80 protein-coding genes, 1 tRNA gene and 2 pseudogenes (1 of these 83 cut by a window edge) are annotated in these 88,033 nt (G+C 64.0%); 22 read left to right on the forward strand and 61 right to left on the reverse strand.

The genetic code is table 11. The features are described 5' to 3' along the window. The 9 genes from E3T27_RS13080 to E3T27_RS13120 form a co-directional block, all read right to left on the reverse strand. Positions 1–992 carry the 5' portion of a 6-phosphofructokinase gene (locus E3T27_RS13080; protein ID WP_134548636.1) on the reverse strand. 37 nt of this gene lie to the left of the window's left edge, so the window shows 992 of its 1,029 coding nt (coding positions 1–992); it begins with the start codon at positions 990–992; its stop codon lies beyond the left edge, outside the window. A gap of 5 nt (positions 993–997) precedes the next feature. Continuing rightward, positions 998–3,184 (reverse strand): DEAD/DEAH box helicase, encoded by a 2,187-nt coding sequence (locus E3T27_RS13085; RefSeq protein ID WP_134573250.1) that lies wholly within the window; start codon positions 3,182–3,184, stop codon positions 998–1,000. Between the two features lie 319 nt (positions 3,185–3,503). After that, entirely contained in the window at positions 3,504–3,980 is a 477-nt protein-coding gene (locus E3T27_RS13090; protein ID WP_241992248.1) for a DUF6804 family protein, read from the reverse strand. A 59-nt stretch (positions 3,981–4,039) separates the two neighbouring features. Continuing rightward, positions 4,040–4,600, reverse strand: coding sequence for a GDSL-type esterase/lipase family protein (locus E3T27_RS13095; RefSeq protein ID WP_104197042.1), 561 nt, complete (start codon positions 4,598–4,600; stop codon positions 4,040–4,042). 86 nt (positions 4,601–4,686) lie between these two features. After that, positions 4,687–6,207, reverse strand: coding sequence for an SDR family oxidoreductase (locus E3T27_RS13100; RefSeq protein ID WP_104197043.1), 1,521 nt, complete (start codon positions 6,205–6,207; stop codon positions 4,687–4,689). 59 nt (positions 6,208–6,266) lie between these two features. Further along, the gene (locus tag E3T27_RS13105; RefSeq protein ID WP_134573252.1) at positions 6,267–7,130 is read right to left on the reverse strand and encodes an aldehyde dehydrogenase family protein; all 864 of its coding nucleotides are present in this window, start codon (positions 7,128–7,130) and stop codon (positions 6,267–6,269) included. Continuing rightward, the gene (locus tag E3T27_RS13110) at positions 7,127–8,674 is read right to left on the reverse strand and encodes an aldehyde dehydrogenase family protein (protein ID WP_134573254.1); all 1,548 of its coding nucleotides are present in this window, start codon (positions 8,672–8,674) and stop codon (positions 7,127–7,129) included. Before E3T27_RS13110 ends, E3T27_RS13105 begins: the two co-directional genes overlap by 4 nt. Before the next feature lie 9 nt (positions 8,675–8,683). Next, complete coding sequence (deoC, locus tag E3T27_RS13115; RefSeq protein WP_104197046.1) at positions 8,684–9,697, reverse strand: deoxyribose-phosphate aldolase; 1,014 nt, start codon at positions 9,695–9,697, stop codon at positions 8,684–8,686. Next, positions 9,694–10,650: a sugar-binding transcriptional regulator gene (locus E3T27_RS13120; RefSeq protein WP_134573256.1), complete on the reverse strand. Its 957-nt coding sequence runs from the start codon at positions 10,648–10,650 to the stop codon at positions 9,694–9,696. The genes deoC and E3T27_RS13120 overlap by 4 nt, the downstream gene beginning before the upstream one ends. 126 nt (positions 10,651–10,776) lie before the next feature. On the opposite strand from E3T27_RS13120, the gene E3T27_RS13125 reads away from it, so the two are divergent. After that, positions 10,777–11,721: an ROK family protein gene (locus E3T27_RS13125; protein ID WP_134573258.1), complete on the forward strand. Its 945-nt coding sequence runs from the start codon at positions 10,777–10,779 to the stop codon at positions 11,719–11,721. Positions 11,722–11,727: 6 nt separating this feature from the next. Here E3T27_RS13125 and E3T27_RS13130 read toward each other — a convergent pair whose 3' ends face one another. The 6 genes from E3T27_RS13130 to truB form a co-directional block, all read right to left on the reverse strand. After that, positions 11,728–12,948 carry an MFS transporter gene (locus E3T27_RS13130; protein ID WP_134573260.1) on the reverse strand — a complete coding sequence of 407 codons (1,221 nt, stop codon included), beginning with the start codon at positions 12,946–12,948 and terminating at the stop codon, positions 11,728–11,730. 9 nt (positions 12,949–12,957) lie between these two features. Continuing rightward, positions 12,958–13,611: a ScbR family autoregulator-binding transcription factor gene (locus tag E3T27_RS13135; protein ID WP_134573262.1), complete on the reverse strand. Its 654-nt coding sequence runs from the start codon at positions 13,609–13,611 to the stop codon at positions 12,958–12,960. A gap of 94 nt (positions 13,612–13,705) precedes the next feature. Then, positions 13,706–14,653 (reverse strand): bifunctional riboflavin kinase/FAD synthetase, encoded by a 948-nt coding sequence (locus tag E3T27_RS13140; RefSeq protein WP_104197050.1) that lies wholly within the window; start codon positions 14,651–14,653, stop codon positions 13,706–13,708. Continuing rightward, entirely contained in the window at positions 14,650–15,105 is a 456-nt protein-coding gene (locus E3T27_RS13145) for a hypothetical protein (RefSeq protein WP_104197051.1), read from the reverse strand. The genes E3T27_RS13140 and E3T27_RS13145 overlap by 4 nt, the downstream gene beginning before the upstream one ends. A gap of 60 nt (positions 15,106–15,165) precedes the next feature. Beyond that, positions 15,166–15,534 carry a hypothetical protein gene (locus E3T27_RS13150; RefSeq protein ID WP_104197052.1) on the reverse strand — a complete coding sequence of 123 codons (369 nt, stop codon included), beginning with the start codon at positions 15,532–15,534 and terminating at the stop codon, positions 15,166–15,168. Beyond that, positions 15,531–16,460 (reverse strand): tRNA pseudouridine(55) synthase TruB, encoded by a 930-nt coding sequence (gene truB, locus E3T27_RS13155; protein WP_134573264.1) that lies wholly within the window; start codon positions 16,458–16,460, stop codon positions 15,531–15,533. The genes E3T27_RS13150 and truB overlap by 4 nt, the downstream gene beginning before the upstream one ends. Before the next feature lie 75 nt (positions 16,461–16,535). Here truB and E3T27_RS13160 point away from each other — a divergent pair, with 75 nt between their 5' ends. Continuing rightward, complete coding sequence (locus E3T27_RS13160) at positions 16,536–17,528, forward strand: ketopantoate reductase family protein (protein ID WP_134573266.1); 993 nt, start codon at positions 16,536–16,538, stop codon at positions 17,526–17,528. A gap of 18 nt (positions 17,529–17,546) precedes the next feature. Here E3T27_RS13160 and E3T27_RS13165 read toward each other — a convergent pair whose 3' ends face one another. After that, positions 17,547–18,149, reverse strand: coding sequence for a nucleoside/nucleotide kinase family protein (locus E3T27_RS13165; protein ID WP_134573268.1), 603 nt, complete (start codon positions 18,147–18,149; stop codon positions 17,547–17,549). A 23-nt stretch (positions 18,150–18,172) separates the two neighbouring features. On the opposite strand from E3T27_RS13165, the gene E3T27_RS13170 reads away from it, so the two are divergent. The 3 genes from E3T27_RS13170 to E3T27_RS13180 are packed head-to-tail and all read left to right on the forward strand — an operon-like array spanning position 18,173 to position 20,422. Beyond that, positions 18,173–19,069: an HhH-GPD family protein gene (locus tag E3T27_RS13170; RefSeq protein WP_134573270.1), complete on the forward strand. Its 897-nt coding sequence runs from the start codon at positions 18,173–18,175 to the stop codon at positions 19,067–19,069. Positions 19,070–19,100: 31 nt separating this feature from the next. Further along, complete coding sequence (locus E3T27_RS13175; RefSeq protein ID WP_134573272.1) at positions 19,101–19,922, forward strand: thymidylate synthase; 822 nt, start codon at positions 19,101–19,103, stop codon at positions 19,920–19,922. Further along, on the forward strand, positions 19,919–20,422 hold the full coding sequence (locus E3T27_RS13180) for a dihydrofolate reductase (RefSeq protein ID WP_134573274.1): 504 nt from the start codon (positions 19,919–19,921) through the stop codon (positions 20,420–20,422). Before E3T27_RS13175 ends, E3T27_RS13180 begins: the two co-directional genes overlap by 4 nt. 133 nt (positions 20,423–20,555) lie before the next feature. On the opposite strand, the gene rbfA is transcribed toward E3T27_RS13180, so the two are convergent. The 6 genes from rbfA to ispG all read right to left on the reverse strand — a co-directional run bounded on the left by rbfA (position 20,556) and on the right by ispG (position 28,735). Continuing rightward, the gene (rbfA, locus tag E3T27_RS13185) at positions 20,556–21,032 is read right to left on the reverse strand and encodes a 30S ribosome-binding factor RbfA (protein ID WP_104197059.1); all 477 of its coding nucleotides are present in this window, start codon (positions 21,030–21,032) and stop codon (positions 20,556–20,558) included. Positions 21,033–21,256: 224 nt separating this feature from the next. Further along, positions 21,257–24,121 (reverse strand): translation initiation factor IF-2, encoded by a 2,865-nt coding sequence (gene infB, locus E3T27_RS13190; protein WP_134573276.1) that lies wholly within the window; start codon positions 24,119–24,121, stop codon positions 21,257–21,259. A gap of 76 nt (positions 24,122–24,197) precedes the next feature. Continuing rightward, entirely contained in the window at positions 24,198–24,455 is a 258-nt protein-coding gene (locus tag E3T27_RS13195; protein ID WP_104127324.1) for a YlxR family protein, read from the reverse strand. Between the two features lie 8 nt (positions 24,456–24,463). After that, positions 24,464–25,501 carry a transcription termination factor NusA gene (gene nusA / locus E3T27_RS13200; RefSeq protein WP_134573278.1) on the reverse strand — a complete coding sequence of 346 codons (1,038 nt, stop codon included), beginning with the start codon at positions 25,499–25,501 and terminating at the stop codon, positions 24,464–24,466. Positions 25,502–25,684: 183 nt separating this feature from the next. Further along, entirely contained in the window at positions 25,685–27,460 is a 1,776-nt protein-coding gene (locus tag E3T27_RS13205; protein WP_134573280.1) for a proline--tRNA ligase, read from the reverse strand. Positions 27,461–27,580: 120 nt separating this feature from the next. Then, positions 27,581–28,735 carry a flavodoxin-dependent (E)-4-hydroxy-3-methylbut-2-enyl-diphosphate synthase gene (ispG, locus tag E3T27_RS13210; RefSeq protein WP_174722219.1) on the reverse strand — a complete coding sequence of 385 codons (1,155 nt, stop codon included), beginning with the start codon at positions 28,733–28,735 and terminating at the stop codon, positions 27,581–27,583. A gap of 306 nt (positions 28,736–29,041) precedes the next feature. Here ispG and E3T27_RS13215 point away from each other — a divergent pair, with 306 nt between their 5' ends. Beyond that, positions 29,042–30,226: an acetyl-CoA C-acetyltransferase gene (locus E3T27_RS13215; RefSeq protein WP_104197064.1), complete on the forward strand. Its 1,185-nt coding sequence runs from the start codon at positions 29,042–29,044 to the stop codon at positions 30,224–30,226. A gap of 150 nt (positions 30,227–30,376) precedes the next feature. Here E3T27_RS13215 and E3T27_RS13220 read toward each other — a convergent pair whose 3' ends face one another. Then, complete coding sequence (locus tag E3T27_RS13220) at positions 30,377–31,756, reverse strand: M50 family metallopeptidase (RefSeq protein ID WP_134573282.1); 1,380 nt, start codon at positions 31,754–31,756, stop codon at positions 30,377–30,379. Between the two features lie 108 nt (positions 31,757–31,864). Between E3T27_RS13220 and E3T27_RS13225 the strand changes: the two genes are divergently transcribed. Together E3T27_RS13225 and E3T27_RS13230 are read left to right on the forward strand one after the other, a co-directional pair. Then, positions 31,865–33,205: a serine/threonine-protein kinase gene (locus tag E3T27_RS13225; protein ID WP_241992249.1), complete on the forward strand. Its 1,341-nt coding sequence runs from the start codon at positions 31,865–31,867 to the stop codon at positions 33,203–33,205. Further along, positions 33,202–33,723, forward strand: coding sequence for a mucin-associated surface protein (locus E3T27_RS13230; protein WP_104197066.1), 522 nt, complete (start codon positions 33,202–33,204; stop codon positions 33,721–33,723). The genes E3T27_RS13225 and E3T27_RS13230 overlap by 4 nt, the downstream gene beginning before the upstream one ends. A 12-nt stretch (positions 33,724–33,735) precedes the next feature. Here E3T27_RS13230 and dxr read toward each other — a convergent pair whose 3' ends face one another. Further along, the gene (dxr, locus tag E3T27_RS13235) at positions 33,736–34,818 is read right to left on the reverse strand and encodes a 1-deoxy-D-xylulose-5-phosphate reductoisomerase (RefSeq protein ID WP_134573284.1); all 1,083 of its coding nucleotides are present in this window, start codon (positions 34,816–34,818) and stop codon (positions 33,736–33,738) included. A 44-nt stretch (positions 34,819–34,862) separates the two neighbouring features. Here dxr and E3T27_RS13240 point away from each other — a divergent pair, with 44 nt between their 5' ends. Both E3T27_RS13240 and E3T27_RS13245 read left to right on the forward strand, forming a co-directional pair. Beyond that, positions 34,863–35,702 carry a lysophospholipid acyltransferase family protein gene (locus E3T27_RS13240; RefSeq protein WP_420898069.1) on the forward strand — a complete coding sequence of 280 codons (840 nt, stop codon included), beginning with the start codon at positions 34,863–34,865 and terminating at the stop codon, positions 35,700–35,702. A 52-nt stretch (positions 35,703–35,754) separates the two neighbouring features. Then, a complete protein-coding gene (locus tag E3T27_RS13245; protein ID WP_134573286.1) occupies positions 35,755–37,101 on the forward strand; it encodes an aminotransferase class III-fold pyridoxal phosphate-dependent enzyme in 1,347 nt (448 codons plus the stop codon). 125 nt (positions 37,102–37,226) lie between these two features. Here E3T27_RS13245 and E3T27_RS13250 read toward each other — a convergent pair whose 3' ends face one another. Together E3T27_RS13250 and E3T27_RS13255 are read right to left on the reverse strand one after the other, a co-directional pair. Continuing rightward, positions 37,227–38,381, reverse strand: a complete 1,155-nt coding sequence (locus E3T27_RS13250; protein WP_134573288.1) for an RAD23 family protein — start codon at positions 38,379–38,381, stop codon at positions 37,227–37,229. Then, positions 38,378–38,737 (reverse strand): PadR family transcriptional regulator, encoded by a 360-nt coding sequence (locus E3T27_RS13255; RefSeq protein ID WP_104197070.1) that lies wholly within the window; start codon positions 38,735–38,737, stop codon positions 38,378–38,380. Before E3T27_RS13255 ends, E3T27_RS13250 begins: the two co-directional genes overlap by 4 nt. A gap of 512 nt (positions 38,738–39,249) precedes the next feature. Between E3T27_RS13255 and E3T27_RS13260 the strand changes: the two genes are divergently transcribed. Then, positions 39,250–39,750 (forward strand): hypothetical protein, encoded by a 501-nt coding sequence (locus E3T27_RS13260; RefSeq protein WP_104197072.1) that lies wholly within the window; start codon positions 39,250–39,252, stop codon positions 39,748–39,750. A gap of 81 nt (positions 39,751–39,831) precedes the next feature. Here the strand turns inward: E3T27_RS13260 and E3T27_RS13265 are convergent, their stop codons facing one another. After that, a complete protein-coding gene (locus E3T27_RS13265) occupies positions 39,832–40,314 on the reverse strand; it encodes an OsmC family protein (protein ID WP_134573290.1) in 483 nt (160 codons plus the stop codon). 77 nt (positions 40,315–40,391) lie between these two features. On the opposite strand from E3T27_RS13265, the gene gabT reads away from it, so the two are divergent. Then, complete coding sequence (gabT, locus tag E3T27_RS13270) at positions 40,392–41,792, forward strand: 4-aminobutyrate--2-oxoglutarate transaminase (protein ID WP_134573292.1); 1,401 nt, start codon at positions 40,392–40,394, stop codon at positions 41,790–41,792. 4 nt (positions 41,793–41,796) lie between these two features. Continuing rightward, positions 41,797–42,789, forward strand: coding sequence for an asparaginase (locus E3T27_RS13275; RefSeq protein WP_134573294.1), 993 nt, complete (start codon positions 41,797–41,799; stop codon positions 42,787–42,789). 185 nt (positions 42,790–42,974) lie between these two features. Here the strand turns inward: E3T27_RS13275 and E3T27_RS13280 are convergent, their stop codons facing one another. The 6 genes and pseudogenes from E3T27_RS13280 to E3T27_RS13310 all read right to left on the reverse strand — a co-directional run bounded on the left by E3T27_RS13280 (position 42,975) and on the right by E3T27_RS13310 (position 49,556). Beyond that, a complete protein-coding gene (locus tag E3T27_RS13280) occupies positions 42,975–45,953 on the reverse strand; it encodes an FtsK/SpoIIIE domain-containing protein (protein ID WP_166786211.1) in 2,979 nt (992 codons plus the stop codon). A 91-nt stretch (positions 45,954–46,044) separates the two neighbouring features. Beyond that, complete coding sequence (locus tag E3T27_RS13290; RefSeq protein ID WP_241992250.1) at positions 46,045–46,653, reverse strand: FHA domain-containing protein; 609 nt, start codon at positions 46,651–46,653, stop codon at positions 46,045–46,047. A gap of 9 nt (positions 46,654–46,662) precedes the next feature. Continuing rightward, positions 46,663–47,007, reverse strand: coding sequence for a zinc ribbon domain-containing protein YjdM (locus E3T27_RS13295; protein ID WP_104197078.1), 345 nt, complete (start codon positions 47,005–47,007; stop codon positions 46,663–46,665). Between the two features lie 50 nt (positions 47,008–47,057). Further along, positions 47,058–47,591 (reverse strand): HAAS signaling domain-containing protein, encoded by a 534-nt coding sequence (locus tag E3T27_RS13300; protein WP_134573300.1) that lies wholly within the window; start codon positions 47,589–47,591, stop codon positions 47,058–47,060. A 162-nt stretch (positions 47,592–47,753) separates the two neighbouring features. Next, positions 47,754–48,557 carry a PP2C family protein-serine/threonine phosphatase gene (locus E3T27_RS13305; protein ID WP_338144902.1) on the reverse strand — a complete coding sequence of 268 codons (804 nt, stop codon included), beginning with the start codon at positions 48,555–48,557 and terminating at the stop codon, positions 47,754–47,756. 86 nt (positions 48,558–48,643) lie between these two features. Then, a pseudogene (locus tag E3T27_RS13310) lies at positions 48,644–49,556 on the reverse strand (aldehyde dehydrogenase family protein). A 38-nt stretch (positions 49,557–49,594) separates the two neighbouring features. Here E3T27_RS13310 and E3T27_RS13315 point away from each other — a divergent pair. Beyond that, a complete protein-coding gene (locus E3T27_RS13315; RefSeq protein WP_104197080.1) occupies positions 49,595–50,077 on the forward strand; it encodes an Lrp/AsnC family transcriptional regulator in 483 nt (160 codons plus the stop codon). A gap of 63 nt (positions 50,078–50,140) precedes the next feature. After that, positions 50,141–50,508 (forward strand): annotated as a pseudogene (locus E3T27_RS13320) (aminotransferase class III-fold pyridoxal phosphate-dependent enzyme); the annotation flags it as partial. A 42-nt stretch (positions 50,509–50,550) separates the two neighbouring features. Here E3T27_RS13320 and E3T27_RS13325 read toward each other — a convergent pair. The 4 genes from E3T27_RS13325 to E3T27_RS13340 form a co-directional block, all read right to left on the reverse strand. After that, a complete protein-coding gene (locus E3T27_RS13325) occupies positions 50,551–51,864 on the reverse strand; it encodes a DUF4192 domain-containing protein (protein ID WP_134573302.1) in 1,314 nt (437 codons plus the stop codon). Positions 51,865–51,959: 95 nt separating this feature from the next. After that, entirely contained in the window at positions 51,960–53,918 is a 1,959-nt protein-coding gene (locus E3T27_RS13330; protein WP_134573304.1) for an ABC transporter ATP-binding protein, read from the reverse strand. Beyond that, positions 53,915–55,648, reverse strand: a complete 1,734-nt coding sequence (locus E3T27_RS13335; RefSeq protein ID WP_134573306.1) for an ABC transporter ATP-binding protein — start codon at positions 55,646–55,648, stop codon at positions 53,915–53,917. The genes E3T27_RS13330 and E3T27_RS13335 overlap by 4 nt, the downstream gene beginning before the upstream one ends. A 20-nt stretch (positions 55,649–55,668) precedes the next feature. Next, on the reverse strand, positions 55,669–56,631 hold the full coding sequence (locus E3T27_RS13340) for an aldo/keto reductase (protein ID WP_134573307.1): 963 nt from the start codon (positions 56,629–56,631) through the stop codon (positions 55,669–55,671). A 113-nt stretch (positions 56,632–56,744) separates the two neighbouring features. On the opposite strand from E3T27_RS13340, the gene E3T27_RS13345 reads away from it, so the two are divergent. Continuing rightward, entirely contained in the window at positions 56,745–57,272 is a 528-nt protein-coding gene (locus tag E3T27_RS13345) for a methylated-DNA--[protein]-cysteine S-methyltransferase (protein ID WP_104197084.1), read from the forward strand. A 22-nt stretch (positions 57,273–57,294) separates the two neighbouring features. Here E3T27_RS13345 and E3T27_RS13350 read toward each other — a convergent pair whose 3' ends face one another. The 14 genes from E3T27_RS13350 to prmC form a co-directional block, all read right to left on the reverse strand. Then, a complete protein-coding gene (locus E3T27_RS13350) occupies positions 57,295–58,338 on the reverse strand; it encodes a malate dehydrogenase (protein ID WP_478213408.1) in 1,044 nt (347 codons plus the stop codon). Continuing rightward, entirely contained in the window at positions 58,335–59,162 is an 828-nt protein-coding gene (locus E3T27_RS13355) for a YaaA family protein (protein ID WP_134573309.1), read from the reverse strand. Before E3T27_RS13355 ends, E3T27_RS13350 begins: the two co-directional genes overlap by 4 nt. A 16-nt stretch (positions 59,163–59,178) precedes the next feature. Next, positions 59,179–59,451: a F0F1 ATP synthase subunit epsilon gene (locus tag E3T27_RS13360; protein WP_134573311.1), complete on the reverse strand. Its 273-nt coding sequence runs from the start codon at positions 59,449–59,451 to the stop codon at positions 59,179–59,181. A gap of 2 nt (positions 59,452–59,453) precedes the next feature. After that, on the reverse strand, positions 59,454–60,917 hold the full coding sequence (gene atpD, locus E3T27_RS13365) for a F0F1 ATP synthase subunit beta (RefSeq protein WP_104197086.1): 1,464 nt from the start codon (positions 60,915–60,917) through the stop codon (positions 59,454–59,456). Positions 60,918–60,950: 33 nt separating this feature from the next. Beyond that, positions 60,951–61,853, reverse strand: coding sequence for a F0F1 ATP synthase subunit gamma (locus E3T27_RS13370; RefSeq protein WP_134573313.1), 903 nt, complete (start codon positions 61,851–61,853; stop codon positions 60,951–60,953). Between the two features lie 82 nt (positions 61,854–61,935). After that, complete coding sequence (gene atpA, locus E3T27_RS13375; RefSeq protein ID WP_134573315.1) at positions 61,936–63,573, reverse strand: F0F1 ATP synthase subunit alpha; 1,638 nt, start codon at positions 63,571–63,573, stop codon at positions 61,936–61,938. A 102-nt stretch (positions 63,574–63,675) separates the two neighbouring features. Continuing rightward, complete coding sequence (locus E3T27_RS13380) at positions 63,676–64,491, reverse strand: F0F1 ATP synthase subunit delta (protein WP_104197088.1); 816 nt, start codon at positions 64,489–64,491, stop codon at positions 63,676–63,678. 3 nt (positions 64,492–64,494) lie between these two features. Continuing rightward, positions 64,495–65,073 carry a F0F1 ATP synthase subunit B gene (locus E3T27_RS13385; RefSeq protein ID WP_104197164.1) on the reverse strand — a complete coding sequence of 193 codons (579 nt, stop codon included), beginning with the start codon at positions 65,071–65,073 and terminating at the stop codon, positions 64,495–64,497. Between the two features lie 29 nt (positions 65,074–65,102). Next, positions 65,103–65,342: an ATP synthase F0 subunit C gene (gene atpE / locus E3T27_RS13390; protein ID WP_104197089.1), complete on the reverse strand. Its 240-nt coding sequence runs from the start codon at positions 65,340–65,342 to the stop codon at positions 65,103–65,105. Between the two features lie 53 nt (positions 65,343–65,395). Then, on the reverse strand, positions 65,396–66,184 hold the full coding sequence (gene atpB, locus E3T27_RS13395) for a F0F1 ATP synthase subunit A (protein ID WP_233200757.1): 789 nt from the start codon (positions 66,182–66,184) through the stop codon (positions 65,396–65,398). A 195-nt stretch (positions 66,185–66,379) separates the two neighbouring features. Next, a complete protein-coding gene (locus tag E3T27_RS13400; protein ID WP_104197091.1) occupies positions 66,380–66,856 on the reverse strand; it encodes a Cg1360 family ATP-synthase-associated protein in 477 nt (158 codons plus the stop codon). Beyond that, positions 66,853–68,127 (reverse strand): MraY family glycosyltransferase, encoded by a 1,275-nt coding sequence (locus E3T27_RS13405; RefSeq protein WP_104197092.1) that lies wholly within the window; start codon positions 68,125–68,127, stop codon positions 66,853–66,855. The genes E3T27_RS13400 and E3T27_RS13405 overlap by 4 nt, the downstream gene beginning before the upstream one ends. 3 nt (positions 68,128–68,130) lie before the next feature. Further along, positions 68,131–68,967, reverse strand: coding sequence for an L-threonylcarbamoyladenylate synthase (locus E3T27_RS13410; RefSeq protein WP_134573318.1), 837 nt, complete (start codon positions 68,965–68,967; stop codon positions 68,131–68,133). A gap of 80 nt (positions 68,968–69,047) precedes the next feature. Continuing rightward, entirely contained in the window at positions 69,048–69,932 is an 885-nt protein-coding gene (gene prmC, locus E3T27_RS13415) for a peptide chain release factor N(5)-glutamine methyltransferase (RefSeq protein WP_134573320.1), read from the reverse strand. Positions 69,933–70,037: 105 nt separating this feature from the next. On the opposite strand from prmC, the gene cysK reads away from it, so the two are divergent. Together cysK and epsC are read left to right on the forward strand one after the other, a co-directional pair. Then, on the forward strand, positions 70,038–70,973 hold the full coding sequence (gene cysK / locus E3T27_RS13420) for a cysteine synthase A (RefSeq protein ID WP_104197165.1): 936 nt from the start codon (positions 70,038–70,040) through the stop codon (positions 70,971–70,973). A gap of 21 nt (positions 70,974–70,994) precedes the next feature. Next, positions 70,995–71,582 (forward strand): serine O-acetyltransferase EpsC, encoded by a 588-nt coding sequence (gene epsC / locus E3T27_RS13425; RefSeq protein WP_104197095.1) that lies wholly within the window; start codon positions 70,995–70,997, stop codon positions 71,580–71,582. Positions 71,583–71,687: 105 nt separating this feature from the next. Here the strand turns inward: epsC and prfA are convergent, their stop codons facing one another. The 8 genes from prfA to argS form a co-directional block, all read right to left on the reverse strand. Then, on the reverse strand, positions 71,688–72,767 hold the full coding sequence (gene prfA, locus E3T27_RS13430; protein WP_104197096.1) for a peptide chain release factor 1: 1,080 nt from the start codon (positions 72,765–72,767) through the stop codon (positions 71,688–71,690). Next, entirely contained in the window at positions 72,767–75,238 is a 2,472-nt protein-coding gene (rho, locus tag E3T27_RS13435; protein WP_134573322.1) for a transcription termination factor Rho, read from the reverse strand. Before rho ends, prfA begins: the two co-directional genes overlap by 1 nt. Before the next feature lie 284 nt (positions 75,239–75,522). Next, positions 75,523–76,470 carry a homoserine kinase gene (thrB, locus tag E3T27_RS13440; protein ID WP_104197098.1) on the reverse strand — a complete coding sequence of 316 codons (948 nt, stop codon included), beginning with the start codon at positions 76,468–76,470 and terminating at the stop codon, positions 75,523–75,525. Next, positions 76,467–77,594: a threonine synthase gene (thrC, locus tag E3T27_RS13445; RefSeq protein ID WP_104197099.1), complete on the reverse strand. Its 1,128-nt coding sequence runs from the start codon at positions 77,592–77,594 to the stop codon at positions 76,467–76,469. The genes thrB and thrC overlap by 4 nt, the downstream gene beginning before the upstream one ends. Then, a complete protein-coding gene (locus tag E3T27_RS13450) occupies positions 77,594–78,931 on the reverse strand; it encodes a homoserine dehydrogenase (protein WP_233200736.1) in 1,338 nt (445 codons plus the stop codon). Before E3T27_RS13450 ends, thrC begins: the two co-directional genes overlap by 1 nt. Beyond that, positions 78,928–80,340, reverse strand: a complete 1,413-nt coding sequence (lysA, locus tag E3T27_RS13455) for a diaminopimelate decarboxylase (RefSeq protein WP_134573324.1) — start codon at positions 80,338–80,340, stop codon at positions 78,928–78,930. The genes E3T27_RS13450 and lysA overlap by 4 nt, the downstream gene beginning before the upstream one ends. 137 nt (positions 80,341–80,477) lie before the next feature. Then, positions 80,478–81,239, reverse strand: a complete 762-nt coding sequence (locus E3T27_RS13460) for an LmeA family phospholipid-binding protein (protein ID WP_134573326.1) — start codon at positions 81,237–81,239, stop codon at positions 80,478–80,480. A gap of 2 nt (positions 81,240–81,241) precedes the next feature. Beyond that, a complete protein-coding gene (gene argS, locus E3T27_RS13465; protein WP_134573328.1) occupies positions 81,242–82,918 on the reverse strand; it encodes an arginine--tRNA ligase in 1,677 nt (558 codons plus the stop codon). 41 nt (positions 82,919–82,959) lie between these two features. Between argS and E3T27_RS13470 the strand changes: the two genes are divergently transcribed. Continuing rightward, entirely contained in the window at positions 82,960–83,634 is a 675-nt protein-coding gene (locus tag E3T27_RS13470) for an iron ABC transporter ATP-binding protein (RefSeq protein ID WP_134573330.1), read from the forward strand. Positions 83,635–83,703: 69 nt separating this feature from the next. Continuing rightward, positions 83,704–83,775: transfer RNA gene (locus tag E3T27_RS13475), tRNA-Arg, on the forward strand. A 643-nt stretch (positions 83,776–84,418) separates the two neighbouring features. Here E3T27_RS13475 and E3T27_RS17020 read toward each other — a convergent pair. Both E3T27_RS17020 and E3T27_RS17025 read right to left on the reverse strand, forming a co-directional pair. Next, positions 84,419–85,084 (reverse strand): RNA polymerase sigma factor, encoded by a 666-nt coding sequence (locus E3T27_RS17020; RefSeq protein WP_241992252.1) that lies wholly within the window; start codon positions 85,082–85,084, stop codon positions 84,419–84,421. Then, positions 85,081–85,722 (reverse strand): hypothetical protein, encoded by a 642-nt coding sequence (locus tag E3T27_RS17025; RefSeq protein WP_233200739.1) that lies wholly within the window; start codon positions 85,720–85,722, stop codon positions 85,081–85,083. Before E3T27_RS17025 ends, E3T27_RS17020 begins: the two co-directional genes overlap by 4 nt. 254 nt (positions 85,723–85,976) lie before the next feature. Here E3T27_RS17025 and lepB point away from each other — a divergent pair, with 254 nt between their 5' ends. Both lepB and E3T27_RS13490 read left to right on the forward strand, forming a co-directional pair. Beyond that, entirely contained in the window at positions 85,977–86,708 is a 732-nt protein-coding gene (gene lepB, locus E3T27_RS13485; RefSeq protein ID WP_104197106.1) for a signal peptidase I, read from the forward strand. Between the two features lie 191 nt (positions 86,709–86,899). Continuing rightward, positions 86,900–87,364 (forward strand): cytidine deaminase family protein, encoded by a 465-nt coding sequence (locus E3T27_RS13490; RefSeq protein ID WP_174722220.1) that lies wholly within the window; start codon positions 86,900–86,902, stop codon positions 87,362–87,364. The last annotated feature ends 669 nt before the right edge of the window (positions 87,365–88,033 follow it).

Genomic DNA, 88,033 nt, shown 5'->3' on the forward strand with positions numbered 1-88,033 from the left:
GGTGGGACCCGCTTGAGGCCGATGGTGGCCGAGGCGATGCTCACGACATCGATCTCGGTGCCGCGCAGGGACACCATGGAACCCCACTGCTCGTTGTGGATCGCGTCGACCGCTGCCATTCCGAGCCGCGTGGCGAGCACTCGGTCGTAGGCCGATGGTGCCCCGCCACGCTGGGTGTGGCCCAGCACCGTTGCCCGGCTTTCGATGCCGGTATGTTCCTCGATGAGCGGGGCGATAATCTCGCTGATTCCGCCGAGACGGGGACGGTGAAAAGCGTCGAGCCCCTTGGTCGAGTGCGCCTCCTCCATGCCTGCGAGCAAAAAGCCCTCCGAAACAACGATGACCGGGGCGCGGCCACGGTCACGCACACGCTCCACCCACTCGCAGATCTGTGCGATCGACTTGGGCTGCTCGGGAATGAGAATGGCGTGGGCGCCACCGGCCATCCCGGAGTGCAGCGCGATCCAGCCGACGTGGCGTCCCATGACTTCAACAACCATGCAGCGGCCGTGGGACTCGGCGGTGGTGCGCAAACGGTCGATCGCCTCGGTGGCGATTTCGACAGCGGTGTTGAAACCGAAAGAATAATCGGTGGCCTCGAGGTCGTTGTCGATGGTTTTCGGAACCCCGACAATGTTGAGGCCGGCCTCGGTGAGGCGGTGCGCGGCGGTCAGCGTGCCCTCCCCGCCGATGGCGATCACAGCATCGATACCCTTTGCGTCGAGAGTGCGCTGGATATTCTCCGGACCGCCATTCTCACCCTCAAACGGGTTGGTGCGGGAACTGCCGAGGATGGTTCCACCCTGACGGGACAGGCCGCGCACACTGTGGCGGTCGAGGGGCATGAACTCGTTCTGCACGAGTCCGCGCCAACCATTGCGAATTCCGACGAACTCAAAGTCGTGCGTGCGCACACCCTTGAGCACTGCGCCGCGAATAACCGCGTTGAGTCCGGGGCAATCGCCGCCGCTGGTGAGAATACCGATCTTCATACGATCTACAGCTTTCCGTCGAGGGCTTGGGTGAGCAGGTAGATGAGAGCACTCGCCTGAACCGATTCGGTGGTCGAGTACTCCGCTTGGGAACCATCGAGGGCGCGAGCTGCAAGACCCTCTTTACTGCCGATCAGGTCGGCAATGCGTGCGTCGATGGTGTGCGCTGCGATGATGCGCCAAGCGGTGACCGGTTCATCCTGACCGATGCGGTGCACCCGGTCGATAGCCTGGGTCTGCTCGGCGGCGGTCCAGCTCAGTTCGGCCAGCACCACGTGCGACGCGGCCTGCAGGTTGACGCCGACCCCGGCCGCGGTCAGCGAGCACACCGCGATGGCGACATCGGGATCGTTGTTGAAGGAGTCGATCGCAGCCTGGCGGGCCACTGCACTCTGATCCCCGCGCAACGACACCGTTTTCAGGTCGCGCTTGGCGAAGATCTCCTCTGCCGTGTCCATGACATCGATGTGCTTGGCGAAGAACACCACCTTGCCCACCGAGCGCGCCAGTTGCGCGGCGTAGTCCGCCGCCAACCCGGCCTTGGCCTGGCCGATCTTGCGCACCATCGTGAACACGTTTTCCCCGGTGGTCTGGCCTTTGGAATCTTCGAGTTCGGCGTGGGCGATGGCGCGAACGTACGCATCCCGCTGGTCTTCGTCGGGAACGGCCGGGCCGCCCGAGCTGGCATGCCTGGCAGCCACGAGCGCGTGGTACCGGGTGACCAATCGGGCACCCAGTTCGCGTTCGGCCTGGCGGATCGATCGACCGAGGTCGTCATCGAGTTCCACCGGCAGGTCGGCGATGCGCTTGGCCGGCAGATCGGCGGCTACGTCGACCTTACGGCGACGCACGATGCCCATGTCGATGACGGCAGCACGGGCTTCCTTGTAGAAGCCCATGTCGGCCGGGGTCAGGCCGGTCTCTTCCAGGCGTTTCAGCAGCGCAGGGGCCGGTTTGTCGCCGTCGATCCAACCGAGGAACTGCCAGATGGCACGAAAATCATCGACGTCGTTGATGAGTGGGGTTCCGGTGAGTGCCATCAGCAGCGGGTTACCGCCCGGGGTTCGGCGGCGAATCTGGTCCGCGAGCGAGAGCACGTGCTTGGACCGCTGGGACGACAGATTCTTGATGAAGTGCGCCTCGTCGACAACCATTCCCTTGAACCCGAGCGTACCGAGCCAGGCCAGGTGCCGGTCGAGAACGTCGTAGTTCACCACCACCACATCGGCGAAAGCGTCGAGGCTGTCGCCGTCGCCGTGAATGACCGTTGCCCGCCGGTTCGGCGTCCACAGCTCCACTTCACGCGCCCAGTTCATCTTCACCACGTTGGGCACAATGGCCAGAAGCGGGTAGGCGTTGGCAACGGATGCCGCCAGCAGGCTCTGCGCGGTCTTGCCGAGGCCCGGCTCGTCGGCGAGCAGGTAACTGCGGTGCCCGAGCCGTGCGCTCTCGATGAAGCGGGCTTGATGCCGCATGAGTTCCATGCCGCCCGGCGAGAGCCGGTCACGGCCAGGTGCCTCCGGCATGTCCATGCTGGCCGCCTGTCCGCCTGAACCGTACTCGAATGATTTGAACAGCGGGCCGAGCAGCTCCCAGTTGGCGAGCCGACGCGGGTGCACGATCGGCTGTGCTGCGGCGCTGAAGTCGGGGGCGAGGAACGGGTTGGCGAGCTGCCTGGCTTTCACCGACTGGGGGATGACCTGGTTCTGCAGCACGACCGGTGCCGCCTCGGGCTCGCGGGTGATGATGAGTTCGTCGGGGCTGAGCTCGGCACCGGATTCGAGCAGCCAATCACGCCGAAACCGCTGGGCGACGGTGGAGACGCCGGCATCGGGTTCGAGCAGCGTGATCAGGCTTGTGTCCCTGGCGGCAGTCTTGGCCAGAATTTGCGCGATCCCGTCGAGGCGTTTGAGCAACTCTGCTCGGTTCGCGTCGGAGAGTTCCTTGTCGCCTTTGACCCTGGCCCGTTCTTCACGCATCAACAGGGCGATGACCTGGTATTTCGTGCGATTGGTCGGGCCGAGCTTGGTACCGGACTGCGCCTTGGCCTCGACCTCGCGCACCTTGCGAGCGAGAATCGGAATGATCGGGGCGTCGTCGTCGCGGGAGCGCGGATGAGCCCGATTGCGGGTGAGTCCGTTACGACCGGGATTGTTCCGGCTGCCCGAGGCATCGGTGCGGGTATAAGCCATTGTTCTCCACTTCGAAGCAGCACGGTACGGGTACCGGCTGTATCTGTCCGAGCGTGCCGGTCACGGTCATTCTGGTATTACCGGAACGCTGCATGTGCGCAAAATCGTTTTATCGTGTTCGGAAACATGCGATTCACGAAACGCGGCACGGGTCGCGATCTGACGCCAGACCCAAGGCCAGGCGAATGCTATCGCAACGCCGGTGCCGTCAAATCAACGATGTCAAAACATTGAGTGTACGGAAACTTCCACCGGCTACCAGTGCACAGCAGAGACCAGACCGGGTTCTCTCAACGCGATAGTAGTCTACGCCCGACGTTCAGTCCTTATGTACCGGAACTTTGGTGCGCAGACCGACCGCGATGAAAATGATCGCGCCGATGAATTGCGCCGAAACCCACCCCTGACCGCTGAGGTCAAAAAGCACGACCGGGTTCCATAGGACGGCCATCGGAACGAGACCGACCAGCCAGTACCAGGAACGCGCCTGAATCACGAAGACGCAGAGAATGAGGGCGAGAATACTGACCGCGTAACGGATGATGATGAAACTCTCACTGTCCAAAAGCGCGAGTCCCGCGAGCAGAACGATGGCTCCCAAAAGACCCGGCGCGAGAGCCGAGCGGGTGAATGTCGGTGCGGCTGGAGTGCCCATCAGACGCTGGCGCAGCCGCGAGAGAAACCGTGGACGGAACTCAAGGAGGTCGTCACGCGTGATGCGGTCGTGGCCGTGGCCGTGGCCGTGGAGGATGCACCAGGACCGAGAGTCAGGATACGTGCGGGGTGGATGGAGCAAGGCATGACTGTATTCTACCGAGCTCAGGGGCCACTCCCCAGCCCCGGCACGCTTCGCCCTCAGGCGTGCTGGATGGGAATCGACGTCGTTGACGGCGGGCGCTCGAACAACATCTCCAAGCCCGGCTTCAACTCGGCCAGCCAGGCCGCGTAACCGGCTGGGTTCAGGTGCAGGCGGTCGATGCCCAGAGCGGGATCGAGTTCGCCGTCAGGCAGCGCGAGGGCTGGCCAGAGGTCGAGGTATTGCACGTGCTGGGTGGGAGCGTACTGCCAGATATGCCGATTGATGGAGCGGATTGTCGCGGCAAATGCTTGTTCACGGGGTAAAACCGACTGCACCATGATGCGGGTTTCCGGCAGCGCGCGCCGCAGCGTGTACAGGATGGTTTCCAGGTTGCGTACTACATATTCGTCGGACCTGCGCCAGCCCAGATCATTGGTCCCGACCCCGATCACGATGGCGTCGGGTCGCATTTCAATTACCTGGGCAAGTTGCAAGATCACCTCGTCGGTAGAGTTGCCGCTCACGGCCAGATTGTGCACGTCGTTCCCGGGTAACCATTCATCCCACTGACCGCCCGCTACGAGGCCGTCACCCAGGAAGGCGAGAGAAACTGACATAGTGACCTCCTACTTGTAATCCATCATGCCCCGAACCGGGTCGAGTGGCCAGAATTCTCAGAGTATACGCACGTTCTACCCCCGAATCAGAAGTTGTCAGAGCGCGACACCGCCCCGAGCGAATGTTCCCCCTCGACTTGGCGTTCCGCCGCAGCCGTCGCCGTGATGCGGGTGGCCATTCCCTCGAAGATGATCCCGTGGAACGGCAGGATCGCCGTCCAATACAGCCGGCCGCCGAGGCCGCGGGGAAAGAACACCGCGCGCTGCCGGTAGACAGAGCCACCGGCATCCGTCGGGGTGACGCTCATTTCAAGCCAGGCCCGCCCGGGAACCCGCATCTCGGCGCGCAACCGCAGGAAGCTACCGTGGTCGATCTGCTCGACTCGCCAGAAATCGAGTACCTCACCCGTGTGCAGGTGGTCGGGGTTGCGGCGACCTCGGCGCAGTCCTACACCGCCCACCGCCTTGTCCATCAGGCCGCGCACTGCCCAGGCGAGCGGAAAGGAGTACCAGCCGTTTTCGCCGCCAATGCTCTCAATGACCCGCCAGAGCGCGGCCGGAGCAGCGGGTGTGGACTTCTCACGCAGGTCGGTGTAGAAAGCGTGGCCGGACCAGTCCGGGTCACTTGGCAGCGGGTTGCTCGACGCGCCCTCGATCGAGGAGTTACGCCAGCTGGTCTCGACGTCACCGTTACGCATACGGCCAAGCGCGAGGCGCACCGCCCGTCGATAGCCGGTGAGCCCGACGTCCGGCTTGGGGATGTACTCGTCGATGTCGCTCTCATGCACGACGCAGTCGTATTGCAGCGAGGCGATAATGGGAATGGCGAGATTGCGCGGAATCGGCGTGACCAGGTTCACCCACTGCGAGGCCAGCCACGGGGTCAGCACGGGCAGCGCGGCGATCGCCCGTTGTTTGAGGCCAGCCTCGAGGGCGTAGCCGTTCATCATCTGGCCGTAGCGCAGCACGTCGGGGCCGCCGATGTCGAAGGTGCGGTTCACGTCGGGCGCCAGGTCGGCCGCGGCCTGCAGGTAGTAGAGCACGTCGCGCACGGCGATCGGCTGGATCTTGTTGCGTACCCACTTGGGCGCGGGCATGTACGGCAGCACATCGGTGAGGTGGCGGATCATCTCGAACGAGGTCGAGCCGGAACCGATGACGACGCCGGCCTGGAACGCGATGGTCGGTACCCCGCTATCGAGCAGGATGCGACCAACCTCCCTGCGGGAGTGCAGGTGGGCCGAGAGCGTGTCGGTGTCGGGGTGCAGACCGCCGAGGTAGACGATGCGCTGAACGTTGGCTTCGGCAGCAGCATGGGCAACGTTTTCGGCGGCCAGTTGCTCGGTTTTCTCAAAGTCACCGGCCGCGCCCATCGAGTGCACGAGGTAGTAGAGCACGTCGATGTCGGCGCAGGCGCGTTGCACCGAGTTCAGGTCACCCAGGTCACCCCGCACGACCTCCACCTGGTCGACCCAGGGCACATCCCGCAGTTTGGACGGGGTGCGTACGAGTACTCGCACCGTGAAGCCGGCTTCCAGGAGTTTTGGTACGAGACGGCCGCCGATGTAGCCCGTGGCGCCGGTGACAAGTGCTCTGCGTAGAGTCATGCGGCGGAGCTTATCCCGTTCTCTTGGCCCTCGGCTGAGTGTCCTCCCACGCTGTCGATTCAGAGAATAGCCTTGGTGTGCCAGACCGTTTTCAGTTCGGTGAAGGCGAGGATGCGATTCAGCGCCGGTGTGGCGGCATCCGCTCCCGCCTCGGGCGGGAGCACCCGCTTGAGCGTGTCGGCGGCGCTGATCTGCAGCTCCACCCAGTTCAGGTTGCCAGCACCGACGAGGTCGAGGGCGTTGACGTCGGCGTGGGTGGCCAGCCAGGGCGCGATCTCGGCCGGCGAACCGGTCACGATGTTGACGACACCGCCGGGCACGTCGCTCGTGGCGAGCACTTCGCCCAGGCTGATCGCCGACAGCGGAGCGTGCTCGTTGGCGACGACGACGACGGCGTTGCCGGCGACGAGGGCTGGCGCGATCGCGCTGACCAGGCCGAGCAGCGATTCGGTGCCCTGCGGCGCGATGATCGCGACGACACCCGTCGGTTCTGGTACGGAAATGTTGAAGAACGGGCCGGATACCGGGTTGGCGTTGCCGGCCACCTGCACGTATTTGTCGGCCCAGCCGGCGTACCAGACCCAGCGATCGATAGCCTCGTCGACCTGAGCGCTGGCGACGGCGGCGTTGACGCCCTCGCAGTTCACGATCTCGTCGATGAACTGGTTCCGGCGGCCCTCGAGCAGTTCGGCGATGCGATACAGCACCTGGCCGCGGTTGTAGGCCGTGGCGCCGGCCCACCCACCGAGGGCGCTCCGGGCGGCGACGACCGCATCACGGGCATCCTTGCGGCTGCCCTTGGCCGCATTGGCGAGAAAGTCGCCTGTGTGTGAGAGCACCTCATAGACGCGGCCGGATTCGCTGCGCGGAAACTTGCCGCCGATGTAGAGCTTGTATGTTTTAGGAATGGCGAGGCGGTTCACTTGGCGGCCTTCTCTGCGGATGCGGACTTCTTGCCGGCGGATGCGGACTTCTTGGAAACGGACGGTGTTTGCTGGTTGGCGGCGGCGATCGACCGCGAGCCGCTGCGCACGGCGGGTTTCAGATAAGCAGCGAGGCCGTGGCGGCCGCCTTCGCGGCCATAGCCGCTTTCCTTGTAGCCGCCGAAGGGGCTCGACGGGTCGAACTGGTTGAAGGTGTTCGCCCAAACCACGCCGGCACGCAGTTTGTCGGCGACGGCGAGGATGCGGCTGCCCTTGTCGCTCCAGATTCCGGCGGAAAGACCGTAGGGGGTGTTATTGGCCTTTGCGACGGCCTCGGCCGGGGTACGGAAGGTGAGCACGGAGAGCACCGGTCCGAAGATCTCGTCGCGGGCGATGCGGTGGCTGGTAGACACGTTGGTGAAGATGGTTGGCGAAAACCAGAAACCGTTCGTCGGAATTTCGCAGTCGGCGCTCCAACGTTCGGCGCCCTCCTGCTCGCCCAGATCGGACAGTTCCCGAATGCGCGCGAGCTGTTCGGCGCTGTTGATGGCGCCGATGTCGGTGTTCTTATCGAGCGGGTCACCCAACCGCAGCGTCTGCATGCGGCGCTTGAGCCGGTCGATGACGTCGTCGTGGATGCTTTCCTGCACGAGCAGGCGACTGCCGGCGCAGCAGACATGGCCCTGATTGAAGAAGATGCCGCGCACGATTCCCTCAACGGCCTGATCGATCGGGGCGTCATCGAAAACAATGTTGGCGCCTTTGCCGCCGAGTTCGAGGCTGAGCTTTTTGTCGGTTCCAGCGATCGAACGGGCAATCGCCCGACCGACCGAGGTCGAACCGGTGAACGCGACCTTGTTGACGCCTGGGTGGTTGACGAGAGTCGCTCCCGTACTTCCGTCGCCGGTGATGATGTTCACGACACCGGCCGGCAGGTCGGCCTGCTGCAGGATCTCGGCGAACAGCAGCGCGGTGAGGGAGGTCGTTTCGGCGGGCTTGAGCACGACGGTGTTGCCAGCGGCAAGCGCCGGGGCGATCTTCCAGGCCAGCATCATGAGCGGGAAATTCCACGGGATGACCTGAGCGGCGACGCCGAGAGACGCCGGGTTGGGTCCCACTCCGGCGTGGTCGAGCTTGTCTGCCCAGCCGGCGTAGTAGAAGAACCAGGCGGCGACGAGGGGAATGTCGACGTCGCGGGTTTCCTTGATCGGCTTGCCGTTGTCGAGTGTTTCCGCGACGGCCAGTTCGCGGGCGCGTTCCTGCACGAGTCGAGCGATGCGAAACAGGTACTTACCCCGGTCGCTGCCGGAGAGGCGGGACCAGACGCCGTCGTAGGCGTGGCGGGCGGCCGAAACGGCATCGTCGACATCCGTTTCGTTGGCGGTGGCGATCATCGCGATCTGCTGTTCGGTGGCCGGGTTGATTGTGTGAAACGGGGTTCCGCGACCGGCGGTGAACGCGCCGTTGATGAACAGGCCGTAGTCGCTTTTGAGGCCCAGCAGTGCCGTCGATTCGGGGGCGGGGGCGTAGTCGAGAAATTTCATGGTCGTTCCCTAATCAATCGTCACGTAGTCGGGGCCGGAGTAGTGCCCGGTCGTCATCTTCTGGCGCTGCAGCAGCACGTCGTTCAGCAGGCTGGAGGCGCCGAACCGGAACAGGCGCGGACTGAGCCACTCCTCCCCCACCGTCTCGGCGACCGTCACGAGGTATTTGATGGCGTCTTTGGAGGTGCGGATACCGCCGGCCGGCTTCACGCCGATACGCACACCGGTAAGGCGGTGCCAGTCCCGCACGACCTCGAGCATCGACAACGTCACGGGCAGCGTCGCGGCTGGGGCGACCTTGCCGGTGGAAGTCTTGATGAAGTCTCCGCCGGCCAGAATAGCCAGCCAGGAGGCTCGACGCACGTTGTCGTAGGTGTTCAGTTCGCCGGTTTCGAGAATCACCTTGAGGTGAGCCACCGACCCGTCGGCGCGGCGGCAGGCCTCTTTCACGGCAACGATCTCGTCGTAGACCTGACCGAACCGGCCGGCCAGAAACGCTCCGCGGTCAATGACCATGTCGATCTCGTCAGCGCCGGCCGCGACCGCGTCGCGCACATCGGTGAGCTTGATCGCGAGGGATGCGCGGCCGCTCGGAAACGCGGTGGCGACGGCGGCGACGTTGACACCGTCGGTTCCTCCGGCCGCATGGGCTGAGCCCAGCGCCGTGACGGCTGAACCGACCATGTCACCGTAGACGCAGACCGCTGCGACACGGGGTGTGCCCGGGTCGCCCGGGTCGGGCACGAGTGCCTTGGCCACGAGCGAGCGCACCTTACCGGGGGTGTCGGCGCCCTCGAGGGTGGTGAGGTCGATCAGGCCGATGATGGTGTCGATCGCCCAGCGTTTGGAACTGGTCTTGATTGAACGGGTGCCGAGGTCGGCGGCGCGGGCTTCGAGGCCGACGGCGTCGATTCCCGGGATACCGTGCAGGTACCGGCGCAGGTTGGCGTCGGTGGCCTCCCCGCCGATCAACGCGAGGGCACGCTGGTCAGGCTGATAGGTAGCCAGAGGGCTGTTGGTCAAAGGGTGTCCTTTTCCTGGAGCAGAGCGTTCGCGGTGTCTTCGTCGGTGACCAGCACGGTACACAACCCGTTGCGCACGACGGCGCGGGCAATGGCATGCTTATCGTTTCCGGAGATGACCGCGATGGTGAGCGGGGCACGGCGCAACTGATCGATTTGAATACCGACCGTTCGTTCATTGAGTTCAGGGTCCACGATGCGGCCGTTCGCATCGATATAACGGCCGACGACGTCGCCGACGGCACCGCGCGAGACGAGGTCATCGATCTGTTCCACGGTCAGGAAACCGCTGTCGACGAGAGCGGAATTCGCATCTGCTTGGCCGGCGCTGAAGAGATAGGCCTGCGCGTTGCGGGCCAGGGCGAGTACCCCGGCGACGGCGCGGTCGGCTTCCATCGCCTGCTTGGTTTCAAGACGTTCGAAGACGGCGGGGCTCGGCAGCAGGGTGGCCGAGCCGTCGGCCTTGTGAGCGATGGTCACGGCAGTGGATGCCGCGGTGCCGGTGCGTTGGTTCAGGCTGACGCCACCGTTGATCTGAACCACGTTCACGCCTGGCGCCCAGCCCTGCTTCAAGTGCAGGGACACATCGTGCAGGGTACGACCCCAGCTGATACCGAGGGTGCGCGGGATCGGGCGCAGGCTAGTGAGAAAGTCTGCGGCGGCCTGCGCGGTACGCGACTGCAGTTCGGCTTCGCTCGACACACCCGCGGAGGAAACGACGATCGCATCGGTGAGGCCGGTCGATTCGCGGAGGCGCCGCTCGATCGGCAGGCGGCGGGCGCGCGGGTGCACGATCTCGATGCGGATGAACCCGTTTGCCTTCGCGCTTGCCAGCAACCGGCCGACCTTCCAGCGGGTCAGGCGCAAAATCACACCGATCTCGTCCTGGGTCTGGTTCTCTTCGTAGTAAAGCTCGGCGGCACGAATGGAGAGGAGTTCGTCGGTATCGCTCATGTCGGTGTCGCGGTCCAATCGTTTGACTCCAGCCTACGTCGACCCAACGCGTGAATCAACGGTCGTGGGAATTGTTGCTCATATGAGCAAATACCGGGCCGGGATCGCGACCAGTACGATCAACGCATGAGCACCAGTGCAGCGCCCCAGTTTGTTCTCGCCGTCGATGTCGGGGGTACCAAGGTTGAATCCGCCCTCGTCGACGACCACGGCCGGGTGCTCACATCCAGCCGGCACCGCGCAGCGACCGGGTCGAGCGCTTCGAGCGAACAACTCGCCGTCGCTGTCACGAATGCAGTAACTCAGACCCGATTGAGCCTGCCCACCGGTGCGGCCCTGGTTGGAGTTGGCATCGGCTGTGCCGGGCCGATCCATCTGCAGCAGGGGGCGGTGTCACCGTTGAACCTGCCGGTCTGGCGCGAGTATCCCCTGAAAGATCGAGTCGCCGCCCTCGTTCCCGACCTGCCGGTGCGCCTGCGCATGGACGGGCTCTGCATCACACTTGCCGAACACTGGGTGGGAGCGGGAAAGGGCGTCGACAACCTGATGGGCATGATCGTTTCGACCGGCATCGGTGGCGGCCTGATTCTCGGTGGCGTCACCGTGTCTGGACCAACCGGGAATGCCGGCCACATCGGCCACATCGAAGTCGGCGGCTTTGACGATCCCTGCGCCTGCGGTGGAATCGGCTGCATCGAGGCGATCGCCTCGGGGCCGAAGACCGTCGCCTGGGCACGGACGCAGGGATTCAACGGCGAGTCGGGAGAAGATCTCGCGGCGGCCTACTCGACCGCCGATCCGATTGCGATCGCCGCCGTAACGCGCAGCGGCCGGGCACTCGGTCACGCCATTGCGTCCGCAGCGACGCTGCTCGATCTCGACGTGGTCACTATCGGTGGCGGCTTCGCCAACGTCACTCCCGACCTGCTCGATTTCGCACGGGAAACGATCGCCCGGCGGGTGCAGTTCGCCTACGCGACCCGCGTGCGAGTGGTACCGTCGGCGCTGTCCGGCGATGGCCCGCTGATCGGCGCCGCGGCGTTGATCCAACGTGCCCATCTCGTGCCGTGATGGCAATCAGCGAGTGAGCGTCAAGTCGTCCTCCAGCATGTGCGGACGCCCGATCACCGCGCCAGCGATGACGATGGCCAGCGCGGCCATCAACAAGAAGATGAGCGGCCAGGTCCACCCGCCGCTGAGTTCATGCAGCAGACCGAAGACCAGCGGCCCGAGCGCTCCCAGGGTGTAGCCGATGCTCTGCACGAAGCTGCTGAGAGCCACTGCGCCGGCGTGAGTGCGGGTGCGCAGGTTGATCAGGACGAGTGCGAGGGGAAAGAATAATGGTCCGAGCCCGGCGAGACTGACCCAGAGCCAGGTCAGGGTTTCCGGTGCGAATAACAGCCCGAGGTCACCGGCGACGAACGCGAACACACCGACGTAGACGAGCGGCCCGACGTTCGTCATGCGGGCGGTGAGGACCGGAATGATCAGTGCGCACGGAATGCCCATGCTGGCATAGAGCGCCAGAAGAGTTCCGGCCTGGGCGGGACTCACGCCGGCGGTGTCGACGAGTAGCTGCGGCAGCCAGGCGAACATGGCGTAGGCATTGAGCGACGAGACCGCGAACACGCCCGCGAGGGCCCAGGCAATCGACGACTTCCAGAGGCGCCCGAGAATGGTGGCGTCGGCCTCCTCGATGATCGTGTCCGGCGTTCGTGCACGATGCCGCACCAACATGGTGATCCAGGGCACCAGGGCGAGCAGGGCGAGGAGCATCCACATGCCGAGCGAGATGCGCCAGCCGGCGGTATCCGCTACCGGGACTGCAATCAGTGGCGGCATCAGGGTGCTCAGTGATACCACGGTGACATAGAGGCTCGTCATGAGCCCAACCCGGTCGGGAAAGTACTTCTTGACCAGCGGGGGCAGCAGCACGTTTCCGATGCCGAGCCCGGCGAAAGCGATGACGCTGCCGATGATGAGCATGGTGATAGAGCCGGACAGGCCGCGGGTGACATGACCGAGCAGAATCGCCACGAGGGCGAGTACGAGTGGTATTTCGAGGCCGTGGCGGCGGGTGATCATGGGGGTGAAGATGCCGAACAGGGCGAAGCACACCGGCGGGAGCATGCCGAGCACCCCGAGCGACACCGCGCCGAGGGGAATGTCGACGTTGATTTCGGCCACGATCGGCGAGAGGGCGGCGACGGCGGTGCGCAGGTTTGCCGCGACCAGGATGATGCCCAGGAGAGCGAGGCTGCGTCCGGGCCACAGTCGGCGGGACACGGCGGTTTTCACTTAGTTAGTCTACGGCCGATCCGCGGCGCGCTGCCGCTGCACGTCGGCAGCCAGATTCTTCAGGTCGTCCCAGCGCCCGGGGGCAACGAGTCCGGGCAATATCAACGCCCACATCTCGGTTAGTCGCTGGTCGATGTCCCCACGCCGGGTCAGCACGTCCGAGACAACCTGCACCCCCGTGAAACCGGCGGTGCAAAACCGTGCCGCGGCCGGCACATCGATCGTTGACGCTACATCTCCGTCGGCGATCCCCCGACGCAAAAATTCCTCGCAGGCGACCATCCAGTCCCGGTAGGGCGCGGACACCGGCGTCGAGAAGTTCACGGCCTCGATGGTCAGGCGCACACCGGCGCTGACGACCTGGTCATCGCGCAGTTGGCGAGCCAGCTCGTAGGACATGGAAACGAGCGCACGCAGGCCGGGCACGTTGTTCTCGAGCAGCTGACGACCGGCATCGACCGATTTCTCGTGCTGAGCCGTGATTATGGCGACCGCAAGGGCTTCCTTGGAATCGAAGTGAAAGTACAGTGCTCCCTTGGTCACGCCTGCGGCAGCACTCACCTGCGCGAGCGACGTGCTCCCGTACCCGCGCTGCTCGAAGGCTTCCGCGGCGCCACGTATTATCGCCGCCCGCGTTTCTATCGCTCGTGCTTGTTGCCGCATGGAACCCCCAGGAAAATATTGGTCTGCCCAGCGTACCCGGGCAAACCGGCCTCGATGGGTTGACCCCCGAAACCGGTGCCGCCTGCGGTGGCGATTAACTCAGGCTTTCGCGGCCCAGAATTACCCGAACCCGCACAACGTCATCGCGGATCTGCGCGATCAGCGGATCGATGCCCGAGTACGCGACCATGCCGCGAATCCGCTCCACGAACGATACCTCCACGACGTGGTCATAGAGGTCTAGATCGACCTCGTCCAGCACGTACGCTTCGACCTGCTTCTGGGCCACTCCGTCGAAGGTGGGATTATTACCGACCGAAATTGCTGCCGGGTAGCGCGATCCGGCATCCGTCAGCCACCCGGCATAGACGCCATCGGCAGGGATCAGGCCGTCGGAGTCGGCCGACAGGTTGGCGGTGGGAAAGCCCAGCTCGCGGCCGCGCGCGGCACCGTGCACGACGACTCCGCGCACGGATGGCAGGTGGCCGAGCAACCGGCCGGCTTCGGTCACCGCGCCGCTGCCGAGCAGCTCGCGGATCCAGGTCGATGACACTCGGCGTTGCCCGTCGGGCTTCACATCGTCGATCAGAGCCACCTCGTAGCCGAACTCGGTGCCGAGGTCACGGAGCATGGCGATATCGCCAGCACCGCCCGTACCGAAGCGAAAGTCACGACCGACCAGCACAACCCGGGCGTGCAGCGCGGTGACCAGAATGCGTTCGATGAATTCACGCGGGGGAAGGCGGGAGAGAGCATGGTTGAACTCGAGCAGCAACGTCGCATCGACCCCGGTCTCGGCGATCAAGTCGAGTTTCTGCTGGGCGCTGACCAGCGCGCTCGGGCAGGTGGCTGGAGAGAGCAGGGCGAGCGGATGCCGGTCAAAGGTGACCACGACAGTCGCGAGTTGTTCCCGGTCGGCGATAGCCTTGAGCTCAGCGATCACGGCCCGGTGCCCGGCGTGCACGCCGTCGAACTTTCCGATACTGACGGCCGAGGCGGGCCAGTCGTTCGGTACCGAATCGATACCGTACAGGGTTTTCATGCGCGACTCTCGGTGACTGCCGGGTCGGCGGCCACCGACACCGGGTGGCGTCTGAGCCACCACATGCCCAGAAGTGGCAGCACGAGGGGAACAAAACCGTAGCCCTGACCGAAGACCGACCACACTGTTTTATGTTGGAACAGCGCGGGGTCGACCAGGCTCAACGTTCCGACGACGAGCACGCCGAGCAGTTCGAAGCTGATGGTGATCCAGGCGATGCGATACCAGCGGCGGCTGCGCTTGATCAGTGCAACCGTTGCGGCGACGTAGACGACAGCGGCGAGGGCCGACAGCGAGTATGCGAGCGGGGCGTCTTCAAACTCGGAGGCTATCTGCACGAATGAACGCCCCGTGGCGGCGAGGGCCAACACCCCGTAGACAGCAATGAGGAGTCGCCCAATGCCGCTCACCCGGTGGGAGGGGGAGGGCTCTTCGGTGTCGGATAGTGTCATTGCTCGGCATTCATCTGGTTCGACAATTATTGCAGCATCCGCAGCGAACCTGAAACCGCGTCAGCTGCCCTGCACGTTCCAGATCTGGTTCATGCGGTAGACCATGACGGCGACCGACAGACATGTCACCCCGAGAATGACCGTGCTCCAGCGGCTACGTTCCACCAACGCCCAGAATCCGGCCACGACCGGCAGTAGCATGGCGCTGACCAGGTAGGTGTAGAACTCGAGCAGGTTGCCGGTGGCATCGTTGCCGGCCAGCGGCGCCGCGATTGCGGCCGCGAGCTGCACGATCAACAACAACTCGACGAGTGCGGTCGCGCCCATGGTGAGGTCGGTGGGTTTGCGCCCGGCGAGGCCGAGGACGACGCAGAGCAGTCCGCCGGGCACGGCGATGGCCAGTTGCAGCCACGTGAACCATTCGATCATGGGGTCGGTGTCGATTCGCTGGCGTCTGATGTGCCGGGTTTATCCGGCGCGAAGTTCAGCAGCACCTTGGCCTGGTCACCACGGTATTCGATCAGTCCGACCAGTCGGCCGTCGGGAGCGATCGCGGCGACCGGTCCGGTGCGGGTGGGGTCTCTCTCGATGGTGATGCGCTTGCCGTGGCCGAGGTCGATGGCCTCTTCTGTCGACAGGTCGAGGCGTGGGAGCAGACGGGTGGCGGCATCCGCTGGCGAAATGAGCTGCGCGACGACATCGATCCGCTCGAGGGTGGCGGCGTTTTCGATTCGGAACGGGCCGATGCGGGTGCGGCGGAGCGCGGTGAGGTGTCCGCCGACGCCGAGCGCGGTGCCCAGGTCACGTGCCAGGGCGCGAATGTAGGTGCCAGAGGCGCACACGACGCGAACCTCGAGGTCGAGAAAACCATCTCCGTGCGTGCTGGAACGCAGTTCGAACTCGCTCACGGTCACCGGCCGAGACGGTAATTGCACGTCTTCGCCCGCGCGCACTCGGGCATAGGCGCGTTTGCCGTCGACCTTGATGGCGCTGACCGCGCTCGGCTGCTGACTGATCTCACCGGTGAGGTCCGCGATTCCGGCCGCGACGGCCGCCGCACTGATAGCGGCGACCTGCTCGGCGGTCGCGCGGGAAAGTTCGTCGCCCTCTGCATCATCCGTTGTGGTGGACTGGCCGAGGCGGATGGTCGCGAGGTATTCCTTGTCGAGGCCGACGACATAGGTGAGCAGCCGGGTCGAACTGTCGACGCCGAGTACCAGCAGCCCGGTGGCCATGGGGTCGAGAGTGCCGGCGTGGCCGACCTTGCGTGTGCTGGCGAGACGCCGGGTCCTGGCGACAGCGTCATGGCTGGTCCAGCCCTGCGCCTTGTCAATGAGTAAAAGGCCGCTGGTCACTAGTGGAGGTTATCAGCGTCGGACTGGGGGCATGGTGCGAATCGGCTGCCAGCCCCGGCCCGTAGTATGTGAGCCGTGAGAATCGCGGTGATCGGTGCTGGTGCCCTGGGCAGCACATTCGCCTGCCTGCTCGCTGAGCAAGGGCACGATCTGGTGGTGACCATGCGCGGAGCCTCGCTGCCAGCGGTGCTGGCCGACGGTATCCATGTGACGGGCGGCTACGGTGATCGGTTCGCCCGACCGCTGGCCGTTGAACGATTGGTCGAACCGTGTGACCTGGCGCTGATCTGCACCAAGGCGCAGGATGCTGCGGCGGCGATTGCCGAGAATGCCGCAGCGCTGGACGGAACCCCGGTGCTCGTCGTACAGAACGGACTGGACGGGGTCAGCACCGCCGAAAGGCTGCTGCCGCGGTCAGAATGTTTCGGGCTGATCACGATCATTGCTGCCCACTATGAAGGGCCGGGCCGGGTTCGGGTGACGACGGCGGCGCCGAGCTATCTCGGACGAGGCGACGGCCCGGTCGATGCGGCGACCCGGCGCTGGCAGGCGGTTCTTGACGCCGCTGTACCCACCCTCGCCCTCGATAACTTCGTCGGCGCCCAGTGGACCAAGCTCGTCGTCAATATGCTCAACGCCCTGCCTGCCATCACCGGGCTCAGCGTGCAGGAGGTGATCGGGCAGGCGGACCTTCGCCGGTTGATGACCCGGAGCATGCGCGAAACCGTGCGGGTAGGCCTCGCCAGCGGGGTTCGGTTTCACACGCTGCAGGGGCTGTCGCACCGGCGGCTGCGTGCCTTTGCGGTTGCGCCGCTTTGGGCCGGCCAAGTGTTGCCGCTGTCGATGCGCGCACGTATGGGCAAGGTGGCAAACCAGGGTTCGACCCTGCAGAGCCTCGCGCGCGGCCGACGCACCGAGATCGATTTTCTGAACGGAGCGGTGGTGCAGGCCGCAGCCGAAGCGGGCGTGGCCGCGCCGGTGAACGCGCTGCTGACCAAACTCGTGCACGAGGTCGAGCGCAGCGGTCGGTTTTTGACCCCGGCCGAGGTTCGGTCCCGGCACTGGTAAGCGCTCAGCCGCAACCGGTCAGCAGCGATCCGTCAGCACACGCCGCGGAGCCTCCGGGTCGGTCGTGTCGACCACAGCCGACACGACGTCCCGCGGATGCACTTCGGCGTGGTACCGCAGGTCAGAAGCGTTTACCGCTGCGCCTTCCAGCAGCACGCTGTACAGCCAGAGTCCGTGTAGTTCGGGCCGGTTGATGTAGTCACCGTCGATGATCAGGATGGCGTCGGCGGGAGCGGTCTGCCAGGTCGGTTGAATCCAGGTGTCCCGATCGGGGTCGAACTCTTCGGTGACGAAGCCGGTGCTGCCACCCATGCGAAAGGGCTCGACGAGTACTCGGCGAAGCGCTGAGTAGTCGTAGCCGACTCGGTAGCGATGGTCCGGTGTATCGGGCGCTAATCGCTGCTGTTCGGCACGGGAATGCTGGAAGTAGCGCAGGCTGGCCCGGAATACGTGCAGTTCATCTTCCCGGAACACCGCGGCCAGGTCATCGCCGAAGGCGGTGCGACCACCGGCATCCGGTCCGTCGATGGCAATGATGGTGCGGCCGCGGCCGTAGTTGTGCAGGATCTCGGCGGCGAGGGTGCGCAGGAATTCTGTGCGCGGTGTGGAAACCAGCTTCATGAATCGAGCCTAGGTTAGAACGGATGAACGTCACACCTTTGATTCCCGCCACAGACGGCGTCAGCACCGCGCTCAATGCGTGGTTCGTCGCGAACGCCCGCGACTTGCCATGGCGGCGCGACGGCTTCGGGGCCTGGGGCATTCTGGTGAGTGAGTTCATGTTGCAGCAGACTCCGGTGAACCGAGTCATTCCGCGGCTCGAGGAGTGGCTGGCGCGCTGGCCCACGCCGGCTGCACTGGCCGCGGTGCCGCCGAGCGAGGCGGTGCGCGCCTGGTCCAGCCTCGGCTATCCGAGGCGCGCGCTCTGGTTGCATGCCGCAGCGGTGCAGATCACGGAACTGCACGGGGGTATTGTGCCCTCCGACATTGACGAACTGCTGGCCCTGACCGGCATCGGGGATTACACCGCGCGCGCGGTGGCCGCGTTTGCATATGGCCATCGGCATCCGGTGGTCGACACGAACACACGACGGGTGATCGCCCGTGCAATCGCCGGAGCGGGCGAGCCTTCGCCGCCCAATCGTGGCCGCGACCTTGATGCGATGAACCTGTTACTGCCGCAGAGCGTGCAGGAAGCGGCGCTGTTCAACGCCGCAATCATGGAACTCGGCGCGGTGGTCTGCACCAGCCGCAGCCCCCACTGCGACGTATGTCCAATTCGGAATGCATGTGCCTGGCGAGCCGCCGACTACCCGGAGTACACCGGTGCCCACAAAACGGTGCAGAAGAAGTTCGCTGGCAGCGACCGGCAGGTGCGCGGCCTGATCATGGCCGAACTGCGCTCCACTCACCGGTCGGTGACGGATGCCGAGATCAACACACTGTGGCCGGATCCGGCCCAGCTGCAGCGCGCGCTGGCCAGTCTCGTGGCCGACGGTCTGGCTATACCGGTGCGCGACGGCTACACCCTGCCGGACTAGTCATCCCGGCTTCGCCGCGTACGATTGAGCGGTGACCGTACCCACTTCTTTTGCTGCCGATGCCCAGTATTCAGCGCTTCTTCGCGACACCCTCCAGAACGGCGCTCGAAAGTCCGACCGCACCGGAACCGGAACCCGCAGCGTGTTCGGCCGCCAGCTGCGCTTCGACCTGGCCGACGGTTTTCCGCTCGTGACCACCAAACGAGTGCATTTCGCGTCGATTGCCTACGAACTTCTCTGGTTTCTGCGCGGCGACTCCAACGTCACCTGGCTGCAGGAAAAGGGCGTGCGCATCTGGAACGAATGGGCCGACGAAAACGGCGAACTCGGCCCGGTCTACGGGGTGCAGTGGCGCTCTTGGCCCGCCCCCGACGGAGCGACCATCGACCAGATCAGCGACGTACTCAATACCCTGCGCACCGATCCGGACTCGCGGCGCATGATCGTCTCGAGTTGGAATGTAGCCGACCTCTCGAAAATGGCGCTCGCTCCCTGCCACGCCCTGTTCCAGTTCTACGTCGCCGACGGCAAGCTTTCCTGCCAGCTGTACCAGCGCAGCGCCGACCTTTTTCTCGGGGTACCGTTCAATATCGCCAGCTACGCCCTGCTCACCCAACTCGTTGCCGAACAGGCCGGCCTCGAGCTCGGCGAGTTCGTCTGGACCGGTGGGGACTGCCACATCTACGACAATCACGTCGACCAGGTCAACGAACAGCTTTCCCGCACGCCGTTTCCCTCCCCCCGGCTGCGCATCAAGCCGGGTCGCGCCAGCTTGTTCGACTACGAGTTCGACGACCTCGTCCTCGAGAATTACCAGCATCATCCCGCTATCAAGGGCGCGGTCGCGGTATGAAACTGGGCCTGATCTGGGCGCAGACGGTGGGTGGCGTCATCGGGGCTGACGGAGCTCTGCCCTGGTACCTTCCCGAAGACCTCGCCCATTTTCGTACCGTAACCCGGGGAGGCGCCGTCATTATGGGACGACGCACCTGGGATTCGCTCCCGGAGCGTTTTCGTCCCCTGCCGGGCCGGCAGAACGTCGTGATCACCCGGCAGCGGGGCTGGGACGCGGCGGGAGCATCCATTGCGCACAGTTTTGACGACGCCCTCGCCCACACCGAGGGGCCGGTCTGGGTGATCGGTGGTGCCGAAATCTTTCGGCTGGCCCTGCCCCAGGCCGACACCCTCGAGGTGACTGAGATCGACGCCTCGATCGCCGGTGACACTCTCGCGCCTAGCCTCGACGCCGCCTGGAGCCTGGTCAAGACAGATCCCGCGAACGGATGGCTCAGCTCCAGTACGGCGCTCCCCTACCGTTTCACCCGCTACGAGCGGTCCCCCGGCATCCGCTAGCCGGCCGCAGTGTGCAGCGGCGCCTCAGTCGGACGGGGCCCGGGCCCGGAACGCGGGCCCAGTTTATAACCTGGGCCCGGGGACGGGGCCCGGGCCCCGTCCGGAGTGAAGTGGTGAGGTGGCGTGAAGGGCGCTAGTGCTTCGCGGCGCTCTCGGCGCCAGGCTCGTCGTCGTCTTCTTCGAGGTCGTATTCGCGCGGCTTCTTGTACGGATCGGCTTCGCCGGCGTACGTAGCCGTGCCCTTGCCGTCTTCGGTCGCGGTATCGCGGTCATGCGCTTCGCGCAACAGGTCGTCGATCAAAGCCGCGTTCTCGGGAATGCCATCAGCGATGAATTCGATAGACGGCGTGAGCCTGGCGGTGATGTTCTTGCCGACTTCGCTGCGCATGAGGCCGGTTGCGGCCTTCAGGGCGGCTGCGCTATCGGTGCGCTCCTCGATCGAACCGTACACGGTGTAGAACACCGAGGCGTGTTGGAGATCCCCGGTGACTTTCACGTCGGTGATAGTCACGAACCCGAGCCTCGGATCGCGCAGGCCACGTTCCAGCCGCTTGGCGATGATGACCTTAATGCGGTCCGCCATCTTTCTGGCGCGTTCCGGATCTGCCATGATTCACTCCTTATTAGCGGGCGCCGATGCGCCCGGTCGTCCTTAACTTTTTTCTCCGCCGCAGGATGACGGACATCCGCCTAGCAATTGAGGGTGCAAGCAAAATTTCCCACTAAATGGGAATCGGGGTACGGGTCCCGCTCTTTCCTTTGAGTAGGAAATTACGAAGACTCGACCCCAAAGGGGTCGGACTCAGATACCAAGTCCGACCCCCAAAACCAACGCTAGACGCGCGGCTTCTCCTTCATTTCGATGGTCTCGATCTCATCGCCAATTCGGATGTCGTTGAACTTGCCCAGTCCGATACCACACTCGAAGTCCGTGCGGACCTCGGTGACATCGTCCTTGAAGCGACGCAGCGACTCGATGCCCAGGTTGTCCCCCACCACGATGCCCTCGCGAATAACGCGAGCCTTGGCATTTCGGGTGATGGTACCGGAGCGCACGATGACACCGGCGACGTTTCCGAACTTCGACGAGCTGAAGACCTCGCGAATTTCGGCGATACCACTCTGGATCTCTTCGTACTCGGGCTTGAGCATTCCCTTGAGGGAATTCTCGATGTCCTCGAGGGCGGAGTAGATGACGGAGTAGAACCGTACGTCGACGCCTTCGCGAGCGGCACGCTCGCGGGCCTTCGTGTCGGGGCGAACGTTGAACCCGATGATGATGGCGTTGTCGACGGTGGCGAGGTTGACGTCGCTCTCCGTGACCGCACCGACACCACGGTGGATGATGCGCAGTTGAACCGAATCGTCGACCTCGATCTTGAGCAGCGACTCTTCCAGGGCCTCAACGGCACCGGAAACGTCACCCTTGATGATGAGGTTGAGCGACTCGACCTTGCCCTCTTCGAGGGCACGGGTGAAGTCTTCGAGGCTGATGCGCTTGCGGGCCTTGGCCAGCAGGGCGTTGCGCTCGGCGGCTTCACGCTTCTCGGCGATCTGACGGGCGGTGCGGTCTTCCTCGATGACAAGGAAGGTGTCGCCGGCGCGCGGGACGCTCGAGAGACCCTGCACCTGGACCGCGCGGGACGGCGTGGCGGCGAGAACGGCGACACCGTTTTCGTCGGCCATTGCACGAACGCGGCCGTAAGCCGTTCCGGCGACGATGGAGTCTCCCACGTGCAGCGTTCCGGACTGGATGAGCACGGTTGCCACCGCGCCGCGGCCCTTGTCGAGGCGAGCCTCGATGGCGACACCACGGGCATCCTTGTTCGGGTTGGAGCGCATGTCGAGTCCGGCATCGGCGACCAGGAGCACAGCATCAAGAATTTCCTGGATACCGGTCTTGTTCTTGGCCGACACGTCGACGAACATGACGTCTCCGCCGTACTCTTCCGCGACGAGGCCGAATTCGGTGAGCTGCTGACGCACCTTCTGCGGGTTCGCGCCGGGCTTGTCGATCTTGTTCACAGCCACCACGATCGGAACGTTGGCGGCCTGGGCGTGGTTGAGCGCCTCAATGGTCTGGGGCATGATGCCGTCATCGGCAGCGACCACGAGAATGGCGATGTCGGTGACCTGCGCGCCACGGGCACGCATGGCGGTGAACGCCTCGTGGCCTGGTGTGTCAATGAAGGTCAGCGCACGGTCGATACCCTCGTGCTCGGTGATGATCTGGTACGCACCAATGTGCTGCGTGATGCCACCGGCTTCACCCTCAGCGACCTTGGCGTTACGGATCGCGTCCAGAAGCGCGGTCTTACCGTGATCGACGTGACCCATGACGGTGACGACGGGAGGACGAATCTCGAGGTCTTCGTCGGTTTCATCTTCGAGTTCCTGGTCGATGTCGATGTCGAACGCGAGCAGCAGCTCACGGTCTTCGTCATCGGGAGAGACCATCTGAATCTTGTAACCGAGCTCGCTGCCCAGCACATCGAACGTCGCCTCGTCGAGGGACTCTGTTGCCGTGGCCATTTCACCGAGGTGGAACAGTACGGTAACGAGGTTTCCGGGGCTCGCGTCGATCTTGTCGGCGAAGTCCGTGATGGATGCTCCGCGACGAAGACGAACAACAGTTCCACCGTCGCCGCGGGGTACGGATACTCCACCCAGCGACGGGGCCTCGCGCAGTTCGAACTCTGCTCTTTTCGTGCGCTTGGACTTGCGCGCCTTGTTCTTGCCACCACCGCGGCCGAAGGCACCAGCAGTGCCACCGCCGGGGCCGCGACCGCGACCGGCTCCACCGCCACCGCCGGCAGGACGAGGCGGGCCGAAGCCGGGGGCTCCGGCAGGAGCACCGGGACGAGTGAATCCGGGGCGTGCCGCGCCGGCTCCGCCCGGGGCGCCACCAGGACGCTGGAAAGCGCCGGGCCGCTGGCCGAAGCCGGTCGGGCGAGCGGCCTGACCGGGTCCGCCGGGGCGCGGAGCGCCGGGGCGCGGTGCCGGCGGGCGCGGAATGTTGCTTGGGGTTGGTGTCGCGGGACGCTGGCCCATGCCCTGCGCACTCGCGAACGGGTTGTTACCCGGACGCGGCGGCTGGGTTGGACGCTGGCCCATGCCCTGGTTGCTGGCGAACGGGTTGTTACCCGGACGTGCTGCTCCGGGGCGAGGCATGCCGGGCTTGACCGGCGTAGCCGATCCTTCCGTAGTTTTCGCTTTGGAGGTCTCGGTGCTGGGCTTGTCGGCAGCGTCAGCGGCGGCGGCCTGGTCAGCGGCAGCAACTTTCTGGGCAGCTTCAGCTTTCTGGGCGGCCTGCGCCTGGCGCTCGGCCACGGTCAGCGGCGCGACCGGAAGGGGTGCGGCATCCGCTGCCGGGACAGACTCGACAACGACCGGGGATACCGGCTCAGCAACGGGCTTGGGGCCGGGACGAGCACCCGGCTTGGCGCCGTGGCTCGGTCGAGCAGGCGTTGCCGTAGTGACATTGCCAACAACGGCGCCAGCGGCCTGCACGGGTGTTGCAGCCTTAGCAGCGGCGCTTTCCGACTCGAGAGCGGCGCGAAGGCGACGTGCCACCGGCGGCTCAACACTGGAAGACGGTCCCTTGACGAACTCGCCCATTTCTTTCAATTTAGCAAGGGCTACCTTGCTGTCTACTCCGAGCTCGGTAGCGATCTCGTGTACGCGTGGTTTCGCAGCCACAATTCTCCTGTTCCGGGCCTGCACCCGGAAAGGGGCAGGCCGTTAGTAACGGACGGGTCTCATTTCGAGCCGCTCATTAGTTATCCATAAGCCAATTCAGCCTGTTCTCTAGTTGTTTCGCGTCCAGTGACCTGGTCACGCGAAAGGCACGCCCGAAAGCGTGTCGCCTTACGGCATCCTGAAAGCACGAGTGGCGGGCATGCAGCCACGCACCTCTACCGGGGATTGTGGCGGTTTCATCCACCACAATTTCTGATTTCCCAGCAACGATCCGCAAAAGTGAGGATCGAGGGGCGCGCGAACGGCAGCCAATACACGTTCTAACGGGTTCCATCGTACCCCCTATTCGGCATCCTCCAGAATGCTGTCCGGCTGGATGTCGATTTTCGCACCGGTCAACTTGGCCGCGAGGCGGGCATTCTGGCCTTCCTTGCCGATCGCAAGGGACAGCTGGTAGTCGGGCACGAGGGCACGCACAGCCTTGATCGACTCGTCGATCAAGTAGGCACTGGTCACCTTGGCCGGCGACAGGGCACTCGCGACGAAGGTCGCGAGGTCGGGCGAGAAGTCGACGATGTCGATCTTCTCGTTGTTGAGCTCAACGGTCACGGCGCGCACACGCTGGCCGAGCTCACCGATGCAGGCACCCTTGGCGTTGACGCCAGGCTCCGTGGCGCGCACGGCGATCTTGGTGCGATGTCCAGCTTCACGAGCGAGCGAGACGATCTCGACGACTCCGCTCGCGATCTCGGGCACCTCGAGAGCGAACAGTTTGCGCACGAGCGAGGGATGGGTGCGCGACACGGTGATCTGCGGGCCCTTGAGTCCGCGACCGACGGCCGTGACGAACACGCGAATGCGCGCGCCGTGCACGTAGCTCTCGGTAGGAACCTGCTCCTCGGGGGGCATGATCGCTTCGATCGTGCCGAGATCGACGTGAATCATGCGGGGGTTCGGTCCCTGCTGAATGATTCCGGCGATGATGTCACCCTCGCGACCCTTGAATTCACCGAGCACAGCGTCGTCCGCCAGGTCGCGCAGACGCTGGTTGATGACCTGCTTGGCGGCGAAGGCTGCGATACGCCCGAAATCGGTCGGGTTGTCGACGGCTTCGCCGACGACGTTGCCCTCGTCATCGTGCTCGGGAACGTAGATGTCGACGTGCCCGGTCTTGCGGTCGAGAACGACGCGCGCTTCGGGCACTTCCTGACCGGAGTGATTGGCATCAGCAATCTTCGAAGCTTCAAGCTTCGTCACATCTTGCTGGATGTGCTTGCCATAGGCAATCAGAATCGCCTGTTCAATGATGTGCACGAGTTCCTCAAAGGGAATCTCTTTTTCGCGCTCCAGTAGCCGCAAAACACTGAGGTCGATGTCCATGGCCGGCCTCCTCTATTCAGATCTTGCCGCCGCGAAACCGCGCAGCGGGCTGAAGACAACGGTACCCGAATCTGCGGCGTCCCGTCACCCACTCCCCCCGCGCCCGGCCGGTTGGGCGGGTTCGCTACAGAGCGGATGCTGCCGGCTCAGCCAGCCGGCAGCATCCGCTCGCGATGCGGTCGATCAGGCGAAGTGCTGGGCGAAGTGCAGTGCGACGTCGGCGACGTCGACCTGCTCGCGGTCGCCGGTACGGCGGTTCCACAGTTCGACGATGCCGTCAGCTGCGCCGCGGCCGACGATGACGATCCACGGCACGCCGATGAGTTCGGCGTCACCGAATTTGACGCCGGGTGAGACCTTACGGCGGTCGTCGTAGAGCACGTCGCGGCCGGTGGCCTCGATCGCAGCGACGACGGCCTCCGCGGTGTCGAAGACAATCTCGTCCCGGCCGGTGGCGATCACGTGTACGTCGAACGGGGTGACCGATTCGGGCCAGATCAGGCCCTTTGCGTCGTTGTTGAGTTCGGCGATGACCGCGAGGATGCGGGTGACGCCGATGCCGTATGAACCCATCGTGACCGTGACCAGCTTGCCGTTCTCGTCGAGAACCTTGAGGCCGAGTACCTCGGCGTACTTGCGGCCGAGCTGGAACACGTGCCCGATTTCCATACCGCGAATGAGTTCGACCGGGCCGGAGCCGTCGGGGGCCGGGTCGCCGGCGCGCACATCGGAGGCTTCGACCACATCGTCGATGGCGAAGTCGCGGCCGGCGACAAGACCGAACACGTGGCGGCCTGCTTCGTTGGCGCCGGTGATCCACTCGGTGCCAGAGACCACGCGCGGGTCGACCAGAAAACGGATGCCGGTGGTCGACGCCGTGCCGAGCACGACGCCCTGCGCACCCCACGGGCCGATGTAACCCTTGACCAGGCCGGGGTTCTTAGCGAAGTCGCCCTCGTTGGCGGCCTCAACCTCGGCCGGCGCGAACGCCACCTCGACACGTTTGAGGTCGACCTCGCGGTCGCCGGGAACGCCGATCGCGATCAGTTCACGGGTGCCGTCCAGGCTGGTCAGCGCGAGCACGACGTTCTTGAGCGTGTCGGCTGCCGTCCACTCCCGACCATCAAGACGGGGATGTTCGGCGTTGGCCTTGTCGACCAGCGTCTGGATAGTCGGGGTGTTCGGGGTGTCGAAGACCTGCGCGGCGGGCAGCGCGGTGAAATCCTTGTCGGCCGGCACGAGGGTACGAAACGCCTCGATGTTGGCCGCGTAACCGCTGGCGCTGCGCACGAAGGTGTCTTCGCCGACGGGGGTGGGGTGCAGAAACTCTTCGCTCTTGGAGCCACCCATCGCGCCGGCATCCGCTTGCACGATCTCGTAATCAAGGCCGAAACGGGTGAAGATGCGCTCATAGGCATCGCGCTGCAGCTGGTAGCTGACGTCGAGTCCGGCGTCGGTGTAGTCAAACGAATAGGCGTCTTTCATGGTGAACTCGCGGCCGCGCAGCAGTCCGCCCCGCGAGCGGGCCTCATCGCGGTACTTGTCCTGAATCTGGTAAATGGCCAGCGGCAGGTCTTTATAGCTGCCATACAGGTCTTTCACCAGCAGCGCGAAGACCTCTTCGTGGGTCGGCGCGAGCAGCATGTCCGAGCCCTTGCGGTCTTTCAGGCGAAAAATCCCCTCGCCGTATTCGTCCCAGCGGCCGGTCACCTCGTACGGCTCGCGCGGCAGCAGGGCCGGAAAGTGCACCTCGTGCGCGCCAGCGGCGGTCATCTCCTCGCGGATGATGCGCTCCACTTTGGCCTTCACCCGCAGTCCGAGCGGCAGCCAGGCAAAAATACCCGGGGCCTGACGACGGATATACCCGGCCCGCACGAGCAGGCGGTGGCTGGTCACCTCGGCGTCGGAGGGGTCTTCGCGGAGAGTACGGAGGAAGTAGTTGGAGAGACGTGTAGGCACCCGTCTACCTTACGCGGGCGCCGCCATCCGCTCTGTCCGTTCGCTGCGTACGTTCGCTCTCCTCCGCTAGACGTCTTCGTGGCATTACCGTCGAATACGCTCGCCTCGAGATTAGACCTGCTACTTCGCGCCGACAGACACCGTGGGGCTGCCGAGCTCGGCGGCGGGCATCTCTGCGGCGAGACGGTTGGCCTCTTCGATGAGCGTGGCTACGATCTCGGACTCGGGTACGGTCTTGATGACCTCACCGCGCACGAAGATCTGGCCCCTGCCGTTGCCGCTGGCGACGCCAAGATCGGCCTCGCGGGCCTCCCCCGGTCCATTGACGACGCAACCCATGACCGCGACACGCAGCGGCACAGTCATGCCCTCGAGCCCATCGGTGACGTCATTGGCGAGCTTGTAAACATCCACCTGCGCCCGGCCGCAGCTCGGGCAGGAGACGATCTCGAGCTTGCGTTCGCGCAGGTTGAGCGACTGCAGAATCTGCAGGCCCACCTTGATCTCCTCGACCGGAGGGGCACTCAGGGACACACGGATAGTGTCGCCAATGCCCTCGCCGAGCAGGATGCCGAATGCTGTTGCGCTCTTGATCGTGCCCTGGAAGCTCGGGCCAGCCTCGGTGACGCCGAGGTGCAAGGGCCAGTCGCCTCGTTCAGCGAGCAAACGGTAGGCCTTGACCATGATCACCGGGTCGTTGTGCTTGACCGAGATTTTGAAGTCGTGAAAGTCGTGTTCCTCGAAGAGGCTCGCCTCCCAGACGGCGCTCTCGACGAGCGCCTCAGGGGTAGCTTTGCCGTATTTTTGCATGAGGCTCGGCTCGAGCGATCCGGCGTTGACTCCGATGCGCAGGCTCACGCCCGCCGCCTTCGCGGCAGCAGCGATCTTGCCGACCTGGTCGTCGAACTTGCGGATGTTGCCGGGGTTGACCCGCACGGCAGCGCAGCCAGCGTCGATCGCGGCGAAGACATAGTTCGGCTGGAAGTGGATATCCGCGATCACCGGAATCTGGCTCTTCTTCGCGATGATCGGCAGCGCCTCGGCATCATCGCGCGTCGGAACCGCCACGCGCACGATGTCGCAGCCGGTCGCCGTGAGTTCGGCGATCTGCTGGAGCGTTGCATTGATGTTTGTCGTCGGAGTCGTCGTCATCGATTGCACGCTCACTTGAGCATTGCCACCGACCAGGACCTTTCCGACCTTGATCTGACGGGATTTACGTCTGGGAGCGAGTACCTCAGGTACTTTGGGCATCCCCAAGTTGATTGCAGCCACGGTCCTAGCTTAGTTGTCGCAGTCTGCGCCAAGCTGAATGCCGCCCCCTCATCCTCGCCCTGCTGCTGTGCACGCCACTGGACAGAGAACAGGTCTCCGCCGACACCGGGGCTGGGAGCGGCCGGTACTCGTGACTCGTCGTGTTCACACGCCGTACACAGCGCGCACTGCCGCCGTGCGGGTTGGCCGATTTCAACAATCCAGGGTTTTGAGATGGCACAGTCCAGAGTTCTCTGAAGATATCTGGGGCTCACCCCAATATGCTGGGAAGGTGGTATGTAGCATCTCATAGACGAAGGAGTCTCCATGACCGAAACAGACGTCGTAATCCTGGCCGGATCACGCACCCCGCAGGGTCGCGTGAACGGGCAGCTCTCATCCCTCACCGCCGTTGACCTCGGCGCCGCCGCCATTGAAGGGGCCCTCGCCCGGGCCGGAGTAGCTCCGGAGCAGGTCGACTTCGTGCTCATGGGACAGGTACTACAAGCCGGCTGCGGGCAGAATCCGGCGCGGCAGTCCAGCGTGGCTGCGGGCATCCCCTGGAACGTGCCGGCCATGACGCTCAACAAGGTGTGCCTGTCCGGCCTGGCCGCCGTGATCGACGCCGCCCGGCTGGTGCGGCTCGGCGAAGCGGATGTCGTCGTGGCCGGTGGCCAGGAATCCATGTCGCGCGCTCCCCACCTGCTGCCCGGCGCACGCCAAGGTTGGGCCTACGGAACCGTATCGGCCCTCGATCACGCCGCCCACGACGGGCTCACCGACGCGTTCGACGGACTCTCGATGGGACTCTCGACGGAGCGCGCCAACGTTGAACTCGGCCAAACCCGGCTCGAGCAGGACGAAATCGCCGCCGCCTCGCACCAGCGGGCCGCCGCGGCCGCAGCCCATGACGTCTTTCACGACGAGATCACGCCCATCAGCGTGCCGCAGCGTAAGGGCGAGCCGCTCCTGATCAGCACCGACGAAGGAGTGCGTGCCGAGAGCACGACCGAGACGCTCGGCCGATTGCGCCCGGCATTCGACCCGGCGGGAAGCATCACCGCCGGCAACGCGGCGCCACTGAGCGACGGCGCGAGCGCGATCGTCGTGACCAGCCGCGCCTGGGCGGAGAAGCACGGTCTGCCCTGGCTGGCCGTGATTGAGGCCAACGGCCAAGTCGCTGGCCCCGACAACTCCCTGCACTCCCAGCCGGCCAACGCGATCACGCATGCACTCGCCCGCCAGGGCTGGACCGTGGCGGACCTCGACGTGATCGAAATCAACGAGGCCTTCGCCTCGGTCGTGGCGCAGTCGTCGAAGGTGCTCGGGGTGAGCGCCGACGAGGTGAACATTCACGGCGGTGGCATCGCGATCGGTCACCCCATCGGGTCGAGCGGCGGGCGCATTGCCCTGCATGCCGCGCTTGAACTGGCGCGTCGCGGCACCGGCAAGGCCGCCGTGGCCCTGTGCGGCGGCGGCGGCCAGGGCGAAGCGCTGCTGTTGTCGCGGTAGCTTTTTCTCGCGGGAGGTTTTTTCTGGGTCGGAACGGCGGGGCCTGGACGTGCCGCGAGCGTAGCCAGATCATCGTCCCGCCGTGCGGTCAACAGGATCAGTTCAAGGGTGGAGCCATACCCGCTGGTGAGAATCGGGTAGCGCAGTGCGCTAACCGAAGAAGTTGATCGGCTTGACGATGTCGGCGTAGATGAGCAACAGGCTCATCCCGCCGAGTAGAACAACGACCGCCAGCGTAAGCGGCATGAGCTTGGCCATGTCGACTGGCCCCGGATCTGGCCGTTTGAACAGTTTCGCGAAGAATCGGCGGATACCTTCCCACAGCGCCCCGGCAACGTGGCCGCCGTCGAGCGGCAGCAGCGGCACAAGGTTGAAGACGAACAGGGCGATATTCAGCGATCCGAGCAAGCCGAGCATGCTCGCGACCTTGGTCGTGACCGGGATCGTGTCCAGGCTCGCGAGTTCGCCGGCCACCCGGCCGACACCGACTACGCTGATCGGTCCGTTCAGGTCGCGCTCCCCCGGGCCGAACGCAGCATTGGCCACGGCCACGAGCCGGTCGGGCAGGTTGAGGATCACGTGCGCGACTCCGGCGATGTTGTCGCCGACTGCGGGGAGCACGGCGGTCGCCGGCTGCGGTACGAGTTCGCTGGCCGCTCCGATTCCGACGAAGCCGACCTCCTCGGTAATCGCAGCGCCGGAAGCATCCGTTTTGACTTTGTTATCGGCGGTGTAAACGTAACGTTCGGTGAGTTTGGGGGTGAGCGAGAGATCGACGTCGGCACCGGCCCGTTCCACGACGACGGCGAGGGTGCGACCGGGTGCCGAGCGGATGATCTCGGTCGACTGCTCCCAGCTCGCGATGGCGGTGCCGCCGATACTGACCAGTCGGTCTCCGGGCAGTAGACCGGCAGCGGCGCCGGGTGATGCTTCATCAGTGGCCGCGCAGGTCTGTCGGTCGTTTGATGCGGGCAGCACACACTCGCTCACGCTGCCAACGCTGGTGCTGATCTGCGCGCTGCCGAATCCCATGAGCAAAATTGCGAACATCACGATCGCGATGAGCAGGTTCATGGTCGGCCCGCCGAGCATGATGATCACGCGTTTGTAGACCGGCAGTTGGTAGAACGCGCGGTGATCTTCACCCTCGCCGATGGTCTCCGCGCTGGCCTGGCGGGCATCGTCGACCAAGGTGGACAGGGCACTGGTTTTCTTCTCCGGTGCGCCCTCCTGCACCATCTGGTCGAAGAAGCCGGTGGTGGTGCTGCGGGGGGCTCCGCCCTTCTTGGAAGGCGGGAACATGCCGATCATGGCGATATAGCCACCCAGAGGCAGCGCTTTGACGCCGTATTCCGTCTCGCCCTTGGTGCGCGACCAAATCGTGGGTCCGAAGCCGATCATGTATTGGGTGACCTTGACGCCGAAGAGCTTCGCGGGCACGAGGTGGCCGATCTCATGCAGGCCGATGGACACGGCGAGCCCGACGACGACGATCGCGACGCCCAGTATGAATAGCAGTACGGTTTCCACTGTCGTAGAGTAACTGCATCAAGCTGCAAAGCGGCTGGCTGTGAACGTCGTCCACCCGTTACAGGGGTGCATGTGCTTTGCTAGATCGCGGATGCATCAGGAGGTCCCGTGTCTTACGAACCTGTTCCCACGCAGAAGCTGCCCGTTCCCGCCACACTTGGCCCGGTCGGCAGATTGCTGGCCGACCGTTTTTCAATCGAGAGCCTGGTCGGCGCAGGCGGGATGGCATCCGTTTATCGAGCGACCGATACCGCGCTCGGCCGAACCGTAGCCGTCAAATTGTTTCGAGCCGATGGAGGTGCCTCCGAGCCCGAACGCCAGAGCGGCGAAATCGCCTTGCTGGCAGGCCTGAACCATTTTGCTCTGGTCACCCTGTTCGACGCCGGTACTGCAGTCGTCGACGGCGCCTCGCGCACCTTCATCGTGATGGAATTCGTCGACGGCCCCGACCTGCGCACCCGCATCGAGAGCGGCCCGCTGCCGAGCCTCGATGTGGCCATAATGGGCGCCGACCTGGCCGAAGCGCTGCACTACGTGCACGAGCAGGGCATCATTCACCGAGACGTCAAACCGGCCAACGTCTTGCTGGCGCCGTCGGGTTTTCCCGGGCGCGGCATGCACGCCAAGCTCGCCGATTTCGGTATTGCCCGGCTCCTCGACGAGACCCGCCTGACGGCGACCGGGTCGTTGCTCGGTACCGCCAGCTATCTCAGTCCCGAGCAAGCGCTCGGTGGAGTTATCGCCGCGCCAACGGATGTCTATTCGCTCGGCCTGGTGCTGCTGGAATGCCTCACGGGAGTGCGCGCCTACCCCGGAACCGCCGTGGAATCGGCGATGGCGCGGCTGCAGCGTCAGCCGGAGATTCCCAGCCAACTCGGCCGCCGGTGGACCGACGTTCTCCGCGCCATGACCGCCCGCGATTTCGCCGACCGGCCCACTGCCGCCGACGCCGCCGGGTTGTTGCGTGCGCTCGCCACCGGCGCCGGCAGCAATGCCGATGCGCCCACCGTACTGTTGCCCGCGGCGGCGCCCACTGCCACCCTGTTGCTGCCGGCCGCTGCGCCCGACCCTACTTTGTTGCTTCCCGCCGCCGCGCCCGACCCCACGTTGCTGCTGCCCGCTAACGCTGACGCCCAGACCGAGATTCTGAAAACGAACGCTCCCGCCAGCATCCCCGCGTCCAGCATCCCCGCCGCCAGCATCCCCGCCGCCAGCATCCCCGCGTCCAGCATCCCCGCGTCCAGCATCCCCGCCAAGCCGCGCCGCCCCGTGCGCCGCCAGGTACTCCTCATGGTCGCGAGTGGGCTCACCGTGATCGGCCTCGCTGTCGCCGCCCTGCTCCTGCTCAACCCGGCCGAAGCGCCAGTCGCGGTACCACCGAGCTATCCGGCCGTGGACGGCACGCTGGGCACCCACCTTCAAATTCTTCAGGAAAGCGTGAACCCATGAATCGACGCTATCGACTGACCCTGTCCGTGGCCGCCCTGCTCCTCCTGCCGCTGACCGGTTGCACGGCCACCCCCGTCGACCTGCCTGCTGCCACCGCCGAGCAACTGCAAGGCGAGATTCTGGCGATCAGTGAAGCTTCCGCCGCCGGAGACTTCGCCAACGCTCAATCGTTGCTCACCGCCATGCAAGAGAATCTGCGAACGGCAGCCGCTTCCGGCGAGGTCGGCTCCGAACGATCGGCATCGATACAATCCGCGATCAATCTGGTACGAGACGATTTGACCGCTGAGATCGATGCCGCCGTCGTGGCCGCGGAGGCCGCGGCTCAGGCCGCTGCGGAAGCCGCAGCGGCGGCTGCGCAGCAGAACGACGAAGACGCCAAGAACCGCGCCGAACAGGATCAGAAAAACGCAGAGAACGCTCGGGAAGACGCCAAAGACGCCGCGGAAGAGGCCAAAGAAGCCCGGGAGGACTGCCTCAACGATAAGGACAAGGTCGAGGCCGGCGAGTGCAACTAGCGCACTAGTGCGTCAGCGCTTTGCTATCAGCTTGTCGGCGGCGTCACGCGCCCACCGTTCGGCCTCAGCCAGCGACTCCCGGGTAAGATTTGGTCCCTGTTCGTGGGATTCGACCACGCGCAGCACCGTGTCGACGATATCCAGGAAGCCGATGCGCCCAGCGTGAAAGGCAGCAACGGCCTGCTCGTTGGCCGCGTTGAATACCGCGGGATAGGTGCCACCCATGCGGCCGACCTTTTTGGCCAGTTCGACCGCTGGAAAAGCCGCGTTGTCGAGGGGTTCAAAAGTCCAGCTGTGCGGCACGGTCCAGTCGATCGGAGTGCCAACCGCGGCGACCCGGTTCGGCCAGTCCAGCCCGAGCGAGATCGGCAGCCGCATGTCCGGGGGGCTTGCCTGCGCGATCGTCGACCCATCGACGAATTCGACCATCGAATGCACCACTGATTGCGGGTGGACGACAGCGTCGATGCGGTCATATTCCACGTCGAACAACAGGTGCGCCTCGATGATCTCCAGGCCCTTGTTCACGAGGGTGGCCGAGTTGGTGGTCACCACGAGGCCCATGTTCCAGGTCGGGTGGGCGAGGGCCTGCGCGGGAGTGACCCGGGCAAGCTGCTCCCGGGTGAAACCTCGAAACGGCCCACCGGATGCCGTCAGCACGAGTCGACGCACCTCCGGCGGGGTTCCGGCAAGCAATGCCTGTGCAATGGCGGAGTGTTCGGAATCGACCGGCACGATCTGCCCGGGTGCCGCCAGCGACTTCACCAGATCACCGCCGACAATGAGCGACTCCTTATTGGCCAGGGCCAGGATGCGACCAGCCTTCAATGCGGCGAGCGTCGGTCCGAGACCGACCGAACCGGTGATGCCGTTCAGCACGACGTCGGCGTCGATGTCTCGCACAAGCTGCTCGGCAGCATCCGCTCCCAGGGCGGTGTGCTCGACCTGGAAGTCGAGGGCTTGCACCGCGAGCAGGTCGCGGTTACTGCCGGCCGCGAGGCCAACCACCTCGAATCGGTCAGGGTGGGAACGGATGACGTCGAGGGCCTGGGTTCCGATCGAGCCCGTGGACCCGAGGATAATTACTCTCTGCACCCCTCCATGCTAGGTGCACGCCGTCGGAGAGGTAGTGTCAACGGGTGACTGGTGCCAAAGCAGAACCCGATAACACTGATGCAACCGACACGAGCGACAGCACTCCCGCAGCCGTCACGCCAGACCCGACTGCTGACCAGCCCGACGAACCCGAACGCGTGAAACGTCCAGGTTTCGTCTATTTTCTCGGCTACGGCATCATGGCCCCCGTCGCCCGCGTCGTGTTTCGCCCACGAATCTTGGGCCGCGAGAACATCCCTGCCACCGGACGCGTCATTCTGGCCAGTAATCATCTCTCCTTCATCGACAGCATCGTCATACCGCTGGTCGCTACCCGACGGGTGCAATTTCTAGCCAAATCGACCTACTTCACCGGAACCGGTTTTCGGGGCTGGGTCTCCCGAACCTTCTTCACCGCGATCGGGGCCATTGGCGTGGAACGCGGCGCCGGTCAGGCAGCGCAGGTTGCTCTCGATGAGGGCCGCGCGGTACTCGACGCCGAGGGCGCGTTCGCGATCTACCCGGAGGGCACGCGTTCACTCGACGGCCGCCTCTATAAGGGACGCACCGGCGTTGCCTGGCTGGCCCTCACCACGGGCGCTGTCGTGGTTCCGGTTGGACTGATCGGCACACAGGAGATTCAGCCGGTGGGCACCACCCTGCCGCGCATCCGCAAGGTCACGGTCGCTTTCGGCAAGCCGCTCGACCTCAGCCATCACGGCCAGGCCACATCGGGGAAGGCCCGCCGCCAGGCAACGGATGAGATCATGGCGGCCATTCACGGCCTGTCCGGCCAGGAATTGGCTCATGCCTACAACGAATCGCCACCGGTCGGCACGCTGAATCGCCTCGCTCGCCGCGTCTTTCCGCGCGAACGCCTGTAGCCGTAAACCTCAGACGGTCGGCCACAAGCGCCGACAGTCATAGGCTGGACTAATGACTGCAACGTATTCGGTGCCCCAGCAACGCAAACTCGTCACGGCTCTTCCCGGGCCCAAGTCGGTCGAACTTCAGGCCAGGCGGGAGAAGTCGGTCGCCCGCGGCGCCGGCACCCTCGCCAACATCTACATGGATCACGGCGCAGGAGCGATCCTGGTCGACGTCGACGGCAACCAGATCATCGACCTCGGCAGTGGTATCGGGGTGACCACCATCGGTCACGCGCATCCGGATGTCGCGGCGGCGGCATCCGCCCAGGCAGCGAAGCTGACCCACACCCTATTCACGGTAACTCCGTACGAAAACTATGTGGCGGTAGCCGAGAAGCTCGCCGAGATCACCCCCGGCGACTTTGAAAAGCACTCGATTCTGGTCAACACCGGCGCTGAGGCCGTTGAGAACGCGGTCAAGATTGCCCGCAAGTTCACCGGCCGCCGTGCCATCGTGGCCCTCGACCACGCTTTCCACGGACGCACCAACCTGACCATGACAATGACCTATCGCCCCTGGCCGGAACGTGCCGGCATGGGTCCGTTCCCCGGTGAGATTTACAGTGTGCCCACCAGTTACCCGTTCCGCGACGGGCTCAGCGGGCTCGAAGCGGCCGAGAAGACCATCGACTACATCACGACTCACATCGGAGCGACCGAGATCGCGGCGTTCTTCGTCGAGCCGATCCAGGGCGACGGCGGCATCATCATTCCTGCGCCCGGCTATTTCAAGCGCATTCGCGAATTCTGCACCGAGAACGGTATCGTCTTCGTCGCCGATGAGATTCAGGCCGGCATCGCCCGCACCGGCGTCTGGTATTCGATCGAGCACCACGACGTCGTGCCCGACCTCATCACCACGGCCAAGGGAATCGCCGGCGGCTTTCCCCTCGCCGCCGTCACCGGCCGCGCCGACATCATGGATTCCGTGCAGCCTGGGGGTATCGGCGGCACCTTCGGCGGCAACCCGGTCTCAACCGCAGCCGCCCTCGCGGTGTTCAACCTCATCGAGCGGGACAACCTGTTGGGCGAGGCGAAGCGGGTCGAGGCCGCACTCTGGGCACGGATTGGTGACTGGGCGCAGAAGTTCTCCATCGTCGGCGAGGTTCGCGGCAAGGGCGCCATGTTCGGTGTCGAGCTCGTGCACCCCGGCACCAGAAAGCCCTACCCCGAAGCACTCACCGCGGTGATCAAGCACGCGACGACAAACGGGGTCATCGCGCTGGATGCCGGCAGCTGGGATTCCGTGCTGCGCATCATGCCGAGTGTTGTGATCTCCGACGAACTGATCGACGACGCTGCGACCGTGCTCGAAGAAGCACTGACCGCCCTGGTGGCCGCCTACCCCGCGTAGTCCCCTCCGTCGTCGCTCCCCGTCACCGAGCCGTGAGTTCAAGGCCCGTCCAGCGCTGAATTGGTCTCAGGCCCGCAGTTCGGCGGGTCAAAGTCACGGCGTGGGTGGCTGAAGGGGTGGGCTCGTCATTGTTCAGCCACTGGCGCAGCGGATGCTGCCGGTTCCGGCGATAGCGTGGGCGCTAGTGTCGTTGCCGGCGAAGGTGTCGGCGAAGGTGCCAGCGAGGGTGCTGGCGAAGGCTCTCCCGCAGCGGGCAGGTCGACCAGCGGCCGTACCTGGGCGAACGGGAGCGGCGCGGGCGTGGCATCCGCCTGGGAGGCCTGGCCGAGATAATCGTAGGTGTAGTCGATGTCGGCCGAGGCGACCAGCCGCAGCGGGTACACGTTCCAGCCGCTGCCGCCCGGTACCAGCAGGCTCGGCACGACCATGTCCTGCTCGCCGGCCGCATCAAGCTGCGGCAGGTACTTGGTATTGGCCGGGTCAACGACTACGTTGAGCGCGCGACCGTCCTGGTCGAACAACTGCACGTCGGTGAGCGGCTGGCCATTAGCGTCGTAGGCGAACAGGTTGGTCACCGCCTGGCCGTTCTGCACGAGTCCCGGCGAGCTCCTCGGGGTGGAATCCACATACGCGCTGGCCTGTGCGTTCACTGCCTGATGCGCCGTGAGCACCAGCACCAGGGGTAAGACAAGGAGCGCGCACACGCTGACCACGGTGCGAAAGCCAGGAAGCCAACGCCAGGGCAGCCAGCGGCCGCGACCCCACTGCACGCTCAAAATTACGAAGGACCCGAGAACCAGCCAACGCACCGGGTCGGTCGGCACGGTACTGATCGCACCTCCCAAGAATATTTCCGCGACCGCATAGACGACCCAGCCGCGCAGCACCCACCACAGCGGGCGCAACACGAGCAGAAAGTCGAGTACGGCCGCACCGGCCGCAGTCGAGCGGATGCGCCGGGCCGCGCCCGCCCGCACGGCACCGGTCCGGGCGCGCAGCCGGCGCAGCGCCGACACCTGAACCGCCGGCGTAGCTCCCCGCACGGGAAGCCCGGCCGCGCCGCGCAACTCGTCGGCGTAGGCGACCGGATCGCCGAGCTCGAGGTCTGGCGCAGCGACACCAGTATCGGCACCAGCGAAGTCAGCGGCCTGCTCGGTCAGGTCAGCTTCGAGGCCGTCAGTGAGGTCGTCGATATCGTCGGCCGGCAAATCGCTCAGAGCGGCCCGCACGGCCAGGGCGAAGTCGCGAATGGGCTGGGTCGTGGTGGCAGGGTCGCTCATGAGTTGTCGCCGATCGTGAGTAGGGGAACTGCGGGCTGGGGCTGTTCGAGCAGCCGGGTGAGGGTATCGGCGAAATGAGTCCAGTTCGCACGGTGTTCGGCGAGCATGGCCCGGCCGTTCGCGTTCATGCCGTAGTACTTACGGTGCGGCCCCCCGTCGGAGGGCACGACGTAGCTGGACAGCGCCCCCGCGCTGTACAGTCGCCGGAGGGTGCCGTAGACCGACGCGTCGCCGACCTCATCGAGCCCGGCGGCGCGCAACCGACGCACGATGTCGTAGCCATAGCCGTCGTCATCGACGATCACAGCCAAAACGGCCATATCGAGCACCCCCTTGAGCAACTGGGTGGTATCCATCGGTATCCCTTCCGATTAGCACTGCTCTTCAACGCATCCCACGCTACTACGCAAACCGCGCTACTGCGCCATCCACAATCAGAGCCGATCTCGCGGCGCCGTGAGTTTCGGCTCGTTCCAGCAGCGAAATGCGCTCAAATTCACGGCTCGACGACGCCTAGCACGCTCCAACCGTCGCGACCGGCTCCGGACCGGCCGGACTACACTTGCGCGTGGAAGCAGATTCCGTGCAGTGAACGAGCGGGGGCTCAATGAATTTCAGTAATGCCGGTAGCAATACTTCCTGCAGTGGTCAGCCCACACGCGCAATGGAGCTATCGAGGCGCCGGCAGGCTACGGTGATCGCCCGCGCAGCGATAGTTATGCTGTCGGCACTCGTGCTTTCCGGATGCGCCTCACCCGCGCCAGCTACCCCGGAAGCGAGCGTGTCACCCACGCAAGCCCACACAACGCCAGCGGCCCCACACAAGGTTGACAGAGAGGGGACGGCCGCGAGCGTTTCGACCATCACGATGAGCGGTTCGCAGTTGATGAGCGAGACGGCTATCGAGCAGCCGCGCTCCAGCGTTGACTTTGCGGAGGGGACGGACGCCGCCGTGGTCTTCCTCAGCGACGCACTGGCGACTGCGCCAGAGCTATCGACGAGCGAGATCGAGGCGTGCAGCAACGTGACGGCCCGCTATTCCTGGGGCGGCACCGCGCTCGTGCTCGATGTCTGGGAACCAGCTGGTTTTGTTGTCACCTTCAACGAGCCCAGTTTCAATGGTGTCGCCCTGAAAAGCAGCGGCAACTTCGCGGTCGGCGACAATGCCCAAGCTTTCTTCGATGCACTTCCCCGCGAGCAGGCTGTCGACGAGTACAACGACGGCTCTGGGCCCTTCGTCTATGACAAAGTAGCGGACGCGTCCCCGTGGGGCGAAAGCAACGCCTACGGAGGCGTCGCCCGCCTTGTGACCGGCGGAGAAGTCGTCAGCATCGTGGCGCCCGATACGACACGCGCCTTCTACTGCTAAACCTGCTCGCCGAGACGCGAGTTTCGGCTCGTATCAGCGCCGGAAAGCACTCAAGCTCACACCTCGGCAGCGCACCAGCGCTCAGGCGACGGTCACCGGCTCGTGACCGACCGGAAAATTCACCGAGGCCGCGATAAAGCATTCCCGGGCAGCCTCGGCGTGCAACGACTGCGCGAACTCGACCTGCTCGGGGTCGGTGATCGTCACCCGTGGCCGCAGCGTGACCGTCGTGAAGTGGCCACCGCCCCCGTGAAGCTGTTCCATCGTGCCGACCGGGGCATCCGTGTAGGCCGTCACGGTCACCCCGTTTCGGGCGGCCACGTGCAGGTACGACAAAAGATGGCACTGGCTGAGCGCCGCGAGCAGAAGCTCCTCCGGGTTCCAGCGATCATTGTCGCCGTGAAAGGTCGGATCGGACGAACCGCTGATTGCGGCCTTGTCAGGGGATGCCCGGCCGGCCGGCGAAATCAGATGGTCGCGTCCGTATGCCTTGTAGTGACTCGTTCCGGTGCCGCGATTGCCGGTCCACTCGACCCGCACCGCATATTCATGCACTCCGTTCATGCTTCTCCCTTGGCTCTATACGATTCTTGCAGCCGGTTCAGGTTCACGACGCTCACGGTCGGTAAAGTGGTCTCATCATGACTGACACCCTTATCGACCCTGCTACCGTTTCCGCACCGACATACTCGGTTACGCAAGAACGAAAGATCGTGACCGCCATTCCCGGTCCGATCTCAGCGGCGTTGCATGAGCGGCGCCGAGCGGTCGTCTCCGACGGCGTCAGCTCCATGCTCCCCGTCTACATCAAGAAGGCCAACGGAGCGATCGTCGTCGACGTTGACGGAAACCAGTTCATCGACCTCGGTGCCGGAATCGGCGTGACCACGATCGGCCACACCGAAACCAGCGTTGTCGCGGCGGCCGTCGAACAGTCCCAGGACTTCATCCACACCCTGTTCACCATCACGCCGTACGAAGAATACGTGCGCGTCGCCGAGCTGCTGGCCGAGCACACCCCGGGCGATTTTCCCAAGAAGAGTGTGCTCATCAACTCCGGCGCCGAAGCCGTCGAGAACGGCGTGAAGATCGCCCGCAAGTACACCGGCCGTCGTGCCGTCGCCGTGCTCGACCACGCCTACCACGGTCGCACCGTGCTGACCATGGCCATGAACTACAAGGCCATGCCATACGCCACCGGCTTCGGCCCGCTCGCCAGCGACGTCTACCATGCACCGAGTTCCTATCCCTATCACGATGGTCTGACCGGTGCCGAGGCGGCCGTCCGTACCATCACGTACCTCGACAAGGTGATCGGGGCATCCGACCTGGCCTGCCTTGTCGTCGAACCCATCCAGGGTGAGGGAGGTTTCATGGTGCCAGCGGATGGCTACCTGCCGGCCCTGCAGAAATGGTGCACCGCCAACGGTGTCGTCATGATCGCCGATGAGATTCAAAGCGGCATGGCCCGCTCGGGCAAGTACTTCGCGAGCGAGCACTTCGGGTGGATCCCCGACCTCGTCCTCACCGCCAAGGGCATTGCCGGCGGCTTCCCGCTTGCCGCTGTTACCGGCCGCGTCGAGATCATGGATGCCTCGCAGCCCGGCGGCCTCGGCGGCACCTTCGGTGGCAATCCGGTCGCGTGCGCCGCCGCCATCGCCGTATTCGACGCGATCGAGGCCAACAACCTGCTCGGCGAGGCAATGCGCATCGAAAAGTCCCTCACCGCGGGGCTGACCGTGCTGAAGAACAAGTACGACATCATCGGCGAGATTCGGGGCCACGGCGCCATGATGGCAATCGAGCTCGTGCAGCCAGGCACCGGCGACACCACGAAAACGCCGAACGCCGCCGCGGTGAGCGCCATCTCCATCTACGCCGGCCAGCACGGGGTTCTGCTGCTGACGGCCGGCACTTACGGCAACGTGCTGCGCTTCCTGCCCAGCCTGGCACTGTCCGATGCGCTCATCGTCGACGCCCTCTCGGTGATCGACGACGCCATCGCTGCACACGCCGCAGCGCTCACCGAGTCGTCACTCTAACGCCGTGACTGAAACTTTCACGGTCGACGATTCCGTCGAGCTCGCCATCGTCGAGCGCAGCGGCTTCGTCGAATCCCGTCACGCCGGTTCGGCAATCGTGCTCGGCACCAACGGTGAGGTGTTGCGTGCGCTCGGCGACGTAACCAGTCCGATCTTTCCCCGTTCGGCGATGAAACCTTTCCAGGCCGTCGCGGTCATGGCGAGTGGCGCCGCCCTGCGGGGAGCGGATGCTGCCATCGCCACGGCCAGTCACAGCGGCACCGCCGCCCACATCGATCTCGTTCGCGGGCTCCTCTCCCGCGCGCAAGTGCCCGAGACAGCGCTCGCCTGCCCGGCGGCCTGGCCGAACGATTCCGCCGCCCGCGACACCCTCGTACGCCTCGGTGCCAGCACGGCGCCGATCTATATGGAGTGTTCCGGTAAGCACGCGGCAATGCTCGTGGCATGCCAGCAGAACGGTTGGGCGCTGGAAGGGTATCTGGACCCTTCGCATCCGTTGCAAAAGCGTATTCTCGACGTGCTCGAACGCTTCACCGGCGAGCGGCCGGTCGCCTCGGGCGTCGATGGCTGCGGCGCCCCGGTGCACGCGATCTCCCTCACCGGGCTGGCCCGTGGCATCGCCCGCATCAGTACGAGCAAGTCGAACTCACCGTTTGCGATTTACCGCGAGGCCGGTTTTCTGGCCGAAGCAGTGCGCGCCAATGGCTGGGTTGTGGCCGGACCCGGCCACTCCGACAGCATCGTGATCGACCGACTCGGCCTGTTTATGAAGGGCGGCGCCGAGGGCATCATGGTCGCTGCTGCCGAGAACGGCACCACCGTGGCGTTGAAAATCCTCGACGGCAACCTGCGCGCCGCTGCGGCGGTGGCACTGAGCTTGCTGGCCGATGCCGGCGCAATCGCCCGAACGGATGTCGCTGAGCTGCTGCCCGAGCTCGGTCTCACCGTGACCGGCGGCGGCTTACCGGTCGGCGAGATTCGCGCCAGCTACGTGTAAAGAAGCTATTCCAGCTTCGCCAGCCGCCGCGCTTTCGCTGCACCGGAGATATGCACCATCACGACTACGACCACTATCAGGACGACGATGAACACGGCGGAGGCGAGTACGTTGAGGTCACGGACGTCGCTGAAGAGCGCCCTGTTGAACGAGCGGATGGTCTTGTCGGTGGCCGAGATTCTGACCTAGCCCGGCAACATCGCCCGGGTGACCTCTCCGTCGGAGTGCAAGACCCAGACCCGTCCACGTCCGGGTGCCAGCGGAGGCGGCAGCTCCCGGCGGTGGCTGAGGAGCCGAAAGTCCGACAGGCTGCAGCGGTCGAACACCAGGCTGGCCGCTTGCTCGCTCGAAGTCGAACCACGAAGCCGTGCCAGCAAAGTCCAGTGCGCCTGCCAGGTTTCGGCGTCACCGACGACAATCAGTCGAACAGCAGCATCCGCTTGGCCTACGGCGCCGGGGACCAGCAGAGCGGATGCCTCTGGTCCACTGGTTCCGGCAAGTTCCAGCACCGGAACACCCATGACATTACGCAGGCGGGTCGCCGTGCTCGTCGGCGATGATGACACGATCAGAAGCGGACCTTCAGCCGGTAGCGAATTGGGCACGACGACAGCAGGAACGATCAGGCCCGGAGTCGGCGCCAATAGCTGCACACGCAAGGAGCGCCACACTCCCCCGCCCGGCGGCAGCGACGCGATGTAACCGGCCGATTGTCCCCCGGCCGCGAGGTGGTCCTGCACGCTCGGCAGTTTCAGTAGCAGGGTGCTCTGGCACAGAGCGGCCAGCCCGGGAACCACGCTCGTGTGCCGTTGTACGGCGACCACGACATGCACGCCAGCGGCCGGTCCGTCCCGCAGCAGGCCGACGAGCAGATCAACGGCTGCCAGCCGGTGGTCGGGCTGCCAGCGGGCGCAGACGGAATCAAAATCGTCGAACAGTACCAACCGGGGTGAAGCCGAAGTCTGCTGCCCGGTTTCCACGCGAGCACTCAGACTCGCAAGCGCATCCCAAACGGACTCGACATCAGCTGTGAATAGGTGGGTCGCGACCCGATGTTCGGCCACGCGGGCGAGCGTGTGCAGCAGGGTGGATTTGCCCGAACCGGCCCCGCCGACCACCAACAAGTGCCCATCACTGTCGGGGTCGTAGGTGAACACGCAGTAGCGCTGGCGCTCGGGTTCATCCAGCAACCCGACCGGATACCCCGTCACCGGCGCCTTCTCCACTGTCGCCGCGTCCAGATCGAACTCGGTCACAATCGGCGGGAGCGCATCGAGCCATGGACGTCTTGGAACGTATCCGCACGACGCTGACAGTGGCGCCGCTACGATGCTCGCAATGTCGAGTTCGCCCGTTGTCGCGACTTGGCAGAGTACCGGTTCTCCGGCTTCCGTGGCGACCAAACACCGCCCGGGCTGATTCGGTGCCAGCCCGGCCGCGGCATCCGTGCCGATCACGGCCTGGCTGTCGGCCCGGTTGTTCACCCGCAGCGACAAACGCAGGCTGCAATTAGCCAGCAGCGCGTCGCGCACGATCCCGGCCGGCCGTTGGGTACACAGAATCAGGTGCACGCCGAGCGACCGTCCCCTGGCGGCAATGTCCACAAAGAGGGCGTGCAGCTCGGGAAACAGCCCGAGCATGGTCGCGAATTCATCGACGACGATGATCAGCCGGGGAAGCGGATGCTCCAGGCGTACGTCGGTCACGTCACGCGCCCCGGCCGCGCTCAGCGTGCGCTCCCGGTAACGTAATTCGGCACCGAGACTCGCGAGAGCCCGAGTGGCTGCGTTCGAGTCGAGGTCGGTAATGAGTCCGACGCAGTGCGGCAGTCGGGCAAGCGGTTGAAAGGCTGCGCCGCCCTTGAAATCAACCAGGAGGAAGTTCACCTGCCGCGGCGAGTAAGTCGCGGCCAGCGCGGCAACCCAGGTGGTCAGGAGCTCGCTCTTGCCGCTGCCGGTCGTTCCCCCGACCACAGCATGAGGTCCGGACTGCACCAGGTCCAGGTACGCCGGGCCGTCTCGGCCCACTCCGATCGGGCAGGCGAGGGTCGGTGGCGCCACCGACCGGTCGAACGATGCAGCATCGGTGACGTGCTCGAGCAGTTGCATGACCGGGACCATGTCCGGGATCACTCCCGTCGTGCTTACGAGGCCTGCTGACTTGGCCTGCCCAGCGAGTGACACCGCGAAATCGACAGCTTCGGCCCTGGCGAGAAGTTCCGGACAGAAATCCAGAGGCCGCGCACGATTCGGCGAGCGAATAATCTGCGCCCGTGCCGGGCCAAGCACGCGCACGACCGTTCCGCAGCCCGGCGGCAGGTCTTCGAGCCTCATCGCCAAGGCGAGCAGCAGCCGCCCGCGTTCTGGTTCACCACGGCGTGGATCGGTGGTGCTGGTCGTGGTGGCGCTGGTCGTGGTGGCGCTGGTCGTGGTGGCGCTGGTCGTGGTGGTGGTGCGCAGTAGGAGTGTGAACCGGCGCGGCGATGGCGCCACGTGCGGCAGCTGAACCACCCAGTCCCAATCGGTGGACATGGCATCGCCCGGGCCGGCGACCCCCAAATCGGTCGGCGGCACCGCGAAACAGACCTGCACACACACGGCGCGACCGAGCGCTGCCGCGAGCGGCATCGGCCCGACGATGCCGAGCCCCTGGGCCAGGTCGACGACGATGGGGGCACCGGTGACTGTTGCTGCCCACTCCCGCAGCTGCCGGTTATCGTTCGGTGCGCTCGCTCCGCCGAGTCGGATACCGCTCGGGGCCGAGCCGACGCCCAGCGAGACGAGCGTGCCATCCGTTTGTCGCCAACGCGCGGCCGCCGCACGCCCGAGCACAATATTTCTCGCCGAAGGCGTGTGCCGCCAGGCTTCGTCGCGCCAGCGGATGTGACGTTCGGTGATCATCGAACAGAGCACCGTCACGGCCTCGCTGTGCGAGGCTGTCTCAGCCCGGCGGCGTTTGCGGCCCGAACGTTTCGAGTCGAACATGCTGGCTACCGCGATAATCGGGCTGAGAACGGCGAAAATCAATGCGAAGGCCGAGCCGGTGATCATCCAGATCAGTCCGGCGGCGACCAGCGGCGCCACTGTGGCGAGTAGAGGAAACCCCGCCGGCGGCAGAGCGGCCGGCGCGGGTGGCAGGGCGAGGGTTTCATCGACAGTGGACACCCCGCCAGCAGACCAGATTATCGGTCGAGAAACACTCGTGACGTGACTATCGGTGCACAATCAGCGTTCCAGTCAGCGGTGGAGGACGTCCTCACGCGACGCTGAACGAGTGGTCGGCGATTTCGACCCGGCTACCGCGCGGCAGAACGTACCGTCGGCCCGGTTCGAGTGCCTCGGCCGTTTCGCCCGGGCGGCGAATCACGGTGCCGTTAGCCGAGACCCGGTCGCTGACCCAAAACTCGTCGTCATGCTGGCCGAACTCGAGGTGAGTCTTCGAGACCGAGCGGTCGGTATCTGCTACTTGAATGAGGTCATCAAAAATCTCGTCGGGTTGGGCCAGGGGTTTGCGCCCGATCAGGCCGGAGCCCCGCACGGAGACCACCTGACCGGTACTGAAGGTCAGTACGAAGGTCGCCCGGGTCGGCAGCACGGCGGCGGGGAGTGCGGGCGGTACTGCCGCTGGCGCGGTTGGCGCGGCGGTCACGACAGTGACGGCCCCCACTGGCGCCGGCACTTCTGCGGGAATCGGGACCGAGATGACGACGGTGGTGCGCGGCAGGCGCGCAATGATCGTCGTGTCGTTGGGGCGAGGGTCCCGACGCTTGCGCGACTCCACGGTAGCGGTGCGAGAGCTGCCGCATTCGCCACAGAACATGGCTCCGACCGGCAACCAGGCCCCGCAAATCTGACACGTCACCATCGGCCGGGCCTAGACCTTTTTGACCACGCTGGACTTGAGCTGGATGAATCCGAAACCATCGACCTTGCAGTCGATGTCATGGCCGTCGACCGGATCGACGACGCGAATATTGCGAACCTTGGTGCCGACCTTGATCGACAACGCCTGGCCCTTGACCTTGAGGTCCTTGATGATCGAAACGGTGTCCCCGTCGGTTAAAACGGTTCCGAAGGCGTCTTTGACCTGGACTTCCTGCTCTGCTTCGACCGGTTCGTTCGACCATTCGTGGGCGCAGAGCGGGCACACCAGTAAGGAACCCATCTCGTAGGCCAGGTCACTGGAACATTCAGGGCACGGGGGCAGGGTCTCGTTCATTCCTCCCATAATACGCGACCGCACTGCGCCGCCGGGCTACCGGCGGCGGGCTACCGGCGGCGGGCCAGCACGCGCCAGAGTCGGCCCGCAATGACGGCCGCGGTGACCATAATGATCAGCGGAATGTAGGCGAGTAAAGAGGATGCTTCCCAGCCGATCCCGATTCCGCCGTCACGATTGAAAGCCGATACCGACAGTCCGAGAAAGTATGACTCGGCCGACTCTGTTCCGCTGTCCATTAGGACTGACAACATGCCGGCGGTGAAGGTGAAGGCCAGGGTCCACCAGAGCAGCAGCAGGCCCGTGAACCAGTAGATTGCCCGCACCCAGGACGGCCGGTTGCCGCGGCCGTCCTCGGCGAAACTTCGGGCCAGGGCGCGCGGTGAGCCGAGCGAGTCGAGGGCGGCGTCGATGCCGCGGGCGGCGGCATCGACTTCGATATTGTCACGGATCTCCCGCAGGATCGATCGGCGTTCGCGCCTCGTGACCAACTCTTCGAGGGCGAGGTCGAACCGAAACAGATAGGATTCGCGGCGACGCCAGACTGCAAACGTTGATCTGGCCTCGGTTGTTTGGGTGTTCATTTCTGTTCCTCTCCCGCTGGTTCTCGCTCGTCTGGTTCATCCGTGCGAATGGCGCCGAGACCCGTGTGCACGATCGCGATCAGGGAATGCCATCGCGCCGTAGTCGGTAATGCCTAATAGCTGTGAGTATTAGCCACTAGGTGCCAGCTACAAGGTGCCAGGTCAGGTGTTGGACGCCTCGTAGGGTTCGACGGCGAGCACGTCGATCACGATTGCGGTGACGTTGTCGCGACCACCGTTTTCCAGGGCGGCTGTGACCATCGCTGCGACGGCATCCGCTGCCAGCTTCTGTTCAAGCAGAAAATGACGGATTCCGTAGGAGGTGAGTTCTTTCGTGAGTCCGTCGGAACAGACCAGGATGCGCATGCCGGCCTGGATCGGCAGGATGCGATAGTCGGGAATGGGCGGTTCGTGAAAACCGACGGCGCGAGTGATGATGTTGCCGTGCGGGTGGACATCCGCCTCTTCGCGGGTGATGCGACCGGCATCGACGAGTTCCTGCACGACCGAATGGTCATTGGTGATTTGCTCGAGGACACCGCCGGTCAGCCGGTAGACCCGGGAATCGCCGATGTTATAGACGATCCAGCTAACGGCGTCCGAGACGAGTGCCAGCGCCACGCCGGTCACGGTCGTTCCGGTGCCCTGGTCGGTGACGCCGACACCCTGCGCCATGTCCTCCACGGCGAGAGCGAGCGCCCGATCGATCGAACCGGCCTCCGCCACGAGTGTTCCGGAAAGCTCGGCAAGCCTGGTCACTACGGCGGTACTTGCGACATCGCCGGCTGAATGGCCGCCCATGCCGTCGGCGACGGCGAACAGGGGCGGCGCGGCGAGGAGACTGTCCTCGTTGACCTCGCGGCGATGGCCGACATCGGTCAGGGCTGCCCACGCCAGCGTCAGCGTCGTGGCAACGCTGGGCAGTTCGACACGAAATTCGGTCGAACCTTGACCAATCTGGGTCACGGGTGGTGCCTTCCGAGTGTGGGTACGAATTCGTCCCCGCCGTTCCAACGTACGCCGAAGGACTTGGACCATAATAACGTCACCGCTCACGGCCATTGCACCGGCCAGTGCCCGATATAGCTCATCACGCGCTTGATCCGGGCGTAATCCTCGAACCCATACATCGACAGATCCTTGCCATACCCGGAGTGCTTGAAACCACCGTGCGGCATCTCGGCAATGATGGAAATATGCGTGACGATCCAGACGCAACCAAAGTCAAGGTGCTTGGCGAACCGCATCGCGCGGCCGTGGTCGCGGGTCCACATTATCGGTCTACAAAAGCCCGCTCACGATGGTCGTTTCGTGAAAATAACAGGTACGGCCAATGCGACGTCCGCCGAGTTCGAGCACGACGTGGTCGGGCAGCCGGTGTGCGAGGCCGGTTACCCGAGCAAGCTGGTGCGCGTTATTGACCGGTCCAAACAGAATGTCCGCCTCGCGAGGAGTCCCCGTGCGGGCGTTGTCCCGGGCATACGCGGCGAGCGCGGCGACGGCCATTCCCACCCGCACCGAACCCGTGATCGACACCAGCTGCGGAGTTGTGTGATCGCCGATGGCGGCACCGGTCGGCTCGGGCCGGATGAATACGGTGTGGTCGGTCATATTCTCGCCGGCCGCGCGACCCTCAAGGTTGCGGGCGGCACCGGCAAAGAACCGAATCTGGTCGACCGAGAGCAAAATCTCATCGTCAACCAGGGTGGAGCGAGGCTTGCCGGTGTCGAGCGACTCGGCGTCAGCGAATTCCTCGGCGCGCGCCTCGATCGCATCCGCGATGTGAAACAGCGCTGGCTGCCGCACGGCCGGCGTCATCTCGCCCTAAATTTCGCAAGCGGATGCTGCAGCTCGGTAGGCCGAGTCAGCATCGGCTGCATTCGATACCGGGCCACTGCCGTAGACCCTTTCGGTCGCGGGATCGACAAATGAAATCTGCAGTAGTTTGCTCCAGACACGACGGATTCGCTTGCCGAGAGTATTTAGACTGACAGAATCGATGCATGAATGAACAAAAGCGCGGTCAGCCACCCAAGCCGGCCCAGCTCGACGATGTGTCGAAAAAGATCATCGAACAGCTTCAAGCCGACGGTCGTCGGTCGTACGCGGAGATCGGCAAAGCCGTCGGCCTCAGCGAAGCGGCCGTGCGCCAACGGGTACAGAAACTCACTGACTCCGGTGTCATACAGGTGGTAGCCGTCACAGACCCGAAGCAGTTGGGTTTCTTCCGTCAGGCCATGATCGGCGTTCGCGCCTCGTCCGACACCCGCGTACTCGCCGAGCAGCTCGCCAAGATCGATGCCGTGGACTCCGTCGTGCTCACGGCTGGCACCTTTGACATTCTCGCCGAGGTCGTCTGCGAAGACGACGACCAACTGCTCGAACTACTCAACTCCAAGATCCGCAATCTCGAGGGAGTGCTCTCCACCGAGACGTTCGTGTATCTCAAAATCCATAAACAGCTATATAACTGGAGCACACGGTAAAACAATGGCTCCCACGACGCCCACAACGCCGAGCTGCAGCAGAAGGCCAAGGAGCACCTCTGCATGCACCTCTCGCGTCAGTCAGCAATGGAATCCGGCGCTGGAGTGCCCATCATCGTCAAGGGCCATGGACATCACATCTGGGATTCCCCGGGTAAGCAGTACATTGACGGCCTCAGTGGTCTGTTCACGTCAACGCGGACCATTGACGTAAGCGCCTGGCCGAAGTAGCTGCCAAGCAGGCCGAGGAACTCGGCATTCTTCCCGGTCTGGTCATTCGCTCACCCGAACGCGATCGAACTCACCGATCGGCTCGCCTCCTATGCTCCCGGCGATCTAGCCGCGTGTTCTCCCCCACCGGAGGCGGTAGAGCGGTCGAGACCGCGTTCAAGCGCGCCAAATATTACTGGAAACTGATGGGCAGCCTGACCAATGGAGGCGCCGAAGTACATGGAGCTGACGGCGAACAGGGTTCAGCGCCCGGCTGCACGCTCGTCGAAGTCTTCACCCCAGTTTTGATCAACGTCATCGTCGAGTTCGTAGCTCTCGCTCTTTTCATCCTCGTCGTCATCCTCGTCGTCATCCTCGTCATCCTCGTTGTCATCGTCTTGCGGGACCGCGAACGCCCACTCCGGCAGGTGCCCCGAATCGAGCAGCAGTTTCAGCAGGATCGCCATGCTGTACTGCGACTCGATGGCAAGAGCTTGGTCCACGAAAAATCCGGCTACGGACCCGCGGCCCAGTGCCCACGACAGCCAAGCCAGCATGCAGAGCGGCGCCGGTCTGGCCGATCGAGGCGCCATGGCAACGACGACGCGGAGCAGGGTGATGGCGACACGGATCCGGTCGATGTCGGGCCGTTCACATTGCAGGCCGAGCATGATGTCGCCGGTGTGCTCAGCGGTCGGGTCACCGATGTCGATCTCCTCGGCTACGAGGTCGTCGAGGCTTCGCCCGGTCTCGTGCTGGAGCCGAGCGTACCGCCCGTTGATAGCGTGGGCGCGCACCCCTTCGTCGCGCCCAAAGGCGAACTGCACCATGATCTGATCGCGGTTGGGCGGGGACTGCACGAGCACAAGAAGCGCGGCGACGTTTTCCTCGGTGGGCGGATTCGGCCAGGTGAGTGCTTCCTCGGCGATCGCTACCGGGTCGAGTGCAACGCCGAGGGCGTCGAACAGTGGTGGAGAGTTCTCGGCGCGCGCAAGCAGGTGGCGGTACCGCCGGTAGATCCGGGCTAGGCGTTCCTGGGTCGCCGGGTGGACACCAACCGGATCCGCGCCGTTCTGTAGGGTGCCGAGCGGGCGTACGGTCTTGGTCCCCGCCCCCTCGTTCGCCGTCGTGTTCACCGGTGACTCGGCAATATCGTTCAGTGGATGCCCGCCAGCGGGGCATTTGGGATCGAGGTAACTTCCCCACGCATCCGCTGCCACGCACAGGGAATCACGCAGCAGAAAACCGCTCCATTCGAGTCGCCGGTTTAAAATCTCGGCAAACTGTTCGCGCGGGATACCAACGGCAGTGATAAAGGAATCATCGGTGTAGATGACCGGAACGACGGCGTCCACTCCGGGAATCTTGCACAGCATCCCGGCGAGGGTCGTCGCGATGCGCTTGTACACCTTGAGGGATGCGCCGTCGTCCGGCAGGTTGAAACGTAGCGCGCCGCAGGTGCGGTTGCCACGAAACGCGACGAGCACGGCGCTGGTCTCGGGAGCAAAACCGAGCAGCTGGGGAACGAGTGCCAGAAAGTCCTGGGCCTTCTGGGCTTTGACAATGGTGGGATGCATGCCGCCACTGTGCCAGCGCCGCCGGGCTCCGGATCAGCGCTAAAGGCGAATCTGGGTTTGATTCGCGCAGACGACCCGTTGGGGAGGAGGCGGCTTTAGACCTCGTCGGCAATAGGCGCCGCGAATTGTGCGGCATACAGCGCCTGATAGGCACCGTTTGCGGCGAGCAGCTGCATGTGGCTGCCCTGCTCCACGATGCGCCCCGATTCCATGACCAGAATCAGGTCGGCGTCGCGAATCGTCGACAGGCGATGGGCGATGACGAAGCTCGTGCGTTCGGCGCGCAGGGCACTCATCGCCTTTTGTACGAGAACTTCGGTGCGGGTGTCTACCGAGCTGGTCGCCTCATCGAGGATGAGCACGCTCGGCTGCGCCAGGAACGCGCGGGCGATAGTGAGCAACTGCATTTCGCCGGCGCTCACGTTACTGCCCTGGTCGTCCAGCACGGTGTTGTAACCGTCGGGCAGCGAGTGCACGAACCGGTCGACATAGGTCGCGGTGGCAGCCGCGAGAATATCCTGCTCCGTCGCATCCGGTCGACCATAGGCGATGTTGTCACGAATCGTACCGCCGAACAGCCAGGTGTCCTGCAGCACCATGCCCATGCGGCTGCGCAGGTCATGCCGGGTCATGGTGGCAACATCGACGCCGTCAAGCAGTATGCGTCCCGAGTGGATCTCATAGAACCGCATCATGAGGTTGACCAGCGTGGTCTTGCCTGCTCCGGTAGGACCGACGATCGCGATGGTCTGCCCGGGTTCGGCGACGAGGCTGAGTTCCTCGATCAGCGGCTTGTCCTCGGTGTACCGGAACGACACGTTTTCAAAGACCAGACGCCCGCGCACCTCGGTGGGTGCGTCGGCAGGGTCGGGGTCTTCGCTCTGCTCTGCGGCGTCGAGCAGGTCGAACACGCGTTCAGCGGATGCCACGCCCGACTGCAGCAGGTTCGCCATCGACCCGAGCTGCGCGAGCGGCTGAGTGAACTGGCGGGAGTATTGGATGAACGCCTGCACGTCGCCCAGTTGCATGGTACCGGAAGCGACCCGCAATCCGCCGACAACCGCGATAGCAACGTAGACGAGGTTGCCGATGAACGTCATGGCCGGCATGATCATGCCGCTGATGAACTGGGCGCCGAAGCTAGCCTCATAGAGTTCGTCATTCTTGGCCGTGAACCGGGCGTCGACCTCTTTCTGCCGGCCGAACACCTTGACCAGCGCATGGCCGGTGAACGTCTCCTCGATCTGACCGTTGAGTTCGCCGGTGTTCGTCCATTGAGCTACGAACAGTTTTTGGGAGCGCTTCGCGATGAACGCCGTGATCACGAGGGTGAGCGGCACCGTGACGAGTGCGATCAGAGCAAGCAGCGGCGAGAGGAGGAGCATCATCACTATCACGCCGATGACAGTGAGCAGACTGGTCACCACCTGACTCAGCGACTGTTGCAGGCTCTGCGAGATGTTGTCGACGTCGTTTGTCACTCGGCTGAGCAGCTCACCGCGCGGCTTCTTGTCGAAGTAGCTCAGCGGCAGACGGTTGATCTTCGCTTCGATCTCTTCACGCAACCGGTACACCGTGCGCTGCACCACGCCGTTGAGCACGTACGCCTGCATCCAGCTGAACACGCTCGACAGCACATACAGTGCGAGCGCCCAGAATAGCACGGTGGAGAGCATGGCAAAGTTGATTCCGCGCCCGGGAGTGAGCGTCATGCCGCTGAGCATGTCGGCTTGGGCGGTGTTGCCGGCTGCTCGCAGTCCCGCGATCACCTCGGCCTGGCTGCTGCCGCTCGGCAGATTCTTGGACACGACGCCGGAGAAGATCAGGTTGGTACCTTCGCCGAGCAGACGCGGGCCGAGCACGGCGAACGAGACACTGATAACGGCGAGCACGATAAAGAGCCAGAGCCGCTCGGGACTCAGCTTGCCGAGTAGGCGTTTGCCCGACGCGGTGAAGTTCAACGATTTCTCGGCCGGCAGGCTCATGCCGCCAAACGGACCGCCGCCGCGCTGCGGACGCGGGGCCGGTTTGTCATCGGCGTGAGCCTCGCTCATGCTGCCTCCTCCGCGGTGAGCTGAGACGACACAATTTCCTGATACGTGGTGTTTGTGTCGAGGAGCTGCTCGTGAGTTCCCCGACCGACGATGCGGCCGTCTTCGAGCACCAGAATCTGGTCTGCATCGATGATGCTCGACACCCGCTGGGCGACGATGATCATGGTGGCGCCCGTGGCGCTCTGCTTGAGGGCGAGCCGGAGTCGGGCGTCGGTGGCGAGGTCGAGGGCCGAGAATGAGTCGTCGAAAATGTACAGCGCCGGCCGCTTTACGAGGGCGCGAGCGATTGCGAGGCGTTGGCGCTGACCACCCGACACGTTGGTGCCTCCCTGTGAAATCATGGCGTCGAGCCCGCCGTCCATTTCGGTGACGAAGTCGCGAGCCTGGGCGGTCGTGAGAGCCTGCCAGAGTTCCTCTTCGGTCGCATCCGGTTTGCCGTAGAGCAGGTTGCTGCGCACCGTTCCGGAGAACAGGTAGGGCTTTTGCGGCACGAGGCCGATCTGCCCCCAGAGCAGGTCGGAATTGAGCTCGCGTACGTTGATGCCGTCGACGAGTACAGAGCCGCTCGTGGCGTCGAACAAGCGCGGCAGCAGGTTGACCAGGGTGGTTTTGCCGCTGCCGGTGCTGCCGATGATCGCGGTGGTTTGGCCGTGGCGGGCGATGAAGCTGACGTTTTGCAGCACCGGCTGTTCGGCGCCCGGATAGGCAAATCCAACATCAAGCAGTTCGAGTTCGCCCTGACCGACCGTGGCATTCACCGGCTCAGCCGGCGGAACAACGCTCGACTCGGTCGCGAGCACTTCACCGATGCGGTCCGCCGAGACGGCAGCGCGCGGAATCATGACGGCCATGAACGTGGCCATCATGACGGCCATGAGAATCTGCATGAGATAGCTGAGGAACGCGATCAACGTCCCCACCTGCATCGATCCGTCTTCGATGCGAAACGCGCCGAACCAAATCACGGCGATGCTGGAGACGTTGAGCACGAGCATGACGATGGGGAACATGAGCGCCATCAGCCGACCCGAACTCAGGGCGACGTCGGTCACGTCTTGGTTGGCCGTAGCGAACCGGGCGATCTCGACGTCTTCGCGTACGAACGCCCGCACCACCCGGATGCCGGTCAGTTGTTCCCTGAGTACCCGATTGACGGTGTCGATGCGTGTCTGCATCTTGCGAAACAGCGGCACCATCTTGACCACGATGAATCCGACGGCGATGAGCAGCATCGGCACGCTCACCGCGATGAGCCAGGACAGCTGCACGTCTTGACGGATCGCCATGATCACACCGCCGATGCTGAGGATGGGCGCCGAAACCAGCAGGGTGCAGGTAGTGAGAACGAGCATCTGCACCTGTTGCACGTCGTTGGTGGAGCGGGTGATGAGCGATGGGGCACCGAACCGGGTGACCTCCTGCTCGGAGAACTCGCCCACCCTACTGAAGACATCCCCGCGCAGGTCGCGCCCGACCTTCATCGCCACTTTCGCACCAAAGTAGACTGCCACGATCGCGCACAGGATCTGCGCGAGGGTGATGAGCAACATCAGTGCACCAACACGCAGAATGTAGCCGGTGTCACCGGTTGCGACACCCTCATCGATGATGTCGGCGTTGAGGGTGGGCAGAAAGAGGGAGGCGATCGATTGGGCCAGTTGAAAGACGATCACCCCGAGCAGCGGCTGCCAGTACGGGCGCAGGTAACGCACGAGCAAGGACCGCAGCACGAATTTCTCCTAGGGTGAGGTCAGGCGAAAAGGTTGGAAATGTAGGCAACCTCGTCAGCCGACGGCTGCCAGGCCGTCGCGGCATTCGCGTTTTGAACGATTTGCTCAGGCCTGGTAGCGCCGGCGATGACGCTGGTCAGTCCCGGCTGCGCCAGTAGCCACGCGAACGTCGCCGTCAGCATACTCACCCCGCGCTCATCACACCATTTCTGATACTGCTCGATCGTGTCCCACGGGGCATCGTCGGCGAGATGGCGTCTGATCATCATGATGCGGCTGTCGGCTGGCCCTCCCGTGCGCGAGAACTTGCCGGTGAACAGGCCGTTGTAGAGCGGGAAGAAGGGCAGAAACCCGAGACCGTAGGCGTTCACAGCCGGCAGAACCTCGTCTTCGACATCACGCACGAGCAGGCTGTATTCGTTCTGGCTCGAGATGAAGGCGGGGTGACCGTTCATCCGGGCGGTGAACTCGGCTTCGGCGATCTGCCATCCCGCTAGGTTGGAGTGACCGATATAACGAATCTTGCCCTCGGTAATGAGGTCGTGCAGGGTTGAAAGGGTCTCTTCGATCGGTGTTGACGGGTCGGGAACGTGCAGCTGGTAGAGGTCGATCCAGTCGGTCTGCAGTCGGCGGAGGGACGCCTCGACGGCCAAGCGGATGTACCGGCGTGAGCCCCGCGCGCCCCAGTCCGGACCGTTCGACCCACCCATGTCCATGCCGAATTTCGAGGCCAGCACGATTTGGTCGCGCTTGCCGCTCAGCGAGTGTCCCATGAGCGTTTCGCTCAATCCTCGCTCCGCACCGTAAATATCGGCGGTGTCGAAGAGCGTCACGCCTGCTTCGAAAGCGGCGTCGATCACCGCCGTCGTGCCTTCCTGACTCTTGGATGCGGTCCCGGCGCGACCGAAATTGTTGCACCCGAGCCCGATCGTCGAGACGGTCAGCCCGGAGGAGCCAAGTCTGCGATATTCAATTTGAGCCATCATTACAGAATAGGGGCGCAGCCATCTCCTGCACAGGTGCGCATGCCGGGCACTTGTGCACCCCGGTCTGAACCTCGCATGGTTTCCGCCGAAGCGAGGGCTACAGTCGAATCATGGACAGCATCCCGGCGCACGTCGCCCAGCGCCCCACAACGGCAAACGCGCTCCTGCGCATCCCCAGCCCCGTCGGTCGGCTGGAACTCACCGCCGACGATGAAGGTATCCTCTCTCTTTCCATCGAAACCGACGGTCAACTACCGCTCGACGCGACCGCGGAGACGCCTTCTCCCGTGCTGCGACGGGCGGCCGAACAGCTCGACGAGTACTTCGCCGGAACGCGGCGGTCGTTCGATCTTCCCGTACACCTCACGCGCGGAACCGAATTTCAGCGCAGCGTATGGGCTCGGCTGACCAGCCTCAACTACGGCGATGTCATCTCCTACGGGGCGCTCGGCAGTGCCGTCGGCCGGCCGGGTTCGGCCCGCGCCATCGGCGGGGCCGTCGGCGCCAATCCGGTGCCGATCATCATCGGCTGTCACCGCGTACTCGCGACGAGCGGGCAGATCACCGGCTACAGCGCCGGGCAGGGCATCCCCACCAAAGCTTGGCTGCTCAACCACGAGGGCATCGCGCACCGGTAGCTGGCCAGCATGACCGTGAAACTCAGCGACGCCCCAATGGCAGCAGGCCGAGCGCCCGCACTGCATCTCGTTCCTCCACGAGTTCTGCAACAGATGCCGCGATTCGACTGCGCGAGAATTCGTTGAGCTGCAACCCGTTCACGATGCGCCAATTCCCGTCAACCGATCGCACCGGGAACGAGCACACCAAGCCAGGCGGAACATCGTAGGAGCCATCGGAAACGACCCCGGCACTGGTCCAGTCGACGCCGTGGCCGGTGACCCAGTCGCCCACATGATCGATGGCTGCATTGGCGGCGGAAGCCACCGAAGAGCCTCCCCGCACGGCAATAATCTCAGACCCACGCTGGGCAACTCGCGGGATGAAGGTCTGCGCCAGCCACTGCTCGTCGACGAGATCGCGAACCGCTCGGCCCTCTGCTGTGGCGTGGAAGATATCCGGGTATTGACTGGCCGAGTGGTTTCCCCACACGGTCAGCCCATGAATCGCCCCCACTGAGACGTCCAGGTGGCTGGCCAATTGCCCGACGGCCCGGTTGTGGTCAAGCCGGGTCATGGCAGTGAAGCGGTCACTCGGCACATCCGGCGCGTGAGCGGCGGCGATGAGGGCATTTGTATTGGCTGGATTGCCCACCACCAGCACGCGCACGTCATCGGCTGCGCCCGCGTTGATGGCTGCCCCCTGCGGTGCGAAAATGCGGCCGTTGGCCCCCAGAAGATCAGCACGTTCCATCCCCGGCCCACGCGGGCGAGATCCAACGAGCAGTGCGATATTCACCCCGTCGAATGCGACTGTGGGGTCATCGGTGACCGTCACACCGCGCAGCAGGCCGAAGGCACAGTCCTCGAGCTCGAGCGCAGTGCCCTCAGCTGCTTTCAACCCCTGGGGAATCTCCAGCAGGGTGAGACGGATCGGCGTCATCGGCCCCAGCAAAGCGCCAGCGGCAATGCGAAAGAGCAACGCATAACCGATCTGCCCGCCTGCCCCGGTGACGGTCACATTGACCGGTTGCCGCAGGATGGGAACATTGACCGCTAGGGGGAAGGTGCTGGCGTCTGTACTCACGCCCCCAGCCTAGCCCCGGTAAAGATCGTCGATGAGGCTGCGCGTCCCGGCGCAGCAAGCTGCTGCTCAACGACGAGCTCGAGTTCGCCGGGAGCTCCATGGCCGAGTCGGATTCCGACCGATTGCGCCCAGCGGATAAGTTCCTGCGCGCTCGTGAAATTGTGTTCGTGTTCGAGCAGAGCCCGGGTGAACTCGCCCTTCGACTTCTTATTGAAGTGGTTCAGGGCACGCTTCTGACCGTCTGCGCCATCGGCGACCACCCGCAGGTACAGTGAGTCCGCCCGCACGGGTCGGGCACCGAGGCCAACATAAGCCTGTGACCTCAGGTCGAGCAGAAGTCCTTCGGTCCGGCCGAGGAGGCGCTGAATATCGCTGCTCCAGTGCTGTTTGAGAGTGTGGTTTGCCAGAGTGACGCCCGGAACGCGCGAATCGTGGGACAGCCGGTAAGCCGGTATTGCATCAAGTGCAGCGAGCGGCCCGAGCAGCGCAGAGTGTACGACCAGGTGAGCGTGCGCGAACTCGCGCTGCGAGCCTGAGAGGGTGGCAGCATCCAGACCGTCGAACAGCACCCCGGTATAGCGATCTATTACCGCCAGGGTCGGAGACGCAAGCAACTCACGGTTGCGGTCGATCTCGAACAGCTGTGTGCGGCCCAGTTTGAGGGCGGCGCTGGCAGCTTCGGGATACCGAGTCAGCGCTACAAGCGCCTGCGCCAGCGCACGACGTTTCACGTTCAGGCTCGGGTAGGCCAGTTTTTCCCAGTCCAAGGGTACAGCTTCGCCGCCGGAGCGTTTCGTCTCCGACGGCGGAAGCAGTATTAACACTGGTGTGTCAGACGGGCTATTTGGAACCCACGAGTTCAGCCTTGCGGGCCACGATGGTGACCGTATCGTTGTCGACCGACAAGAATCCATCCTCAGCCTGGGCCAGAACCTTGGAGCCGTCTGGCAGAGTGAGACGCACGTCACCCGCGGCCAGGATCGCCAGCATCGGTTCGTGACCGGCCAGGATGCCAATCTCGCCCTCGACGGTCTTGGCGACAACCATGGTCACCTCGCCGGCCCACACCTGCTGGTCGGCCGAAACGACGCTGACGGACAGCGACTTCGCCATGCTTAGTCGTTCTCCTTCTGAATCTGAGCCCACTTCTCTTCGACGTCGTTGATGCCACCGACGTTGAAGAAAGCCTGCTCGGCCACGTGGTCGAAGTCACCGTTGGCAATCGCCGTGAACGACTCGATGGTGTCCTTGAGCGGAACCGTTGAGCCCTCTACACCGGTGAACTTCTTCGCCATGTAGGTGTTCTGCGACAGGAACTGCTCGATGCGGCGGGCACGGGAAACCGTTACCTTGTCTTCCTCCGAGAGTTCGTCGACACCGAGGATCGCGATGATTTCCTGGAGTTCTTTGTTCTTCTGCAGGATGGCCTTGACGCGAACGGCCGTGTTGTAGTGATCGGCACCCAAATAGCGGGGGTCGAGGATACGGCTGGTCGAGGTGAGCGGGTCAACGGCCGGGTACAGGCCCTTCGACGCGATCGCACGGGACAGTTCGGTCGTGGCATCCAGGTGGGCGAAGGTGGTCGCCGGTGCCGGGTCGGTGTAGTCGTCGGCAGGAACGTAGATCGCCTGGAGGGAGGTGATCGAGTGGCCACGGGTCGACGTGATGCGCTCCTGCAGGATTCCCATCTCGTCAGCCAGGTTGGGCTGGTAGCCCACGGCCGAGGGCATACGGCCCAGCAGGGTCGACACCTCCGAACCAGCTTGCGTGAAACGGAAGATGTTGTCGATGAAGAGCAAGACGTCTTGCTTCTCCACGTCGCGGAAGTACTCAGCCATGGTGAGGGCGGAGAGGGCGACGCGCAGACGCGTTCCCGGCGGCTCGTCCATCTGGCCGAAGACTAGGGCGGTCTTGTCGAAGACGCCGGCTTCTTCCATCTCGGCGATGAGGTCGTTGCCCTCACGGGTACGCTCGCCAACTCCGGCGAACACCGATACTCCACCGTGGTCCTGCGCAACACGCTGGATCATTTCCTGGATGAGCACGGTCTTGCCGACTCCGGCACCACCGAACAGGCCGATCTTTCCACCGAGAACGTACGGCGTCAGAAGGTCAATGACCTTGATTCCGGTTTCGAACAGCTGAGTCTTGGACTCGAGCTGGTCGAAAGCCGGCGGCTTGCGGTGGATGGGCCAGCGCTCGGTGATTTCGATCTTCTCGCCGGGCTTGGCGTTGAGGACATCGCCGATAACGTTGAAGACCTTGCCCTTGGTGACGTTTCCAACCGGAACCGTGATGGGGCTGCCGGTGTCGCGTACTTCCTGCCCGCGGACGAGTCCGTCGGTCGGGTTGAGCGCGATAGCACGAACGAGGTCGTCACCGAGGTGCAGAGCGACCTCGAGCGTGATCTCGTTCGAGTCGTCACCGATGGTGATCGTGGTCTTCAGGGCGTTGTAGATGCCGGGGATCGAGTCATGCGGAAACTCGATGTCGACAACGGGGCCCGTGACGCGCGCGATGCGGCCAACCGAGCCGGCCGTGTCCTCCGCCCGGACTGGCGCGATTGCGGTGTCAGTCATTGCTCTCTCTTCTCTGCCCATGGGACATGTGAACTACTTCTTAGCGGATGAGAGCGCGTCGGCTCCACCCACGATCTCGGAAATCTGTTGGGTAATCTCGGACTGACGCGCATTGTTCGACAGGCGTGTGTAGTCCGTGATCAGCTTGTCGGCATTGTCGCTGGCCGACTTCATCGCCTTCTGGCGACTCGCGTGCTCCGACGCCGCCGACTGCAACATGGCGTTGAACAGACGACTCTCGATGTATACCGGGAGGAGGCTGTCTAGAACGGTTTCCACGTCAGGTTCGAACTCGTAAAGCGGAAGGACCTTGTTGTCGCCGGGCTCTTCCACCCCCTCAACGACCTCGAGGGGAAGCAGCCGAACGACTTCGGGCACCTGGGTGACCATGCTGACGAAACGGTTGTACACGATGTGAATCTCGTCGACGCCACCATCGGAATAGTCCGTAAGGAACGTTTCCAGAAGGGCTTCGCCGATTTCCTTGGCCGTTTCGAACTGCGGCTGGTCAGTTCCGCCCGTCCAGATTCGCTCCGAGGCGCGGTTTCGAAAGTTGAAATACGCGATGGCCTTTCGGCCCACCAGGAAATAGACAATTTCCTTACCCTGGCCGCGGAGCAGTTCACTCAACGATTCCGCTTCCCGCAGTACCTGCGAGCTGAAAGCACCGGCCAAGCCGCGGTCGGACGCGAAAATGACGACCGCTGCGCGCTGGATCTTCTCGGGCTCCGTTGTGAGTACGTGCTCGACGTTCGAGTACGTGGCCACTGCCGAAACGGCACGCGTCACCGCGCGCGAATACGGGGTTGACGCAGCTACTCGCGCCTGCGCTTTCTGGATGCGCGAGGCGGAGATCAGCTCCATGGCCCGAGTGATCTTCTTGGTCGTCTGGGCAGACTTGATCTTCTGCCGGTAGACCCGAAGTTGCGCTCCCATGTGTCTGCTTCCTTGTCTTTCAGTTTGTCGTCGTCAGTGTTACAGCATCGTCAGTGTTACTGCCTCGTCGAAATCGACGAAATTAGCGGCGGTGCTTGACGATCTTTTCCTGGTTGACGTCTTCAACGGCAATAGCCTCAAACTTTTCCTTGCCAACCGAGGCGAGCGGCTTGCCCTCACCGGTCTGGAATTCGAGTTTGAACTTGTCGACGCCGGCGGTGAGGGCGGTAACGGTCTCATCGGAGAGAACGTTGGTCTCGCTCAGGGTCTTCAGGATGTCGGTGCTGCGCCCGAGGAAGTCGAGCAGCTCGCGCTCGAAGCGCAACACGTCGGCAACGGGGACTTCATCGAGCTTGCCGTTGATGCCGGCCCAGATAGAGACGACCTGGTCTTCGACGGGGTACGGCGAGTACTGCGGCTGACGAAGCAGTTCGGTCAGGCGAGCTCCGCGGGCGAGCTGACGACGGCTGGCCGCGTCGAGGTCGGAGGCGAACATGGCGAACGCCTCGAGCGAACGGTACTGGGCCAGCTCAAGCTTGAGCGTGCCGGAAACCTTCTTGATCGACTTGACCTGCGCGTCGCCACCGACACGGGAGACCGAGATACCAACGTCGACAGCGGGCCGCTGGTTGGCGTTGAACAGGTCGGACTGCAGGAAGATCTGACCGTCGGTGATCGAAATCACGTTGGTCGGAATGTAAGCCGCAACGTCGTTGGCCTTGGTTTCAATGATCGGAAGACCGGTCATCGATCCGGCACCGAGCTCGTCGGAGAGCTTGGCACAACGCTCGAGCAGGCGGGAGTGCAGGTAGAACACGTCACCGGGGTACGCCTCGCGTCCCGGCGGGCGACGCAGCAGGAGCGATACGGCGCGGTACGCCTCGGCCTGCTTGGACAGGTCATCGAAGACGATGAGAACGTGCTTGCCGGCGTACATCCAGTGCTGGCCGATAGCCGAGCCGGTGTACGGGGCGAGGTACTTGAAGCCAGCCGGGTCAGACGCCGGAGCAGCGACGATGGTGGTGTACTCCATCGCTCCGGCATCCTCGAGGGCACCCTTCACCGAAGCGATGGTGGAGCCCTTCTGGCCGATGGCGACGTAGATGCAGCGGACCTGCTTGTTCGTGTCGCCGGATTCCCAGTTGGCTTTCTGGTTGATGATGGTGTCGATCGCGATCGCGGTCTTGCCGGTCTGGCGGTCACCGATGATCAGCTGACGCTGGCCGCGGCCGATCGGGATCATGGCGTCGATGGCCTTGATACCGGTCTGCATCGGCTCGTGAACCGACTTGCGGCTCATGACGCCGGGGGCCTGCAGTTCAAGGGCGCGACGGCCCTCAGTTGCAATGTCGCCGAGTCCGTCAATAGGCGCGCCGAGCGGGTCCACAACGCGGCCGAGGTAGCCGTCGCCAACGGGAACGGAGAGTACCTCACCAGTGCGGTGCACTTCCATGCCCTCAACGATGCCACCGAACTCGCCGAGTACGACGACGCCGATCTCATCCTCGTCGAGGTTCTGGGCCAGGCCCAGGGTGCCATCGGCGAATTTGATGAGCTCGTTCGCCATCACGCCAGGCAAGCCCTCAACGTGCGCGATGCCGTCGCCGGCCGTGGTGACGTAGCCAACCTCGGTCGTTGATGTCTTGTTGGGCTCGTAGGACTTGACGAAGTCCTGGAGAGCACCACGGATCTCATCGGGGCTGATCGTTAGTTCTGCCATCATCTTCCCTTTTCTGTACGGCTGTACAGGTTCTGTCTGTTCGAGGACGCTGCCGCCCTGAGTCATCTGGTACTGCTGGGTTTATGGTGTCACGGAAGTGACTCAGCGAGCGAGCTGGAGTCTCAAATCCGCCAAGCGGGTTGCAATGCTGCCGTCGATGACCAAATCACCGATTTGTACGCGCACTCCACCGACCAGTTCCGGGTCAACGACCTGGTTGGTGGTGAGTGCCCGTCCGTGACGCAACTGGAGGTTCTTCTGCAAGCGGGCGAGCTGGTCGGCTGTGAGAACACTGGCCGACGTGATCGTGGCGATCGACGTGCCAGACTCGTCCGCGACGACGGCTGCTGCATGTCTCAGCAGTTCGCCGATGCGGCGGCCGCGAGGCTGCTGCACCAGGTGACGAACAATGGCGAGCGTCTGACCAGAGACTTTGCCGGCCAGAAGTTTTTCAACCAGGGCCGCTTTGGCGTCGATCTTGCCCAGCTTGCTGGCCAGGGCCAACTCGAGCTCAGCGTCGGAGGACACCGTCTTACCGAAGGCGAATAGCTCCCCTTCGATCGACGTTTCGGCGGATGACGCTCCACCTGCCGAAACAGACAGTGCCAGTGCCCGCAAGCCCAGTTCTTCGATCCCGGCGAGCAAGTCGTCGTGGTTGGACCATCGTTCGGACACAGCGGCGGCGAGCAGGTCCAGCGCCCGAGGTGTCACGCTCGCGCCGAAAACGGCGCGCACGAGAGTGACCTTGGCCGCAGCATCCGCTGACGCATCGCCGAGTGCTGACAACAGCTGGGACGACGAACCGATTACGCGACCGGCACCGAACAGGCTTTCGCCCGTCGCCAGATCAGTCGTGCCGCCGGGAACGGACAGTGCCGCCCTCGACGTTGCGAGTGCTTCTCTGGTGGCGCTTCCCATGTGCTAAATCTTTCCAACTGTAGGAGCTGTTGCCTGAGACGGTACTTCGCTGGCTTCGAGTTCGGCCAGGAAGCGATCGACGATGGCACTGGCCTTCGCGTCGTCGGACAGGCTTTCGCCGATGACGCCCGAGGCGAGGTCAATGGCGAGGGTGCCGACCTCGCTGCGAAGGGACACGACGGCAGCCTGACGTTCGGCTTCGATCTGCGTCTTGGCACTGGCCGCGATGCGACCGGCTTCGGCAGCTGCCTGATCCTTGTGCTCAGCGACAATGCGCTGGCCGTCGGTACGGGCCTGGTCACGAATGGCACCGGCTTCAGCGCGAGCGTCAGCGAGCTGGGCCGTGTACTGCACGAGTGCAGCTTCGGCCTTGCGCTGGGCGTCGTCGGCCTTGGCGATGTTGCCCTCGATGGCTTCAGCACGATCGTCGAGAAGCTTTTGCATTTTGGGCAGCACAAGCTTCCAAAAGAAAAAGAAAATCACGACAAAGCAAACCGCCGACCAAATAATGTCGTACCACTCTGGGATGAGCGGGTTCTTAGCCACTTCTTCCGTAGCGGCTGCAATAACTGTGTGAAGCATCATGCCTCCTAATTAAGTAGTGAAGAGGATTAGACGCCGGTGAAGATGAAGTAAGTGGCGATGCCGATGAAGGCGAGCGCCTCGGTGAAGGCGATACCGATGTACATCAGCACCTGCAGGCGGCCGGCCAGTTCAGGCTGGCGAGCGACACCTTCGATGGTCTTGCCAACGACGATACCGATACCAATTGCCGGGCCGATGGCTGCGAGGCCATAACCGACGGTCGCGATGTTTCCGTTGATTTCCGCGAGAACGGTTGTTGCGTCCACGTATGTTTCCTTCCGTGATGGTGAATGCGGCGAGTGCCGGATTCCTAAAGTGTCTAGTGTTCCTCAGCCAGCGCGAGCTGGATGTAGACGGCGGTGAGTAGGGCAAAAATGTAAGCCTGAAGGAGCGCAATCAGCACTTCGAAGAGCGTGAACGCGAAGCCGAAGACGAGGGTGCCAGCGCCGAAGAGCTTGAACCCGCCATCGGCAGTGAAGAAGAAAAACTGGGTAGCGCTGAAGAACAGCACAAGCAGCAGGTGCCCGACGATCATGTTCATCATCAGTCGGAGCGTGAGGGTGAATGGCCGCACCAGGAACGTCGAGATGAATTCGATCGGCGTCACGATGATATAGAGCCCCACCGGCACTCCGGGCGGAAAGAGCGAGTTGCGGAAGAACTTCGCGGGGTTTTTCTTGACGCCGGCGTAGATGAACGTGGCGTAAGCGATGAGACCCAGAAGCAGCGGGACCCCGATCACCGAGGTGCCGGCGATGTTGAGGAATGGAATGATTCCCGTGAGGTTCATGAACAACACCATGAAGAAAATGGTGGTTAGAAGCGGCAGAAAACGTTTGCCGTCTTTCTTGCCCAGCAGGTCTTCGGCGATGTTGACACGAACGAAGTCGAGACCCATTTCGGCCAGGCTCTGACCGCGGGTCGGGATGATCTTCATGCGACGAGTGCCGAGCCAGAAGACCAACATCAGTACCGCGACCGCAAGAAAGCGAATCAGGATGATGCGGTTGATCTCAAACGGAGTATCGGCGAAAAATATTACGTCGGGGAAGAACTCATTGATGGACGGACCGTGGAATTCACCGTCGCCGGTAGCAGACGGGACCATCAGGTTTACGGCGATTTCTAGCAGCGCTTTCTCCTGTTTCGGGGCGGTGAGCTCTGCTCGCGCAACGACGAATGTGGGCAGGTTTACGACGCTAGAAAGCATGCGTAAGCCGGGGTGGGATCGGTATGTACTCTAGCAAAGATCAGGCGCGGAGCCGAATCGAGAGCAGGATCCGTGGGTGAATGGGTCGAAGGGCTAGTCGTCGACCGGGGCGGGGGGCAGGGTGACGTCGCCGACGTAGGGCATCCGGCTCTTCAACACCACGACAGCGTCGACGACGAGGGAACCCACGACGCCGGCGATGATGCAGAAGAACAGCACCATCGGTTGAATCCACTCGCGATCCTGCAACACCACGAGCAACACCAGGAACACCACAAACTTCAGCAACCAGCCTCCCATGATGATGCCGAAAAAGGCACCAATGGCTGATTCGTTTCCAGCGACGCGGTTGGCCAGCAGAATGCTGCCGGCCGTGACGCCCATGAAGACAACTGACATGAGCGTTCCGACCAGGGCGCTGATCACACCGGTGCCGCCATCGATGAGGTAGCCAATGACTGAACCCACCACGGCGATGGCGAGGGCGACATATCCCCCGTAGATCAGGATACGACGCAGCACGGGGATCGAGGTGGGCTGGGTAGCAACGGGTGGGGTGGCGCTGGTCATACGTTCTCCTCGGCAGGCGCCGCCGCGGAGGCGGTCGCTCGTGTCGTTGTTGGGACTGGTAATGCTGTCGTGGGCGCAGCGGCCTCGTCAAGCGGGTCGAATTGGTGCAGTACTGCCATCTGCGCCGGTGCTGACTGACTGACCCATTCACCGGTCTTGCGGCGGCCGAGCGGGGCGAGCGTGACGATGGTGCAGATCAGCAGCGACGTAATCAGGAAGATGGTCGCGTACCAGGTCGGTAAGGCAAAATACACCGGAAGAATGTAATAAAGCAGGCACCCGATAGACGCTGCTGCTGTCCACCCGTAGAAGATCAATACGGCGTGTAGGTGGGAGTGTCCCATATCGAGCAGGCGGTGGTGCAAGTGTTTTCGATCAGCGCTGAAGGGCGATTTACCGGCCCGCACCCTCCGGAACACGGCCAGTCCGAAGTCGAGCAGCGGAATGATCATGATCGCCACCGGCAACAGGAGGGGGATGAACGCCGGGAAGAGCTCTGAGCGGTTGATGGCGGTGGGGTCGATCTGGCCGGTGATCGCGATTGCGCTCGTGGCCATGAGCAGCCCGACCAGGAGTGCACCGGCATCGCCCATGAACATCTTGGCCGGATGCCAGTTCAATGGCAGGAACCCCACACAGGCGCCCACCAGAATGGCGGCGATGAGGGAGGCAAGGTTGAAGTAGTTGGTCGGTGACGTATCCCGAACGAGGAGATAACTATAGAGAAAGAAAACACCGTTGGCGATCAGGGCCACGCCGGTGACGAGGCCGTCGAGGCCGTCGATGAAGTTGATCATGTTCATGACGACGACGATGGCGACGATCGTGACGACAATCGATATCCAGCCGCTCCACACCGTCAGTCCGCCGATCGGCAGGGAATAGATCTGTACGCCTTGCCAGGCAACGAGTCCGGCGGCAATGAATTGCCCAGCGAGCTTTGTCATCCAGTCGAGATCCCAGATGTCGTCGGCAACGCCCACGAGAACAATCAGAAGGGCAGCGCCGAGGATGGCCAGAATCTGCTGTGGGTCGGCAAAAACCATGCGCAGCGGGGCAAAGGGAGCCGAGATGAGATAGGCGACGCCGAAAGCCACGAGAATTCCGAGGAACATGGCGATGCCCCCGAGGCGCGGAGTGGGCCGGGTGTGTACGTCGCGTTCGCGAATTTTCGGGTACAGGTGGTACTTGTGGCTGAGCTTGTAAACCACGATCGACAGCACAAAGGTCACGATCGCTGAAACGAGCGCGAGGAGAAGAAAAAGGGTCATGGGCTACCGGCTGGCCTCCGTTCCGTCGTGCGCGTCTTCCGTGCTGTCATTCTGGGACGGGGCAGCGACGGATGGCGCAGCATCCGTTTCAGTCACTTCCGCCGGTGTACCGGGAATAGGGGGAACGGCCGCGAGCACGTCTCCCACGACGGCCGCGATTGCCTCGCGGGAAATGACGCCGCTGCGCACGATGTGCAGAAAACCACCGTTGACCTCGAAACTGGCGGCGTCCACTATCGTCGACGACCCGTCGCTGGTCCGGCTGAACACGTTTTGATAGGTGCTGCCGGCGGTTCCACCGTCGAGGTACACGTCGACGCTCTCGCCGAGCGCGGCTGCGGCAGACTGTGCATCAACGGTGGCAGCCATGCCGCTGAGGTTTGCGCTGGATACGGCGAGCGGGCCGGTCTGCGCGAGCAGGTCGAGCGCGACCTGGTTGCTTGGCATGCGAAGCGCCACGGTACCGCGGGTTTCGCCGAGATCCCAGACCAGCGACGGCTGGGCATTGACGATGACGGTGAGTCCGCCGGGCCAGAACGCTGCGACCAGGTCGCGCACCGGCTGCGGCACGTCCACGGCGAGGGCGTCGAGGGCGGCGATGCCGGGGATGAGCACCGGCGGCGGCGACTGCCGGCTTCGGCCCTTCGCGTCGAGGAGCAGCTGAACTGCTTCGGGGTTGAATGCGTCAGCAGCAACGCCATAGACCGTGTCGGTGGGGATGACGACGAGCGCCCCGCGTCCGATGGCCGTGCGAGCCAGCGCGATGTGCGCCTGGTAGTTTTCGCTCGTGTTTGTCTCGCTCGCGTGCGAGTCACTCGTGCAATCGTATATGCGTGTCATTTCCGGCAATTCTAACCCAGTGTGGTTGTGAAGAACGGATGCGCAGGCCATACATCTCAACGGTGCATGGCGCGTATTGATTAGGGTCGAAGTGCTGTCGTGGCCCGGTCTCGGCTGGTGTAGTCGCGGTGGGTGGCCGGGGCACGCCAGCCACCGATCGCCAGCAACTCCCTAATTGCTGCACCCTGCAGCTCGCCGTGCTCGATCACGAGCACCCCACCGGGGCGCAGAAGCCGAAGACCTGTTGCCGACACGCTGCGGACCACGTCGAGGCCGTCTGGGCCTCCAAACAGGGCGTGGGCGGGGTCGAACAGACGCACCTCGGGATCGCGGGGAATTGCATCGGCTGGAATATACGGCGGATTGGAGATGACGACGGCAACCGTGCCGTCGAGTTCCGCGAACGCGTCCGCGAGGTCACCGAAGGTGAGGAAGGCGTTTTCGGCGGCCACCTCTTCGAAATTTCGAGTGGTCCAGGGAAAGGCCTCCGGCGAGTTCTCAATCGCGAAAATGCGTGCGTGGGGCACCTCGGTGGCCAGGGCCAACGCGATCGCGCCGCTCCCGGTGCCCAGGTCAATGCCGATCGGCTGTGGATCGGGCATGGACCGAAGGGCATCGATGGCGAACTGAGCGACCTGTTCGGTTTCAGGCCGTGGCACGAAGACGCCGGGACCCACGTTCAACGACAGCGACCGGAACGGGGCCCGCCCCGTGATGTGCTGCAGTGGTTCGCGCGTGCTGCGACGGGCCAGCAGGGTCTCAATGGTGGCGGCATCCACTGGGCTGATCGGTCGATTCAGGATGCTGCCAGCCTGAACTTCGCCACGGCTCTGGCCGAGCACGTGACCGATCAGTAGATCGGCGTCAACCTCGGCGTCGGTGACCCCGGCCGCGGCAAGCACGTTGATCGCTCGGTTTCGCAGGGAAGTCACGGTGGCTGGCAGGGCAGAATCTGAAGAAGGCACGTAGTGAAATGTAACGCACCAGGAGGTTTTCGGTCGAGAGACCTAGGCTGGAGTTGGCCCTCACACCGAATTTCACCGAATGAAAACCGAATGAAAGTTGCCCTCGTGCCCAAGATCTACTCCGACATCACCGAAGCCGTTGGCCGGACTCCCCTTGTCAAACTGAACCGTTTGACCGCCGGCCTCGGTGCAACAGTGCTTGCGAAGCTCGAGTTTTACAACCCGTCCAGCAGCGTGAAGGACCGCATCGGCGTTGCAATCATCAACGCAGCGGAGAAGGACGGTTCGCTCAAGCCGGGTGGGACCATCGTAGAAGCGACCAGTGGCAATACGGGTATCGCCCTCGCCATGGTCGGCGCGGCCCGCGGTTACTCCGTCATTCTGGCCATGCCCGAAACGATGAGCAAAGAACGCCGTGTCATGATGCGGGCGTACGGCGCCGAGATCGTACTGACCTCCGGTGCCGATGGCATGCGCGGAGCAGTCGAAAAGGCCGCCGAGATCGTCGCAAACACGCCGGGCGCCGTACTGGCCAGCCAGTTCACGAACCCGGCCAACCCGGCCATTCACCGAGCGACCACCGGGGTCGAGATCTGGGACGACACCGAGGGCACGGTCGACATCCTCGTCGCTGGCATCGGTACCGGCGGGACCCTCTCGGGCACTGGCGGCTACCTCAAGGAGCGGAAGCCGGATCTCAAGGTCGTCGGTGTCGAGCCGATCGACTCCCCCATCCTCACGGGCGGCAAGCCTGGCCCGCACAAGATTCAGGGCCTCGGCGCCAACTTCGTGCCGGAAACCCTCAACCGCAGCATCTACGATTCGATCACCGACGTGACCCTGGCCGACTCGCTCTCCACGGCCCGCATACTCGGCACAGACGAGGGCATCCTCGGCGGAATCTCCGGCGGCGCCGCCGTCTGGGCAGCGCTCGAGCAGGCCAAGTTGCCCGAGAACGCCGGCAAGACGATCGTCGTCATCATTCCCGGCTTTGGCGAACGGTACATCTCGACCGTGCTGTACGAAGACCTGCTGGACTAAGCGGACGTCGTCTGCCCCTCAATGAATCCTTTCCTGCGCCTGCGCGAAGACATCCAGGCAGCGCGCACCCACGACCCCGCCGCGCGCAGCAACACCGAGGTATTCCTTGCCTACAGTGGGTTGCACGCGGTCTGGTCGTATCGGGTTGCGAACCGCTTGTGGCGTGCCGGATTGCATCTTCCCGCCCGTTTACTGTCCCAGGTGAGCCGGTCTCTGACCGGGATTGAGATTCACCCCGGCGCGACGATCGGGCGCCGACTGTTCATCGACCACGGTATGGGAGTCGTGATCGGGGAGACGGCGGTGCTCGGCGATGACGTGATGCTGTACCACGGGGTGACGCTGGGCGGCAAGAGCCGTCACGGGCATGCGCGGGGGGTGCGGCGGCATCCGTTTCTCGATGACGGCGTGACTGTAGGGGCCGGCGCCAAGGTGCTCGGCCCGATCACCATCGGGGCCTGGAGCACGATCGGGTCCAACGCCGTCGTGACCAAGGATTCTCCGCCGCGGTCGCTCTTAGTGGGCGTACCAGCGACGATTCGCCCGCAAACGCCAGCAACGGTCGAATCAGCCCGCGGAGGCAACCTCGAGCCCGAGTACTACCTCTAGTCCGCGCCAGTCCCCGCAGCACACCGGGCCCAGGCCCAAAACGTCGGCCCAGTTTGCAGACTGGGCCGACGTTTTGGGCCTGGGCCCGGTTCGTGCAGTGGGGTACTACTCGGGGTCTCCGAGCTCGGCCAGACGGGTCTCTTCGTCGGCGTGGATGCAGGAGTCGATGACGGCGCCGAGGGCGCCGTTCATGACGGCGTCGAGGTTGTATGCCTTGTAGCCGGTGCGGTGGTCCGCGATGCGATTCTCCGGAAAGTTGTATGTGCGGATGCGCTCGGAACGATCCATGGTGCGAATCTGACCCTTGCGCACGAGGCTCGCCGCCGCATCGATCTCTTCCTGCTGGCGCGCTAGAACCCGGGCCCGCAGAACGCGCATGCCGGCTTCCTTGTTTTGCAGCTGCGACTTCTCGTTCTGCATCGCGACGACGATTCCGGTCGGGAGGTGGGTGATCCGTACGGCCGAGTCGGTCGTGTTGACCGACTGTCCACCAGGGCCACTCGAGCGGTACACGTCGATCTTGAGATCGTTCGGGTGCAGCTCGACCTCTTCGGGTTCGTCGACCTCGGGAAAGACGAGGACGCCGGCCGCAGAGGTGTGGATGCGTCCCTGCGACTCCGTCGCCGGCACCCGCTGCACGCGGTGCACGCCGCCCTCATACTTCAGGTGCGCCCACACGCCCTCGGCCGGGTCACTCGAATTGCCCTTGATCGCGAGCTGAATATCTTTGATGCCGCCGAGGTCGCTCGAGGTCTGCTCGATAATCTCGGTCTTCCAGCGATTTGACTCGGCGTAGTGCAGGTACATGCGCAGCAGATCGGCGGCGAACAGCGCCGATTCGGCACCGCCCTCCCCCATCTTGATCTCCATGATCACGTCGCGGGCGTCGAGTTCGTCGCGCGGAATCAGCAGGCGTCGCAGCTTTTCAGCAGTGACGTCAAGTTGTTCTACCAGATCCGGAATTTCTTCGGCGAAGGCAGCATCTTCATCGGCGAGCTCACGAGCGGCTTCAAGGTTATCGTCAACCTCTTTCCACTCGTGATACGCCGCGATGATGCGGCTCAACTCGGCATAGCGCCGGTTGACCTTCTTCGAACGGGCCGGATTCGCGTGCAGCTCCGGATCCGCCAACTGCGACTGCAGGTCGTCGTGCTCGGCCAGCAGCGTGAGGACGGATTCGAACATTACTTGTCCTTGTCTGACCCGTTCAGGGTCGGCATCGACTTCTGAACCTGCATGAGGAATTCAACGTTCGACGACGTCTCCTTGAGACGGCCGAGGATGAGCTCGAGAGCTTGCTGCTGCTCGAGCCCGGCGAGGGCGCGACGTAGCTTCCAAGTGACCTTCACTTCATCGGGGCTCATCAGCATCTCTTCGCGACGGGTGCCCGATGCGTTCACATCCACGGCGGGGAAAATACGCTTGTCGGCCAGCTGGCGCGACAGACGCAGTTCCATGTTGCCGGTGCCCTTGAATTCCTCGAAGATGACCTCGTCCATTTTGGAGCCGGTCTCCACGAGCGCGGAGGCGAGAATGGTGAGCGAGCCACCGTTTTCAATGTTGCGCGCCGCACCGAAGAATCGCTTCGGCGGATACAGAGCGGATGCGTCGACGCCGCCGGACAGGATTCGACCCGAGGCCGGGGCCACAAGGTTGTAGGCGCGGCCGAGGCGGGTGATCGAGTCAAGCAGCACGACGACATCGTGGCCCAGCTCGACCAGACGCTTGGCACGCTCGATGGCGAGCTCAGCGACGGTGGTGTGGTCTTCGGCAGGACGGTCGAAGGTGGAGGCGATGACCTCACCCTTCACCGTGCGCTGCATGTCGGTGACCTCTTCGGGCCGCTCATCGACCAGAACGACCATGAGGTGAACCTCGGGGTTGTTGGTGGCGATGGCGTTGGCGATCTGCTGCATGACGATGGTCTTGCCGGCCTTGGGCGGTGCGACGATCAGGCCGCGCTGGCCCTTGCCGATCGGAGCGACGAGGTCGATGATGCGCTGCGTGAGTTTGCCCGGCTCGGTCTCAAGGCGCAGGCGCTCCGTCGGGTACAGCGGGGTGAGCTTGTGGAAGTCGACGCGGGTGGCAGCCTCCTCAACGGTTTGACCGTTGATCGAGTCGACCTTGACGATGGCGTTGTACTTCTGACGACCGGACTGGTCACCCTCGTGCGGCTGGCGAATGGAGCCGACAACGGCGTCACCCTTGCGCAGGTTGTACTTCTTGACCTGACCGAGCGACACGTAGACGTCGCTCGCACCGGGCAGATAGCCCGAGGTGCGCACGAACGCGTAGTTGTCGAGCACGTCTAGAATTCCGGCAACGGGAATGAGTACGTCATCGTCGTTGACCTCGGGTTCGAAGTCGTCGCCCTGGTTCGGGCCGCGACGCTTGCGGTCACGATACCGGTTGCGGTTGCCGCGGCCATTCAGGTCGTCGTCGAGCCGATCGGGTCCCTGGTTGCGATCCTGGCCACGATCATTCTGTCCCTGGTTGCGATCCTGGCCACGATCGTTCTGTCCCTGGTTCCGATCCTGGCCGCGGTCATTCTGACCCTGGTTGCGGTCGGCTTGCGCCTGGGCGCGCTCCTGGTTGCGTTCTTGATTGCGCTCGTTGCGGGCCTGACGCTGGCTCTGCGCCCGGGTCATACCCTCGTCGTTCGTGCCGTTCTGGTTGCGGTCGTTCTGGTTGCGGTCGCTCTGGCCGCGGTCATTCTGGGTCTGGGTGTTCTGGTTCTGGTCAGCCTGGTTACGATCAGCACCCTGCGCACGGTCAGCACCGCGGCTCCGGCTGCGGCTTCGCCCCTGACGGGGTGCTGCGGAATCGTTTGCCTGATCGTTTGCCTCGTCGGCTGAATCGGTGAAATCGCCAGCTTCGGGAGCTTCGACGACGACATCGGTTGGCTCGGCGGGCGACTCAGCGGGCAACTCGGCAGGCGACTCAGCAGCTGCGCGCTGCGACGAAGCACGCCGGGATGGACGTCGAGCGGGTGGCGTGTTCTCGACGGATGCCTGAACCGGCGCATCAGCCGGCGCATCGGAGGAGTCAACGACGACAGCGCCCGCGTCATCGCGGTGAACGGGTGAGACCTGCACGCGCTTGCGTGCCTGCCTAACCGGCTTGTCGGTGTCCGGTGTGGCGGTTGCAGCTTCGTCAACGGTGGGAGCGAGGGCGTTGGATGCCACCGCGCCACGGGCATTGCGTGCGATCCGCGAGCCGGCTGCCGGAGCATCGGGCAGGATGATACCGAATCCGGTGCTGGCGTCGGCATTGACGTGGGACTTGGCGGGAGCGGCGGTGGAGGTGCTGGCACGACGGGGCGCACGCTTGCGCGGAACCGTCTCGAGTGCCTCAGCAAGACTCGCGATCGGTGCGCTCTCGAGAGCAGCCTCGACCGGAGCAGGCTCAACTACCGGAGCAGGGTCGACCGGAGCAGGCTCAACCGGTGCAGGCTCGACTACCGAAGCAGGCTCAACCGGAGCAGCGCCGCTCGTGCCGGCCTGGGCCGTTTCGATTGCAACGACGAGTTCGCCTTTACGAAGTTTGGAAGCGCCGGGGATTTTCAGTTCGAGGGCCAGAGCCTGAAGCTCAGACACGCGAAGGGTGCTCAGGCGGGGAAGATCCGAGCCGGTGGCGCGGAGGTTGACATCAGTCACGAAGGGGGTTCCTTTCCCCTGCCGAACAAAAATTCAGGCCAGGAGAGATGTATGCAGCGACGAACGCGCTGCGGGTGATCCAATCCGACAGTGGAGGGGATTGGTGTAAACACACACAGCTACGCACGAAATCGCAATAGCAGTGAGGTACAGGGAATGCACCGGAGAAGATGTCGCCATGGGCGGTTTCTATCGGGTGCGCTACAACCATAGCACTTCTGCACCAGTCGAACCGCCAGTCGGGCCGACGTGCACGCGGCAGGTCGGCCCGATCAGAATGCCCGTTACGCGGCGTTCTCCGCGGTGAGCGGATGCACGGTTGCACCCTGAACGTCGACGGCCAGCATCAGGGAACGCCACGGGGTATCGGATTTGCTCGCAACGAGTTCGGCCGCCACCAAACGCTGGCCCGGGTCGCTCGCCAGCACGAGAATGGATGGCCCGGCACCGGACACGACGGCGGCGAAGCCGGCGGCGCGCAGCAGGGTGATGAGTTTGTTCGTCTCCGGCATGGCGGCTGCGCGGTAGCTCTGGTGCAGCTTGTCCTCGGTCGCAGCGAGCAACAATTCCGGACTCTGGATCAACGCGGCGATGAGCAGAGCGGAACGCGACAGGTTGAAGACGGCATCCTCGTGCGGCACCGAGGCCGGCTGCAGGCTACGCGCAAGGGCGGTGGACATCTCCTGCTCGGGCACGAAAACCAGCGGCTTCACGCCGCGATGCACCATGAGCTTCTTGTGACGCGGTCCCTCCGGGGTGGTCCAGGCAATGGTCAGGCCGCCGAACAGCGCCGGAGCGACGTTGTCGGGGTGACCTTCCATCTCGGTGGCGAGCACGAGCAACATTTCGGCATCGATGTCGACGATACCCTCGAGCAGGCCTTTCGCCGCCATGATGCCCGACACGATCGCGGCGCCCGATGAACCCAAGCCACGCCCGTGCGGGATGACGTTGTGCGCGACTATGTTGAGCCCGGGCATGGGCTGGCCGACGGCGGCAAAGGCGTGTGCGATGGCGCGCACGACGAGGTTGCTCTCGTCGGTGGGAACCACACCGGCGCCGACACCGTGCACCTCGACGGACACGCCGGGAACGCTTCGCACGGTCACCTCGAGCTGGTCATATTTAGCCAGCGCCAAGCCGAGAGTGTCGAAGCCGGGGCCGAGGTTGGCCGTTGTAGCCGGAACCTGCACCGAGACTGCGCGGCCGATCAACGAGACCGGGCTGCTCATGCCTTGGCCAGGCCAAGCACGCTGGCGATTTCGGCGGTGTCGACCGGAACAATGGTCGGTGCAACGTCGGAGCCGTCGGCGGTACGCAGCGCCCACTGCGGGTCCTTCAAACCGTGGCCGGTCACGGTGATGACCACGGTCGAACCCCGGGGAATAAATCCGGCTTCGGCACGCTCCAGCAGGCCGGCGACACCGATAGCGGATGCCGGTTCCACGAAAATTCCGACCTCGGCCGAGAGGATGCGGTGGGCTTCGAGAATTTTCGCGTCGGTTATGGCACCGAAGTAGCCGTCGCTCTGCTCACGTGCGCTCAGCGCGAGGTCCCAGGACGCCGGGTTGCCGATGCGGATGGCGCTCGCAATGGTGTCGGGGTGATCGACGCGGTGGCCGAGCACAATCGGGGCGCTGCCAGAAGCCTGGAAGCCGAACATGCGCGGCAGCTTCGTGGTGGCGCCGCGAGCAACCTCTTCGCTGTAACCACGAAAATAGGCCGTGTAATTGCCGGCGTTGCCGACCGGAACGAATTGAAAGTCGGGAGCGTCACCGAGCACCTCGACGACCTCGAACGCGGCCGTCTTCTGGCCCTCGATGCGATCGGGGTTGACCGAGTTGACCAGGTGTACCGGGTAGTTTGTGGCGAGGTCGCGGGCGATATCGAGGCAGTCGTCGAAGTTGCCCTGCACTTGCAGCAGCTGCGCGTTGTGCGCGACGGCCTGGCTGAGCTTGCCCATGGCGATCTTGCCCTCCGGCACGAGCACTGCGGCGGTGATGCCAGCGTGGGCGGCATAGGCCGCAGCAGAGGCGCTGGTGTTGCCGGTCGAGGCGCAGATGACCGCTTTCGCGCCGTCTTCCATGGCCTTGGAGATGGCCATGGTCATGCCGCGGTCTTTAAACGAACCGGTCGGGTTCATACCCTCGAACTTGATCCAGACCTTGGCGCCGGTGCGGGCAGAGAGTGCTGCGGCCGGAATCAGCGGTGTTCCGCCCTCACCCATAGTGATGATCGGGGTCGCGGCCGAGATATTCAGCCGGTCGGAGTATTCATTCAGCACCCCGCGCCATTGGCGGCTGACAATCGCGCCGGGCTTGGTCAGGTTGGCACTGGTCTCGCTTGGGCTAAACATCAGACTCCTTCAACTCTCAAAACGGATGCGACTTCGCTGACGACACTATTGGTGGCCAGATCATGCACGGTGGCGGCGAGTGCGGCCTCCGTTGCGTCATGGGTCCCAATGACTAGGGTAGCCGTGGCTGAGCGGGCTGCGCGACTCTTCGTCGCCACCACGGCCGGTGTCATGGATTGTTCCACGAGCGCCAACGAGACCTTGCGTTTGCTGAACACGCTCGCGATGGTCGCGAGCACGCCGGGTTCGTCGGTGACCTCGAGGGTGACCGCGTAGCGTGTGGTGACCCGGCCGATGTCGAACACGGGCAGCGCAGCGTAGCTCGATGCGGCGACTCCCGGCCCTCCGGCGACATGACGCCTGGCAATGGAGACGACGTCGCCCAGCACGGCCGACGCCGTCTCCACTCCCCCGGCTCCAGCTCCGTAGAACATGAGACTGCCGGCGGATTCCGCTTCGACGAAGACGGCATTGTTCGCGCCGTGTACCGCGGCGAGCGGATGGCTGCGCGGTACCATCGCCGGGTAGACCCGTGCCGACACCCCGTCCACGCCATTCTCGTCTGTGACGCGTTCGCAGATGGCCAGCAGCTTCACGACGTAGCCGGCCTTGCGCGCCGACTCGATCTGCGCGGAGGTGACCGAGGTGATGCCCTCGCGATAGACGGATGCCAGCGGAACCGTCGTATGAAACGCCAGACTCGCCAGAATGGCCGCTTTCTGCGCCGCGTCGTAGCCCCCGATGTCGGCGGTCGGATCGGCCTCTGCGTAACCGAGCGCGGTCGCCTCGGCCAGCGCGTCTTCGAGACTGGACCCTTCGGTGTCCATCCGGTCGAGAATGAAGTTGGTGGTGCCGTTGACGATGCCAAGGATTCGCTTGATCTGGTCTCCAGCGAGGCTTTCCCGCAGCGGGCGCACGATGGGAATGGCCCCGGCGACCGCGGCCTCGTAGTTGATCTGGGCGCCGACCTGGTTCGCGGCCGCGAACAGTTCGGATCCGTGGAGGGCGAGGAGCGCCTTGTTGGCGGTGACAACATCCGCTCCACTGCTGATCGCGAGCAGAATGTGGCTGCGGGCCGGCTCGATGCCGCCCATCAGTTCGATAACGATGTCGGCGCTGAGGATGAGTTCCTCAGCGTTGGTCGTGAACAGTTCGCGGGGCAGGTCGACAGAGCGCTCCGCGTTGACATCGCGCACCGCGATACCGACCAGTTCGAGCGTGGCCCCGACGCGGTTGGCCAGCTCGGGACCCTGTTCCAGCAGCAGTCGGGCGACCTGGGCGCCGACGGATCCACCGCCGAGGAGGGCTACGCGCAGATTGCGGTATTCGATCTTCACGATTGTCCTCCGTTGGAGGACTGCTGCGCCCCGGTGTCCCGCGCGAGCAGGTCGGCAATCGTCTCGCCGCGCACGAGCACGCGGGCTGTGCCGCCGAGTACGGCGATGACGGGCGCACGACCCTGAAAGTTGTAGTTGTTGGAGAGCGCCCAGCAGTACGCGCCGGTGGCAGGTACAGCGAGCAGGTCGCCGGGGGTCACATCACCGGGTAGATAGTCGGCATCGACCACGATGTCGCCGCTCTCGCAGTGTTTGCCGGCGATGCGCACGAGCACCGGCGGAGCGGTCGACGCACGATCGGCCAGGCGCACAGCATAATCGGCGCCATAGAGGGCGGGGCGCACGTTATCGCTCATTCCACCGTCGACGCTCACGTAGAGCCGCGAGGTGCCGGAGATATCGACGGTCTTGGTCGTGCCGACGCGGTAGAGGCTCATGCCGGCGCGACCGATGATGACGCGCCCGGGTTCGAACGCGACGACCGGCAGCGGAATGTTCAGCCGCGCGCACTCGGTGGCGACGATGTCGGCCAGGGCGACGGCCAGCTCGCGAATCGGGGTGGGTTCGTCAGCACTCGTGTAGGCAATGCCGAAGCCGCCGCCAAGGTTGAGCTCGGGTATCGGGCCGTCGGCGAGCAGAGCGGCGTGCACATCGAGCAGCCGTGCAGCCGACTCGGCGAATCCGTCAGCACCGAAGATCTGCGAGCCGATGTGGCAGTGCAGGCCGACGAAATTGAGGGCTGGCTCGGCGCGAATACGTGCGACGAGCTTCGGAGCGTCGGTGAGTACGATGCCGAATTTCTGGTCTTCGTGCGAGGTAGCCAAAAAATTGTGGGTGTGGGCGTGCACACCACTGTTCACGCGCAGGCGCACGTTCTGCACCCGGCCGTTGCGGGTGGCGGCTTCGGCAACGCGACCGATTTCAACCTCGCTGTCGATCACGATCGTGCCGACACCGACCCTCGTGGCTTGGTCGAGCTCGGCCAGTGACTTGTTATTGCCGTGAAAGCCGAGCCGGGCCGGATCGGCGCCGCCGGCCAGTGCGACGGCGAGTTCTCCGCCACTGCACACATCGATGTTGAGGCCGGCAGCGATCATCCAGCGCACCACCTCGGTCGAGAGAAAAGCCTTCCCCGCGTAATACACCTTGGCGCTCGTGCCGATACGGGCGAACTCGGCCTGGAACACGGCGAGCAACTCGGCGGCGCTCGTGCGGGCATCTTCTTCGTCGATGACATAGAGGGGCGTGCCGAATTCGGCGGCAAGGGCCGTGGCACTGACCCCGCCGACGACGAGTTCGCCGGTGCTGGTGCGGGTAGCGGACGTGGGCCAGAGACCGGGCGCGAGCGCATTGGCGTCGGCGGGAACGCGCAACCAGTCGGGCGCCAGCGGATTCGGTGCAGATGTCACGGGAGGTACCTCACGAGAGTCGAAGGGGAGTCTCAGCGAGCGAACCCGGATTGGTCCCTGAAGCCGGAAAATGTGCCAGCCCGGGTGAACGAGCGTGCCTGGCTACGATTCTACCGTCGCGAGTGGCGAGGTTCGAATTAGCCGGCGCAGCTGCCGAGGGTGGTCAGCGACTGCGCGGTGAGCATGAGAGTGCTTGACTCCAGCGTAACGCGTGCCCGCTCGGGCGAAATATCGACGCCACTCACTTCGACTCCTTCGGGGAGGTAACTCGCAACGCAGACCGCGATCGGTGCCTGCTGCAGGATCAGGTTCACGAGGGGTGTCGCGTCGATGTCGCCGACACCGCTCGTCACGGTGGCTTCGGTGGGAGTGAAGTTCAGGGTGTCGCCGGCGGCGCTGGCCGTGGCCGTGGCGCTGTAGCCGACGTTGAACTCGAACAACTTCACCGTGCCGGTGTATGCCACCGTGCCGTCGCCGAGGGTCATCACAGCGTCGGCGGGCGCGGTGCCGGAAGCCCGCACCAGTTGATTGACCGCGTCCTGATCGAGGTCGAGCGTAGCGGTGAGCGAGCCAATGGCCTTGGCGGTGTTCGTCGACACATCGTGGGCGATCACGTGAACGGATGCCGGCACTCCGTCGACCGCCAGGTTCGGCGCGGTCAGCTCAATCTCATCGAAGCTGCCGGCGATGAACTGCGCAATGACGGAGGTACCGCCGATGGTGACGGTGATGTCGCCGGTCACGGAAGCGGGCATCCGGTTGCTGATTTCGACTTCGGCGCGGTCCTTCGCGAACGCACGCACGCCGCTGTCGATGAGGAAATAGGCGACGACCAGCAGAATCGCGAGTACGCCGACGATGATCAGCGGAACGAGGCCGCGACGCTTGGTTTTTGCCATGATTACATGCGCTCCGGGGCGCTGACGCCGAGCAGGCCCAGGCCGTTGCGGATCACTTGGCCGGTCGCGTCGTTCAGCCACAAACGGGTGCGGTGCAGGTCGGTGACCGGTTCTTCACCGAGCGGAATGACACGGCAGTTGTCGTACCAGCGATGGTAGTAGCCGGCGACCTCCTCGATATAGCGGGCGACGCGGTGCGGCTCCCGCAGCTGCGCAGCCTGCGCGACGACGCGCGGAAATTCCTGCAGCACGCCCAGCAGCGCGGATTCGCTGTCGTGCACCAGCAGTTCCGGGGCGAAGACAAAGCGTTCGACGCCGCTGGCGGCAGCATTGTTGGCGACCGAGCAGGTGCGGGCGTGGGCGTACTGCACATAGAAGACGGGGTTGTCGTTGGTGCGTTTGCCCAGCAGGTCGAGGTCGATGTCGAGCTGCGAGTCGCTGTTCGAGCGCACCAGGGCGTAGCGGCCGGCGTCGACACCGACGGCGTCGACGAGGTCGTCGAGGGTGACGATGGTGCCGGCTCGCTTACTCATGCGCACCGGTTCGCCGTCTTTGAGCAAATTGACCATCTGACCGATCAGAATCTGCAGGTTCACGCCGGGCTCGTCGCCGAAGGCGGAGACCATGGCCATCATGCGGCCGACGTAGCCGTGGTGGTCGGCGCCGAGCATGATCAGGCACTGGTCGAATCCGCGTTCGCGCTTGTCGAGGTAGTAGCCAAGGTCGCCGGAGATGTAGGCGGGCTCGCCATTGGAGCGGATGATCACCCGGTCACGATCGTCACCGAAGGTGGTCGTGCGCAGCCAGATCGCGCCGTCCGCTTCGAAGATGTGGCCCTGTTCGCGCAGGCGATCGATGGCGCGGTCGACGGCGCCGGATTCGTGCAGCGAATCCTCGTGAAAGTACACGTCGAAGTCGACGCCGAAGCCGTGCAGTTTGTCTTTGATCTCGGTGAACATCAGGTCGACGCCGATCGAGCGAAACACTTCCTGCTGTTCATCGCGGGAAAGGGCTGCGACGTCACCGTCGTACTTAGCGAGTACGTTGGCCGCAATATCGCCGATGTACGCTCCGCCGTAACCGTCCTCCGGGGTGGGTTCGCCGAGGTAGCTGGCGAGCACACTGCGGGCGAAGCGGTCAATCTGCGAACCGTGGTCGTTGAAGTAGTACTCACGGGTCACGTCGGCGCCCTCGGCTGCCAGCACGCGGGCCAGGCTGTCGCCGACCGCGGCCCAGCGCACGCCGCCCATGTGAATGGGGCCGGTGGGGTTGGCCGAAACGAATTCGAGGTTGATTTTGAGACCGTCATACAGGTGGCCGGTGCCGTAGACCGAGCCCTGGTCGACGATGGTTTTGGCGAGCGCACCGGCCGCCGCCGCTTCGAGACGAATGTTGATGAAGCCAGGGCCGGCAATTTCGACGGATGAGACATCCGCCAGCTGTTCGAGACCGGCAGCTAATTCGGCCGCGATTTCACGCGGGTTGGTGCCGAGAGGTTTGGCGATCTTCAGCGCGATGCTCGAGGCCCAATCGCCGTGGTCACGGTTGCGTGGTCGTTCGACAGCCACGTCGGCGAGGGTGAGTCCAAGGTCTACTCCTGCCGTGTCAGCCTCGCGTCGGCGTTCGCTGACGCCCTGGATGAGGTTGAAAAGGGACTGGGAGAGTTCGGCGGGAGTCACTACATAATCGTACCGGCCCGTCCTGTTGGTAAGGTCAACGCGTGACTGATACACGCGTCTACCCCTCTTTTGCTCGTACCGCTGCACGCACCGGCGGAGCGTCCACACGCCGCCGTGCCGGGCTGATGCTTACCGGCGGAGCACTGTTCGCCCTCCTTTTGGCTGGCTGCAGCGCAGGAGGCGAACCGACGCCGACGAATTCTGCGGTCGCGACGAGCGGGGCATCCGCTGACCCGACGACGAGCGCTGAGCCGGCGTCGTCTCCGACCCCGACACCGGAAGCGACCGGCGCTCCGATCACGCAGATCTGTGGTGACCTTCTCACCCTGCAGGATGTCTACGATTTCAACCCGAATTACGGCTCCGCCCCGGATTATTCGCCGACCGCTGACGGTCTGGCCGCGACTGCAGCAACCTACAACGGACTGACCTGCGGCTGGTCGAACCAGACCAGCGGCGAGCTCATCGAGGTCTCGGTCGTGGCCCCCAACGATGTGTTGATGGCCGCGCTCAAGCAGCAAGCGGATGCCGACAGCCAGGCCGTGCCGACCTACGGCACCCCGCCCACCGTGGACGGCTTCTTCACCTACTCCGGCGGCAGCGGCCAGGCGCAGGTGTTCACCGGAACCTACTGGATCACCCTGAGCACCCCCGCATTCGGTGAGCCCGGAGACGCTGAGGGTCTCCTCTCGGTGATTCTCGCGCACCTCGGGTAGCGGATGCTGGCAGCCCGGCCCGGATGGCTCATCGCAACCGGCCCATGATGCTAACCTTGAATCACCCTGGCCCCCATAGCTCAGGGGATAGAGCACTGCCCTCCGGAGGCAGGGGCGGCAGTTCGAATCTGCCTGGGGGCACAGTTGTCACGTGCCACGCTAATTCGGACTTCTGCCACGCAGCTCGGACAAGCCGCAGCTTTAGTCTTCTGATATGAGCAGCTGGCCATATTCTTGTCCTCTGACGCGACGCCTATACTCCGTTGTCAGGCCGGGGAGTTGTGCGTCGGCATGCCCGCGCGCGAGCGGATCGAACTAGGAAATTTGCAAGGTTGCGTTGATTCTGTGCGCACGTTCTGCCATCGCTAGCTGGCGCCGTCGCCCGTCTCGACACCGGATCGGTCTGGCGTTAGCCCTAGGAAGCGTGCCCGGCCCTAGAAGGCGGCGCGGGATATTCCGAAAGCGCGCGCGACCTACGCCGTTGTCTCGACACCTTCGGTGAGCCGCTGGGCATAACGCATATGTCTGTTGGCTAGCGCGTTCTTTTGTCCGGTGAGGTCTTGTCCATTAGTGCAGACGCGGTCGTGGCCTATGAGCATTGCGGTCATGGTTTAGGCTGTAGCGTTTAGCACCCGTTGACCGGGCATTTTCTCGGGCGGGTCTTACGGGAATCGGCGCTCCAATACCTGTCTCGAATTCGCAAATTTCCCAAGTCATCTGCACCCGCCCCGGTCGGCGTCCGGCTTATGGGACGCCCGAAGTTGGTTCCATCACCGGCCGACGGTTAGACGGGGTAGGCAGAGATGTCGATCCGTTGCGATGGCGGCAGGATTGTATCCACGGGACGGATTGTCCTGTGTGACGTTGTTGCCGCTGTCGCGCTAAGGTCGCCCGCTAGCGGTCTCGCGACAGGTATGGGCAGGTGGCCCGTGACCTCTGGTGCCGGTGCTTGTTCGCTGAGCGCGGTCTTTAGGTCGGTTCGTGCTCGCTGGTAGCGGGTTCTGGCCGTTGACGGGCTGATGTTGAGGATCTGGGCGGCTTCAGTGATGGCGAATCCGTCCCAGTGGATGAGGCGGACGAGTTCGGCCTGGGCCGGGGACAGCCGGCCGATCGCATCCCGCACGTCGGCCCCGTCGTCTGCGGGTCGCCCCTCGGTGGGCGAGGTTCGCAGGACCTGCCGGAATCGTTCGGTGAGGTTCCACCGTCGGTGTTCGCTCCGTGCGGCGTTCGTCACGACGTGGCGGGCGATCCCGAACAGCCACATCCGGGATTGCTCCGCCCCGGGGGGTGTTGAGTCGACCCGTCGCCAGGCTGCGAGCATCAGCTCCGCCAGTCCGTCGGCGGCATCGTCGATCGGCAGTCGACGTTGGAAGTAGCGCAGCAGATCGGGTGATGCGGCAGTCAGCGCCTCAGTGAGACGTTCAGTGGAGTTGCGGTTACGTGCCCTCACCAGCTGGCTCCAGGGCAGAAGGACTGGCTCTCGGAGCTGAGATTGGAGTCGGCACCGTCGATGCCCCGGTTGGTGAGCTCGGTGCTGACCGCAGCGGTCACGATCATCGACACTGCACGCTGGTACTCCTCGTCGGCGTTGTAGTGCACGGTCCCGTAGCCGGCCGGTTCGGTCGACCCATCGGCGTTGACAGCAATGTTCGAGTCCTGCCGGATCCACTCGATCGTGCTTGCGATCTTCTCCGTAGTCAGCAGGGATCCGATATCGGTCGTTCGGTAGAAGTCCTCGACTACCTCGACGGCGGCGGGGTCCTGCCCGAGGACGTTCCCGATGCGCTCCTCGCACTCCGCCCCGCTGGGCAGCGTGTAGGTCATCGATGCCACCGGAGTTTGTGCCCAGGGAACCCAGCTGTTGGTGACCGCGGCGGTCGCCGTCACGGCACCACCCAGAAGCAGCACGGACGCGAGCCCCGCGAACACGGGCCGCCTCCATGGCCGCCGCACTGTCACGCTCGCGGTCTCGACACTGGTCGCGACTCGAAGCCGGGTCAGCTCATCGGCGACACTTTCCGTCACCACCGTCGTGGGCGGGGCGGATCGGTTCAGCAGGCCGTCCAAATCGTCGGATGTGGGGCTCATGATGTTCTCCTCGAAAGTTGGTTACATCAGAGACATGTCCGGAATGATGCCAGACGTCTGCGGACGCCACGGAAACTTTTCCCGTCAGTTCGGCTCGCCCGTCTGGTCCTTCGATGATGCCGGAAAGATTGCGCGCCAGATAACGGACCTGGACAACGTTCCCCCTGTGGTGACGGGGGAAGCTGAGTGATTTGCGATGGCTCGATCGGCTGGGCGGTCAATAGTCGTTTGACTGACTGCCCTAGGCTCAGGGCATGATGACAGCCGAAGCAGCCACGAGGTCCGCACAACGGCGGGCTGGGGCCGGGTCTCCTGCATTGAAGTTCGTGCGGGACCTTGTCGTCATCGTGGTCGTCGCGGTGTTGATCTCTGCCCTTCTGAAGACTTTTGTTGTGCGTTCGTTCTACATTCCGTCTCCGTCGATGGAGAACACGCTCCTGGTCAATGATCGGATCATTGTGAATGAACTCGTTCCCAATTTGATCCCGATTGAGCACGGCGACGTCGTTGTCTTCACCGACCCGGGAAACTGGCTGCCACCGCAGCAACCCGTGCCGCAGAATCTTTTCAGCGCGCTGGATGCTGCACTCACTGTTGTGGGGCTGAGCGCTGGCGACAGCAATAATCACCTCGTCAAACGAGTCATTGGCCTTCCCGGGGACACCGTGGTCTGTTGCACCGTCGCCGGGCAGTTGGCCATCAACGATGCGGCCATCGACGAGCCATACATTCAGATTCCTGACGGTCAATCCCAGGCGACCAAGAGTCCGTTTACGGTCACCGTGCCTGACGAAAAGCTCTGGGTCATGGGCGACAATCGATACAACTCGGCCGATTCGGCCTTCCACTTCCTCAACGGCTCGCCGGGAGGCGGCTTCGTCCCGATCAGCAGCGTCGTTGGCCGCGCAGTCGTGGTGAGCTGGCCTGCCAAACACTGGGGATGGCTCGGCAACTACCCAGATACCAGCGCGTCGTCAGCCGGCTGACTAAGGCCAAGACCCCCAAAACGGGATGGTTGTTTCATCGGCTGAAATTGTCCCGTTGAAGGTTCCCCTCTGACACAACGTCGGCGAACTCGGCCGCCAGGAGCTTGGCCCCAGATCCGTCGCTCTCGACGTCCCCATTGCGGACAGGCCAGCCAGGAGTTGCATCCGGTGCGATCCGTAGGATTACCCTCATGCTTCCCAACGTTGAACTCGCGGTGCCGACGGCCGAAGACCTGGAGCTCGTCGAGCTCGCAAGAGAGACCATCGACGTAAGCACGGATGCCGGGCCCGATGAAGATGGTGCTCACACGATGGGCGCTGCAGTTCGAGAAGCCGACGGCCGCATGTTCACTGGGGTGAATCTGTTCCATTTCACCGGTGGGCCGTGTGCCGAGTTGGTTGCACTTGGTGCGGCGCGCGCGCAAGGCGGGCGAAACATCACGACAATCGTCGCTGTGGGCAATCACGGCCGCGGTGTTGTTGGACCGTGCGGGCGTGACAGGCAAGTCCTTTTCGATTACTACCCGGGTATCAGGGTGCTGCTCCCGACCTCCGAAGGCGTTCGGGTCGCCACCATCGAGGCCCTGATGCCGTATGCCGCGGCGTGGACGATGGAGGGTGGCACGCAGCAGTTCGACGAGGAGCGTTTTCGTTGACGTCGAAAGGGACGGATGAGGATCGTTCGGGAGGAGCAAGCCGCGCGTTGCTAGCACGCAGGCGCAAGTGGGGTGCTCTCGTGGTGGTTGCCGGGATTGCGCTCGCGCTCACCGGTTACCAAACCGAGTACCGCGGCCACGACAGCGGGATCGATGGCACGTTGTGGAGACAGATCGCCCTTTTTTGAGGATCCATTGAGCCGGAGCCTCTACCAACCTTCAGTAAATGAACCTGTCAACTACCTCGACTCACTCCCAGGTGAGCGATGGAGTGGTTCGGTTGCATCAACATTTGATCTCGATCTTCGGGAGGGAGGTGTGGTCCTCTACGACATGTCTTCGTCGGATTCTGCGGCCGAGCTTTCAGTGTTCATTGCATCCGGACCTCGACCCGATGTTCCAACCGATGGAGGTCGGGACTATAACGGCCCAACCCAGGTATTCACGTGTTACCAGGTGAAAGCCGCCTTCTCCGTAGGGGTGGCGGCTTCTGTGGGTCGGGTCACTTTCGATGACTGCCCGGCGGCCCTCGTCGAACTGATGCCGGCCGGTGCGGTCTTTGAACCGTCCCGGGTTTCATGCCGCCGTTTTGTTGGCGGCTTCGATATTTATCGGGCCGTTTGTTTCAGCGTAATAGTTGCGTTCATATTCTTCGGGCGGCATGTTCCC

The sequence above is a fragment of the Cryobacterium lyxosi genome, from assembly GCF_004403345.1.
GTDB lineage: Bacteria > Actinomycetota > Actinomycetes > Actinomycetales > Microbacteriaceae > Cryobacterium > Cryobacterium lyxosi.

Bases quoted from the DNA above. Each gene is read 5' to 3' on its own strand.
- E3T27_RS13085 (WP_134573250.1), bottom strand. From the start codon at position 3,184: ATGGCTTATACCCGCACCGATGCCTCGGGCAGCCGGAACAATCCCGGT.
- E3T27_RS13095 (WP_104197042.1), bottom strand. From the start codon at position 4,600: ATGTCAGTTTCTCTCGCCTTCCTGGGTGACGGCCTCGTAGCGGGCGGT.
- E3T27_RS13100 (WP_104197043.1), bottom strand. From the start codon at position 6,207: ATGACTCTACGCAGAGCACTTGTCACCGGCGCCACGGGCTACATCGGC.
- E3T27_RS13110 (WP_134573254.1), bottom strand. From the start codon at position 8,674: ATGAAATTTCTCGACTACGCCCCCGCCCCCGAATCGACGGCACTGCTG.
- E3T27_RS13120 (WP_134573256.1), bottom strand. From the start codon at position 10,650: ATGAGCGATACCGACGAACTCCTCTCCATTCGTGCCGCCGAGCTTTAC.
- E3T27_RS13125 (WP_134573258.1), top strand. From the start codon at position 10,777: ATGAGCACCAGTGCAGCGCCCCAGTTTGTTCTCGCCGTCGATGTCGGG.
- E3T27_RS13135 (WP_134573262.1), bottom strand. From the start codon at position 13,611: ATGCGGCAACAAGCACGAGCGATAGAAACGCGGGCGGCGATAATACGT.
- E3T27_RS13140 (WP_104197050.1), bottom strand. From the start codon at position 14,653: ATGAAAACCCTGTACGGTATCGATTCGGTACCGAACGACTGGCCCGCC.
- E3T27_RS13145 (WP_104197051.1), bottom strand. From the start codon at position 15,105: ATGACACTATCCGACACCGAAGAGCCCTCCCCCTCCCACCGGGTGAGC.
- E3T27_RS13150 (WP_104197052.1), bottom strand. From the start codon at position 15,534: ATGATCGAATGGTTCACGTGGCTGCAACTGGCCATCGCCGTGCCCGGC.
- E3T27_RS13165 (WP_134573268.1), bottom strand. From the start codon at position 18,149: ATGAAGCTGGTTTCCACACCGCGCACAGAATTCCTGCGCACCCTCGCC.
- E3T27_RS13170 (WP_134573270.1), top strand. From the start codon at position 18,173: ATGAACGTCACACCTTTGATTCCCGCCACAGACGGCGTCAGCACCGCG.
- E3T27_RS13180 (WP_134573274.1), top strand. From the start codon at position 19,919: ATGAAACTGGGCCTGATCTGGGCGCAGACGGTGGGTGGCGTCATCGGG.
- rbfA (WP_104197059.1), bottom strand. From the start codon at position 21,032: ATGGCAGATCCGGAACGCGCCAGAAAGATGGCGGACCGCATTAAGGTC.
- E3T27_RS13195 (WP_104127324.1), bottom strand. From the start codon at position 24,455: ATGGAACCCGTTAGAACGTGTATTGGCTGCCGTTCGCGCGCCCCTCGA.
- nusA (WP_134573278.1), bottom strand. From the start codon at position 25,501: ATGGACATCGACCTCAGTGTTTTGCGGCTACTGGAGCGCGAAAAAGAG.
- E3T27_RS13215 (WP_104197064.1), top strand. From the start codon at position 29,042: ATGACCGAAACAGACGTCGTAATCCTGGCCGGATCACGCACCCCGCAG.
- E3T27_RS13230 (WP_104197066.1), top strand. From the start codon at position 33,202: ATGAATCGACGCTATCGACTGACCCTGTCCGTGGCCGCCCTGCTCCTC.
- E3T27_RS13245 (WP_134573286.1), top strand. From the start codon at position 35,755: ATGACTGCAACGTATTCGGTGCCCCAGCAACGCAAACTCGTCACGGCT.
- E3T27_RS13250 (WP_134573288.1), bottom strand. From the start codon at position 38,381: ATGAGCGACCCTGCCACCACGACCCAGCCCATTCGCGACTTCGCCCTG.
- E3T27_RS13255 (WP_104197070.1), bottom strand. From the start codon at position 38,737: ATGGATACCACCCAGTTGCTCAAGGGGGTGCTCGATATGGCCGTTTTG.
- E3T27_RS13260 (WP_104197072.1), top strand. From the start codon at position 39,250: ATGAGCGGTTCGCAGTTGATGAGCGAGACGGCTATCGAGCAGCCGCGC.
- E3T27_RS13265 (WP_134573290.1), bottom strand. From the start codon at position 40,314: ATGAACGGAGTGCATGAATATGCGGTGCGGGTCGAGTGGACCGGCAAT.
- gabT (WP_134573292.1), top strand. From the start codon at position 40,392: ATGACTGACACCCTTATCGACCCTGCTACCGTTTCCGCACCGACATAC.
- E3T27_RS13290 (WP_241992250.1), bottom strand. From the start codon at position 46,653: ATGGTGACGTGTCAGATTTGCGGGGCCTGGTTGCCGGTCGGAGCCATG.
- E3T27_RS13295 (WP_104197078.1), bottom strand. From the start codon at position 47,007: ATGAACGAGACCCTGCCCCCGTGCCCTGAATGTTCCAGTGACCTGGCC.
- E3T27_RS13300 (WP_134573300.1), bottom strand. From the start codon at position 47,591: ATGAACACCCAAACAACCGAGGCCAGATCAACGTTTGCAGTCTGGCGT.
- E3T27_RS13315 (WP_104197080.1), top strand. From the start codon at position 49,595: ATGAATGAACAAAAGCGCGGTCAGCCACCCAAGCCGGCCCAGCTCGAC.
- E3T27_RS13325 (WP_134573302.1), bottom strand. From the start codon at position 51,864: ATGCATCCCACCATTGTCAAAGCCCAGAAGGCCCAGGACTTTCTGGCA.
- E3T27_RS13330 (WP_134573304.1), bottom strand. From the start codon at position 53,918: ATGAGCGAGGCTCACGCCGATGACAAACCGGCCCCGCGTCCGCAGCGC.
- E3T27_RS13340 (WP_134573307.1), bottom strand. From the start codon at position 56,631: ATGGCTCAAATTGAATATCGCAGACTTGGCTCCTCCGGGCTGACCGTC.
- E3T27_RS13345 (WP_104197084.1), top strand. From the start codon at position 56,745: ATGGACAGCATCCCGGCGCACGTCGCCCAGCGCCCCACAACGGCAAAC.
- E3T27_RS13360 (WP_134573311.1), bottom strand. From the start codon at position 59,451: ATGGCGAAGTCGCTGTCCGTCAGCGTCGTTTCGGCCGACCAGCAGGTG.
- atpD (WP_104197086.1), bottom strand. From the start codon at position 60,917: ATGACTGACACCGCAATCGCGCCAGTCCGGGCGGAGGACACGGCCGGC.
- E3T27_RS13370 (WP_134573313.1), bottom strand. From the start codon at position 61,853: ATGGGAGCGCAACTTCGGGTCTACCGGCAGAAGATCAAGTCTGCCCAG.
- atpA (WP_134573315.1), bottom strand. From the start codon at position 63,573: ATGGCAGAACTAACGATCAGCCCCGATGAGATCCGTGGTGCTCTCCAG.
- E3T27_RS13380 (WP_104197088.1), bottom strand. From the start codon at position 64,491: ATGGGAAGCGCCACCAGAGAAGCACTCGCAACGTCGAGGGCGGCACTG.
- E3T27_RS13385 (WP_104197164.1), bottom strand. From the start codon at position 65,073: ATGCTTCACACAGTTATTGCAGCCGCTACGGAAGAAGTGGCTAAGAAC.
- atpB (WP_233200757.1), bottom strand. From the start codon at position 66,184: ATGGTCCCGTCTGCTACCGGCGACGGTGAATTCCACGGTCCGTCCATC.
- E3T27_RS13400 (WP_104197091.1), bottom strand. From the start codon at position 66,856: ATGACCAGCGCCACCCCACCCGTTGCTACCCAGCCCACCTCGATCCCC.
- E3T27_RS13405 (WP_104197092.1), bottom strand. From the start codon at position 68,127: ATGACCCTTTTTCTTCTCCTCGCGCTCGTTTCAGCGATCGTGACCTTT.
- E3T27_RS13410 (WP_134573318.1), bottom strand. From the start codon at position 68,967: ATGACACGCATATACGATTGCACGAGTGACTCGCACGCGAGCGAGACA.
- epsC (WP_104197095.1), top strand. From the start codon at position 70,995: ATGAATCCTTTCCTGCGCCTGCGCGAAGACATCCAGGCAGCGCGCACC.
- prfA (WP_104197096.1), bottom strand. From the start codon at position 72,767: ATGTTCGAATCCGTCCTCACGCTGCTGGCCGAGCACGACGACCTGCAG.
- thrB (WP_104197098.1), bottom strand. From the start codon at position 76,470: ATGAGCAGCCCGGTCTCGTTGATCGGCCGCGCAGTCTCGGTGCAGGTT.
- thrC (WP_104197099.1), bottom strand. From the start codon at position 77,594: ATGTTTAGCCCAAGCGAGACCAGTGCCAACCTGACCAAGCCCGGCGCG.
- E3T27_RS13460 (WP_134573326.1), bottom strand. From the start codon at position 81,239: ATGGCAAAAACCAAGCGTCGCGGCCTCGTTCCGCTGATCATCGTCGGC.
- E3T27_RS17025 (WP_233200739.1), bottom strand. From the start codon at position 85,722: ATGAGCCCCACATCCGACGATTTGGACGGCCTGCTGAACCGATCCGCC.
- lepB (WP_104197106.1), top strand. From the start codon at position 85,977: ATGATGACAGCCGAAGCAGCCACGAGGTCCGCACAACGGCGGGCTGGG.
- E3T27_RS13490 (WP_174722220.1), top strand. From the start codon at position 86,900: ATGCTTCCCAACGTTGAACTCGCGGTGCCGACGGCCGAAGACCTGGAG.